General features: G+C 60.9%; 110 protein-coding genes and 1 pseudogene (1 of these 111 cut by a window edge). 68 read left to right on the forward strand and 43 right to left on the reverse strand.

Translation table 11 applies throughout. The features are described 5' to 3' along the window. Positions 1-8 precede the first annotated feature (8 nt). The 6 genes from ftsY to U5L73_RS16195 all read left to right on the forward strand — a co-directional run bounded on the left by ftsY (position 9) and on the right by U5L73_RS16195 (position 6,752). Complete coding sequence (gene ftsY / locus U5L73_RS16170; RefSeq protein ID WP_322563290.1) at positions 9-1,286, forward strand: signal recognition particle-docking protein FtsY; 1,278 nt, start codon at positions 9-11, stop codon at positions 1,284-1,286. Between the two features lie 69 nt (positions 1,287-1,355). Next, positions 1,356-2,555 (forward strand): ABC transporter substrate-binding protein, encoded by a 1,200-nt coding sequence (locus U5L73_RS16175; protein WP_322563291.1) that lies wholly within the window; start codon positions 1,356-1,358, stop codon positions 2,553-2,555. 122 nt (positions 2,556-2,677) lie between these two features. Next, on the forward strand, positions 2,678-3,298 hold the full coding sequence (locus U5L73_RS16180) for an OmpA family protein (protein ID WP_322563292.1): 621 nt from the start codon (positions 2,678-2,680) through the stop codon (positions 3,296-3,298). A gap of 14 nt (positions 3,299-3,312) precedes the next feature. Continuing rightward, positions 3,313-4,197, forward strand: coding sequence for a patatin-like phospholipase family protein (locus U5L73_RS16185; protein WP_322563293.1), 885 nt, complete (start codon positions 3,313-3,315; stop codon positions 4,195-4,197). Between the two features lie 126 nt (positions 4,198-4,323). Continuing rightward, positions 4,324-5,613, forward strand: a complete 1,290-nt coding sequence (locus U5L73_RS16190) for a hypothetical protein (RefSeq protein WP_322563294.1) — start codon at positions 4,324-4,326, stop codon at positions 5,611-5,613. A 41-nt stretch (positions 5,614-5,654) separates the two neighbouring features. Continuing rightward, positions 5,655-6,752: an SMP-30/gluconolactonase/LRE family protein gene (locus U5L73_RS16195; protein WP_322563295.1), complete on the forward strand. Its 1,098-nt coding sequence runs from the start codon at positions 5,655-5,657 to the stop codon at positions 6,750-6,752. Positions 6,753-6,759: 7 nt separating this feature from the next. On the opposite strand, the gene U5L73_RS16200 is transcribed toward U5L73_RS16195, so the two are convergent. Next, complete coding sequence (locus U5L73_RS16200) at positions 6,760-7,644, reverse strand: DMT family transporter (RefSeq protein WP_322563296.1); 885 nt, start codon at positions 7,642-7,644, stop codon at positions 6,760-6,762. 68 nt (positions 7,645-7,712) lie between these two features. Here U5L73_RS16200 and U5L73_RS16205 point away from each other — a divergent pair, with 68 nt between their 5' ends. Further along, positions 7,713-8,384, forward strand: a complete 672-nt coding sequence (locus tag U5L73_RS16205) for an alpha/beta hydrolase (RefSeq protein ID WP_322563297.1) — start codon at positions 7,713-7,715, stop codon at positions 8,382-8,384. Further along, positions 8,381-9,646 (forward strand): Hsp70 family protein, encoded by a 1,266-nt coding sequence (locus tag U5L73_RS16210; RefSeq protein WP_322563298.1) that lies wholly within the window; start codon positions 8,381-8,383, stop codon positions 9,644-9,646. The genes U5L73_RS16205 and U5L73_RS16210 overlap by 4 nt, the downstream gene beginning before the upstream one ends. Before the next feature lie 76 nt (positions 9,647-9,722). Here the strand turns inward: U5L73_RS16210 and U5L73_RS16215 are convergent, their stop codons facing one another. Both U5L73_RS16215 and U5L73_RS16220 read right to left on the reverse strand, forming a co-directional pair. Beyond that, positions 9,723-10,322 carry an NUDIX hydrolase gene (locus tag U5L73_RS16215; protein ID WP_322563299.1) on the reverse strand — a complete coding sequence of 200 codons (600 nt, stop codon included), beginning with the start codon at positions 10,320-10,322 and terminating at the stop codon, positions 9,723-9,725. Then, positions 10,312-11,265: a LysR family transcriptional regulator gene (locus U5L73_RS16220; RefSeq protein WP_322563300.1), complete on the reverse strand. Its 954-nt coding sequence runs from the start codon at positions 11,263-11,265 to the stop codon at positions 10,312-10,314. The genes U5L73_RS16215 and U5L73_RS16220 overlap by 11 nt, the downstream gene beginning before the upstream one ends. Positions 11,266-11,344: 79 nt before the next feature. On the opposite strand from U5L73_RS16220, the gene U5L73_RS16225 reads away from it, so the two are divergent. Genes U5L73_RS16225 through U5L73_RS16235 form a run of 3 tightly spaced genes read left to right on the forward strand, consistent with a single transcriptional unit; the run spans position 11,345 to position 13,785 of the window. Beyond that, positions 11,345-11,767: a DoxX family protein gene (locus U5L73_RS16225; protein WP_322563301.1), complete on the forward strand. Its 423-nt coding sequence runs from the start codon at positions 11,345-11,347 to the stop codon at positions 11,765-11,767. Between the two features lie 9 nt (positions 11,768-11,776). Next, positions 11,777-12,640 (forward strand): pirin family protein, encoded by an 864-nt coding sequence (locus tag U5L73_RS16230; protein WP_322563302.1) that lies wholly within the window; start codon positions 11,777-11,779, stop codon positions 12,638-12,640. A 26-nt stretch (positions 12,641-12,666) separates the two neighbouring features. Further along, complete coding sequence (locus U5L73_RS16235; protein ID WP_322563303.1) at positions 12,667-13,785, forward strand: patatin-like phospholipase family protein; 1,119 nt, start codon at positions 12,667-12,669, stop codon at positions 13,783-13,785. 92 nt (positions 13,786-13,877) lie between these two features. Here U5L73_RS16235 and katG read toward each other — a convergent pair whose 3' ends face one another. Then, positions 13,878-16,088 (reverse strand): catalase/peroxidase HPI, encoded by a 2,211-nt coding sequence (gene katG / locus U5L73_RS16240; RefSeq protein WP_322563304.1) that lies wholly within the window; start codon positions 16,086-16,088, stop codon positions 13,878-13,880. A gap of 155 nt (positions 16,089-16,243) precedes the next feature. Between katG and U5L73_RS16245 the strand changes: the two genes are divergently transcribed. Beyond that, on the forward strand, positions 16,244-17,176 hold the full coding sequence (locus U5L73_RS16245) for a class I SAM-dependent methyltransferase (RefSeq protein WP_322563305.1): 933 nt from the start codon (positions 16,244-16,246) through the stop codon (positions 17,174-17,176). A 22-nt stretch (positions 17,177-17,198) separates the two neighbouring features. Here U5L73_RS16245 and U5L73_RS16250 read toward each other — a convergent pair whose 3' ends face one another. Together U5L73_RS16250 and U5L73_RS16255 are read right to left on the reverse strand one after the other, a co-directional pair. Next, positions 17,199-17,477 carry a zf-TFIIB domain-containing protein gene (locus U5L73_RS16250; protein WP_322563306.1) on the reverse strand — a complete coding sequence of 93 codons (279 nt, stop codon included), beginning with the start codon at positions 17,475-17,477 and terminating at the stop codon, positions 17,199-17,201. A gap of 86 nt (positions 17,478-17,563) precedes the next feature. Further along, complete coding sequence (locus tag U5L73_RS16255) at positions 17,564-17,908, reverse strand: HPF/RaiA family ribosome-associated protein (protein ID WP_322563307.1); 345 nt, start codon at positions 17,906-17,908, stop codon at positions 17,564-17,566. A 97-nt stretch (positions 17,909-18,005) separates the two neighbouring features. Here U5L73_RS16255 and U5L73_RS16260 point away from each other — a divergent pair, with 97 nt between their 5' ends. The 13 genes from U5L73_RS16260 (at position 18,006) to U5L73_RS16320 (ending at position 33,924) form a co-directional block, all read left to right on the forward strand. After that, positions 18,006-18,890 carry a LysR family transcriptional regulator gene (locus U5L73_RS16260; RefSeq protein WP_322563308.1) on the forward strand — a complete coding sequence of 295 codons (885 nt, stop codon included), beginning with the start codon at positions 18,006-18,008 and terminating at the stop codon, positions 18,888-18,890. Between the two features lie 102 nt (positions 18,891-18,992). Beyond that, entirely contained in the window at positions 18,993-19,925 is a 933-nt protein-coding gene (locus U5L73_RS16265) for a Tim44 domain-containing protein (RefSeq protein WP_322563309.1), read from the forward strand. After that, the gene (locus tag U5L73_RS16270) at positions 19,922-20,284 is read left to right on the forward strand and encodes an NADH-quinone oxidoreductase subunit A (protein ID WP_322563310.1); all 363 of its coding nucleotides are present in this window, start codon (positions 19,922-19,924) and stop codon (positions 20,282-20,284) included. Before U5L73_RS16265 ends, U5L73_RS16270 begins: the two co-directional genes overlap by 4 nt. 141 nt (positions 20,285-20,425) lie before the next feature. Next, positions 20,426-21,988 carry an ABC transporter permease gene (locus tag U5L73_RS16275; RefSeq protein ID WP_322563311.1) on the forward strand — a complete coding sequence of 521 codons (1,563 nt, stop codon included), beginning with the start codon at positions 20,426-20,428 and terminating at the stop codon, positions 21,986-21,988. A gap of 3 nt (positions 21,989-21,991) precedes the next feature. Beyond that, positions 21,992-22,630, forward strand: a complete 639-nt coding sequence (locus U5L73_RS16280; protein WP_322563312.1) for an ATP-binding cassette domain-containing protein — start codon at positions 21,992-21,994, stop codon at positions 22,628-22,630. A 133-nt stretch (positions 22,631-22,763) separates the two neighbouring features. Then, positions 22,764-23,249 carry a TlpA disulfide reductase family protein gene (locus U5L73_RS16285; RefSeq protein ID WP_322563313.1) on the forward strand — a complete coding sequence of 162 codons (486 nt, stop codon included), beginning with the start codon at positions 22,764-22,766 and terminating at the stop codon, positions 23,247-23,249. Positions 23,250-23,253: 4 nt separating this feature from the next. Next, on the forward strand, positions 23,254-23,859 hold the full coding sequence (locus U5L73_RS16290; RefSeq protein WP_322563314.1) for a CDP-alcohol phosphatidyltransferase family protein: 606 nt from the start codon (positions 23,254-23,256) through the stop codon (positions 23,857-23,859). Positions 23,860-23,869: 10 nt separating this feature from the next. Continuing rightward, positions 23,870-26,053, forward strand: coding sequence for an FAD-dependent oxidoreductase (locus U5L73_RS16295; RefSeq protein ID WP_322563315.1), 2,184 nt, complete (start codon positions 23,870-23,872; stop codon positions 26,051-26,053). Positions 26,054-26,063: 10 nt separating this feature from the next. Next, positions 26,064-28,364, forward strand: coding sequence for a selenide, water dikinase SelD (gene selD, locus U5L73_RS16300; RefSeq protein ID WP_322563316.1), 2,301 nt, complete (start codon positions 26,064-26,066; stop codon positions 28,362-28,364). Between the two features lie 93 nt (positions 28,365-28,457). Further along, on the forward strand, positions 28,458-29,165 hold the full coding sequence (locus U5L73_RS16305) for a DUF3047 domain-containing protein (protein WP_322563317.1): 708 nt from the start codon (positions 28,458-28,460) through the stop codon (positions 29,163-29,165). Between the two features lie 4 nt (positions 29,166-29,169). Continuing rightward, on the forward strand, positions 29,170-30,291 hold the full coding sequence (locus U5L73_RS16310) for an NAD(P)/FAD-dependent oxidoreductase (protein ID WP_322563318.1): 1,122 nt from the start codon (positions 29,170-29,172) through the stop codon (positions 30,289-30,291). 70 nt (positions 30,292-30,361) lie between these two features. After that, a complete protein-coding gene (locus U5L73_RS16315) occupies positions 30,362-31,987 on the forward strand; it encodes a mechanosensitive ion channel family protein (RefSeq protein ID WP_322563319.1) in 1,626 nt (541 codons plus the stop codon). A 2-nt stretch (positions 31,988-31,989) separates the two neighbouring features. Continuing rightward, positions 31,990-33,924 carry a YhgE/Pip domain-containing protein gene (locus U5L73_RS16320; protein ID WP_322563320.1) on the forward strand — a complete coding sequence of 645 codons (1,935 nt, stop codon included), beginning with the start codon at positions 31,990-31,992 and terminating at the stop codon, positions 33,922-33,924. A gap of 55 nt (positions 33,925-33,979) precedes the next feature. On the opposite strand, the gene U5L73_RS16325 is transcribed toward U5L73_RS16320, so the two are convergent. Beyond that, positions 33,980-34,636: a ProQ/FINO family protein gene (locus U5L73_RS16325; protein WP_322563321.1), complete on the reverse strand. Its 657-nt coding sequence runs from the start codon at positions 34,634-34,636 to the stop codon at positions 33,980-33,982. A 136-nt stretch (positions 34,637-34,772) separates the two neighbouring features. Between U5L73_RS16325 and U5L73_RS16330 the strand changes: the two genes are divergently transcribed. Both U5L73_RS16330 and U5L73_RS16335 read left to right on the forward strand, forming a co-directional pair. After that, positions 34,773-35,186 carry a hypothetical protein gene (locus tag U5L73_RS16330; protein ID WP_322563322.1) on the forward strand — a complete coding sequence of 138 codons (414 nt, stop codon included), beginning with the start codon at positions 34,773-34,775 and terminating at the stop codon, positions 35,184-35,186. Between the two features lie 20 nt (positions 35,187-35,206). Continuing rightward, complete coding sequence (locus tag U5L73_RS16335) at positions 35,207-36,130, forward strand: alpha/beta hydrolase (RefSeq protein ID WP_322563323.1); 924 nt, start codon at positions 35,207-35,209, stop codon at positions 36,128-36,130. On the opposite strand, the gene U5L73_RS16340 is transcribed toward U5L73_RS16335, so the two are convergent. Then, positions 36,127-37,584, reverse strand: a complete 1,458-nt coding sequence (locus U5L73_RS16340; RefSeq protein WP_322563324.1) for an NAD(P)/FAD-dependent oxidoreductase — start codon at positions 37,582-37,584, stop codon at positions 36,127-36,129. The two genes, U5L73_RS16335 and U5L73_RS16340, sit on opposite strands and share 4 nt — an antisense overlap. A gap of 291 nt (positions 37,585-37,875) precedes the next feature. On the opposite strand from U5L73_RS16340, the gene groES reads away from it, so the two are divergent. After that, positions 37,876-38,166 (forward strand): co-chaperone GroES, encoded by a 291-nt coding sequence (gene groES / locus U5L73_RS16345; RefSeq protein ID WP_296509483.1) that lies wholly within the window; start codon positions 37,876-37,878, stop codon positions 38,164-38,166. An 84-nt stretch (positions 38,167-38,250) separates the two neighbouring features. Then, positions 38,251-39,897, forward strand: a complete 1,647-nt coding sequence (gene groL / locus U5L73_RS16350; RefSeq protein WP_322563325.1) for a chaperonin GroEL — start codon at positions 38,251-38,253, stop codon at positions 39,895-39,897. Between the two features lie 226 nt (positions 39,898-40,123). On the opposite strand, the gene U5L73_RS16355 is transcribed toward groL, so the two are convergent. From U5L73_RS16355 to tal, 4 genes are all read right to left on the reverse strand, one after another. After that, positions 40,124-40,774, reverse strand: a complete 651-nt coding sequence (locus U5L73_RS16355) for an HAD family phosphatase (RefSeq protein ID WP_322563326.1) — start codon at positions 40,772-40,774, stop codon at positions 40,124-40,126. Positions 40,775-40,878: 104 nt separating this feature from the next. Continuing rightward, entirely contained in the window at positions 40,879-41,850 is a 972-nt protein-coding gene (locus U5L73_RS16360; RefSeq protein ID WP_322563327.1) for an MBL fold metallo-hydrolase, read from the reverse strand. Positions 41,851-42,035: 185 nt separating this feature from the next. Further along, positions 42,036-43,604, reverse strand: coding sequence for a glucose-6-phosphate isomerase (pgi, locus tag U5L73_RS16365; RefSeq protein ID WP_322563328.1), 1,569 nt, complete (start codon positions 43,602-43,604; stop codon positions 42,036-42,038). A gap of 21 nt (positions 43,605-43,625) precedes the next feature. Then, positions 43,626-44,573: a transaldolase gene (gene tal / locus U5L73_RS16370; RefSeq protein WP_322563329.1), complete on the reverse strand. Its 948-nt coding sequence runs from the start codon at positions 44,571-44,573 to the stop codon at positions 43,626-43,628. 143 nt (positions 44,574-44,716) lie between these two features. Between tal and zwf the strand changes: the two genes are divergently transcribed. Beyond that, the gene (zwf, locus tag U5L73_RS16375) at positions 44,717-46,183 is read left to right on the forward strand and encodes a glucose-6-phosphate dehydrogenase (protein WP_322563330.1); all 1,467 of its coding nucleotides are present in this window, start codon (positions 44,717-44,719) and stop codon (positions 46,181-46,183) included. A gap of 6 nt (positions 46,184-46,189) precedes the next feature. Further along, a complete protein-coding gene (locus tag U5L73_RS16380; RefSeq protein WP_313879706.1) occupies positions 46,190-47,038 on the forward strand; it encodes a MurR/RpiR family transcriptional regulator in 849 nt (282 codons plus the stop codon). Between the two features lie 82 nt (positions 47,039-47,120). Here the strand turns inward: U5L73_RS16380 and U5L73_RS16385 are convergent, their stop codons facing one another. After that, complete coding sequence (locus tag U5L73_RS16385; protein ID WP_322563331.1) at positions 47,121-48,035, reverse strand: carbohydrate porin; 915 nt, start codon at positions 48,033-48,035, stop codon at positions 47,121-47,123. A 314-nt stretch (positions 48,036-48,349) separates the two neighbouring features. Further along, positions 48,350-49,264 (reverse strand): porin, encoded by a 915-nt coding sequence (locus U5L73_RS16390; RefSeq protein ID WP_322563332.1) that lies wholly within the window; start codon positions 49,262-49,264, stop codon positions 48,350-48,352. A gap of 190 nt (positions 49,265-49,454) precedes the next feature. On the opposite strand from U5L73_RS16390, the gene coq7 reads away from it, so the two are divergent. Further along, on the forward strand, positions 49,455-50,072 hold the full coding sequence (gene coq7, locus U5L73_RS16395; RefSeq protein ID WP_322563333.1) for a 2-polyprenyl-3-methyl-6-methoxy-1,4-benzoquinone monooxygenase: 618 nt from the start codon (positions 49,455-49,457) through the stop codon (positions 50,070-50,072). A gap of 28 nt (positions 50,073-50,100) precedes the next feature. Here coq7 and U5L73_RS16400 read toward each other — a convergent pair whose 3' ends face one another. After that, the gene (locus tag U5L73_RS16400; protein WP_322563334.1) at positions 50,101-50,550 is read right to left on the reverse strand and encodes an OsmC family protein; all 450 of its coding nucleotides are present in this window, start codon (positions 50,548-50,550) and stop codon (positions 50,101-50,103) included. Between the two features lie 115 nt (positions 50,551-50,665). Here U5L73_RS16400 and ilvA point away from each other — a divergent pair, with 115 nt between their 5' ends. Next, positions 50,666-52,300 (forward strand): threonine ammonia-lyase, biosynthetic, encoded by a 1,635-nt coding sequence (gene ilvA, locus U5L73_RS16405; protein WP_322563335.1) that lies wholly within the window; start codon positions 50,666-50,668, stop codon positions 52,298-52,300. A gap of 27 nt (positions 52,301-52,327) precedes the next feature. On the opposite strand, the gene U5L73_RS16410 is transcribed toward ilvA, so the two are convergent. Continuing rightward, a complete protein-coding gene (locus tag U5L73_RS16410) occupies positions 52,328-52,795 on the reverse strand; it encodes a type II secretion system protein N (RefSeq protein WP_322563336.1) in 468 nt (155 codons plus the stop codon). Positions 52,796-52,860: 65 nt separating this feature from the next. On the opposite strand from U5L73_RS16410, the gene gspG reads away from it, so the two are divergent. The 11 genes and pseudogenes from gspG to U5L73_RS16460 all read left to right on the forward strand — a co-directional run bounded on the left by gspG (position 52,861) and on the right by U5L73_RS16460 (position 61,830). Beyond that, entirely contained in the window at positions 52,861-53,292 is a 432-nt protein-coding gene (gene gspG / locus U5L73_RS16415; RefSeq protein ID WP_322563337.1) for a type II secretion system major pseudopilin GspG, read from the forward strand. After that, positions 53,273-53,764: a prepilin-type N-terminal cleavage/methylation domain-containing protein gene (locus tag U5L73_RS16420; protein ID WP_322563338.1), complete on the forward strand. Its 492-nt coding sequence runs from the start codon at positions 53,273-53,275 to the stop codon at positions 53,762-53,764. Before gspG ends, U5L73_RS16420 begins: the two co-directional genes overlap by 20 nt. Further along, positions 53,761-54,135, forward strand: a complete 375-nt coding sequence (gene gspI, locus U5L73_RS16425) for a type II secretion system minor pseudopilin GspI (RefSeq protein ID WP_322563339.1) — start codon at positions 53,761-53,763, stop codon at positions 54,133-54,135. The genes U5L73_RS16420 and gspI overlap by 4 nt, the downstream gene beginning before the upstream one ends. Next, positions 54,135-54,827 (forward strand): prepilin-type N-terminal cleavage/methylation domain-containing protein, encoded by a 693-nt coding sequence (locus tag U5L73_RS16430; protein ID WP_322563340.1) that lies wholly within the window; start codon positions 54,135-54,137, stop codon positions 54,825-54,827. The genes gspI and U5L73_RS16430 overlap by 1 nt, the downstream gene beginning before the upstream one ends. Next, entirely contained in the window at positions 54,824-55,792 is a 969-nt protein-coding gene (gene gspK, locus U5L73_RS16435) for a type II secretion system minor pseudopilin GspK (protein WP_322563341.1), read from the forward strand. Before U5L73_RS16430 ends, gspK begins: the two co-directional genes overlap by 4 nt. A 46-nt stretch (positions 55,793-55,838) precedes the next feature. Next, positions 55,839-56,567: pseudogene (gene gspL, locus U5L73_RS17320) on the forward strand (type II secretion system protein GspL); the annotation flags it as partial. 34 nt (positions 56,568-56,601) lie between these two features. Then, on the forward strand, positions 56,602-57,003 hold the full coding sequence (locus U5L73_RS16440) for a GspL/Epsl periplasmic domain-containing protein (protein ID WP_322563342.1): 402 nt from the start codon (positions 56,602-56,604) through the stop codon (positions 57,001-57,003). Next, on the forward strand, positions 57,000-57,473 hold the full coding sequence (gene gspM, locus U5L73_RS16445; protein ID WP_322563343.1) for a type II secretion system protein GspM: 474 nt from the start codon (positions 57,000-57,002) through the stop codon (positions 57,471-57,473). Before U5L73_RS16440 ends, gspM begins: the two co-directional genes overlap by 4 nt. 4 nt (positions 57,474-57,477) lie before the next feature. Continuing rightward, positions 57,478-58,317, forward strand: coding sequence for a type II secretion system protein N (gspN, locus tag U5L73_RS16450; RefSeq protein WP_322563344.1), 840 nt, complete (start codon positions 57,478-57,480; stop codon positions 58,315-58,317). Between the two features lie 78 nt (positions 58,318-58,395). Continuing rightward, positions 58,396-60,432 (forward strand): type II secretion system secretin GspD, encoded by a 2,037-nt coding sequence (gene gspD, locus U5L73_RS16455; RefSeq protein WP_322563345.1) that lies wholly within the window; start codon positions 58,396-58,398, stop codon positions 60,430-60,432. Between the two features lie 9 nt (positions 60,433-60,441). Next, positions 60,442-61,830 (forward strand): GspE/PulE family protein, encoded by a 1,389-nt coding sequence (locus U5L73_RS16460; RefSeq protein ID WP_322563346.1) that lies wholly within the window; start codon positions 60,442-60,444, stop codon positions 61,828-61,830. A gap of 12 nt (positions 61,831-61,842) precedes the next feature. On the opposite strand, the gene U5L73_RS16465 is transcribed toward U5L73_RS16460, so the two are convergent. Together U5L73_RS16465 and U5L73_RS16470 are read right to left on the reverse strand one after the other, a co-directional pair. Further along, the gene (locus U5L73_RS16465; RefSeq protein ID WP_322563347.1) at positions 61,843-62,832 is read right to left on the reverse strand and encodes a lipase secretion chaperone; all 990 of its coding nucleotides are present in this window, start codon (positions 62,830-62,832) and stop codon (positions 61,843-61,845) included. Then, positions 62,832-63,764: a triacylglycerol lipase gene (locus U5L73_RS16470; RefSeq protein ID WP_322563541.1), complete on the reverse strand. Its 933-nt coding sequence runs from the start codon at positions 63,762-63,764 to the stop codon at positions 62,832-62,834. The genes U5L73_RS16465 and U5L73_RS16470 overlap by 1 nt, the downstream gene beginning before the upstream one ends. A 243-nt stretch (positions 63,765-64,007) precedes the next feature. Between U5L73_RS16470 and gspF the strand changes: the two genes are divergently transcribed. The 5 genes from gspF to U5L73_RS16495 all read left to right on the forward strand — a co-directional run bounded on the left by gspF (position 64,008) and on the right by U5L73_RS16495 (position 69,224). Next, on the forward strand, positions 64,008-65,228 hold the full coding sequence (gene gspF, locus U5L73_RS16475; protein WP_322563348.1) for a type II secretion system inner membrane protein GspF: 1,221 nt from the start codon (positions 64,008-64,010) through the stop codon (positions 65,226-65,228). A 30-nt stretch (positions 65,229-65,258) separates the two neighbouring features. Continuing rightward, positions 65,259-66,065: an SPFH domain-containing protein gene (locus tag U5L73_RS16480; RefSeq protein WP_322563349.1), complete on the forward strand. Its 807-nt coding sequence runs from the start codon at positions 65,259-65,261 to the stop codon at positions 66,063-66,065. A 9-nt stretch (positions 66,066-66,074) separates the two neighbouring features. After that, the gene (locus U5L73_RS16485; protein WP_322563350.1) at positions 66,075-66,968 is read left to right on the forward strand and encodes a 5'-nucleotidase; all 894 of its coding nucleotides are present in this window, start codon (positions 66,075-66,077) and stop codon (positions 66,966-66,968) included. Between the two features lie 92 nt (positions 66,969-67,060). Further along, the gene (locus U5L73_RS16490) at positions 67,061-67,309 is read left to right on the forward strand and encodes a hypothetical protein (protein WP_322563351.1); all 249 of its coding nucleotides are present in this window, start codon (positions 67,061-67,063) and stop codon (positions 67,307-67,309) included. A 97-nt stretch (positions 67,310-67,406) separates the two neighbouring features. Then, positions 67,407-69,224, forward strand: a complete 1,818-nt coding sequence (locus U5L73_RS16495) for an ABC transporter ATP-binding protein/permease (RefSeq protein ID WP_322563352.1) — start codon at positions 67,407-67,409, stop codon at positions 69,222-69,224. Here the strand turns inward: U5L73_RS16495 and queC are convergent. The 4 genes from queC to U5L73_RS16515 form a co-directional block, all read right to left on the reverse strand. Next, positions 69,182-69,919 (reverse strand): 7-cyano-7-deazaguanine synthase QueC, encoded by a 738-nt coding sequence (gene queC / locus U5L73_RS16500; RefSeq protein ID WP_322563353.1) that lies wholly within the window; start codon positions 69,917-69,919, stop codon positions 69,182-69,184. The two genes, U5L73_RS16495 and queC, sit on opposite strands and share 43 nt — an antisense overlap. 59 nt (positions 69,920-69,978) lie before the next feature. Next, on the reverse strand, positions 69,979-70,476 hold the full coding sequence (locus U5L73_RS16505) for a hypothetical protein (RefSeq protein ID WP_322563354.1): 498 nt from the start codon (positions 70,474-70,476) through the stop codon (positions 69,979-69,981). Positions 70,477-70,667: 191 nt separating this feature from the next. Then, positions 70,668-72,245 carry a methyl-accepting chemotaxis protein gene (locus U5L73_RS16510; protein WP_322563355.1) on the reverse strand — a complete coding sequence of 526 codons (1,578 nt, stop codon included), beginning with the start codon at positions 72,243-72,245 and terminating at the stop codon, positions 70,668-70,670. A gap of 54 nt (positions 72,246-72,299) precedes the next feature. Beyond that, positions 72,300-73,745, reverse strand: coding sequence for a DUF4139 domain-containing protein (locus tag U5L73_RS16515; protein ID WP_322563356.1), 1,446 nt, complete (start codon positions 73,743-73,745; stop codon positions 72,300-72,302). A gap of 119 nt (positions 73,746-73,864) precedes the next feature. On the opposite strand from U5L73_RS16515, the gene U5L73_RS16520 reads away from it, so the two are divergent. Together U5L73_RS16520 and U5L73_RS16525 are read left to right on the forward strand one after the other, a co-directional pair. Beyond that, positions 73,865-75,562: a SulP family inorganic anion transporter gene (locus tag U5L73_RS16520; protein ID WP_322563357.1), complete on the forward strand. Its 1,698-nt coding sequence runs from the start codon at positions 73,865-73,867 to the stop codon at positions 75,560-75,562. A gap of 149 nt (positions 75,563-75,711) precedes the next feature. Then, the gene (locus U5L73_RS16525; RefSeq protein WP_322563358.1) at positions 75,712-76,206 is read left to right on the forward strand and encodes a Dps family protein; all 495 of its coding nucleotides are present in this window, start codon (positions 75,712-75,714) and stop codon (positions 76,204-76,206) included. A gap of 54 nt (positions 76,207-76,260) precedes the next feature. On the opposite strand, the gene mobB is transcribed toward U5L73_RS16525, so the two are convergent. Both mobB and glmS read right to left on the reverse strand, forming a co-directional pair. After that, on the reverse strand, positions 76,261-76,761 hold the full coding sequence (mobB, locus tag U5L73_RS16530; protein WP_322563359.1) for a molybdopterin-guanine dinucleotide biosynthesis protein B: 501 nt from the start codon (positions 76,759-76,761) through the stop codon (positions 76,261-76,263). Positions 76,762-76,767: 6 nt separating this feature from the next. After that, entirely contained in the window at positions 76,768-78,663 is a 1,896-nt protein-coding gene (gene glmS / locus U5L73_RS16535) for a glutamine--fructose-6-phosphate transaminase (isomerizing) (RefSeq protein ID WP_322563360.1), read from the reverse strand. Between the two features lie 135 nt (positions 78,664-78,798). Between glmS and U5L73_RS16540 the strand changes: the two genes are divergently transcribed. Next, positions 78,799-79,290, forward strand: a complete 492-nt coding sequence (locus U5L73_RS16540) for an Lrp/AsnC family transcriptional regulator (RefSeq protein ID WP_322563361.1) — start codon at positions 78,799-78,801, stop codon at positions 79,288-79,290. 14 nt (positions 79,291-79,304) lie between these two features. Here U5L73_RS16540 and U5L73_RS16545 read toward each other — a convergent pair whose 3' ends face one another. The 3 genes from U5L73_RS16545 to glmU all read right to left on the reverse strand — a co-directional run bounded on the left by U5L73_RS16545 (position 79,305) and on the right by glmU (position 82,685). Continuing rightward, entirely contained in the window at positions 79,305-80,243 is a 939-nt protein-coding gene (locus tag U5L73_RS16545; RefSeq protein WP_322563362.1) for a LysR family transcriptional regulator, read from the reverse strand. 210 nt (positions 80,244-80,453) lie between these two features. Then, complete coding sequence (locus tag U5L73_RS16550) at positions 80,454-81,230, reverse strand: sensor histidine kinase (RefSeq protein ID WP_322563363.1); 777 nt, start codon at positions 81,228-81,230, stop codon at positions 80,454-80,456. 3 nt (positions 81,231-81,233) lie between these two features. After that, positions 81,234-82,685 carry a bifunctional UDP-N-acetylglucosamine diphosphorylase/glucosamine-1-phosphate N-acetyltransferase GlmU gene (glmU, locus tag U5L73_RS16555; protein ID WP_322563364.1) on the reverse strand — a complete coding sequence of 484 codons (1,452 nt, stop codon included), beginning with the start codon at positions 82,683-82,685 and terminating at the stop codon, positions 81,234-81,236. On the opposite strand from glmU, the gene U5L73_RS16560 reads away from it, so the two are divergent. Further along, a complete protein-coding gene (locus tag U5L73_RS16560) occupies positions 82,684-83,589 on the forward strand; it encodes a DUF6279 family lipoprotein (protein WP_322563365.1) in 906 nt (301 codons plus the stop codon). The genes glmU and U5L73_RS16560 overlap by 2 nt on opposite strands. Before the next feature lie 30 nt (positions 83,590-83,619). Here the strand turns inward: U5L73_RS16560 and U5L73_RS16565 are convergent, their stop codons facing one another. Next, entirely contained in the window at positions 83,620-84,222 is a 603-nt protein-coding gene (locus tag U5L73_RS16565) for a 5-formyltetrahydrofolate cyclo-ligase (RefSeq protein ID WP_322563366.1), read from the reverse strand. A gap of 9 nt (positions 84,223-84,231) precedes the next feature. Between U5L73_RS16565 and U5L73_RS16570 the strand changes: the two genes are divergently transcribed. Next, the gene (locus U5L73_RS16570) at positions 84,232-86,232 is read left to right on the forward strand and encodes a lytic transglycosylase domain-containing protein (RefSeq protein ID WP_322563367.1); all 2,001 of its coding nucleotides are present in this window, start codon (positions 84,232-84,234) and stop codon (positions 86,230-86,232) included. Here U5L73_RS16570 and U5L73_RS16575 read toward each other — a convergent pair. Genes U5L73_RS16575 through U5L73_RS16585 form a run of 3 tightly spaced genes read right to left on the reverse strand, consistent with a single transcriptional unit; the run spans position 86,229 to position 88,933 of the window. Then, entirely contained in the window at positions 86,229-87,647 is a 1,419-nt protein-coding gene (locus U5L73_RS16575; RefSeq protein WP_322563368.1) for a diguanylate cyclase domain-containing protein, read from the reverse strand. The genes U5L73_RS16570 and U5L73_RS16575 overlap by 4 nt on opposite strands. Positions 87,648-87,707: 60 nt before the next feature. Further along, positions 87,708-87,977: a hypothetical protein gene (locus U5L73_RS16580; protein ID WP_322563369.1), complete on the reverse strand. Its 270-nt coding sequence runs from the start codon at positions 87,975-87,977 to the stop codon at positions 87,708-87,710. A 53-nt stretch (positions 87,978-88,030) separates the two neighbouring features. Beyond that, positions 88,031-88,933, reverse strand: a complete 903-nt coding sequence (locus U5L73_RS16585) for a transporter substrate-binding domain-containing protein (protein WP_322563370.1) — start codon at positions 88,931-88,933, stop codon at positions 88,031-88,033. A 126-nt stretch (positions 88,934-89,059) separates the two neighbouring features. Between U5L73_RS16585 and U5L73_RS16590 the strand changes: the two genes are divergently transcribed. The 6 genes from U5L73_RS16590 (at position 89,060) to U5L73_RS16615 (ending at position 94,770) form a co-directional block, all read left to right on the forward strand. Beyond that, positions 89,060-89,743, forward strand: coding sequence for a glutathione S-transferase family protein (locus U5L73_RS16590; protein WP_322563371.1), 684 nt, complete (start codon positions 89,060-89,062; stop codon positions 89,741-89,743). Between the two features lie 10 nt (positions 89,744-89,753). Continuing rightward, positions 89,754-91,055: a multifunctional CCA addition/repair protein gene (locus U5L73_RS16595; protein ID WP_322563372.1), complete on the forward strand. Its 1,302-nt coding sequence runs from the start codon at positions 89,754-89,756 to the stop codon at positions 91,053-91,055. Between the two features lie 48 nt (positions 91,056-91,103). Further along, the gene (locus tag U5L73_RS16600; protein WP_322563373.1) at positions 91,104-91,805 is read left to right on the forward strand and encodes a response regulator transcription factor; all 702 of its coding nucleotides are present in this window, start codon (positions 91,104-91,106) and stop codon (positions 91,803-91,805) included. Then, entirely contained in the window at positions 91,802-93,178 is a 1,377-nt protein-coding gene (locus tag U5L73_RS16605) for a sensor histidine kinase (protein ID WP_322563374.1), read from the forward strand. The genes U5L73_RS16600 and U5L73_RS16605 overlap by 4 nt, the downstream gene beginning before the upstream one ends. A gap of 294 nt (positions 93,179-93,472) precedes the next feature. Beyond that, positions 93,473-94,042, forward strand: coding sequence for a YniB family protein (locus tag U5L73_RS16610; RefSeq protein WP_322563542.1), 570 nt, complete (start codon positions 93,473-93,475; stop codon positions 94,040-94,042). 287 nt (positions 94,043-94,329) lie between these two features. Then, positions 94,330-94,770 (forward strand): hypothetical protein, encoded by a 441-nt coding sequence (locus U5L73_RS16615; protein ID WP_322563375.1) that lies wholly within the window; start codon positions 94,330-94,332, stop codon positions 94,768-94,770. Positions 94,771-94,846: 76 nt separating this feature from the next. Here U5L73_RS16615 and U5L73_RS16620 read toward each other — a convergent pair whose 3' ends face one another. From U5L73_RS16620 to U5L73_RS16670, 11 genes are all read right to left on the reverse strand, one after another. Then, positions 94,847-95,923, reverse strand: coding sequence for an ABC transporter ATP-binding protein (locus U5L73_RS16620; RefSeq protein WP_322563376.1), 1,077 nt, complete (start codon positions 95,921-95,923; stop codon positions 94,847-94,849). 3 nt (positions 95,924-95,926) lie between these two features. Beyond that, positions 95,927-96,781 (reverse strand): carbohydrate ABC transporter permease, encoded by an 855-nt coding sequence (locus tag U5L73_RS16625; RefSeq protein WP_322563377.1) that lies wholly within the window; start codon positions 96,779-96,781, stop codon positions 95,927-95,929. A gap of 42 nt (positions 96,782-96,823) precedes the next feature. After that, complete coding sequence (locus tag U5L73_RS16630) at positions 96,824-97,702, reverse strand: carbohydrate ABC transporter permease (protein WP_322563378.1); 879 nt, start codon at positions 97,700-97,702, stop codon at positions 96,824-96,826. Between the two features lie 5 nt (positions 97,703-97,707). Continuing rightward, complete coding sequence (locus tag U5L73_RS16635; RefSeq protein ID WP_322563379.1) at positions 97,708-98,970, reverse strand: ABC transporter substrate-binding protein; 1,263 nt, start codon at positions 98,968-98,970, stop codon at positions 97,708-97,710. Positions 98,971-99,071: 101 nt separating this feature from the next. Next, positions 99,072-100,322, reverse strand: a complete 1,251-nt coding sequence (locus U5L73_RS16640; RefSeq protein ID WP_322563380.1) for an ABC transporter substrate-binding protein — start codon at positions 100,320-100,322, stop codon at positions 99,072-99,074. A 174-nt stretch (positions 100,323-100,496) separates the two neighbouring features. Next, positions 100,497-101,477 carry an ROK family protein gene (locus U5L73_RS16645; protein ID WP_322563381.1) on the reverse strand — a complete coding sequence of 327 codons (981 nt, stop codon included), beginning with the start codon at positions 101,475-101,477 and terminating at the stop codon, positions 100,497-100,499. Positions 101,478-101,524: 47 nt separating this feature from the next. After that, a complete protein-coding gene (locus U5L73_RS16650) occupies positions 101,525-101,893 on the reverse strand; it encodes a phosphomannose isomerase type II C-terminal cupin domain (protein ID WP_313874052.1) in 369 nt (122 codons plus the stop codon). Between the two features lie 80 nt (positions 101,894-101,973). Beyond that, positions 101,974-103,041: an ABC transporter ATP-binding protein gene (locus U5L73_RS16655; RefSeq protein ID WP_322563382.1), complete on the reverse strand. Its 1,068-nt coding sequence runs from the start codon at positions 103,039-103,041 to the stop codon at positions 101,974-101,976. Then, positions 103,038-104,606, reverse strand: coding sequence for an iron ABC transporter permease (locus tag U5L73_RS16660; RefSeq protein WP_322563383.1), 1,569 nt, complete (start codon positions 104,604-104,606; stop codon positions 103,038-103,040). The genes U5L73_RS16655 and U5L73_RS16660 overlap by 4 nt, the downstream gene beginning before the upstream one ends. 8 nt (positions 104,607-104,614) lie before the next feature. Next, positions 104,615-105,643: an iron ABC transporter substrate-binding protein gene (locus tag U5L73_RS16665; RefSeq protein WP_322563384.1), complete on the reverse strand. Its 1,029-nt coding sequence runs from the start codon at positions 105,641-105,643 to the stop codon at positions 104,615-104,617. A 110-nt stretch (positions 105,644-105,753) separates the two neighbouring features. Further along, a complete protein-coding gene (locus U5L73_RS16670) occupies positions 105,754-106,875 on the reverse strand; it encodes a class I SAM-dependent methyltransferase (RefSeq protein WP_322563385.1) in 1,122 nt (373 codons plus the stop codon). A 75-nt stretch (positions 106,876-106,950) separates the two neighbouring features. Between U5L73_RS16670 and U5L73_RS16675 the strand changes: the two genes are divergently transcribed. The 8 genes from U5L73_RS16675 (at position 106,951) to U5L73_RS16710 (ending at position 113,112) form a co-directional block, all read left to right on the forward strand. After that, a complete protein-coding gene (locus tag U5L73_RS16675; RefSeq protein WP_322563386.1) occupies positions 106,951-107,739 on the forward strand; it encodes an SDR family oxidoreductase in 789 nt (262 codons plus the stop codon). After that, a complete protein-coding gene (locus U5L73_RS16680) occupies positions 107,736-108,137 on the forward strand; it encodes a dihydroneopterin aldolase (protein WP_313874058.1) in 402 nt (133 codons plus the stop codon). Before U5L73_RS16675 ends, U5L73_RS16680 begins: the two co-directional genes overlap by 4 nt. Before the next feature lie 7 nt (positions 108,138-108,144). Continuing rightward, the gene (locus tag U5L73_RS16685; RefSeq protein WP_313876187.1) at positions 108,145-108,516 is read left to right on the forward strand and encodes a dihydroneopterin aldolase; all 372 of its coding nucleotides are present in this window, start codon (positions 108,145-108,147) and stop codon (positions 108,514-108,516) included. A 43-nt stretch (positions 108,517-108,559) separates the two neighbouring features. Next, positions 108,560-109,525: a tRNA 2-thiocytidine(32) synthetase TtcA gene (ttcA, locus tag U5L73_RS16690; RefSeq protein ID WP_322563387.1), complete on the forward strand. Its 966-nt coding sequence runs from the start codon at positions 108,560-108,562 to the stop codon at positions 109,523-109,525. 33 nt (positions 109,526-109,558) lie between these two features. Continuing rightward, positions 109,559-110,158, forward strand: a complete 600-nt coding sequence (locus U5L73_RS16695; protein WP_322563388.1) for a hypothetical protein — start codon at positions 109,559-109,561, stop codon at positions 110,156-110,158. Continuing rightward, on the forward strand, positions 110,158-110,808 hold the full coding sequence (locus U5L73_RS16700; RefSeq protein ID WP_322563389.1) for a histidine phosphatase family protein: 651 nt from the start codon (positions 110,158-110,160) through the stop codon (positions 110,806-110,808). The genes U5L73_RS16695 and U5L73_RS16700 overlap by 1 nt, the downstream gene beginning before the upstream one ends. 18 nt (positions 110,809-110,826) lie before the next feature. Beyond that, positions 110,827-111,288: a hypothetical protein gene (locus U5L73_RS16705; protein ID WP_322563390.1), complete on the forward strand. Its 462-nt coding sequence runs from the start codon at positions 110,827-110,829 to the stop codon at positions 111,286-111,288. Between the two features lie 69 nt (positions 111,289-111,357). Further along, positions 111,358-113,112, forward strand: coding sequence for a lysoplasmalogenase family protein (locus U5L73_RS16710; RefSeq protein WP_322563391.1), 1,755 nt, complete (start codon positions 111,358-111,360; stop codon positions 113,110-113,112). Here the strand turns inward: U5L73_RS16710 and ruvB are convergent. Next, positions 113,109-113,801 carry the 3' portion of a Holliday junction branch migration DNA helicase RuvB gene (ruvB, locus tag U5L73_RS16715; RefSeq protein WP_313867611.1) on the reverse strand. The gene runs 375 nt beyond the window's last position, so 693 of the gene's 1,068 nt are visible here — the last part of the coding sequence; its start codon lies beyond the right edge, outside the window; it ends in the stop codon at positions 113,109-113,111. The two genes, U5L73_RS16710 and ruvB, sit on opposite strands and share 4 nt — an antisense overlap.

Genomic DNA, 113,801 nt, shown 5'->3' on the forward strand with positions numbered 1-113,801 from the left:
ACGCACTCATGTTCAGTTTTTTCAAAAAGAAATTCTTTTCCTCGACGACTCCGGCCCCTGAAGTGGTAGCGCCCGACGCGCCTCTGGCCGCCGATCTCCAATCACCCGCCGCCCCGGCACTGCCCACAGCCCCTGCCCCAGCCACACCAGCTGCATCGCCCGCCGCGCTGCCTGACGCGGCCCCAGCAGCCCCGGCAGCGCCTATACCCGCAGCGGAAGACAATGCAGCAGCCAGCCCCGCGGCGCCCGCCGTTGTTGCAGCAGTGCCCGCGCAGGCCCTGCAAACAGCGCCTGCTTCGCAGCCACCTGCCTGGGGCACTGGCTCCTTGATTGGCAGCGCCTTGGTGGCGCCGATTGAGATCCCCGAGCCACCGGCTACACCGCCCGAGCGCCAGAAGTGGCTCGACAAGCTCAAGGCCGGTCTGGGCAAGACCGCAAGCAGTATCTCCGGTGTTTTCGTCGGAACCCAGATTGATGAGGCGCTGTACGAAGACCTCGAGGGCGCCCTGCTAATGGCCGATGCGGGCGTATCCGCCACCGAGCACCTGACGGCGGCCCTGCGCCGCAAAGTCAAAGCGACTGGCGTGACCCACCCGACGGCGTTGAAAAATATTTTGATCGCAGAGCTCACCGAACTGCTGCAACCCCTGCAAAAGTCCCTGGTGATTGGCGAGCACACGCCCACCGTGGTGATGGTGGCAGGCGTCAACGGTGCGGGCAAAACCACCAGCATCGGCAAGCTGACCAAGCATTTGGCCGACAGCAACGCCAGCGTCTTGCTGGCGGCTGCAGACACCTTCCGCGCGGCAGCGCGAGAGCAGCTCACCGTCTGGGCCGACCGCAACACGGTCGAGATCGTCAGCCAAGAAGGTGGCGACCCCGCTGCCGTGAGCTACGACGCGGTCACCGCCGGCAAAGCGCGCGGCAAAGACGTGGTACTGGTCGACACCGCGGGCCGATTGCCCACCCAGCTGCACCTGATGGAAGAGCTGAAGAAGATCAAACGCGTGATCGCCAAAGCCGACGGCACAGCCCCGCACGAAGTGCTGCTGGTAATCGATGGCAACACCGGCCAGAACGCGGTGCAGCAGGTCAAAGCGTTCGACGACGCGCTCGGCCTCACCGGCCTGATCGTCACCAAGCTGGACGGCACTGCTAAGGGCGGCGTGCTGGCGGCCATCGCCCGCGAGCGGCCGATTCCGGTGTACTTCATCGGGGTGGGTGAGAAGCTTGATGAGCTGGAAACCTTCAACGCTCGAGAATTTGCGCAGGCCTTGCTGGCTTAACCCCTGACACCCGCAGTGTAAGAAAACGGGGTTAGTTTCCGACACATTTTTTTTAGGACGCTCCGCACCATGACTCTTCGCATCGCACGTCGCCAACTGATCGCCGGCACTGCCGCCGCACTCGCAGCCCCCGCTTTCGCCCAATCCACCCCGGCATGGTCTGCCATTGAGGCCAAAGCTAAAGGGCAATCGGTGTACTTCAATGCCTGGGGGGGCTCGGAGACCATCAACGCTTACATCCAGTGGGCAGCGAGTGAGGCGCAAAAGCGCTTTGGCGTGACCGTGCAACACGTCAAAATTGCCGACGCGCCCGACATGATCAAGCGGGTGCGCAACGAAAAAGCCGCCGGCAAAACCAACGGCAGCGTGGATATGGTGTGGATCAACGGTGAAAACTTTTTGACCATGAAGCGCGAGGGCCTGCTCTTCGGACCCTTTGCAGAAAGCCTGCCCTCGTATGCCAAGGTAGACGTGCAAGGCAAGCCCACCACACGCCTCGACTTTGCCGAGCCTACCGATGGCCTGGAGGCTCCCTGGGGCATGGCACAGCTGACCTTCATGGTGGACAGCAAGCGCACGCCCAAGCCGCCGCAAAACCTGGCCGAGCTGCAAGCCTTTGCCAAGGCCAACCCCGGCCGCGTGACCTACCCGCGCCCGCCCAATTTCCACGGCACCACCTTCCTGAAGCAAGTGCTAATGGACGTGAACGCCAACCGCGACGCGCTCTACAAACCCGTCACTCCTGACGCGTTTTCCAGAGCCACCGCCCCCCTGTGGGCAGCGCTGGACCAGATGCACCCGCACCTGTGGCGCGGCGGCAAGCAGTTCCCCAACAACGCCGAGGCGATCCGCCAGATGCTGGCCGATGGCGAAGTAGCGATTGCACTCACCTTCAACCCCAACGACGCCGCAAACGAAATCGCCGCCAAGCGTCTTCCCGCGAGCATCACCAGCTATCAATTCAGTAGCGGCACGATCGGCAATACGCACTTCGTTGCGATTCCCGTGAATGCGACCGCCAAAGAAGGCGCGCAGGTATTTGCCAACTTCTTGCTCAGCGCAGAGGCGCAAGCACGCAAGGCTGATATCGCTGTCTGGGGCGACCCGACGGTGCTCGCGCTCGACAAACTCAGCGCCAGCGAGCGCGCTGCATTCGCGGCCAAACCTTTGCCCGGCCAGGTAGAAAAACCGGCACCTGCTATTCCAGAGCCCCACGGCAGCTGGGTCGATGCGCTGGAAAAGGAATGGACCAAGCGCTACGGAGCATGAGAAATAGTTCGCAAATCGGCGAACTATTTCCAGTGTTGGTAAGCAATTGCTAGACAGACCCACGGCTGAGGCGTTTCAATGCGTCTGGGCCAGTTGGCGGCCTTTTATTTGGATCTGTCTGTATGTCTTACCTCACCCGTTCTACCCACGCCGCGCGTCTGTGCACCACAGTTGCCGCCCTCGCCCTCACCGGCGCATTGCTGAGCGCTTGCCAGCAGGCGCCAGTGGTGCCCGCCACCCCGGTGTACACCGGGCCGACCTTGCCGATTGCCCAGTCGGAGCGTGGTGTTCAGATTTTTCTGCCGAGCTCGGCCTTGTTTGAGTCGGGCAAGTCCAGCCTGAACGTCACAGAGTCCGCTGCCTACTTGCAGCGTGTTGCGGTGTTGATCAACACCAAGACCGACAAAAATGTGATCCTCGAAGGCCACACCGACAACCTCGGCAACGAAACCCTGAACCAGCAGCTCTCGGAAGCCCGCGCCCGTAGCGTGCGCGAAGCCTTGATCGCCCAGGGCATTGATGCCAAGCGCCTGAGCACCGCGGGCTACTCGTTCAACCGCCCGGTGGCTTCTAACGCCAATGACGAAGGCCGCAAACTCAACCGCCGTGTCGAGGTGGTGATCTTGGAAGAAAAAGTGGAAAACATCACCCGTGGAGAAGCGCCCAACGCCTTCGAAAACGCCTGGGACCGCCTCAAAGCCATGATGGACAAGGGCCTAATTCAACCCGTGATGGGTAAGTGATGGGAGCGCCCAGCATGCTGCGTCGCACTTTCGCCCGTCAACTGGCCAGCGGTGTGGCGGCGGCCTCCGCCCTCGCCTTCTCAGGCACAGCCGCCGCGCAGGCTACACCCCGGCGTACCGGCAAGCTCGGGCTTGTTCTGGGTGGCGGGTCCGCGCGCGGGTTCGCGCACATCGGTGTGCTTAAGGCGCTGGAAGAGAGCGGCTACAAACCCGATGTGGTGGTCGGCACCAGCGCAGGCTCTCTGGTGGGCGCTTTCTATGCGGCGGGTTTCAGCCCCTGGCAAATGGAAGAAGTCGCTCTCAAGGTGCGCGATATCGATGTGGCCGACTTCAACTCGGCCAACAAACGCGGCATGTTCGCAGGTGAGGCGTTGCAAAAGCTGATCAACGAATACGTGCGCAGCCAACCGATCGAAAAGCTCAAACTCACGTTTGGCGCTGTGGCCACCAACCTGAACAACGGAGACGCGGTGCTATTGCGCTCCGGCGACACCGGCCAGGCAGTGCGGGCGTCGAGTGCGATTCCGGGTGTTTTTGTGCCGGCCGTTGTGGGCGGTGTGGAGCTGGTCGATGGTGGCTTGGTAAGCCCCTTGCCGGTGCGGTTTGCCCGCACTTTGGGCGCCAGCCGGGTCATTGCCGTGGACGTGGGCACCAAACCCCAAAACAACGTGGGCCATGGCCTCTACGAAGTGATCTTGCAATCGTTTGAAATCATGGGCCGCGCACTGACCAATCTGGAGGCCAAAGAAGCCGACGTATTGATCCGGCCGGACACCGCCCGCTTCAGCAGCACCGACTTCGGTGCACGCAAAGACCTGATCCAGGCAGGCTATGTGGCCGGGCGTGCTGCCGTAACCGAGATGAAAAGCAAGATTCCCCCCAACGCCCGGGGCAACTGAACCGGCTGGCATGCCACCGCGGCCGCTTGGCTCAGCGGTGGTACCCGACCCGAGCCACGGGGCCACAATAGCGCTATGCCGCCTACTGCCCCACCTTCCTCTGCGCCAGTCGTCAGCGCATCGCACATGCTCCGCACACACCACATCAGTCTTGCACTGGTGATAGGGGGTGTGACCCTGGCATTGCTGCTCGGGAGTTGGGCGGAATACAACCGCCAGAAGCGGGCCCTGGGCTGGGCACTCAGCGCCCAAGGGGAGCAGCTGCAAGCCGCACTCAACGGGCCGCTGGATGCGGCTCGTCAACATGTGGCCGGCATGCGCCAGAGCGCCGAGCGCAACCTGCGCCAAACCGTTTTTTTCGATGCCAGCCTGGCCGAGCGCCTGGAGCGCCGCAACCTCGCACCACTGCGGGATGCGCCCTGGGACCGGATGCCGCAAGACCTGGTCAAAGACATGGGTTCGGTCCATGTGAACCCCAGCGCAGGCGGAGATTACCGGCGCGAGCTCAATGCCCCTTTGGGGGCGCTCGGGCAGGTCGTTGCCGCCCACAACACCCAGTCCCGCTTGGTGTGGAGCTATTTTTACGACGCGCCGCAGCGCTGGCGCTGGGTCTACCCCGCGCAATCGCGCGATGAGGTGTTTGCCGCCACCGGAAAATCCGATATGGGTACCGCGCTCGCCGTGTTCTGGGAGGCACAAGGCACCCGCCCTGTAGAGGCAGCCGGCCCTACCCGCAACCCGCAAAAAGAACCAGTCTGGACCCTGCCACACACGGACACGCTCAAGGGCATTCCCGTAGTGTCTGTATTGGCGCCGGTCTATGCCGGCAACGCCTACGTGGGCGTCATGGGAACCGACATGGCAGTTGACGCGCTCAACGCCGTCATGCAACAACACCCGCTGACGCTGGGCCAAGCTTGGGTGATCGACACCGAAGGCCGCACCCTGGCCGCCAGCGATAGCAAAGCGGCGCTGCCTGCGGGCCCCTACACCACCGAGGCCGGCTGGCTCCGGTTCGCCTTGCGGGGCTCGCCCTTCAGCCTGGTGATTTACCAGCCGGCGGAGGCCATGGCGGCGCATGCCCTCAGTAAAACTTGGTCCATAATGTTGACTGGCCTCCTCGGGCTGCTTGCCACTGCAGGCACTGCGCTGTGGCTGAGCCGGCGCTTTACGCAGCCGGCCTTGCAGTTGGCCGACTATGTCCAGAACGCCGAGGGGCCCAATATCAAACGCCCACCCAAAGTACCGGCCCTGTGGAAGCCCTGGTTTGTGCGGGCAGGACGCGCCGCCATCGACCGGCGGGACCAGCTGATGCACCACCACCAACGCAGCAGCCAGCTGGAAAAGCGCGTGGCACAGGTAGAGGCTCAGGCCCGCACTAGCGACCGCACCAAGAACGACAACAGCAAAATCTGAATGCATTAGCCCGAATGCTCGGACTCTCAGGGAAATACGCTTTGAAAAAAATTTTGTACTTCGTTGTGGGGGTCGTGGGCTGCGCCACGCTGTATCTGCTCTTGTGGCCAGTCCCGGTGAGCCCCGTGGCATGGGATGCGCCCACCGCGCCCGGCTACCAGGGCCCCCACGTGGTCAACAAGCGGCTGAGCGGTTTGAACATGATCAACCTGCAAGGCGAGGTGGGGCCGGAGCACATCCAGTTCGGCCGCGACGGTAAGCTCTACACCACGGTTGCCAGCGGCAACATTTTGCGCATGGAGGCCGACGGCAGCGCCCAAGAGGTGTTTGCAAACACCGGGGGGCGGGTGCTGGGGTTCGACTTTGATGCCCAAGGCAACCTGATTGCAGCAGATGCGATCAAGGGCTTACTGTCTATCGCCCCGGATGCCAAGGTCACCGTGCTCACCGATATGGTGAACGGAGACCCGATCCGCTATGCGGATGCAGTGGTTGTTGCCAAAACCGGCAAGATGTATTTCAGCGACGCATCCACCCGCTTTGCGCCCAAAGACTGGGGCGGAACCTTCGAGGCCAGCGTGCTCGACATCCTGGAGCAAGCCAGCACCGGCCGCATTCTGGAATACGACCCTGCCAACAAAGCCACCCGCCTGGTCGCGACCGGCTTGAGTTTTGCCAATGGTGTGGCACTGAGCGAAGACGAGCAGTCCTTGTTTGTGAACGAAACCGGCAAATACCGGGTCTGGAAAATTGCGGTAAACGCCAATGAACTCGATGTGCGCGCCCCGGGCACCCAAGCTCAAGTGTTGCTGGACAACCTGCCCGGCTACCCTGACAACCTGATGCGGGGTCTGGACGGAAAAATCTGGCTAGGCTTTGCCAAGCCCCGCAACCCGACCGTCGACGATATGGCCGGCAAACCCTGGCTGCGCAGCCTCACCTTGCGCTTGCCACGCGTGCTGTGGCCCATCCCCAAGGCTTATGGCCATGTGATCGCCTTCACCGAAGACGGCAAAGTCGTGGCCGACCTGCAAGACCCGAGCGGGAGCTACCCCGAAACCACCGCGATTACTGAAACCAAAGACCGCCTGTATGTGCAGAGCCTGCACGCCCACGGGCTGGGCTGGCTGCCCAAGTAAGGCAGATTCACTGCACCAGCCCGGCCGCGACCGCCGGAGGCTCACGTTTGGCGGTGACCGCGCTGCCGGCCGCCGCACCCATGATGAACACAATCGCCCACCACTGTGGGGCGCTGAGTTGCTCATGGAGCAACATCAGGCCTAACAAGGCCGCCACCGCCGGCTCCATGCTGGTCATGATGCCGAAAGCCTCTTGCGGCAGGCGCTTGAGGGCCACCATCTCCAGCGAGATGGGTATGGCACTGGAAATCGCCGCCACCACCAGCCCGATCCATAAAACGTGTGGATCCAGCAGGGCCGCACCCGCGTGCCAGATGCCGAAGGGCACCACGGTAATGGCGGCCACCGTGAGCCCCAGCGCCACCGAGTGGCCGGCATGCAAATGGCCCACCCGTTTGCCAAACACGATGTAAGCACCCCAAAACGCGGCGGCCGCCAAGGCATAGAGCACGCCGGTCACGTCCAGCGCCTGCACGTTGCCGCCGAACGGCAGCAACAGCCCCAGCCCCGCAATCGCTAGGGCCAGCCACACAAAGTCCACCGGCTTGCGCGACGAATAGAGGGCCACCGCCAAAGGCCCCGAAAACTCAATCGCCACCGCAATGCCAAACGGAATGGTGCGCAGCGACATGTAAAACAGCAAGTTCATCAGCCCCAGCGCCACACCATAGCGCAGAAGGGATAGGCGGTCGGCCGGTGCCAAAGCCCAACGCCAGGGCCGCCAGATCAGCAAGAGCAACAGGGCCGAAAAGCCCACGCGCAAGGCGGTGGTGCCCAAGGATCCGACCACGGGAAACAGCTGTTTGGCGATCGACGTGCCCAGCCCCAAGGCGGTGACAGAACCCAAAACCGCCAGCAAAGGCAGCACATGATGAAAGCGGTGTGAAGACATGCCTTGACGATAACCGCTGCAACTCGGGTATAAACCCGTCTCCCAAATTCAATACCAAGGCCCGTGCCATGACTGCCCTGCTCGACTGCATCGAACTCGAATCCGCCCCCAACCCCACCGCTGCTGTCATCTGGATGCACGGGCTGGGCGCCACCAGCGATGACTTTGCAGGCCTGGTGCCCGAGCTGGACCTCGAGGGCTGCCAGCCCATCCGCTTTGTGTTTCCGCAGGCGCCCAGCATCCCGATCACCATCAACGGTGGCTACGTGATGCCCGGCTGGTACGACCTGTATGGCATGGACCTGGTGAGCAAGCAGGATGCGGCCGGCATCCAGCGGTCTGAGGCGGCGATTGCGGCGCTGGTGGAGCGCGAGGTTGCTCGTGGCATTCCACATGAACGCATCATGCTGGCGGGTTTTAGCCAAGGCTGCGCCATGGCGCTGCACACCGCACTGCGCTTGCCCCACCAAATTGCAGGCGTCATGGCTCTGTCCGGCTACCTGCCGCTGGCAGACCGCTTTGCCTCCGAGCGCAACGCCGCCAATGCAAACACCCCCATCTTCATGGCCCACGGCACCCAAGACCCGGTGGTGATCCTGAAGCGCGGTGAAGACTCGCGCGATGCACTGGCGTCGCTGGGCCACAAGGTCCAATGGCACACCTACCCCATGCCGCACAGCGTGCATCCGCGCGAGATTGCCGACATTGCCGCCTTCTTGAAGCAGGTGCTGCCCGCGTGATAGAGACTGTTCGCCCCCTCGTGCTGGGCATTGACTTCGGCACCTCGAATTCCGCCTGCGCTCTGATTGACGCGCAAGGCGCCTTGCAGGTCATTCCGCTGGATGGTGCCAAGGCCGAAATGCCGACCGCGCTGTTCTTTGCCAGCGAGACCCATACCGTGCTCTATGGCGCGGAGGCCATGCAGGCCTACTTGAATGGCACCGAGGGGCGCCTGCTGCGCTCGCTCAAAAGCCTGATGGGCAGCCGCCTGATGGACGAGTACACCGCCGTAGGCGACAAAAGCATCCGCTTTTTTGACATCGTGGTGCTGTTTTTCAAAGAGCTCAAGCGCCGCTGCGAGGCCCATGTGGGCCAACCCCTGACCCACGCAATGCTGGGCCGCCCGGTGCACTTTGTGGACGACAACGCCGAGCGCGACCTGCTGGCCCAAGAAACCCTGGGCCGCGCCGCGACAGAGGCCGGCTTCACCCACATTGCCTACCAGCTCGAACCGATTGCTGCCGCGCTGGACTACGAGCAGCGCGTACCCAAAGAGACCACCGCACTGGTGGTGGACATTGGCGGCGGCACCTCCGACTTCACGGTCATTCGCCTCAACCCTGAGCGCAGCACCCGGGGCGACCGCACCGCAGACATTTTGGCGACCACCGGCGTGCACATCGGCGGCACCGACTTTGACCGCTTGCTAGACCTCACCACCGTGATGCCCCACTTGGGCTACAAGCACGTGGGCACTGGCGGGCGCATTGTGCCTAGCAGCGTGTTTTTTGACCTGAGCACTTGGCACCTGATCCACCAGGCCTACACCCGCAAGTCCATGCACTTTGCCAAAGAGCTGTGGACCGACTACACCGACCAGGCCCTGCACCGCCGCCTGATGGACGCGCTGGAAGAGCAACACGGCCACCGCATGCTGGCCAGCGTGGAAGCCGCCAAGATTGCCTGCTCGATCAGCGGCAATGGCGCCGTGGTCAACCTCGACTTTCTGGACCGCAGTTTGGCTCCGACCGTGGACGCCATGAACATGGAGGCCGCCCTGCATGCATCGCTCGCGCAGGTGGTGCAATGCGCCCAGGACTGCGTGGCCGCCGCGGGCTTAAGCGCTGTAGACGCGGTGTACCTGACCGGTGGTTCGTCTGCCCTGCGCACCCTCATCGAAGCGCTGCGCCAGGCCATGCCCGAGGCCACACTGGTAGAAGGCAACCGCTTTGGCGGTGTAGCCGCCGGACTGGCGTGGGCGGGTGCGGTGCACCCGTATTAAATTGCTATTTATTTAGGAGCTGCTAGCGCATATTTCATGAGCGCTAGCGGCAATTTTTGCGCATAAATGCGGGCAGTTAAAGCGTAAGTCGCAACCTGCCCGCCAGCCTCTCAAAGCGCGCACCGGGCAGCTCCAATAGCGCCTCCCGCTCCACCCAGCGCACCCCGCGCACTTCCTCCCACTGCGGGCTCAAAGGCGCAGTGGCATCGCCCTTAAACAGGTACAAAAAGTCGTGGTGCACATGCGCACCCTCGCCTTTGGCGGGGTTGGCCGGTATGGGATGGCTGTCGATGTCGATCAGCGGCGCATCCAAGTTTTGGGTAGCAGACTGAGCCAAGCGCACGTTCACGCCCGTCTCTTCCTCCACCTCCCGCGCCGCAGAAACGTCCAAGCGGTCCAGCCCTTCGTGGTGGCCGCCGGGCTGTAGCCAGCGGTTTAGGGTGCGGTGGTGGATGAGCAGCACCTTGTCGGCCGCCCTGTCATAAACCAAGCCGCTAGTGGTGATGTGACCTTGCATGTTGGCGCGTGAAAACGGGTCTGCTGAGGTGTCGCCCAGCTGACGGGCGATGGCTTGCAAGCCTGCGGTCTCCGCGGGAAAGCCCACCATGTACTTGTGCAGTTCAACTTGCGCATGGGCTCGGAGTTCAGCCGGGGTGGCCAAGGTTTCAGGCAGCATGGGGGTCTCCCAAGGCCACATGCAGCATCTCGATAAACACCCGCGTCTTGGGCGGCATGAGTTTGCGGCCAGGGAAGACGGCCGAGATAGGCATCTGCGGAAAACACCACGCAGGCAACACCCGTACAAGGGCGTGGCGGCGCACGTCGGCTTGGGCAAACACATCGGGCACTGCGCCTATGCCGGTGCCCGCCAACACCATGCGCAACAGCAGGTCCGGCGCGTTGGCCGCAAAGCGGCCGGGCGGCAGAGCCGTCCACTCCTGCTCGCCATTCACCAGGCGCCAAGGCATGGGCTCTCCGTTGCCACCCAGCAAGCGAACCGCTTGGTGTTGCAGCAGGTCTTGCGGCACTAGGGGCGTGCCATGTTCGGCCAGGTAGTGGGGCGAGGCGTACAACCCAGTCGACATGAGGCTCAAGCGCCGCGCAGCGAGTAGGTTGTCGTCCGGCAAGGGTCCGATGCGCACCGCCACGTCAAAGCCTTCGCCCAGCAAGTCCACCCGCCGGGCAGATAAATCCAGCTCCAGCGAGATGCCGGGGTACATGGCTACAAACGCACCCAGCATGTCGGCCAGAAGCAAGTGGGCAATGTCTGCCGGCATGGACACCCGCAGCCGCCCGGTGGGCGTGGCCTGACGGCGCTCGCTCAAGGCGGCTACAGCCTCCACTTCCAGCACTACTTGTTTGGCGTGCTCGAGCAGTTGCTGGCCGAACTCAGTGAGCGTCTGGCGTCGGGTGGTGCGCAGCAGCAAGCGCTCGCCCAAGCGTTGCTCGAGGGCCGCGAGCCGGCGCGACACACTGGACTTGGGCAGCCCCACCTTGTCGGCCGCGCGACTGAAGCTGCCCAGCTCCGCCACGCGGGCAAAGATGAGCAGGTCGTTAGGGTCGATAGCGGTAGTCTGCAGTGCGCTTGATTGTTCCATGGCGACAACAATCATATCCATTTCAGAGGATTTTCAGGTTTATTGATGAGTAATACAGTTCACCCATCGCAAACAACTTCCCTTTTGAAAGGAAATCATCATGTCCTCCAGCAACACTTCTACTACCGCCCAAAACGCACTCGACCTCGCAGGTCGCGTGCTCTTGGCTGCCCTGTTTTTGCCTGCCGGCATCAGCAAGCTGACCGGCTTTGAAGGCACCGTGGGTTACATCGCTTCAGTCGGTTTGCCGCTGCCCGCGGTCGGCGCTGTGCTCGCTCTGCTGGTGGAAATTGTGGGCAGTGTGGCGCTGATCGCCGGCTTCGGCACCCGCATCGCAGCGCTGGTGCTGGCAGCGTTCACGCTATTTGCGAGCTTCTTCTTCCACGCCTTCTGGGCTGTGCCTGCGGACCAGGCCTTCATGGTGCAACTGCTGTTCTTCAAGAACGTGGCCGTGGTCGGTGGCTTGTTGGCTTTGGCTGCCAACGGCGCCGGCGGTTGGAGCCTGGACGCACGCCGCGCTTAAGGAGCTCCCATGACCGTTCAAAACCCCCGTGTCATCGAGCGCCTGGTGGCAGGACAAGCCACCTCGGATGGCGCAGGCGTCAAGCTCACCCGCGTGCTGACCCAGAACCTGCAGCACCGCCTGGACCCGTATCTGATGCTGGACGCCTTCGGCAGTGACAACCCGGACGACTACATTGCCGGTTTCCCCGAGCATCCGCACCGCGGGTTTGAGACCGTGTCGTACATGCTCAGCGGCCGCATGCGCCACCGCGACAGCGCAGGCCACGAAGGCCTGGTCACAGACGGTGGTGTGCAGTGGATGACCGCAGCGCTCGGGGTGATCCACTCCGAAATCCCGCAGCAGACCGAAGGCCGCATGGAGGGCTTTCAGCTGTGGTTGAACCTGCACAGCAGCGAAAAGATGGGCACCCCGTGGTACCGCGACATCCAGGCGACCGACCTGCCCAAAGTCACGACCGAGCAAGGCGTGCAGCTGACCGTGATTGCCGGTCAAAGCCATGGCACTGCAGGCGCTGTGCAGCGCGAAAAAACCCAGCCGCTGTACCTGGATGTGCACATGCCTGCCGGCAGCACCTTCAGCCAACCACTGCAGGCCACGCACAACGCATTCATTTATGTGTACCGCGGTGAGGTGCAGGTGGGCGACAAGGCGGTGCCCGCCCAGCGCATGGCCATTTTCCGTAACGATGCGGCTAGCGATGGGGTAACCATCACTGCCAGTGCGGACGCCAAGTTTCTGCTGATTGCCGGCAAGCCCCTCAAAGAGCCCATCGTGCAATACGGTCCGTTTGTGATGAACTCGCAGCAAGAAATTTACCAAGCGCTGAGCGACTTCAGGGACGGAGTTTTGGGCGAGCCGTCAGCCGCCTGAATGGCGCCTTGCCCTAAGCTAGGGGCATGACCGCCCCCAAAACCCCCACCGCCACGCGCCCCATGGTCAACCTCGCCCTGCAGGGCGGGGGCTCGCACGGGGCGTTCACCTGGGGGGTATTGGACACTTTGCTCGAAGACGGCCGGCTGGACTTTGAGGGCATCAGCGGCACCAGCGCCGGCGCCATGAATGCGGTGGCGCTGGCCCACGGCTTTGCACAAGCCGAGGGCAAATCGCGCAAAGCGGCCAGAGACAGCGCCCGCCAGTCGCTGGCGGACTTTTGGGAAGGCGTGGTCAACATGGGCGCGCTCAGCAGCACATTGGCCGGCGCCCACAAGGTGCCCTTCGACTTGCTGTTCGGAGGGCTGTCTGCCCTCACCGGAGCGGCTTCCCCCAGCCAGATACTTTCCGACGCGGTGACCAGCTTTTGGACGCAGGCCGTGTCGCCGTACCAAAGCAACCCGCTGGATATCAACCCCCTGCGTACCTTTCTGCAAAAGCAGGTGGACTTTGACCGTCTGGCTGCCTACGAGCCACTGAAGGTGTTTGTGGTGGCCACCAAAGTGCGCACTGGCAAGGCCGAAATTTTTTCGGGTAAACGGCTCACCGCCGATGCGGTGATGGCATCCGCCTGCCTGCCCACGGTGTTCCGGGCAGTGGAGATTGAGGGCGAACACTTCTGGGATGGCGGCTATGCCGGCAACCCCGCCATTCACCCGCTAATTTACGAGTGCAAAAGCCCGGACGTGATGTTGGTACAAATCAACCCGATCGAGCGCCACAAGCTGCCCACTACGGCCGCCGGTATTCTGGACCGGCTCAACGAAATCACGTTCAACTCAGCGCTGATTGCCGAGATGCGCGCCATCGACTTTGTGAAGCGCTTATTGGTCGAGGGCAAGCTGGACCCCGCACGCTACAAAAATGTGCTGATGCACCGGATTGATGGCGGCAGCATTCTGGAAGGCTACCCGGCCTCCACCAAGTCCGACACCGACGCCAAGCTCATCTATGCCCTAAGGGACCTGGGCCGCGCCTGTGCCAAACAGTGGCTGATAAAACACGTGGGATCCATCGGGGTGGAGTGCAGCATCAATATCGCCGCTGACTACCTGGACGACCTGCGGGTGCCCACCCCGGACTGATACAAAAAACCCCGCTGCATCACCGGCACACCGGCAGCATAGCGGGGTGGAAGGCCGCCACCCGAAGGCGGCGGCAGTCACCATCACTTAGCTCAGACGAGGTCGAAACGGTCCAGGTTCATCACCTTGGTCCATGCGGCAACGAAGTCACGCACAAACTTGGCTTGCGCGTCATGGGTGGCATACACCTCGGCCAAGGCACGCAACTGCGAGTTGGAACCGAAGACCAGATCCACCACGGTGCCGGTCCACTTCAGGGCACCAGTGCTGCGGTCACGACCTTCGAGCACGCCAGCATCTGTCGCTTTGCTCCATTTGGTGCCCATATCGAGCAGGTTGACGAAGAAGTCGTTACTCAAGGTTTCAGGACGGGTGGTGAACACACCGTGCTGCGCTTGGCCCAGGTTGGCATTCAGAGCACGCAGGCCACCCACCAGCACCGTCATCTCGGGTGCGCTCAGGGTGAGCAACTGGGCCTTGTCTAGCAGCAACTCGGCGGCAACACCTTCCAGCCCTTGATGGGTGTAGTTACGGAAGCCATCCGCCACCGGCTCCAGCACCTGGAAGGCGTCCACATCGGTTTGCTCTTGCGTGGCATCCATGCGTCCGGGGGCAAAGGGCACAGTGACCGGCTGGCCTGCTTTGGCAGCTGCAGCTTCCACCGCCGCGCTGCCTGCCAACACGATCAAATCCGCCAGCGAGATCTTCTTGCCGCCAGCCTGGGCCGCGTTGAAGCCTTGCTGAATCGCTTCAAGCTTGCTCAGCACTTTGGCTAGCTGCGCAGGCTGGTTGGCGGCCCAGTCTTTGGCGGGGGCCAGGCGGATGCGGGCACCATTGGCACCGCCGCGCTTGTCGCTGCCTCGGAAAGTAGACGCTGAGGCCCACGCAGTGCCCACCAACTCCGAGATGCTCAGGCCTGAAGCCAGCACCTGGACTTTGAGGGCGGCCACATCAGCCGTATCGACCAGCGCATGGTCCACTGCTGGAATCGGGTCCTGCCAGCTCAACACCTCGGCGGGCACCAGCTTGCCCAAGTAGCGGGCACGGGGGCCCATGTCGCGGTGGGTGAGCTTGAACCAGGCGCGGGCAAACGCGTCGGCAAATTCAGCCGGGTTCTGGTGGAAGCGGCGGGAGATTTTTTCGTACGCCGGGTCCATGCGCAACGACATATCGGCCGTGGTCATCATGGGCGGATGCTTCTTGGATGCGTCATGCGCATCTGGAATCATGTGCTCGGGTTTCACGTTCTGAGCGACCCACTGGTGCGCGCCGGACGGGCTCTTGGTCAGTGCCCACTCGTAACCGAACAACATGTCGAAATAGCCGTTGTCCCAGGTGGTGGGGTTGGGTTTCCAGGCACCTTCGATGCCGCTGGTAGTAGTGTGCACACCTTTGCCGCTGCCCAACTTGTTGATCCAGCCAAAGCCTTGCTCTTCAAGGCCTGCCGCTTCAGGCTCGGGGCCCACCAAGGTGGGGTCGCCGGCGCCGTGGGCCTTGCCAAAGGTGTGGCCGCCGGCCACCAGAGCTACGGTTTCTTCGTCGTTCATGGCCATGCGGGCAAAGGTTTCACGCACATCGCGGCCGCTAGCCACGGGGTCGGGCTTGCCGTCCGGACCTTCGGGGTTCACGTAAATCAGGCCCATTTGCACGGCAGCCAGGGGGCTCTCGAGCTTGCGGTCGCCGCTGTAGCGGCTGTTTTCCTTGTCGCTGGTGGCAAGCCACGCTTTTTCAGCGCCCCAGTAAATGTCTTGCTCGGGCTCCCAGATGTCTTCGCGGCCACCGGCAAAGCCGAAGGTCTTGAAGCCCATGGATTCGAGTGCCACGTTGCCCGCCAAAATAAACAAGTCCGCCCAGGACAGCTTGCGACCGTATTTTTGCTTGATGGGCCAAAGTAGGCGGCGAGCTTTGTCGAGGTTGCCGTTGTCCGGCCAGCTGTTCAACGGTGCAAAGCGCTGGTTGCCGGTTCCGGCACCACCTCGGCCATCCCCCGTGCGGTAGGTGCCTGCCGCGTGCCAGGCCATGCGCACCATCAGGCCGCCGTAGTGACCCCAGTCAGCAGGCCACCAGTCTTGCGAGTCGGTCATCAGTGCGGTCAGGTCCTGCACCACGGCGTCGAGATCGAGCGTCTTGAATTCTTCGGCGTAGTTAAAGTCTTCGCCCATGGGGTTGGAGGCGGGTGCATGCTGGTGCAGGATGCTTAAGCGGAGCTGGTTGGGCCACCAATCAGCATTGGACGGCGCGGCCGCGCGGGCATTGGTGCTGCGCGCTGCGTGGGGGAAAGGGCATTTGGCTTCTGTAGTCATGCAAGTCTCCTGTGAAGGTGGTGAAATCGATCTGGTTTGCAGTTTAGTTTTTACCTATCAACCTTGCCAATTGGATTGCCCAATAGCACCGATAGTGATTTTTATAAGCCACACACTGCATACACTCCCCGCATCCTCCACTGAATAAACGCCCCTTGCAAGCTCTGCTCTCCAACATCGCCACAATGGAACTCCCCTCCGATGCCTGCCGCCTGTTTCACGGCCGTGGCGGCTTGTTCCCCGGCAGCGAATCCTGGTCGCTGGACTGGTACCCACCGGTGCTCGTCGCCACCAGCTTTACGGCGGCCAGTGAGGCGGAGCTCGCGGCGCTGGGCAACGCATTGGCAGCGCGCTGGGCCCAGATCGGCGACGGGCAGCCTCTAAATTGGGTCTTTCAGTGCCGTGCTGACGGCCATGCCGACACCCGTTTGATGGCCGGTGTAGTGCCTGAGCCCCATGTGGTCGCCGAAGCGGGCAGCCGCTACAAAGTGCAGTTGTTAAAGGGCCAGAACCACGGCCTGTTTCTGGACATGGCCGAAGGTCGGCGCTGGGTGAGCGACTATGTGGCCAGCCATCCGAAAACTTTTGCCTTCCGGGTCCTCAACCTGTTTGCTTACACCTGCTCGTTCTCGGTCGTGGCCTTGCAGGCGGGCGCACGGCATGTGGTGAATGTGGACATGAGCCAAGGCGCGCTGGCCACGGGCCAGCAAAATCACCGGCTCAACGGGATTGAAAGCGGTGTGAGCTTTTTGGGGCACGATATTTTCAAGACCTGGGGCAAGATCACACGCAGCGGCCCTTATGACTTGGTGGTGCTCGACCCACCGAGCTACCAGCGGGGCAGCTTTGTGGCTACCAAAGACTACGCCCGCCTGGTACGCCGCCTGCCCGAGTTGCTGGCGCCGGGCGGCCACGCGCTGGTGTGCCTGAATGCCCCCGAGCTGGACACCGCCTTCCTGCAGGGGCATATGCAAGAGCAAGCGCCCAGCCTGGAGCTGGTGCAGCGCTTGCCCAACCCGGCAGCATTTGCCGATATTGCGCCGGAGCGGGCCCTCAAGGTATTGGTCTACCGCCTGCCGGAGGGCTGATGCCGCTTAGAGTGCCAAGGCGCTAGTCAAAGATCTCGTGCAACCACGATTTCTTGCGGCTCTGCGGGTAGCGCTTGTGCTCGTTAAAGTCGGAGTCCTCAAAATCGCGATGCCGCGGCGCAGACGCGGGGCGTGCCGCCGGCATGGCCTGCACTGAGGCGGAGCCGGAGGCTTTGTCCAGCAGCTTGTCGAGCTCGCCGCGGTCCAGCCAGATGCCACGACAGGTCGGGCAATAGTCAATCTCGACGCCCTGACGCTCGGTCATCACCAAGGTGCTGCTGGGGCAATGGGGGCATTTCATAGGGAACTCCTTATTTCAAAAATTCGATGGTTCGGGCAGTGACAGCGCCAAGCTGATCCACTCCAGCGTCGAGAAACCATCACCCGTCAATTCACTTCAAGGGTTAGTACGGTCAGTCGCGTGCGGACAGGTTTTTTTTGGCGGTCCATGGTTCGGGTCAAGGCGCGCACCAGGCGCTCCAAACCGTCATCCAGTGCGGTGCGCCAATCACTCGCCAGCGAAGAAATCACCAGCACCCCCGACTTCTCGGTTTTCACTTCCAACAAGCAATGTTTGTCGACGCCGCCCTTAGGGCCATTGATGTCGGTGAACATGACTTTGGTTCGCGGCACGGTGGCACCCAGCCTGCGCAAAACAAACCGCACGCGCTCCAGAGCCTCTTGGCGCAGGGTGCTGCCAGTTGCATGTCGCGATTCAAAAATGACTTGCATAAAAAACTCCTTGCTGTGAATGGGCCTCTACCTTAAGCACGGGAACATTCCGCAAAAAGCAGATAATTTCTGACTTAAATTCCCGCAAATACAGAACATGAGCACCAGCTTCAACTACAAGCACCTGTACTATTTTTGGGTAGTGGCCAAGGAGGGCGGCATGTCACGGGCGGCCGACAAGCTCGACATGGCAGTACAAACCGTGAGCGCGCAGGTCCGCGAGCTGGAGCGCTCGCTGGGCTACGCTTTGCTGAAACCCGCTGGCCGCGGCTTGGTGCTCACGGATGCGGGCCAGACCGCTTTGCAACTAGCCGACCAGATATTCCAGATCGGCGAGAACCTGCCCGAGCGGGTGCGCGAATCAGCCAGCGCGCCATCGATGCGGCTCGCTGTGGGCATCTCAGATGGCTTGCCCAAGCTGGTGGCGCGCCGGCTGTTGCAACCGGTCATCAGTGAGCCCACGCTGCGCTTGATTTGCCACGAAGGCGAGCTTGACGAGTTGTTGGGGGACTTGGCCTTGCACCGGCTGGATGTGGTGTTCTCTGACCGCCCTGCTCCGGCCAACCCCAACATCAAGCTCTACAGCCACGCTATGGGGCAGTCGCCCATGGCGTGGTACGGCACCCCCGCATTGGTGAGCGGTGCAGCGAGCCACTTCCCCCAGTGCCTTGCCAGCACCCCGGTGCTGCTGCCCACAGCCCACACCGCCGTGCGGGCCCGCCTGGACCACTGGTTTGAGCAACAGGGCGTTCGCCCGCGCATCGTGGGCGAGTTTGAGGACAGTGCGCTGCTCAACACCTTCGGGGCCAGCGGCATGGGCATTTTTCCGGCAGCCGAATGGGCTGAGCAAGACTTGCTTGCCAACTATGGCGTCGAACGATTGGCTCCCTGCGAAGGCGTGACCGAACATTTCTTCGCGGTGGGCACTGAAAAGAAAGTCCATCACCCCCTGGTGCAGCGGGTGCTGGCCGGAATCGCCTGAACTCTCAGCTTTTTACAGAACGTTCTTCTCAAATACACTCGTTTTTAATTGGCCTTTTCGCACGTAATCTCCGCTTGTCATTTATTTTTTCAGGAGATCGACATGAAAAGACTTCTTTCCGTTCTCGCGGTAGTGTTCACGATGGGCATTGCCAGCGTTTCCATGGACGCCGAAGCGGCCAAGCGATTGGGCGGTGGCAAGTCCATGGGCACCCAGCGTCAGGCCACTCAAGACAAAGCGCCATCAGCCCCCACCGCCCAAAACGCGGCACCGGCCGCCGGCGCAGGTGCTGCCGCAGCTTCCAAGCCCTCTTGGATGGGGCCCGTCGCAGGTATCGCAGCTGGCTTGGGTATCGCCGCATTGGCATCGCACTTCGGTTTCGGTGATGAACTCGCCTCCATGATGACCATGGCCTTGGTGGCGTTCGCCATCATGGCAGTGGTGGGCTTCTTCCTGCGCAAGCGGGCCATGGCTCGCCAAGGTGGCGCGGCAGGTGCAGGCGGCTTGATGCCGGCTGGCGCCTCTGCAGGCCAAGGCGGTGCAGGAATGCCCCAACAGGCCTACAAGATGGCGACACCCGCAGCCTCCGGCATGGGCGGTTCGTCCTCCGGCTCGCTGATCGGTGCTGACATTGGCGGCCAGCCCGCTGCAACGTCTGCGATCCCCGCTGACTTTGACCGTGCCAGCTTTGAGCGCAACGCAAAAGTGAACTTCATCCGTTTGCAAGCTGCCTATGACGCAGGCAACCTCGACGATATCCGTGAGTTCACCTCGCCAGAGATGTTTGCAGAAATCAAGCTCGACTTTGCCGAGCGCGAAATATCTGCCCAGCCCGGTGAAGTGGTTCGCATCGATACCACCGTGCTCGAAGTGGCAGAAGAAGCGCAGCGCTATGTGGTGAGCGTCAAGTTCACTGGCTTCATCCGCTTCGGCGCAGGTTCCGACGACGAAACATTCGACGAAATCTGGCACCTCACCAAGTCCCGCCAGGGCAATGGCGGATGGGTATTGGCAGGTATTCAGCAATCTGAATGAACCTCGGAGAATACCTCCCGGTCCTGCTATTCATCCTAGTAGGTCTGTTGGTTGGGGTGGTTCCTCAAGTGGCTGGGTACCTTCTGGGCCCCAGCCGCCCCGACCCAGCGAAGGGCTCGGCCTATGAATGTGGGTTCGAGCCCTTTGGCGACGCGCGCATGCAGTTCAATGTGCGCTTCTATCTCGTCGCCATTCTGTTCATTATTTTTGACTTGGAAATCGCGTTCCTGTTTCCGTGGGCCTTGGCTCTGAAGGAGATAGGGTTGACTGGCTTTTTGGCAGGCATGGTGTTTCTCGCGATTCTGGTGGTCGGCTTTGCATATGAATGGGGCAAAGGCGCCATGGACTGGGAAGACTGAGGTCGGGGTGTAGGTGATTAACATCCCTCTATGGACGCTGCCCACCCACCCCGACACTTCTACCTAGGCCTTGGACTCGCGGGGATAGCGGCTATCCCCCTAGTGGGAGCCGTGGGTAGTGCGATTGCAAGCGGGATGTACATGCCCGCTTGGGCCGCCCTTTGGCATCACCCCCAAACCTGGCCCGCCTTGGGCATGACCCTGTGGACGGGGCTGTGCGCCACCCTGCTCTCCACGGTAATCACAGCGAGCATCCTCTCTCGCTGGCTGGCTGCTGACAACACGGCGCACCGCGTAGACCGCTGGGCCCGCTGGATGTCTCCTTTACTGTCGGTGCCCCATGCGGCCTTCGCCATCGGCATGGTGGCGCTGATTGCACCCGGTGGGTGGCTGCTGCGCGCGGCATCCCCTTGGTTGACGGGCCTGGAAAACCCACCCGCTTGGGCTACGACCCAAGACCCCTGGGGCTTGGGCCTGATCGCGGTGCTGGTGCTGAAAGAAGTTCCCTTCCTATTGTGGGCTGCGTTAGCCCACTTACAACAGCCCGGCGTGCAAGCGCAGTTGCGCCGGTCTTTGCAACTCGCCGCCACTTGGGGCTACACCGAACCACAGGCGTGGTGGCGCGTTGGCTGGCCGCCGTTGGCGCAAGCCCTCACCGCACCGCTGCTGGCTGTCTTGGCGTACAGCCTGACGGTGGTCGACATGGCGCTGGTTATCGGCCCCACCACACCGCCCACCCTTTCCATGCTGGCGTGGCAATGGCTGCAAGACGCAGACGCCGCGACCAATGCCCAAGGCGCGAGCGCCGCTTGGCTCCTACTGGCCGCCTTGCTGGCGTGCACTGGCATGGCGGCGCTGTGGCGGGCATGGCCCTTGTGGCGTGCGCGTCGATGGCGGGGCGTGAGCCGCTGCGCACGCGACCGCCGCCCTCTGCGCAACCCCATCTCAAACATGGCGGTGCCTGTATTGCTAGGCACCTATGGTGCGGTGCTGGCAGCGCTGGCCGTGGGCAGTGTGTCAGGGCCGTGGCCCTTCCCGCAGTGGTTGCCCGAGGTCTGGACCTTGCGCGCCTGGGACGGCGTGGTGCAAAGCAGCAGCACCGTGTGGCTGAGCATGGCATTGGGCGCAGCCAGCGCGGGCACTGCGTTGGTTTGGGTCGTCGCATGGTTGGAGTGGGCTCCGCCGGTATGGCAACAGCGCCTGCGCCCCTTGTGGTTATTGCCCCTGGTGCTACCGGCCGTGTTGTGGGTCGTAGGGCTGCACCGCGTGAGTTTGGCGTGGGGCATTGATGGATCGGTCACCGGGCTATGGCTGGCCCATACGCTGAGCGCGCTGCCCTATGTCTTGATCGCTCTGCAAGGGCCCTATGGGGGGTTTGACCCACGCTTGGCGCACCTGACTGCAGCGCTGGGCCGCAGCCCTGTTGCATTTTTGTGGCAGGTCAAGTGGCCGTTGCTGCGCAGCGCTCTCGCAGCCGCCTTTGCGGTGGGCTTCGCGGTCAGTGTGGCGCAGTACCTGCCCACCCTGTACGTGGGTGCGGGCCGGTTTCAAACCGTGACGACCGAGGCTGTCACCCTGGCCTCGGGCGGGCAGCGCGCATTGACGGCCGCCTACGCGTGGCTGCAGTGGCTATTGCCGATGGGGATGTTCGGGCTCGCAGCTTGGTCGGGGCGGGCTCGTCGCTGGCCTGCGGCGGCACAATAGGCCATGTCACTGCAAATCGGTCTCCGCCACCTCAACAGCCCCGCCAGCACCTTGCTGCGGGACTTGGACCTCCAGATTCCTGCCGGCACGGTACACACCCTCATGGGGCCTAGCGGCTGCGGTAAAAGTAGCGTGCTGAGTTTGGTGTGCGGCACCCTCGACCCCAGCATGCAGTGGGAGGGCTCGGTCACGCTGGATGGGCGGCGCATCGATTCCCTGCCAGTACAGGCACGCCGTGTGGGCCTGTTATTCCAGGACGATCTCTTGTTTGCGCACATGACGGTGCGCGAGAACCTATTGTTTGCCGTGCCCGCAGGGGCTCAGCCCGCGCGCGAGCAAGCGGTGAAAGCCGCCTTGGCGGATGTCGAAATGCAAGACCACCTGCATGCCAACCCGGCCCGCCTTTCCGGCGGGCAACGGGCGCGCGTGGCCTTGGCTCGCGCGCTGTTGGCACAACCGCGGGCCCTGCTGCTGGATGAGCCCTTCTCCAAGCTCGACGCTGCACTACGGGCGCGGATGCGGACACTGGTATTCAGCCTGGTCGCGGAGCGCAACATCCCGGCACTGTTGGTTACCCACGACGCAGCCGACGTGGCCGACCCGGCCCACCTCAGCCGCCTCGGCGATACCCACTCGGTGTAAGAAACCCGACATGCCAGCGACTGATCTTTTGGCCGCTTGACCGTAGACTCCCCCCATGTACCCATCTCACACTGCTCGCTGCAAACACTTCCTCCTGAACGGGCTTTTGGCATGGGCTTGCATTTGGGCCCTGATGGCGACAAGCGCTAGCGCGCAAACGGCGCCTGCGTCGCCCGTCGTGCCGGCAGAGGCCGCTGCACTTAGCAAAGGGAGTGCCCTGCAGATTCCCGCCAGCTTCGCGGATGGCAAGCGTTTCAGTGCGTCGGCCCTGCAGGGAACCGTCACGGTGGCGTTTTTTTGGAATACCGATTGCGCAGTCTGCCGGGACAGCCTGCCCGAGTTACGCGCCAACCTGAATGGCTGGAGAAACAAGCCCTTTAGCTTGCTGCTAGTTAACCTCGACCGCAAAGCCAACGACTGGCAAACCTACGAGAAGCTGGTCAGTCAAACCCAGATGACGGCAAAGGGCCTGATATCGGTCCGGATGGAAGGCGAACTGCCCACCGGCACCCGCTTGCCACTGACGCTGCTGATCGACAACAAGGGCCAGATCCTGCAACGCTTTGAAGGCCGGTTAGCCCCCGAAGTCTGGGACAGCGTCGCCGAACTGCTGCCTTAAGCCCATGCTGGACCGCTTCGCTACCCCTTTTTTGCGCCCGCCCCTGCGCGCTGTCGCGCGGCTGCTGGTGCGCGTCGGCATAGGCGCCAACACCGTGACTCTGAGTGGCTTTGCCGTTGGTATGTTTGCTGCGATTTTGATAGCTAACAGCGCATACTTTATGGGCGCCATCGCTCTTTTAACCTCCAGAATATTGGACGGACTTGACGGCGCAGTAGCCCGCGAAACCCAGCCCACCGACGCCGGTGGCTTTCTCGATATTTCGCTGGATTTTGTGTTTTACGCCAGCATTCCGCTGGCTTTTGCAGTGGCCAACCCGGCCGAACACGCATTGCCTGCGGCCGCCCTGCTCGCAGCCTTTATTGGCACCGGTAGCAGCTTTCTCGCCTTTGCCGCCTTGGCTGCCAAGCGCGGCATGGACAACTTGGCCTACCCCGACAAGTCGTTTTACTTTTTGGGCGGGCTCACCGAAGCCACTGAGACCCTCGCTTTTTTTGTCGCCATGTGCTTGTGGCCCGCGCACTTTGCGGCACTGGCATACACCTTTGCCGCCCTATGCGCAGTGACCACCACCACCCGCATCTGGTGGGGTTGGCGCGCTTTTTCTTGAAAGTGACTCCATGAAAGCTTCGAAATGGGGGGTCGTGCTCCTGGTGGCTCTGGCCATCGCCACCTTCATTGCACTAGACCTCGGGCGCTACTTGAGCCTTGACGCCTTGCGGCAGAGCCAGGCCACGCTGGCCAACAGCTATGCAGAAAACCCCTGGGCATTGCGGGCTGCTTTTTTTGTGATTTATGTGGCCGTGGCGTCCCTGTCATTGCCCGGGGCGGCCATCCTCACACTCGCGGGCGGCGGTGTGTTCGGGCTCGGGTGGGGGCTGCTGCTGGTGTCGTTTGCCTCCAGCATAGGCGCTACGGTGTCGTTTTTAGCGGCACGCTTTGTGTTGCGGGATGTGGTGCAGGCGCGGTTCGGAGCCCGACTTGCCGATATCAACCAGGGTGTGGCCCGCGATGGCGCCCTCTACCTGTTCAGCTTGCGACTGATTCCGGTGGTGCCCTTCTTTGTGATCAACCTCGCCATGGGTCTCACCACCATGCGCGCCCGGACCTTTTATTGGGTGAGCCAACTCGGCATGTTGGCCGGGACTGCGGTGTATGTGAACGCCGGCACCCGACTGGCCGAACTCCGCTCCCTGCAAGACGTGGCCAGCCCCCAACTATTGGGGGCATTTGTGTTACTCGGTGTGTTTCCATTGATTGCGAAGGCGCTTATGAACTTCATCCAACAACGCAAGGTCTACGCCCGCTGGAATGCGGTACGCCCCCAAACGTTTGACCGCAATCTGGTGGTCATCGGCGGGGGCGCGGGCGGGCTGGTGTCGGCCTACATCGCCGCCGCAGTCAAAGCCAAGGTCACGCTGGTAGAGGCCCACAAGATGGGGGGCGACTGCCTGAACTACGGCTGTGTACCGAGCAAGGCTTTGATCAAAAGCGCCAAGTTGGCGCACCAAATGCGGCACGCCGATCGCTATGGTTTACATAGCACCTCACGCACATCCGACCAAGGCGAAACGCTCTTTTCATTCAAAAAAGTGATGCAACGCATCCACGACGTGATTGCCGCCATCGAGCCACACGACAGCGTGGAGCGCTACACCGGCCTGGGTGTAGAGGTGCTGCAGGGCTACGCCAAGATCATCAACCCGTGGACAGTGGAGATTGCACTCAACGGCGGTGGTATACAAACCCTGACCACCCGCAGCATCGTCATCGCCGCAGGTGCTCGCCCCTTCGTCCCGCCCCTGCCCGGACTGGACGCAGTGGGCTATGTGACCAGCGATACGCTATGGGATGAATTCGCCAAGCTGGACGAGGTACCCAAGCGCCTGGTGGTGCTGGGCGGCGGGCCGATTGGTTGCGAGCTGGCGCAGAGCTTTGCGCGGCTGGGCTCTGCCGTGACCCAAGTGGAAATGGCTCCGCGCATCATGGCGCGGGAAGATGTAGAGGTGTCAGAGCTGGCCGCCAACTCTCTGCGCGCCGATGGCGTGGACCTGCTGACCAGCCACAAGGCTCTGCGCTGCGAGATGGTGGATGGCGAAAAGGTGTTGGTGGTGGAGCACGCGGGCGTGGAAAAGCGGATTGCGTTTGACCAACTACTGTGCGCCGTAGGCCGCACAGCGCGCCTCAGCGGTTACGGCCTGGAAGAGCTGGGGATCCCGACCCACAAGACGGTGCAGACCAACGAGTACCTGCAAACCATCTACCCCAACATTTTTGCGGCGGGCGATGTGGCCGGGCCGTACCAGTTCACCCACGTAGCCGCGCACCAAGCCTGGTATGCGGCGGTGAATGCGCTGTTCGGTGACTTTAAGAAATTCAAAGCCGACTACTCGGTCATCCCCTGGGCCACCTTCATCGACCCCGAAGTCGCGCGCGTGGGCTTGAACGAGCAGGACGCCAAGGAACAAGGCATTGCCTATGAAGTGACCAAATACGGCATCGACGACCTCGACCGCGCCATTGCCGATAGCGAGGCCCATGGCTTTGTGAAAGTGCTGACCGTGCCGGGCAAAGACAAGATTCTGGGCGTGACCATCGTCGGCACCCACGCCGGCGACCTGCTGGCCGAATATGTGCTGGCCATGAAACACGGGCTGAGCCTGAACAAGATTCTGGGCACCATCCACACCTACCCTACGCTGGCCGAGGCCAACAAATATGCCGCCGGCGAGTGGAAGCGCGCGCACCAGCCCCACAAGCTGCTGGAATGGGTGCGCAAGTTCCACGATTGGAAGCGCGGCTGAATTGAGGTCTATGCAAGTACCTGCCACGCCCATCGTTAGAGACATCGTGTTGGTGGGTGGTGGCCACAGCCATGTGGTGGTGCTGCGCTACTTTGCCATGCACCCGCTGCCCGGCGTGCGTATCACCCTGATTTGCACCGATGCGCACACGCCCTACTCCGGCATGCTGCCCGGCTATGTGGCGGGGCACTACAGCTATGACGATGTGCATATCGACCTGTGCCGCCTGTGCGCGGCCACCGGGGCACGCTTCATCCAGGCCGAAGTAATTGGGCTGGACCACGACAACCGCACGGTGCAGCTGCGCGGCCGGCCCGATATTAACTACGACGTGGTCTCCATCAACACCGGCTCCACGCCGCAAATGCGCGCCCAAGGCGCCGCCGAGCAAGCAGTGCCGGTCAAGCCCATCACCGGCTTCAACCAGCGCTGGTTGCAGTTGCTCGACAAAGTGGCGCAGGCCACACGGCCGCTGTCGATTGCCATCGTGGGCGGCGGAGCAGGCGGTGTGGAGCTGTGCCTAGCCATGCAACATAGGCTGCGGGTAGAGACGCAAGCAGCCGGGCGCGCGGCGATAGCGCCGCAGTTTAGCCTGTTCACGTCTGGCGGCCTGCTGCCCACGCACAACCCCGGCGTGCAAGCGCGCTTTACCAAAGTACTCGCCGAGCGCGGCGTGCAGGTGCACTTGCAAACACCCGTGGCGGAAGTACAAGCGGGCCGTTTGTGCAGCGCACAAGGCGAGTGGTTTGGGGCCGATGAGGTGCTTTGGGTCACCCAAGCCGGTGGCGGCGCTTGGCTGCAAAGCACGGGCTTGGCCCTGACCGATAACCGCTGCATACGCTTGCACGACACTCTGCAAAGCATCACCGACCCGCGCGTATTTGCCGCGGGCGACGTGGCTGCAATGGAAAACTTTTCGCTGGAAAAAGCCGGCGTGTTCGCGGTGCGCATGGGCATGCCGCTGGCCATCAACCTGCAGCGCGCAGTGCAAGGCCTGCCCCTGCAGCCCTACCGGCCGCAGCGCCACTGGCTGGCCCTGATCAGCACGGGTGACAAGTTCGCCGTGGCCTCACGCGGCGCGCTCGGCTTTGCGGGTACGTGGGTTTGGCGCTGGAAAGACTGGATAGACCGTCGCTTTATGCAGCGCTTCAGCGTGCAGGGCGTAGACGGACTCGCAGGCATGACTTCGACCGCGACATCCGCCAACACCTCAATTCAACTCAACCCGGATGAAGCCCAACAGGCACAGGCCGCCGTCGCCATGCGCTGCGGCGGTTGCGGCGCGAAGGTAGGTGCCAGCGTACTGTCCCGCGCGCTGCAAAACCTGTGGGTGTTGCCCAACCCGGATGTGCTGCTGGGCCTGGACAGCCCGGACGACGCAGCCGTGGTGCGCGTGCCGCCCGGCAAAGCGCTGGTGCACAGCGTTGATTTCTTCCGTGCCTTTATTGACGACCCCTATGTGTTCGGCCGCATTGCCGCAAACCACGCGCTGGGCGACCTGTTTGCCATGGGTGCCCAGCCCCACACAGCCACCGCCATTGCCACCTTACCACCGGGCGTAGACCGGCAAGTGGAAGCCACTTTGCGTCAAATGATGCAGGGCGCCACCGAGGTGCTGAACGCCGCCGGCTGCACCCTGATAGGCGGCCATAGCGGCGAGGGTTCGGAGCTGGCACTCGGCTTTGCGGTGAATGGGCTGGTCAGCCTCGATAGCAATGGCCGAATGACCGGCGTGCTGCGCAAAGGCGGCATGCAACCGGGCGATGTGTTGGTGCTGACCAAACCGCTAGGCACTGGTGCCTTGTTTGCTGCGCACGGCCGCGCTGCGGCGCGCGGTCGCTGGATTCAGGCTGCGCTGCACAGCATGCAGCACAGCAACCAAGCCGCCGCACAGGTACTGCAACAATTCGGCGCCACGGCGTGCACCGACCTCACCGGCTTTGGCGTCATCGGTCACACGGTAGAAATGGCCCGCCCCAGCGGAGTGCAAGTGGTGCTCAAGATGGACGCCCTCCCCTTGCTCGATGGCGCGCAAGCGTGCGTGGAGCAAGGCTTGCTGAGCTCACTGCACAGCGCCAACGCGCGCCAACAGCAGGTGGTGCACAACGCCGAGCAGGCAATGGCACACCCGCTGTGGCCCTTGCTGGTAGACCCCCAAACCGCCGGCGGGCTGCTCGCCAGCGTGCCCGCACCACAGGCCCACGCCTGCCTTGCTGCACTCCACGCGAAGGGCTATTCCGCTGCATGCGCCATCGGCGAAGTACGCAGCTCCCCAGCGGGTGCAGCGCCGGTTCATATCCAAACCCAGTGAGAGAAAGCCATGCCAAACGCTCCTAAAAGAATAGCTACTCGCGCTTTGCAAACGGGGGCTAGCGTCCTATTTTCCTTATGGGTAGCGCACAGCATGTTGCCGATGGCCCTGGCGCAAACCCAGCCCACTGAGACCGGTGGTTTGTTGCAAAGCTGGGCAGATGCTGCACCCGGCACACCACCCGCGCCCTGGCGGGTAGTCGGGGTGCCGGGCGGCAAAGTGCCCTTGCTGGCGCCCGACATTGCCCCCTTGGAGGGGCAGCCCGTGCTACGGCTGCGCAGCGATAAAAGCTACGGAGCGCTCAGCCATGCGATTCCCGCAGGTAGCGAAGGCCGCTATCTGCAATGGCAATGGCGGCTGGAGCAGCCCTTGGCAAACGCTGACTTACGCAACAAAACCGGCGACGATGCGGCACTGAAAGTGTGTGCACTGTTTGACTTGCCACTCGAGAAAATTCCCTTTGTAGAGCGCAACTTGTTGCGCGTGGCGCGTCGGGTCAGCGGCGAAGCGCTACCCGGCGCTACCCTGTGCTACCTGTGGGACACTGCCCTGCCCGCGGGCACCACGCTAAACAATGCCTACACCGCACGGGTGCGCTTGAGGGTGCTGAATGGCAATGGGGACGCGCTTGGGCGCTGGGTATTCCACAAACGGGATTTGCACGCGGACTTTTTGGCTGCCTTCGGTGGTGAGACGGACACCGTCCCCCCACTGCTCGCCATCGTGACCGGCGCAGATGCCGACAACACCGGTGGCACCAGCCTTGGTTTCGTGAGCCGCTTGCAGCTCATGAAACAATAAAGGCATGAACGCAGCCGCACTGCAAACCCCAGCCCCCGCGACTCCCCCACCATCGCCCCACCCGGCTGGAGAGCGTCCACGACAGCTTGTGCTGTTGGGCGGTGGAATGGCTCACCTGCAACTCTTGCGCACGTTGGCTCGAAAACCTATGCCAGAGGTACAGATCACCCTGGTAGCAGCAGAGCGCCATGTGGTCTACCCCGCCATGGGGCCGGGCCTGATCGCTGGCGACTACCAGCACGACGACTGCACGATCCCGTTAGAGCCATTGGTGAAGCGTGCGGGCATCCGCTGGCTGCAACAGCAGCCCGGGTCGCTGGATGCGGGGCAGCAAACACTGGCACTCGGCGACGGCAGCACACAACACTACGAGTGGCTTTCGATCAACACCGCCCCCGCGCACCACAGCGAGCAGTTAGAACAAACCATACCCGGGGCGGGAAAATTCGGGCTCTGCGTCTACCCGCTGGAAACTTGGGCCCAACGTTGGCAAGGTGTGTCCGAATTGGCTGCCAAAAAGGCCTTGCGCCTAGCAGTCATCGGCGACCAAGCGGCTGCGCTGGAATGGGCGTTGGCAGTGCAACAACGCCTCCCATCCTGCGTCGTCACGGTATTGATGCTGCCGGCAACAGCCGGCACCCCGCCCGCCACCGCGGGCACCACCCGATTGCTGCAACGACTCAAGGCACAGCGCATCACGGTATTGCACGATACGGCGCTCCAGATCGACGCTAGCGCGGTGCATCTGGGGTGCGGCGCGCAGCTCGCGTGCGATGTACCGCTGCTGGCCTTGCAGCACCTGCCACCCGCTTGGCTGACCAGCAGTGGACTCGCGTTGAATGCTGACGGCCAATCGGCCACCGATGGCTACTCGCGCAGCAGCAGCCATCCGCAGGTGTGGGTCGCCAATGGCGATTCGGAGTCCCTGCTGCGCCATCTGCCAGCTGTAGCGCGCGGCGCGCGCTTACCCGCCACCACCAGCCGGTCTGGGGCAGGCTTTCAATTGCTGTTTGGGGGTTCACAACAGGCGGTTGTGGCCTGGGGACGGTACAGCGCGACAGGGCGTGCCTGGCACTGGCTCAAGGATTGGTGGGACCGGCGGCAATTGCTCCGCTACACCATGTAAAGGAAAGCCGGGCCCACCAAAGGAAGGGCTGGTGTGGGTATAGTGGATCTGACTTAGATTGCTGCTACCCATGAAAATTCTGTTGTTACTGTGGCTCGCTCTCTCCTTGCTTGGGGGCCAGGTGATCGCACAACCTGCCGGACCCGCAGGGCCGGCGGCACTGCAACCCATCGCCGGGGAAGCCGATTTGACTTTTTACAACCGTAACCTGATCACTTTTCGCGGGGATATGGCGGGTATCTCGGCGCAAGACCGTGCGCAGCGCGCTTACACCCGATTGCAAACCCAGCTGGCACAAGCAGGCCCCCACGTGGTGAGCCAAAAGCCCGACCCTCTGGGAATCCTGATTCAAATTGACGGCTCCACCACCTTTGTGGTGACGCAGGCTGAAGTTGACATCACTGCGCGTGACACCCTGGAGGCCACCGCGTTCCGGGCGCAACGCGCCCTAGAGGCCGCGATTGCCCAGAGCCGCGAAAGCCGGGACCTTGACGCTTTGGTGCGCGCTTTAGGTTGGGTCGCTGGCGCTACCGCCGTAGCCCTTGCGCTGTGGGCAGCGATCAAGCGACTGCACGTGGCCGCGGGAAAGCGGCTGCTTCAGCTCTCGGCAGAGCACGCCACACGCTTGCAGCTGGGCGGCATCAGTTTGGTCAACCGGCATCGCGCCGTCGGAACCGTCCGCTCCGGGATGGTGCTTCTGCTGCGCTTGCTGCAAGCCTTGATTGCCTATGAATGGCTGAGCTTTGTGTTGCAACGCTTTCCATTCACCCGCGCGTGGGGTGAGGCCCTGAACGGCTACTTGTGGGGGTTCGCGGGCAAAGTGGGGCAAGCGGTTATTCAGGCAGTACCCGGCTTGTTTACAGCCGTGGTTATTTTTTACTTGGCGCGCCTGATCACCCGTGGGTTGGACCGTTTTTTTGACCGAGTCCTTGAAGACGAGCACACCTTGCCGTGGCTGGACGCCGACGTGGCGGTACCAACACGCCGTATCAGCAAGGTGCTGGTCTGGCTGTTTGCCTTGGCAATGGCCTACCCCTATTTGCCGGGCGCGGGTACCGAAGCCTTCAAAGGCCTCTCGGTGCTGGTCGGGCTGATGATTTCACTGGGCGCGTCCAACCTGGTCGGGCAAGCGGCCAGTGGCTTGATATTGACCTATGGCCGCGTCTACCGCAAAGGCGAGTACGTGCGGATCGCGGACCAGGAAGGCACAGTGACCGATATCGGCATGTTTGCAACCCGTATCCGGACTGGGCTGGGTGAAGAGCTCACGATTTCCAACAGCAGCGTGCTCGCCAGCACCACCAAAAACTACTCGCGAACCGTGAATGGCCCGGGCTACGTGGTGGACACCACCGTCACCATCGGTTACGACACACCGTGGCGCCAAGTGCACGCCATGCTGATTGACGCGGCGTTGCGCACAGAGGGCATTCAGGCGCACCCGGCGCCCCAGGTGTTCCAGACCGAGCTGTCCGATTGGTACCCGGTCTACCGCTTGGTATGCCAGGCCATCCCCGAGGAGCCCCGGCCGCGGGCGGAGGTGTTGAGTGCGTTGCACGCGAACATCCAGGATGTATTCAATACTTTCGGGGTACAGATCATGTCGCCTCAGTACATTGCCGACCCTGCGGTGGCCAAAACTGTACCACCGGCCCAATGGGCGCCTGCTCCGGCCCGCCCTGACACACCCGAGTAGCCATGAGAAATTTTGCAAGCCAAGTGCGCTACGTGGCGCGGCACGAAATGATGTTGCTGCTGCGCTACCCCAAAATGCTGCTCGCCGTGGTGGTGGTGGCAGTGCTGCCATCGGTGTATGCCGCGATCTACCTCACCAGTGTGTGGGACCCCGGTTCCCACAGCCAAGCGCTGAAGGTCGCCGTAGTCAACCTCGACGAGGGAGTGCATTACCGGGACCATGTGTTCAACGTCGGAGCGCAAGTGGTCTACAAGCTCGGGCGGAGTGCGCGCTTCGGCTATGTGAATTACGACGACTCCGAACAAGCGAGGCAGGATGTCCGCATGGGCCGGGCGGCATTCGCGCTCATCATCCCGAAAGATTTCAGCTCCAATGCAGTACCCGGCGCACAACCGGGTGGCGGCAAGCTGGTGGTGTATGCCTCCGAGGGCAATAACTTTCAGACTGCCGCCATCGCGAAACAGTTCGCCAACGAACTGGGCCACGAGGTCAACGAAAGCCTGAACGAGCGCCGGTGGTCCATGGTGCTGACCAACGCTGCAGGCTCACAGCGCAGTGTGGACGAGTTGCGCGCGGGGGTAAATGCGCTGCGCACCGGTGCGGCAGATCTCCAGGCCGGAGCTAACCAAGCGGCCACCGCCGGGCGTGCACTGTCCAACGGCTCGGTCAAGCTCAATGCAGGCGTCAATCAGGCCACCGATGGATTCAAGCAACTCGGCAACGGACTGCGAACCCTGGACTCCAAACGCCCCCCCAATTCTGAGCTAAACCGGCTTAAAGTCGGGGCCGACGCACTGGCCAGTGGACACACCGACCTAAGCAAGGGCATGGACGAATTGCAGGGTGGTAGCCACAAGCTGCTGGAAGGTGCTACTGCCTTCAAGACAGAAGCCGACGACAGCCTGTTGCTACCGACGCGTGTCAAGGACGGCGTGGGCCAACTGGCAGGCGGGCTCAATCAATTGGACGATGGCATTCGCACAGCCGCTGATGCGCAGAAAAAACTGGCAGATGGCGCCACACGTTTGAGTGCCGGTGTGGGTACGCTGACAACCGGCATGCGCACCATGACGGGTGCCATCCGCCAAGCGGTGACCAAGCTCCCCGAGGACAGCCAGCTCGACGAGCTAGCCAGCGGCAGCGCTCAACTAAGCCACGGAGCGGGAGAGTTGTCAGAGGGACTGCAAAAACTCAAGGGCGGAAGCCAAGCGCTGTCCTCAGGCTTGATGCTATTGGCAGACTCATTGCCGGCCTCGATCGATACCCCCGAGGGTAGCCCTGAAGGGCTGGCCAACTCGGTCAAACCCATCATTGAGATCGATGCGGTGGTGGGCAACAGCGGTAGCGGCTTCGCACCCAACGTCATTCCTGCCGCCCTGTGGTTGGGTGCTGGTGTGGCCGCGTTTTTGATTCACATCCGGGTGTTGCCTCGGCATGCGAAAAAATTCTCGCCGCCAGCAAAATTCATAGGCAAGGTCAGCGTGCCCATCCTCGTGGTGGCACTGCAGGCGGCGCTGTTGGGTACAACCGTGACATGGGGGCTGCATGTACCAGTGCACAACATCGCGGCTTTTGCAACCTGCCTCGGAGTGGCGGGCATGTCGTTTTTGATGATCGTACTGTTTTTGTCGCGCACCATGGGTGACGCCGGCAAGGTGTTTGCCATGGTGTTTCTGGCCGTGCAGCTGTCCGCCTCTGGCGGCGTGTTGCCGGTGGAGCTGAGTGGCGGCCTGTATGAGGTCATCAGCCCGTGGATGCCGATGACATGGACGATTCAGGCGATTAAGGCCGCCATGTTCGGAGCCTATGGTGGCGCTTGGTCAACCCCGATGGCGTGGGTCAGCCTGGCCGGCTTGGCCACCCTGCTGCTTGCTTGCTGGATCGGGCGCTGGCGCTACCTGCACCCGGCACAAATGCGGCCCACGGTAGGCCTCTGATAGAGAGGCACTCTCGCCCCCCCTCTGTGCAAGATGCAGCGACTCAGGCCGGTGCCTAGGCAGCCGGACGACGCAACAAGCGGGCCACTGCGCGCGGGTCCAGGCCGTACATATCGGCAAAAGCATCCACACTGGCGCCGCTGGCGTTGAATGCAGCGCGCAAAGCCTCGGCTTTGGCAGCACGCGCTTCGGCCTCTACCAGTGCCTCGTCGAGCACTGCGTTGGCCGCTTCGTCGCGCCCGCTCAGCAGCTCGCGGTAGGCCTGGGGCGTGAGGCCAGAGGCCTCCCACGCAGCTACCACCCGCTGCACCAGCTTAGGGCGCAAGTCTTCCTGGGTGCGGGACTGGCGACGGCGAAACACTTCCAGCAACGCTTGGTACACATGCTCAGGCGCCATCGGCTCAACCGGCTGGCCTTGCAAGTCGTGACGCTGCTCGCCGGATGCGACTGCAGTCAAGTAGCGCAGCGACCGCGCATGCATAGACAGCGCCGCCTTCAGGCTGACCGGTTCAAACTCGGCGGGGTGCTTGTCGAGTAACTCCTGAAAAATACCTCGCTTCATGGGCCTGAAGACGGCACCGAACAAGTGGGGATACAGGGCAGCCATTTTGTCGAGCACCGGCAACACATCAGATTTGGCGGGGCGCACCTTGGAGGCTGCTGGTGATTCGGCAGCAGGCGCTTCCGTTGGCTGGGGCAAGGATTCGGTCATGGAAATAGTCGGAAAGTCGTGCAAAAAAGCCCTCGATCATGCCGCATTGGGGGCGACTTGGAGAAATTGCCACCAAATACAGGGTCGCTGCGCGCTTCATCGGTTCAGTTAAAGTCCGTGCCCACAAGGAAAGAACATGCTGCTCACAGATATCAGCGCCGAACACATTCTCACGGCCGCCAAGGGTGGCCCACGTGTGACGATTTTGGTGCATCCCTTTACGAACACGCAACGAGACTCACTCGGCAAGTTTGAGATCGTTCGCAATATCCGCGAGCCCGGGGCCAAAGAAGTGAAACGCTCCACCTTCGTGTCGTTTCAGCAGTTAGCGGAGCTGTACGCAAAGGGAGTGCTCGACGAATTTGGCTTTTCCGTGCGCATGTGTGCCGCAGGTGGCAAACACCCCAATACGACCCCGACCAAAAAGTTGCTCCCGAGCTGCATCCAACCGGGCTCACCGTTTGACTTGGCGGTACAAGGCGTGGATGTCTCCCTGCCCGCGAACCGCGAATTGAGAACGGCCTTGCTGCGGACCAGCGTCAAGGTTTGATGCTGCTCGAGGGTCTGCACATGACGCTTCTTTACACACTGGTACTGATCGTCCTATGCGTGTGGGTGTTTATCCAATGGAAGCCCGATAGCGCATCTCGTTGGGGACTGGGGTTGGAGCGCAAGCGCAGTGGTCTGGTCCGGAAGTCGCAGGCCATACCGGGCTTTGACATGCCTTACCTGGAAGGCGGGCACGGCGAGGTGCTGGTGCTCGTGCACGGTTTCGGGGGCGACAAAGACAATTTCACGCTCATGGCGCGGTTTTTAACACCGCACTTTCGGGTGATACAGCCTGACCTGCCGGGCTTTGGCGATGCAACCCGCGACCCTGCTGCGCGGTACCGCATGGCCGACCAGGTGGAGCGCTTGCATGCGTTCCTCAAAGCCTTGGGTGTGCAAAAAATGGTGCTCGGTGGAAACTCGATGGGCGGTTTCATTGCCTGCGAATATGCTGCGCGCTACCCCGAACAGGTCAAAGCGCTCTGGCTACTGGATGCCGCCGGTACCGCAGCCGCGCACGACTCCCCCATGCTGCATCACTACCGCGCCACCGGCGAATCTCCCTTGCTGCTCCGGAGCCAAGCCGATGTGACCAGGTTGATCCGCGCCACCATGGCGCGTCCGCCCTACTTTCCTGGCTTTTTGAAGCGCACCCTGGGCGCTCGCGCCGTTACAGACTACCCGCTGCATAGCGAGATTTTCAAAGACCTCAGCCACCACTCGCCGATGCTCGAAACCCAGTATTCGGCCCTGCCCACACCTGCACTCATTGTGTGGGGCGCGGAGGATTCCATCTTGAACCCGGCAGCTGCCCAGACCCAGGAGCGGCTGTTTACGCGCCACCAAACCATCGTGATGCAGGGCATCGGGCACCTGCCGATGCTGGAAGCACCCGCCCAAACCGCCCACGATTTCCTGAAGTTTGCACGCGCGCTATCGGCCTAACCCCGTGGCACGAACTCCAACGCACCGTCGTCAATTGGCTCGTTGAGTAGCAAGGTTTTGTCCACTTCGTAAGCGTGGGTGACCCGCCACGGGCCGCTACGGCCCTGGCGCGGCAGTTCGTTCATATCCCGCAAGACATAGCCCGACGTGAGTGAACTCATCACATTGCCCTCGCCCAGTTGTCCGGCGGGAGCCCGGGGCGTTGCACGTGCAATGCCCTTGCTATCCATGTAATTGAGCAGCCGGCACACATAGCGCGAAGCGATGTCCGCCTTGAGCGTCCACGAGGCATTGGTGTAGCCAAAAATGAAGGCCATGTTGGGCAGGTCTTGCATCAACACCGCGCGGTAACTCAGCAGCTGGTGGGTCGCCACTGGTGCGCCGTCCAGGGTGATGTCCATGCCGCCGAAGGTCTTGAGGCGTATGCCGGTGGCAGTCACCACGATGTCCGCATCCAGTGTTTCGCCGGACTTGAGCAGAATGCCACGCTCGGTAAACGTGGCTATTTCGTCGGTGACGATAGTCGCCTTGCCCGACTTGATGGCCTTGAACAAGTCGCCATCGGGCACCACACACATGCGCTGGTCCCACGGGTTGTAGCTGGGTGTGAAGTGGCGCATGTCCACGGAGTCCCCCAGCATTTTCTGGATGGGGCGCAACATGAACTTTCGCATGGCATCGGGCCAGCGCTTGGCGCCCTTGTAGAGCGCACGCTGCAAAGCGATATAGGCACTACGCAAGGCCCCATAAATCCAGCGCGCAGGCAGGAAACGCCCCAGCATTGCAATCGCCGTTTCAAGTGTGGGTGCGATGAAGTAATAGGTCGGTGTGCGCTGCAACATAGTGACGTGCGCAGCTTGGGCCACCATGGCTGGAACAATCGTGACCGCCGTAGCGCCGCTGCCAATCACCACCACCCGCTTACCCCGGTAGTCCAGGTTTTCGGGCCAAAACTGCGGGTGGATGACTTGCCCCCTGAAACGATCAATACCAGCAAACCCCGGCATGTGCCCTTGGTCGTAGTCATAGTAGCCGGTGCAACTCACAAAAAAGTGACAGGTGTAGCAGCTGGTTTCACCTGTGGGTTCTTGCAGGGCCGTGATCGTCCAGAGGTTGTGCTCGCTGGACCAATCGGCCTTGACGATCTTCAGCCCAAAGCGGATATGGCGGTCCACGCCATATTCCTCAGCAGTCTCCTTGACGTACTCGCGCACCAGTCGGCCTTCAGACAGCACCTTAGGCGACATCCACGGCCGAAACGCGTAAGCAAAAGAAAACATATCGGAGTCGGAGCGCACACCGGGGTAGCGAAACAAATCCCAGGTGCCCCCGATAGCGCTGCGCCGCTCCAGGATGGCGTAGCGCTTGCCCGGCGAGTCCTTTTGCAAATGGCACGCCATACCGATACCGGAAATACCGGCGCCAACGATCAGCACATCGAAATGTTCGCTCATACCCGTCCTTGCTGAAAACCAGACTCTAGGTGGCCCCTGATGGGCAGTCCAAGCCACAAACAAGTGTAAGCCGCAGCCCTGCACGCGAGCGCTGTTGGCACGGGAATGCAAACGTGCGGTTCTTCCGTAACGCCCTCGCAAGTGGCGGGACTCTTGAAATCAAGTCAAAAGGCTTTATCATTAGCACTCGTCGGTCTTGAGTGCTAACAGCATCAGCCGCGTGAGTTCTCAGGAGCTGGCCCAAGTGGGTGGCCCCTGGTGTTTCTTGTTTCCCTTTTTAGGAGATTTCTTATGAACCTGCGTCCTTTGGCAGATCGCGTGATTGTTAAGCGCGTCGAAACCGAAACTAAGACTGCTTCCGGCATCTACATCCCTGACAACGCAGCTGAGAAGCCCGACCAAGGTGAAGTGTTGGCTGTCGGCCCCGGCAAGACCAACGACAAGGGCGAAACCAAGGCCCTGACCGTGAAAGTTGGCGACCGCGTGTTGTTCGGCAAGTACTCCGGCCAGACCGTCAAGGTCAACGGCGACGAGCTGCTGGTCATGAAAGAAGACGACCTGTTCGCAGTGGTCGAGAAGTAATTCACGACGCTATCAATTTAATAGCTAGTAGCGCATGCTTCATGCGGGCTAGCGGCATATTTCACTTAAATTTGGAGTCATAACATGGCAGCAAAAGACGTAATTTTCGGCGGCGAAGCCCGCGCACGCATGGTTGAAGGCGTGAACATTTTGGCCAACGCGGTCAAAGTGACACTGGGCCCTAAGGGTCGTAACGTGGTGTTGGAGCGCTCTTTCGGCGCCCCTACCGTGACCAAGGACGGTGTGTCCGTGGCCAAGGAAATCGAACTCAAAGACAAGCTGCAAAACATGGGCGCGCAGATGGTCAAGGAAGTCGCTTCCAAGACTTCTGACAACGCAGGTGACGGTACTACTACCGCTACCGTGTTGGCTCAAGCCATCGTTCGCGAAGGCATGAAGTACGTGGCCGCCGGCATGAACCCGATGGACCTGAAGCGCGGTATCGACAAGGCAGTGACTGCTCTGATCGAAGAGCTGAAGAAGGCTTCCAAGCCCACCACCACTTCCAAGGAAATCGCCCAAGTCGGCTCCATTTCCGCCAACTCTGACGCATCCATTGGCGACATCATCGCCAACGCGATGGACAAAGTGGGCAAAGAAGGCGTGATCACTGTGGAAGACGGCAAGTCCCTGCAAAACGAACTCGACGTCGTCGAAGGCATGCAGTTCGACCGCGGCTACCTGTCCCCTTACTTCATCAACAACCCCGAAAAGCAAGCTGCTTTGCTGGACAACCCGTTTGTTCTGTTGTTCGACAAGAAGATCAGCAACATCCGTGACCTGCTGCCTACCCTGGAACAAGTCGCCAAGGCTGGCCGTCCTTTGTTGATCATTGCTGAAGATGTCGATGGCGAAGCCCTGGCAACTTTGGTGGTGAACACCATCCGCGGCATCCTGAAGGTGGTGGCTGTGAAGGCTCCTGGCTTCGGTGACCGTCGCAAGGCCATGTTGGAAGACATCGCCATCCTGACCGGCGGCAAGGTGATCGCTGAAGAAGTGGGCCTGACCCTGGAAAAAGTGACCTTGGCCGACCTGGGCTCTGCCAAGCGCGTCGAAGTGGGCAAGGAAAACACCATCATCATCGACGGTGCTGGCGCTGCTGCTGACATCGAAGCCCGCGTGAAGCAAGTTCGCGTGCAAATCGAAGAAGCCACCTCCGACTACGACCGTGAAAAGCTGCAAGAGCGCGTGGCCAAGTTGGCTGGCGGTGTTGCCGTGATCAAGGTGGGCGCTGCTACCGAAGTCGAAATGAAGGAAAAGAAAGCCCGCGTTGAAGACGCCCTGCACGCTACCCGCGCTGCGGTGGAAGAAGGCATTGTGGCTGGCGGCGGCGTGGCTCTGCTGCGCGCCAAGCAGTCTGCTGGCACCATCAAGGGTGACAACGCTGACCAAGACGCCGGTATCAAGCTGGTGTTGAAGGCCATTGAAGCGCCTCTGCGCGAGATCGTTTACAACGCAGGCGGCGAAGCCTCTGTCGTGGTGAACGCGGTGTTGGCCGGCAAGGGCAACTACGGCTTCAACGCAGCCAACGACACCTACGGCGACATGATCGAAATGGGTATTCTGGACCCCACCAAGGTGACACGTACTGCTCTGCAGAACGCAGCATCTGTGGCTAGCTTGATGCTGACGACCGAGTGCATGGTGTCTGAAGCTCCTAAGGAAGAAGCTGCTGGTGGCGGTATGCCTGATATGGGTGGCATGGGCGGCATGGGCGGCATGGGCATGTAATTGCTCCTTGCCTGAGGCGCCATGCCGGCGTTGCAAGGGCTTGCCGTACCGTAGGTACTGTCTGCGCCCTTGCGCCTTGGCCTAGCACCTCATGCTGCGTCGATGTGGCGTTATTGCTCTCGACTGCAAACCTAATAAAAAGCCCCGCTCGGTTCTGCCTTGCTGGGCTTTTTTAACGTCTTGTTTACTATGCTTTTGATAGCTACTCGCGCTTACTCCATAAGCGCTAGAGGCTGATTTCGCTTAAACCAAGGGCTTGCAGCGCTTGGGTGGCTTGTTGCGCGCTGTGGAAGTGGATGCCGTGCCAGCCTTCGGCCTGCGCGGCCTGGATGTTGGGGAGCAGGTCGTCCAGAAAGACCGTCTTGGCGGGCTCTAGGGCGTAGCGCTTTTGCAGGCATTGGTAGATGGCGGGCTCGGGTTTGATGAGCAGTTCGTCACCCGAGAAGATGCCACCGTCAAAGTCTTGCAGAAATGCGTTCATGTGCTCCAGCGTGCGGGCATACGGCACTGGCATGTTGGAGAGGTAGTAGAGCCGCACAGGCTCGCCCCCACGGGCGGCGCGTTGCGCGCGCAAGGCCACCAAACGCTCGAACAGCGTTACCGACTCCGGCATGGGCATCAGCCGCTCGCCGATGCTCTCGACCAGCGTGCCCAGCACCGTCGCATCCAAACCCACGCGCTGTGCCACTTGGGCCACCACATCTCCCATGGCGATCGTGCCCCGGTCAAAGGCTTGCCACTCTTGATGGCCGAATACCTCGTGCGCCAGGTGCCCTGCCTCGGCACGGGTCGCGGCTCGCTGGGGAAAGCACTCCATCATCAAATCTACCGGGCGCCAGGTAAACAGCACAGCGCCAAAGTCAAACACCACATTCATAGCTTGAAGGTTCCAAATAAAGAAGCCCCGCCAGCATAGCGCTGGCGGGGCCGGGTACGGCTCAAAAAATCCGCTACTGCAGCAATCTACGGTCGATCAGACTATCAAGCTACCGGCTTGAATTCGAAACCATTGCCCAGCTTCTCGACGCGGCCAAACGCCGGGAACGGGAAGTGGAAGCCGCCTGCCATGACCTTGTCGTTCACGATCATGTCAAACACCTTGCGGCGTGCCACGCGGGCTTCTTCAGCGTTCATGTCGAACTGCACCGCCCAATCAGGGTTGCGGGCAAACAGCTGCGGCACGTTGGTGATGTCGGCCACATAAGCGAACTTTTCACCCTTGCTTTCCACCATGAACAGCGTGTGGCCGGGGGTGTGGCCGTAAGCCGCCACGCTCTTGATGCCGGGCACAATTTCGGTGCCGGCATCAAACTTCACCATCTGGCTCTCGTTCAGGCCGCCCAACATGCGGCGCACGGTCTGGAATGCGCCTTTCATGGCGTCGGGTGCGGCGGCCATGCGGGCGTCATCCATCCAGAACGCGTGCTCCACCGCAGGCACCATGATCTTGGCATTGGGGTACACCAACTGGCCCGCCTTGTTGCGCACGCCCAAAATGTGATCGCCATGAAAGTGGCTCAGGATCACGGTGTCAATGTCTTCCACCTTGTAGCCCGCGGCATTCAGATTGGCGACCAGCCGGCCTGTAGTGGGTCCGCCGTTGTCGGAGAAACCGGTATCGAGCAGCACTTTGCGGTTACCCGCGATCACCAAGAAGGCGGTGTAGGGCACGTCCAGATATTCAGTGGGCAGATTCTGCGACTTCAGTAGCTCTTGCACTTCAGCCAATGGGGCGTTGCGCACAAATTCCGCTGCCAGAGGGCGGCGGGTAACCCCATCGTTCAGGGCGATGACTTCAAAGTCGCCAATCTTTTGCTTACGGAAACCCACCTGCACCACACTGGGTGCGCCGAAGTTGGGGGCCGATTGGGCGCCCAAGGGCAAAAAAGAACCTGCCGCATAGGCCGCTACCGCCGCACCGCCACCGACAAAGAAATCGCGCCGAGTCACCATAAAAGCCTCCAGAGTATGAATAAGGACCAGATAGTCTCAAACGCAACTCGAAAGTGCACTCCAGGTGCCTCAAGTCCGCTATGGAAATAGGATTATCCATAGCGTGATGCCGTCGCCCGAGGTGTGCCCGGGCGTGTGCTGCATACAGTGCCCAAAGCCTGCGACAGGCTCACGGCCGGCGAAACTCAGGCTCGCAGGCGCGCCAGAAGACCGGCGGTCGAAGCATTCAAACCTGTGGCATCGCCGCTCTGTAAGCGGGGTTCGATGTCTTTGGCCAACACTTTGCCCAGCTCCACGCCCCACTGGTCGAAGCTGTTGATGCCCCACAAGCTACCGCTCACAAACACACGGTGTTCCTGCAGGGCAATCAGCGCGCCCAATGCCGCGGGCGTTAGCTCTTCCAGTAGCAAAAACGTGCTGGGACGATTGCCCGTGAAGTGCTTGTGGCCACCCGCATCGGTCTTGCCTTGCATCAGCGCCTGCGCCTGCGCCAGCACGTTGGCAAGCAGCATGGGGTGGTGGCCCTTGAGTTCATGGCGTGGCTTTTTGACCGCGATGAACTCCACCGGCACCACATCGGTCCCCTGGTGCAGCATCTGGAAGTAAGCGTGTTGGCCGTTGGTGCCGGGCTCACCCCACAGCACCGGGCAGGTTCCAAACGGCAAGGCCTCGCCGGATGCATCCACCCGCTTGCCATTGCTCTCCATCTCAAGTTGCTGCAAGTAGGCCGGCAAACGGCGCAGATCGCTGTGGTACGGCGCAATGCTGCGGCTTGTGAAGCCGTGGAAGTTGCGGTACCACACGTCCAGCAGTCCCAGGCGCACCGGCAGGTTGCTCTCCAGCGGCGCAGTACGGAAATGTTCGTCCATGGCGTGGGCACCCGCGAGAAAATCGCGAAAGCCTTGGGCGCCGATGGCAATCGCTATTGGCAAGCCAATGGCCGACCACATGGAGTAGCGCCCACCCACCCAATCCCAAAAACCGAAGGTGGTGGTGATGCCAAACGCATTGGCGGCGGCCACATTGGTCGTCAGCGCCGCGAAGTGGCGTGCAACATCAATACCGCCCTGCGCCAAAAACCAGGCCTTGGCCGAGGCGGCATTGGTCATGGTCTCGATGGTGGTGAAGGTCTTGCTGGCGATCAGGAAGACGGTGTTTTCGGGCTTCAAGTGGGGCAGCTTGGCAGCCAACTCGTGGCCATCCACATTGCTCACAAAATGCAGGTGTTTGCCGCTGGTGGCAAAAGCATCCAGCGCCAACACCGCCATTTGCGGGCCGAGGTCAGAGCCGCCAATGCCGATGTTCACCACATCGGTAATGGCCGCATCGGCGCGCACCTGCTCCGCATAGGCCAGCATGGCTGCCAAAGTGGTGTGCACCTTGGCCTGCTCCTGCGCTACAAAATCAGTAGCTACTCCCGCATACTGCACGTGGGCCGAGGGCGGATTTCGCAACAAAACGTGCCACACCTCGCGCTGCTCGGTGTGGTTGATTTTTTGGCCGGCGAACATGGCATCGCGGTGCTCGGGCAGGCCGCTTTGGCGGGCCAGATCCATCAGCAGTGCTTCGGTGCTGACGTCGATACGGTTTTTGGACAAGTCCGCAAACACATAAGGCGCCTCTTGGCTCAAACGGCTAAAGCGCTGGGCGTCGGCCTCAAAGGCTTGGCGCACATCCAGCGCTTGGCCGGTCGCTGCATACGCAGCCTGCAATTGGGCCCAAGCGGGCGTGCGGTCACAACGGGTACGTGCCATGTTCGCGAGTCCTCGGTGCGCTTAAGCGGCCAGCAAGAGCTGCTCGAGTTTGACCGCGTCCACGCAGAACGCACGGATGCCCTCTGCCAACTTTTCAGTGGCCATGGCGTCGTTGTTCAGCGCCAAGCGGAAACTAGCTTCGTCATAGCTGACGTGTTCGATGTCGGCCGTCTTGGCGGCATCGGCATTCAGGTGACGGGCTACAGGCACTTCAGACGCTGCCATCTGGGCCAGCAAATCGGGGCTGATGGTGAGCAAATCGCAACCGGCCAGTGCAGTAATCTGACCCACGTTGCGGAAGCTGGCGCCCATGACTTCGGTGGCGATACCGAACTTTTTGTAATAGGCGTAAATTTGAGCCACGGACTTGACGCCGGGGTCATTCAGCTCCGCGTTGTCAGCCTCAACCCAAGCCGCGCCGGCGTTCTTTTTGTACCAGTCGTAAATACGGCCGACAAACGGTGAAATGAGTTGCACCTTGGCTTCGCCACACGCCACAGCTTGGCAGAACGCGAACAACAGGGTCAAGTTGGTGCGGATACCTTTACGCTCCAACTGCTCCGCCGCCTTGATGCCTTCCCACGTGGAGGCCACTTTAATCAGAATGCGGTCTGCGTGAATGCCCTGCGCTTGGTACAGCTCGATCAGACGCTCGCCACGGGCCACGGTTGCCGCAGTGTCAAAGCTCAGGCGCGCGTCCACCTCGGTCGATACACGGCCAGGAATGATGGACAAAATTTCGCAACCAAAACGCACCAACAGGCGGTCCACGATCTCGTCCATGGCACGGCCACGGAACTGGTTGACCGTGTCTTTCACCAGCGGCGCATAGTCCGCCTTTTGCACGGCCTTGAGGATCAGCGACGGGTTGGTGGTCGCGTCCTGGGGCTTGAACTCGTCTAGTTGTTTGAAATCGCCAGTGTCGGCTACGACGGTGGTGAATTGTTTGAGGGCGTCGAGTTGGTTCATGGGATGCAGACGGCAGAGCCGCAGGTTAAAAAACTTAGGGTAAACGCGCAGAAAGTTGCAGTTTCTCGCCTTGAATTATCAATGAAACAAAGTTACATTACAACGTCAGCTTTTATGTAACTACTAAACGTACCACTTGTCTTATGAGCTTTGATTTAGTCATGTTCGGCGGCACCGGCGATTTGGCCTGGCGCAAACTCATGCCCGCATTGTTTCAGGCGTTCCGCCACGGCACCTTGCCGGAGGGTGGACGCATTATCGGGGTTGGCCGCGATGACTTGAGCCATGACCAATACCGTGCGCTCATTCAATCCCGCTTCGAAAAGGTGGAGCTGGCCAAACGCCCAAGTGCCGAGGAGTTTGCGCGGTTCGCTGCGATCCTCGAGTTTGTGCGTATGGACTTGTCCAAGGCGGAGGACTATGCCCGCTTGGCTGAGACCCTGAACGCCCGCAACGCTGACAGCGTAGTGATGTATGTCGCCACCGCCCCCAGCTTGTTCACCAATGTGTGCGAGCAATTAGCCGCTAGCGGGCTCAACACGCCCAAAACGCGCGTGGTGCTGGAGAAGCCGCTGGGGCATGACTTGGCATCCAACCGTGCCATCAACGCCACTGTGCGGCGCTTCTTTGCCGAAGAACAGGTCTACCGCATCGACCACTATCTGGGCAAGCCTTCGGTACAAAACCTGTTTGCGATGCGCTTTGGCAATGCACTGTTCGAGCCTTTGTGGCGCCGCGAGCATATTGCCAACATCCAGATCACCATCGCCGAAGATTTGGGCGTGGAGAGCCGTGGCGCGTTTTACGAGACCACAGGTGCCCTGCGCGACATGGTGCAAAACCATGCGCTGCAACTGCTGTGCGCCATCGCCATGGAGCCGCCCATCAACGCGGGCGCCGACGCCATTCGCGATGAGAAGCTCAAGGTCCTGCGCTCTCTCAAACCCTGGACTGCTGAAACCCTCAAGCAAGACGTGGTGCGCGGACAGTACTCCGCAGGCACCAGCGGTGGTGTGAAGGTACCCGGCTACCGCGAAGAGACCGGCGTGAGCCCACAAAGTAACACCGAGACCTTTGTGGCACTGCGCACCGAGATAGCCAATTGGCGCTGGGCCGGTGTGCCTTTCTATATTCGCACCGGCAAACGCTTGTCCGGCCGTGATGCCCGCATTGTGATCAACTTCCGTCCCACTCCGCACGCCATCTTCAACTCCAACGAGGGCGTGGGCAACCGCTTGGTGATCAACCTGCAACCCAAGGACGGTTTGGAGTTGCACTTGCTGGCCCAGGGCCAGGAAAATCGGCAATCCCGCAGCAGTGCTTCGCAAACGCTGGCACCGGTGCAACTGGACCTCGATTTTGACAAGCGCTTCGGCTCCGAGCGGGTGGGAGCTTACGAGCGCCTGCTCTTGGACGTGATCGACGGGCGTTTGAACCTGTTTGTGCGCAGCGATGAGCAAGAGGAGGCCTGGCGTTGGGTAGAACCCATGCTTGAGCATTGGACCGCAGACACCACAGGCCCACGCTTGTATGCGGCCGGCACTTGGGGCCCTAGCGCATCCAGCGCCATGATTGCCCGCGACGGCTTCTGCTGGAGCGAAGAAAGCTAAAACACTATGTTGGACCGCATCAAAGCCTCTCTGCCCTCATTAGCGCCTGCCGAACAGCGGGTGGGCAAGCTCTGCCTCGCTGACCCCCGCGCTTTTGCCAAGCTGCCTGTTAGCGAATTGGCCGATCGCGCTCATGTCAGCAAACCTACGGTGGTGCGCTTTTGCCGCAGTGTGGGCTACGACGGGCTGTCCGACTTCAAGCTCAAGCTTGCAGGCACGGTGAACGAAGGCGTCCCCTTCATTCACCGCAGCGTGGATGCCGACGACAAGACCGGCGACGTCATGGTGAAGGTCATTGACAACACCGTGGCCGCCTTCTTGCGCTACCGCAACGACGCCTCCACGATGGCGATCGAAAAGGCCGTGGTAGCGCTGGTCGACGCCTACAACGCGGGCCGGCAGATACAGTTCTTTGGCGTGGGTAACTCGGGCATCGTGGCCCAGGATGCCCAACACAAGTTCTTTCGCTTGGGCATCAATACCACTGCCTACAGCGATGGACACATGCAAGTCATGAGCGCGTCCATCTTGGGCGCCGGCGATTGCGTGGTGGTCATCAGCAACTCGGGCCGCACCCGTGACCTAATGGATGCCTGCGACATTGCCCGCAAGAACGGCGCCACTACGATCGTCATCACCGCCAGCGGATCGCCGCTGGCTAGTGCCGGCCACATCCACCTAAGTGCAGACCACCCCGAAGGTTTCGACCGCTACAGCCCGATGGTTTCGCGTCTCTTACACCTGATGATCATTGATATTCTGGCCACTTGCGTAGCACTGCGCATAGGCGGTGGGAAATTGCAGCCTTTGCTTAGCGAGATGAAGCACAACTTGAGGAATAAGCGATACGCCTAAGCACCCTGAGAAAGCCCATTAGCCCAGACGAAAAAAAACCCGCCGAAGCGGGCTTTTTGCTGACTAAACTGTTGGAAACAGATTAGAAAGCGTAGTTGATGCGAGCGCGCAGAGCGGTCACAGAAGACACGCCAGCTTGGTCGGTAGAGGAGTTGCTCAGAGCGGGAGTCAATGTTGCACCCTTCACGCCCAACAAAGGCATAGCGTAGGAAGCGTAGAAGGTAGTCACAGAGTTTGTGTTGTTCTTGTCTTGGATCAGACCCAAGCCCAAGCCACCGAACTGGCCGTTCACGCCGAAGGAAGAGTTCTTGGAGTCGCTGTTGTTAGCGTAGTTAGCGTTCAGGCTGCTGCTGGAAGACAGAGCGTAACCCAAAGACAAACCGTAACCGTTTTGGTCAGCAGCGGTAGTGCTCTTGATGTTTTCAAAGCCAGCGCGCAGTGTCAAAGCACCAGCGGAGTACACCAGTGTAGGACGGATGCCGTAGACTTCGGACGCACCAGCAGTACCAGTTGCAGCAAACAGGCCCAACTCAGCGCGAACGGCGCCGGCGTTCAAGCCAATCGCAGCATGCAAGGGGTTAGTCTTGACGCCGGTGGATGTTTCACGACCGCGCAATGCGTTGGCTGTGTAGCCGCTCACGCCGCCCACTTTTTCAACCAATGTGTCTTGACCCAGGGGGAACAAGTCAACAGCTTCGAAACGACCGATTTTGACGTCAGCAGCAGCGGAACCAGCTTGGATCCAAGCATCATCGATGCCGGTGGTGCCGTCTTGCTTCAACAAAGCAGTGCCCTTAGCAGTCACGAAGTTGCTGCCGTTTTTAGCAGTAGCGCCAGCGTTCAATTCCAGACGGCCGCCGTTAGTGGTGGTAGCTGGCTTTTTATCGATGTATGTGGTGTCGTTTTCGTAGTTTGCATTGAATGTCACTTGTGCAGAAGCAGCAGTAGCCACCAAGCAGGCACCAGCAATCAGGGCCAATTTGAATTGTGAACGCATAAATTACTCCAGAAGAAATAAAAAAATTCCGACCTAACAGGACAAACGTCACATGTTCACTCGGAACCTGAATAGCCAACAAGGCAAATTTGATTGTAGGGAATGCCTACGGAAAGTTAGGCATCTCTCACAGTTACATGCCAATTACATGACAACTTGCGGCCTATAAACAACACTTCTGGTGTCAGCATATCGAGCCTCCTGAACCAGCCCGATTTACAGCAACTCACCCGCAGAGACACCGCATAAAAAAACCCGCCACAGAGGGCGGGTTTTGGTCTTCACAGACAAGAGCGCACAAGGCGCTCGTCCGATCAGAAGTTGTGAGCCAAAGAAATGCGGAACTGGTCTGCAGTAGTAGTGGCGTTTTCTTTGGCGGTTTGACGGCCATAGCTAGCGTTGAACACGGTACGCTTGCTCAGTGCGTAGTTTGCAGCGAACTCGGAAGTGTTATTCACGTCGCGGCTAGCGTAGTTAGCACCCAAAGTCAGCGCAGAAGTCACGGGCACGGACACGCCGAATGCCACGGCAGATGCGTCGTTCACAGCGCTAGAAGCGGCTGCAGCTGCACCATCCCAGCCCAAACCAACTTTGGCAACGCCGAAGTCATAGGTCACGAAAGCTTCGTTGTTGACAGTGCGAGCGAAGGTGGCAGTGGCGGCACCGCTGCCGTTCTTGATTGCGAAGCCAGCAGCCAAGGGGCCGTTTGCATAGCCCACGTTCAACACGGTTGTTGTCAGAGTGGGTGTTGCCGTGCCGGCGGTGCCTGCTTCTGCGTACTGAATGCTGGCGGTTACAGGACCAAAGGCCATGCCGTATGTCAACACATCAACTGCCCCGCGGTTAACAATGCCCGATCCGTCGTAGATACCTTGGTCAAGGTTGGAAGGAGCAACCCAAGCACGTGTGATCAGGTCTGTAGAACGGGTCTGGTCAAAACGAACCAAACCGAAACCGCCTTGCAACTGCACGTTGGTGTTACGGCGATTGAGGGCGTTTCCGAAAGAACCGCTGCTTTGGTCGAATGTCACGCCAGTGCTGGCTTTCATGCCACCGCCCAGATCTTCAGCTGCTGCGAGGTTGACGGTAACGTCGGTCAAAGCCAAGCCAGTAGGGTTAGCAGTTGCGTTGGATTTCTGGAAACCGGCGCGAACCACACCAGTCATGGTGACTTGCGCGAATGCGCTGGTGGCGGACAAGACTGCCAATGCAATGAGAGTTTTTTTCATAAGGGAAGGCTCCAAAGTTAAACAAGAATCACGCACCACTCGGTGGCCAGATTGTTGACCTCCTCGATGAAGGAGATGCTTAGATTACATCAGAGGTACCGCCCAATGTCGTGACAACGGGTTATTCCGGGCTTGATTTAGTATCTGTCGTTGTCTCGATACAACATTTACCAGAAAGCACTGCCTGCCCATGGACGCCCTTATTCACGCCGCCGACACCGCCTTGCGCACTCTGTTTGCCGCGCCGCACGCATCGCAGCCGTGCCCTGTTGCGCTCGCTGCCCCCACGCACCTCAATGACGCCGAAAGGCGCATGTCAGCTGGGCTGATGCGGGTCAACCACGTAGGTGAGATCTGCGCACAAGCCCTCTACACGGCTCAAGCGTTGGCCACACCCAACCCACAACTTCGGGCACATTTCACCGAAGCTTGCAAAGAAGAGACTGACCATCTGGCGTGGACCGCAGAGCGCTTGAATGATCTGGGTGCACGCCCGTCCCTACTTAACCCCTTGTGGTACGCAGGGGCATTCGGTCTTGGTTTGCTTGCCGGTCGGATGGGTGACGCGCTGAGTCTGGGTTTTGTGGTGGAAACCGAACGACAGGTGGGAGCCCATCTAAAGGGCCACTTGGACCGGCTCCCTGCGGGGGATCAGGCGTCACGGGCCATCGTTTCGCAGATGCAAGCCGATGAGCTCCGCCATGCTGACGAAGCACAAGCCGCAGGAGCTGCTGACTTACCCGCTCCGGTCAAGTCGCTCATGCACGCTGCGGCCAAAGTGATGACGACTGTCGCCGCGCGGATTTAGACGCGCCCCCCCACAGCGACACCCCACATCACACCTCGATCAGGTCAAAGCCCGTAGTGATCTCAGCTGTTTTGGCCAGCATGATGCTGGCCGAGCAGTACTTGTCGTGGCTCATGGCAATGGCGCGCTCCACCGCGCTGGCAGGGATTCCTTTGCCTGTCACGGTGAATTGCATGTGGATCTTGGTAAACACCTTGGGATCCACTTCGGCGCGCTCGGCGGTCAGCTTCACGGTGCAGCCCTGCACATCATGGCGGCCGCGCTTGAGGATGAGTACCACGTCATAGGCAGTGCATCCACCGGTGCCTGCCAGCACGGTCTCCAAGGGACGGGGTGCCAGATTCTGGCCGCCGTTTTCGGGTTTGGCCGCATCGGGGGCGCCATCCATCATCAATGTGTGACCGCTGCCGGTCTCAGCCACAAAGCCCATGCCTGAGCGGGTATTGAGGCCGCCGGCCCAACTTACGGTGCATTCCATGGTGTATTTCCTGTCTAAGCCCCGCGCGGGGCTGATCTCTACATCGCTACAATGCCACGAATCGCTCCGCGCGGAGCGCCATGACTGCCTATCTCACCCACCGGAGTGTAGCCCTGTGAGCACCAAGAACCCAGCCCCTGCCCAGAAAGCCCCTGCCCCGCTCACCCCGGCCGACTACCTGAAGAAAATCCTCGCCGCCCGTGTGTACGACGTAGCGGTCGAGACGGCGCTAGAGCCCGCCCGCGCGCTCAGCCGACGCCTGCATAACACGGTGTTGTTCAAGCGCGAAGACCAGCAGCCCGTGCGCAGCTTCAAGCTGCGTGGCGCCTACAACAAGATGGCCCAAATGCCTGCCGAGCAGATTGCCAAAGGCGTCATTTGCGCCTCTGCCGGCAACCACGCCCAAGGTGTGGCCCTGTCCGCCAGTCGCATGGGCGTTCGCGCCATCATCGTGATGCCGACCACCACACCCCAGCTCAAGGTCGACGCGGTGCGCGGCTTCGGCGGGGAAGTGGTGCTTTTTGGCGAAAGCTATTCCGACGCCTACGACCATGCACTGGCCCTGCAAAAGAAAGAGGGGCTGACCTTTGTGCACCCCTTTGACGACCCGGATGTGATTGCCGGCCAGGGCACGGTGGCCATGGAGATCATGCGCCAAGTCCAGACCTTGGGTGCCGACAAAGCTGCCAAGTCCGGCCACAAAACCGGCAGTAAAACCGGCCCCGGTATTGATGCGGTGTTTGTGGCTATTGGCGGCGGCGGCCTGATCTCGGGTGTGGCGAACTACATCAAGGCGGTGGCGCCCGGCGTCAAGGTCATCGGAGTGCAGATGAACGACTCCAACGCCATGATCCAGTCGGTGGGCGCGCACGAGCGCGTGACGCTGCCTGATGTGGGCCTGTTCTCGGACGGCACTGCCGTGAAGCTGGTCGGCGAAGAAACCTTCCGCATCGCCCATGACTTGGTCGACGGCTATGTGACCGTGGACACCGACGCCGTGTGCGCCGCCATCAAGGACATCTTTGTAGACACCCGCAGCATCGTGGAGCCCGCTGGTGCTTTAGCGGTAGCTGCGATCAAACAATATGTCGCCACCCACAAAACCAAGGGCGAAACCTATGCCGCCATCTTGTGCGGCGCCAACATGAATTTTGACCGCCTGCGCTTTGTGGCCGAGCGGGCTGAGGTGGGTGAAGAGCGGGAGGCATTGTTCGCCGTCACCATTCCTGAAGAGCGCGGCAGCTTCAAGCGCTTTTGCGAGCTGATTGGCGAGCTACCCGGCGGCACACGCAATGTGACCGAGTTCAATTACCGCATCAGCGACGCGGCCAAGGCCCATGTGTTCGTGGGCCTCACTACCCAGAGCAAGGGCGAATCCACCAAGGTGGCCAAGAACTTTGAGAAAAACGGCTTCAAGACCTTGGACTTGACGCACGACGAGCTGGCCAAAGAGCACATCCGCCACATGGTGGGCGGCATATCCAGTTTGGCGCAAGACGAGCGGCTGCTGCGGTTTGTCTTCCCCGAGCGGCCGGGTGCGCTGATGAAGTTCCTGAGCCTGATGCGCCCGGGCTGGAACATCAGCCTCTTCCACTACCGCAACCAAGGCGCCGACTACGGCCGCATCCTTGTCGGGCTGCAAGTGCCGGAGGCCGACGACAAGGCGTTTGAAAAATTCCTACAAACCCTGAACTACCCGTATGTAGAAGAAACCCACAACCCGGTGTACCGGATGTTTCTACAAAAATGATAGCTGCCCGCGCATACGGGATGCTGGCTAGGGCACTTTTTTAGCACTAGCGGGCAGCGCCAGCGGGGGCAAACTCAATTCCAGCTCAGCCCCTTGGCGCCCGATCGTCACCGTGCGCCCGGCCACGCGGGTGAGTTGCCAGCCGCTGGCCAATTCAACCCCTAGTGCAAACGGCTTGGCAGGTTTGTTGTCAATCGCGATCAAGGCAGCGCCTGCACGATCGCCGCCCAGCACCCCTTGCAGCACAAACCGCGAGGCCTCTGCCGCAGGGGCTGCCACCACTGCGGGCTGGGCTACTCCTTCGGGAGCAGCGCCCAAGCCACGGGCCACAGCACCCACGTCCAACGCCTGCTCTGCGGGCTCCGCCACCCCAGCCATTGCCTGTTGCGCGGGCAAGCGCCAATGCAGGCCCCAATAGACAGCACTCAATGCTGCCAAAGTGGACAACAACAAAGCCGCCATTCGAGGAGGCCACACAGAAGCGGGATAGGGCATGGCCGCATTATGATTGACCAAGACGCCGACCGGCCCCTTTCCACTTTGCTGACCAGAAGTCCCCCATGAGCCCACACATCCGTTTGTACCGCGCAGCACAACGCGGCTTTACCCTGATTGAGTTGATGGTCGTGCTGGTCATCATTGGCGTATTGGCGGCCTTGATTGTTCCGAACGTGCTGGACCGCGCCGATGACGCCCGGGTCACAGCCGCCAAAACCGACATTGCCAACCTCACCCAGGCGCTCAAGCTCTACAAGCTCGACAACCAGCGATTTCCCTCAGCCGAGCAGGGCCTGCAGGCACTGGTTGCCAAACCTACAGTCGGCGTCATACCGCCCAACTGGCGCCCGTACATTGACAAACTGCCCATGGACCCTTGGAACCGGGCTTACCTCTATATCAGCCCCGGTCTGAAGAGCGAGGTCGATGTGATGTCCTTCGGCGCGGATGGCCAAGCCGGCGGCGATGGAAAAGATGCCGACATCAACAACTAGCCTCGCATCCAGTCCTGCAGGCCCACGCACCCGGTCGCGTGGCTTTACGTTGTTGGAGTTGATGATTGTGGTGGCCATCACCGGAATGGCCTCTGCCGCGGTTGCATTCGCCTTGCGGGACAGCACCCAGACCCAACTCGACCGTGAGGCGCAGCGCCTGGTCGCACTTCTCGAAGCGGCACGGGCAGAATCCCGCGCCACCGAAGTCAGCTTGCAGTGGAGGGCCACGCCCGGCGGATTTGAGTTCACCGATGGCATCAAAACCCGGCCCCAGCGCTGGGACTCCACCACCCTGCAGGCCCGCAGCGACACACCGGTTGTCTTGGGCCCGGAGCCTGTCATAGGCCCGCAAACCATTCGCCTCAGCAACGGCGACGCTGCGGGCTCCAGCCGGTGGGTAACCACCGATGGGCTTCGGGTATTTGAAGTGCGCAACGCAGCACCCATTGAGCCCACAGGAGCTGCGCCGTGAGGGCCCGTCGCCAGTGGCAAAGCACACAGGGCTTTACCCTGATCGAGGTGTTGGTTGCACTGGCTATTGTGGCTGTCACGCTCATCGCCGGGCTGCGCGCCAGCGCCACCATGACCCGCAGTACCGAGCGCCAGAGCAGTCGGGTGCTGGCCCAGCTCTGTGCTGAAAATGCCCTGGTGCAATACCGCCTGAGCGGTCAGCTCCCGGATGTGAGCGACAGCACCCAAGAGTGCGCGCAGGCGGGCCAATCCTTCGAATTGCGGCTCCTGGTGCAGTCCACACCCAACCCGAACTTTCGACGGGTCGAAGCCCGGGTAGCCAAAGACGGTGCCCCCCTGCTCCAACTCAGCACCGTTTTGGGGCGCTACTGATGCAACGCCTGTCCCACGGCACCAGAAGCGCTGGTTTCACCCTGATAGAACTTTTGGTGGCGCTCGCCGTCATGGCGCTCATGACCACCATGGGGTGGCAAGCCCTCGCGGGCATGCAAAGTGCCATGGAGGGCAATCGCAGCCACAACGATGCGGTGCTCACCACCGAGGCGGGCCTGAACCAATGGACTGCCGATCTCAACGCCTTGCAAGAGATCCCTCAAACCCGCAGCCTTGACTGGGACGGCCGGGCCCTGCGCCTGACGCGCCGCAGCGCCCAACAAGGCGATGGCGCTTATGTGGTGGCCTGGACGCGGGCAGAACGCGCGGGCCGGGCCGTCTGGCTGCGTTGGCAGTCAGGCCCTGTCAGCACCCGCGAAAGCTGGCAGGCTGCCTGGGGCGCAGCGGCTGCGTGGGCGCAAGGCGCACAGGCGAGCACCGTCAATGCACTTGCGGGCAACGCCAGCAGCATCCGTCCGGCAGAGGTCAGCATCACCGCACTGTCTGCATGGCAATTGTTTTACTACCGCGGAGGCGCCTGGAGCAACCCCCTCTCCAGCGCCGGTGCACAAGACGCTGCAGCCCTGCCCGACGGGATACGCCTCGTCTTGACACTGGACGCCCCCCATCCGCTGGCCGGCACCCTCGTACGGGATTGGGCCCGCCCAACCCTTTCTGGAGCCACCCCGTGAAAGTCCAGCGCGGCGCGGCCATCCTGACGGCCTTGTTACTCATGGCGCTGGTCGCCACGCTTAGCACCGCGGCCCTCTGGCAACAAGCGCGCGCCTATGACCTCGAAGCGGCAGAGCGGGCACGTGTGCAAGCGAACTGGGTGCTGCAGGGCACCACCGACTGGGCGCGCCTGATTCTGCGGGAAGACGCCCGCTCCGGCACGGTTGACCATCTGGGCGAACCCTGGGCCATCACCCTGCAAGAGGCCCGACTCAATACGTTTCTGGCCAACGGTTCCGCCAGCGCAGAAGACTTACCCACTGACGTCCTGCAAAACGCCTACCTCTCCGGCAACATCAACGACTTGCAGGCCCGCCTGAACGTCACCAACCTGGTGCTGGACCAGCAGGTCCACGAGCCGACACGCAACGCGTTTATCCGGCTGTTTGACCTGCTCAAGCTCCCGCCGGCCGAATTGCAGCTGTTGATCAACAATTTGCAAGCCGGCCTGGAGGCCCCCAAAGCAGGCCAAGAAAGGGCCCAGAACCCCAGCAACACCCCTTTGCTGCCGCGCAACCTCGACCAACTGGCGTGGCTGGGCGTCTCGCAGCGCAGTCTGGCCCGATTGCGGCCATATGTCGTGGTCCTCCCAGACCGCAGCACGATCAACATCAATACTGCGACGGCGCTGGTGCTCCAAGCCATCATCCCCGGAATGGACGGGGCCAGTGCCCAGCGCTTCATCGACAGCCGAGCGAAAAGCCCGCTGCGGAGCATGGGCGACGCGCCTGCCGCATCGGGTTTGCCGCAATCGGCATTTCAAGACAACTTGGTCAGTGTGAACTCGCGGTTCTTTGAGGTCCGCACCCGCCTGCGGATCGGCACGCTCACGACCCAGGAGCGCACTGCCGTACTGCGCGAAGGTTTACAGGTCAAATCTCTCTGGAAAGAACGTGAGGCACCGCAAGATGCCTCCGTACAATGAGGCCGATATGCGTCAGCACCTCGTCATGCCTCCACCACCCCATGCAATGCAGGCTGCATGGGACTGGGTCCGCAGCGACAGCCCGCACAGCAACCAGCGCTTGCCCACCGTGCCCGCTGTTGGTTCCGGTGCTGACACTACAGTTTTGATCGTGCCCGCAGCGGCCCTGTCTTGGCACCGGATCACGCTGCCGCCGGGGCTGTTAGGCCGCGAGGGTCAGGCCCGCCAACCCGCCAAACTCAAATCGGTACTTGAAGGCCTACTGGAAGACCAGCTCTTGGATGATCCGGCTCAGCTGCATTTTGCGCTGCAAGCCACCAGCGCCGAGACCGGCCCCTGGTGGGTGGCGGTATGCCAGCGTCAATGGCTCAGCGAACAAATTCAACAGCTGCGCCAAGCCGGGCACACTTTGCACAGCATCGTGCCCGAGTGGGGGCCCGGCTCCTCCGATCCCCCGCCGGCACTCTGGCTCACCGGAGAAGTCGAGACGGCAGAGTGGACCTGGGCCGATAGTGCAGGCGTGCATCGCAGCAGCGCAGCACAGGCCCCGGCCGCGTTTCTAGCCCCTGCCCAGCAAGCCAGCGCTGCCCTGTTTGCCGAGCCTGCGTGTGCTGAGCTCGCCGAATCACAAACCCACCAGGAGGTCACGGTGCAGCACCGTGCGGACCGCTTGCGCGCCGCGGCCAACGGCCCCTGGAGCCTTGCGCAAGGCGAATTTGCCAACCGCCATGCCTTGTTACAGCAAGTGACTGAAACGGCGGCAGCGCTGTGGCAAGCACCGGCCTGGCGGCCGGCCCGTTGGGCGCTGGGTGTACTCGCTGTTGTGCAGCTTGCTAGGCCTGAACCTGCAGGCGTGGCAAGCCCGCCAAGCGCTGACCGAGCAGCGCAGTGCAATCCAGCGTGTGCTGTTCAGCACCTTTCCGGCCACCACGGTGGTGGTCGATGCACCTTTGCAAATGCAGCGCGCGGTCGAAGCCCTAGGCCAGGCCGGCGGGCAGACACGGGAGCGCGACATGGAGCGACTTTTAGAGGCTTTTGGCACGTTAGCCCAAGCGGATACTGCACCATCCGCTATCGAATACGTAGCAGGGGAGTTGCGGATAACGCCTCCTGGCGGAAATGCCGAGCCCCCGGCTTCGTTGCGCGACGGCCTGCAAAACAAAGGCTTGCGCCTTCGGACCGAGGGCACCACCTGGGTGCTGAGCCCATGAACTACCAAACCCTGCGCACCTGGTGGAACCAGCGCCCCCCCCGCGAGCAAACCCTGCTCTCGGCCGCCGTGGTTTTGGTACTGGCCGCCCTGATGTGGACCATCGCAATTGCCCCGGCGTGGCGCAGTGTCAAAGCCTACCCGGCACAACGGGCTGCGCTGGATGCCCAAGTCCAACAAATGCAAACGCTGCAGGCACAAGCCACCGCGCTGCAAAGTCGCCCGGCCCTGGCACCGCAAGCGGCTCAAGCCGGGCTGCAAGCCGCAGTGGCCAGTCTAGGTCCCCGCGCCAGCCTGCTGATACTCAACCAACAAGCCACCGTCACCCTCAAAGGAGTGGATGCAGATACCTTGGCCCGCTGGCTGGCACTGGTGCGGGTGGAGGCCCGCATGCTGCCGACTCAGGCGCAATGGCGTCGTGACGGCCGCCTCTGGAGTGGCACGGTGACCTTCACCCTGCCGGGTGGCTGATGTGATGGCTACCCGGCCCGACATTCTGCGACGCGCTCAAAGGCAGCTGGCCACAGGCGCCACGCGTGGCCCGTGGAGCTGGGCCGTGATGGGGGTTTTGCTGGGTGTGCTGGCAGGCGCTTTGGCATTTGCGCCGGCGCGCTGGCTGGCTGCTGGATTGGTCTGGGCAGACGCACCCCTGCGCTTGCACAACCCGACCGGCACCGTATGGAATGGCAGTGCCCAAGTGCTCCTGCGCAGTGGTGCCGAGGGCAGCAAGGCTCTGCCCGGTGACCTGCGTTGGACCCTGCGCCCTGCCTGGTACGACAGCGGCCCCAGTGTGCGCGCCGAGTGGCGGGCGGATTGTTGCCTCAGCGCGCCCTGGATTTGGCATGTGAACGGCAGCCTGCAGTCCGTGCAGCTGCGAGCGGATGATTTGCTACCGGCACAAGGCTTGCGCATTCCGGCAGGTCTGCTGACCGGCCTCGGCACCCCATGGAACACGCTGCAACCCCAAGGCCAATTGACGTTGGCCACCCGGGGCCTGACGGTACTTTCTAGCCCCTCCGGCACCCAACTCGGCGGGGAGCTCGCGCTGGACGCCCTGAATATGAGCACCAGTCTGTCGACCTTGCGCCCGGTGGGAAGTTACCGGGTAACCTTACGTGGCGGAGAGCAAACTGCGATGACGCTCTCGACCCTTGAGGGAGCACTGCAGCTCAGCGGCACTGGGAAAATCGGGCCCCGAGGGCTGGTCTTTACCGGAGAAGCCCGCGCCGCGGAGGGCCGTGAGGACACGCTCTCCAATTTGCTGAATATCATTGGACAGCGCCAGGGCGCGCGGTCTCTGATTCAACTGGGTTAAGGAATGTCCACTCCTCTTTATCGACGCTTGTGCAGCACACACATTGCTATTCAATTAATAGCAACTAGCGCAATCGGCATGGGCGCTACTGCCCCATTTGGCTCTCAGGCATGGGCGCAGACCAGCAATGCTGCACCCACCATCAAGCGGGGCGAGCCGATCACGTTGAACTTCAGCAACGCGGAAATTGAAGCGGTCGCCCGCACCATGGCCATCATGACCGGGCGCAATGTGGTGGTGGACCCACGGGTCAAAGGCACGATGACCCTGGTTTCTGACAGCCCGATGTCGCCCGCCCGCGCCTACAACCACTTTCTGGCGGTGCTCCGCAGCATGGGCTACGCGGTAGTGCAGTCGGATGGCTTGGACAAAGTGGTCCCCGAAGCCGATGCCAAGCTGATTGGCGGGGGCGTTTCCGCCACCGAGAACGGTGCCCCCAACACGCCGGGCAACCAGCTGGTGACCCAGATCATCAAGCTTCAGTTTGAAAACGCCAACAACCTGGTGGCAGTGCTGCGCCCGCTGATCAATCCCAACAACCCGATCAACGTGAACCCGGCGACGAATTCGCTGGTCATTACCGACTACGCGGACAACCTCCGCCGCCTGGCGCGGATTGTGGCGGCACTGGATGTGCCGAACGCCACCGACGTAGAAATCATCCCGCTGAAGAATGCCAGCGCAACCGACCTCGCGCCGCTGGTGCTGCGGCTGTTGGAGAGCACCGCCGCCAGCCCCGCAGGGGGACCTGAGACGGGCTTCAAAACTACGGTAGTGGCAGAGGCACGCAGCAACTCACTGATTGTGCGGGCCGCCAACCAGGCGCGCCTGGCACTGGCAATCAACCTGATTGACAAGCTCGACCAACCGGTGGCGAGCGTCAATGGTGCTGCGGGCAACATCTACGTGGTGTACCTGAAGAATGCCAATGCCACCCAATTGGCCACCACCTTGCGTGCTGCGATGAGCGCGAACGGAAGCTCGGGCGGGGGCTCTGCGGTTGCCGCCAGCCCGGCGCCCGCATCGGGGGCGGGCTCTTCTACTTTGGGCGCTGCTCAGGCTCCCAGCACGGGTGGACAGATCCAAGCGGATCCGACAACCAACTCCCTCATCATCACCGCCAGCGAGCCGCAGTACCGGCAGTTACGCGCGGTGATCGACAAGCTCGATGCGCGCCGTGCCCAGGTGTTCGTGGAGAGCCTGATTGCTGAGGTAAGCGCCGACAAGGCTGCAGAGTTCGGCATCCAATGGCAAGGCGCGCTGGGTAATGCCGGCGATAGCTCGATCGGTGTCCTGGGTACCAATTTCGGCGCTGCGGGCAACAACATCATCAGTCTGGCGACACAAGGGGCGTCGGGGACCGTCGCCCCCGGCAAAGGCTTGAATGTGGGTGTTGCCAACAAAACCAACGGCATTTATGTGTTGGGTTTTCTGGCCCGATTCCTGGAGGCAACCGGCAGTGGCAATGTGCTGTCCACGCCCAACCTGCTTACCCTCGACAATGAAGAAGCCAAGATCGTGATTGGCCAAAACGTGCCGTTTGTGACCGGGCAGTTCACCAACACCGGTGCGAACTCAGGCAGCGTCAATCCGTTTCAAACCATTGAGCGCAAGGATGTAGGTCTGACCCTGAAGGTGAAGCCACAAATCAGTGAAAACGGCACCGTCAAGCTGACCATCTTTCAGGAGGTGTCCAGCGTGTTGGCCTCCACCGTCAACGCGGCCAATGGCCCGACCACCAACAAGCGGACGATTGAATCCAATGTCTTGGTCGAGGACGGTGCGGTCGTGGTGCTGGGCGGCTTGCTGCAGGACGAATACGCCGGCAGCCAGGAGCGAGTGCCTGGCTTGGCCGATGTGCCCTTTTTTGGCAACCTGTTCAAAAGCGAGGCACGCAGCCGCAAGAAAACCAACCTGATGGTATTTTTGCGACCGGTGGTGGTGCGCGACGCCACCGCAACACAAGCATTGTCTAACGAGCGCTACGAGCAAATGCGCGGAACGCAGCAATCCGGCCAGCCGGAGCCGAGTTCTACCCTGCCGATCAATGAAGCGCCGGTGCTGCCGAATCTGCAGCTCAAGCCCGGCAACCTTCTATTGGCTCCAGCGCAATAGGGCTTGCAAATGCGCTACCCGCTTCCCTACGCGTTCGCGCGCAGCCAACAGGTGCTGCTGGAGGACGACAACGGCCGCCTGTACCTCTGGGTGCACCCGGAAACAGCTGCCTCGGCCATTTCTGAGGTGATGCGCAAGCACCGCATCGACCACCTGCAAACCCAGGATGCAGCGGAATTGGCCCAGCGCATCAGCATGGCCTACGCCCAAGGCGAGTCCAGCGCCGCCACGGTGATGAACGAGGTGCAGGGCGAAGCCGATTTGACGCGAATGATGCAAGAGCTACCCGCGGTTGAAGATTTGCTGGAAACGGCAGATGACGCCCCGATCATCCGCATGCTCAATGCCTTGCTCACCCAAGCCGCACGCGATGGAGCCAGTGACATCCACATTGAGCCGTTTGAACGCAATTCATCTGTCCGCTTCCGGGTCGATGGGTCCCTGCGCGAGGTGGTGCAAGCCCACCGGGCCTTGCATGCGGCCTTGATCTCACGGCTCAAGATCATGGCGGATCTGGATATTTCAGAGAAGCGTTTGCCGCAAGACGGGCGCATTTCGCTGCGCATCGGCACTCGTGCCGTTGATGTGCGGGTCAGTACCTTGCCCAGCGCCCACGGAGAACGGGCGGTACTGCGGTTGCTCGACAGGAGCCAGGACCAGCGCAGCCTGGAGGCAGTGGGCATGCAGGGCGATGTATTGCGCCGCTTTGAAGGCCTGATTGCCCAGCCCCACGGCATCATTCTGGTGACAGGCCCCACCGGCTCGGGTAAATCGACCACCCTGTATGCCTCGCTCGGACGGCTGGATGCTGCGCGCCAAAACATCATGACGGTCGAAGACCCGATCGAATACGAGCTACCCGGCGTCGGCCAGACGCAGGTCAACCCCAAGATCGACCTCACGTTTGCCAAAGCGCTGCGGGCGATATTGCGCCAAGACCCGGATGTGATCATGATCGGCGAAATACGGGATTTCGAGACCGCTCAAATCGCTATCCAGGCCTCACTGACCGGTCACTTGGTGCTGGCTACCCTGCACACCAACGATTCGGCCAGTGCGGTGACCCGCTTGATCGACATGGGGGTGGAGCCCTTTTTGCTCAGCTCCTCGCTGCGCGGCGTGCTGGCGCAGCGCTTGGTACGAAAAACTTGCAAGACCTGCGCGGGCAAAGGCTGCGAGACCTGCGGCCATACCGGCTACCTCGGGCGCACCGGTGTTTTCGAATTACTGGTAGCCGATGACACGATTGCCGAGCTGATCCACCACAACGCGTCAGAAGCCGACATCCGCACCTCCGCCACCCGGAAAGGCATGGTGCCGCTGCGCGAAGACGGTGAGCGACTGGTCAGCAGCGGCCTGACCAGCCGGGAAGAACTGTTGCGCGTGGTGCGGGACTGATAGAAACCACGCTCAAGGCTCGTAGGCTGCCAGCCGTTTGCGCTCAGCCTCGTCGAATCGAGCCTGTTGCAGCGCCGTCACGGCTGCCGCTTGCTCCGTTTGGTTGAGCGCGCTGGCCCCTTGAAGAATACGGTTTCGCTCCGCTAAATAGCCGGCAATCCGCTCCTGCCAGGCCCGCTCCTCTTGGTCCAATTCGGCAAAGCGGCTCGCTGCCGCACTGTCAAATGCTTTGGCCCGTGCGCGGTACACCTCGTCCTCCCCAGCGCCGGCTGCGCGCAAAGCGGCCACCTGCGCTTCGAGCTTGATGACGGCACGGGGCGCCTCCCGGTCTTCGCGCAGGCTTGTGGGAAGCTGCTTGTCCAGCGCGGCCAAGCGAGCTTGCTTGTCTTGCGGGGAAAGCTGTGCATCGTTCACGATATCAAGCCGGGCGAGTGCATCGAGGTCATGAAGATCCTCGGCGCCGAACATCGCTTGGGCCTCCTCCGCGCTGAAAAAACGGGCGCGCACCATGCGCATGGCGTCAAAACGCTCGCGGAGCACCGCGCTCCCTGTGGGTTTTTTGGCGAATTGCTGCTCCACTGTCACCAGTGCTTTTTTGAACGAGAGGTACCTCTCCAACAAGCGTTCGGCTTGGGGCAGTTGCACGGGCTTCAGGTTTTGCGCCAGCACGGTGCGGATTTGCGCTCCGATAGCCTCGACACTGAGTTCGCCCACGGTACTTAGGTAGTAATCAAACAGGCGCTTGAGTTCTGCGTAAGGCAACACGGTGCAGCCAGCCTCGCGGCACTGCGTGGGCAAAGCGTGGAGCCCCATGGTTTGCACCGCGTGTAAGCCATCGGGTGCGGTGCCCTGCAGCGAGTGGGCGGGGCCTGAGGCTATCGCGCCGGTACCCGCGTTTCGGGCGCCGGTTGGCGAGTCGCCGCCTAGCCACATATCGGCACCCCACCAACCCAGCAGGGCCAAGCCTGCCAAGCCAGCGAGTGCCTTGCTGCGCAGTCGCATTACAAACCGGCGTTACGCAGGCGGTTGGCCTGTTGCCGGAACAGGGTGACCGGGTTGGTTTCAAAAATATTGGTCAAGCCTACGGTCTGGTTCACCTCATCCAAGTGGTTGAAGGCGTAATCATCACGAATGACACGGCCCAAGCGCGACGAGCAGCTGCTGACCAAGCCATCGTTTTTCGCGCCTGCAAACGCCAGCGAGGTCAATGCCAAAGCGGGGTCCACGACATCGAGCACGTTGCTATACGGTTTGGCACCACTCCAGGAGTAATAGGCAACCCCGTTGACGCTGTAAGCGCCCTGGCCACAAGCGGTGGTCGGCACACCCTGGGGGTGCTTGGCATTGAACTTCAGGGTGCCGGCGGTACTGAGGGACTGCGCTGCTGCTAGCGAGTTTTGGGTGTTACCACTGCCTCCGGACAAGAAGTTGATGATGCTGGCCAGTCCATTCGTGACCGACACCAACGCAGTATTCTGAAGACTGCCGGCAGGCGCCACGCCCAACAATACATCTGCCACAGCAGAGCCTTTATTGACGCCACCGATGCTCGTGACAGATGCCACCAGATCCGGCCGCACTGAGGCTACGTAACGGGCGGTCGGACCGCCATGACTGTGGCCCATCAGATTGACCTTGCCTGCGCCGGTAGCGGCCAGAATCTGCCGCACTTGCGTGAGCAATTGCTCGCCCCGCACTTCGGTGCTGTTGGCCGCAGAGACCTGCACCACAAACACCCGGGCACCGTCTGCGCGCAAGGCGGATGGAATGCCGTAAAAGTACTCCACGGGGCCAATGTTGTCGAAACCGAACAGGCCGTGAATCAACACGATGGGGTACTTGGTTTGGGTGTAACCGGCCGCTTGCGCAGACGCGGGCAGCAGGCCGATAGCCAGCGTGCACGCGGCCAGCCAGCCCATTACGATTCGCTTCATCTTCATAGTTGTCTCCTCGGGACCTCTGAGGGTCGGTGGTGTTGAAGGGATGTCACTTGAATACGTAAACCGTTGCGACCTCTCGGGTGGGGGCGCTGTCGCGGGTGATGGCCGGCCTGCTGTTTGTGTCCTCAGGCAATCATCAAAATAGCACGGTCGTGCTTTTATTGGAGTATGCGTTGGACGGGTGTTTTTGTCATGCTGGAAAACCCGCGCCACCCGCTACCCCGCTACTATTGCGCCATGCCTGCCTACTCCTACCAAGCCCTTGATGCCGACGGAAAATCCCGTTCGGGCGTGTTAGAGGCCGACACGGCCAAATCTGCACGCAGCCTACTGCGCTCGCAACAATTGGTACCCCTTCAGGTTCAGGCGCTTCATGTGGACAGCAGCGCCCCGGGCACCCCGCGGCGCGCATGGGGATCGCGTGCGTTCAATAACGCGCAGCGCACCGTCTGGACACGGCAACTGGCAGGCCTCGTAGCCGCAGGCCTGCCGCTGGAGCGAGCCCTGAGCTCGCTGGCCGAAGAAGCCGAAACGCCAGCCCAGCGCGATGTGGTGGCCACCATCCGCTCGGAGGTCAACGGTGGCAAACCGCTGGGCACTGCCCTCGCGCAACATCCGCGGGAGTTTTCAGACATCTATGTGGCGGTGGTGAGCGCCGGCGAACAAAGCGGCCAACTCGGGCTGGTACTGGAGCGGCTGGCGGATGACCTGGAAGAGCAGCAAAACCTGTCGTCCAAATTATTGGGGGCAGCGCTGTACCCTGCCATCGTGAGCCTGGTGGCTTTGGCCATCGTGCTGTTTCTGTTGGCCTATGTGGTCCCACAGATCGCCAACGTGTTTGCAGGCTCCAAGCAGGCACTCCCCTTGCTCACCCGCATCATGCTGGCGATCAGCGATGCCGTGCGGTCGTATGGCCTGCTCGTGTTGATTGCTATTATTTTAGGAGCTATTGGCGCAAGAATTGCCTGGGCTGGTGCCGCTTTTCGCTCTAAAGCGGATGCTGCCTGGCTGCGCTTGCCAGTGCTAGGCCGTATGTCCCGCAGCTATAACGCCGCGCGCTTTGCCAGCACCCTGGCCATGCTGGCCGCCGCGGGCGTACCCATTCTCAAGGCCTTGCAAGCAGCCGCCGAGACGCTGAGCAACCACGCCATGCGGGACGACGCGCTGGAGGCCCTAACCCTGGTGCGCGAGGGCGCCCCGTTAGCCAGCGCCTTGGCGCGCAACCAGCGCTTTCCGGCGCTGCTCAGCATGTTCGCCCGGCTCGGGGAACAAACCGGCCGCCTGCCCCATATGCTGGACCGCGCAGCCCTGCAGCTGCGCACCGAGGTGCAACGCCGCGCCCTGCAACTCGCCACCCTGCTGGAGCCCTTGCTGATTGTGGCTATGGGCCTCGTGGTGATGCTGATCGTGCTGGCGGTGCTCATGCCTATCATCCAGCTCAACCAACTCGTCAAATAAAACACAGAAAACCTAGGAGGATTTGTTCTCATGCGATCCCTTTTCCTGCCACTGCTGCTCGTTGTCAGCACACTCACCTTGAGCCTCAGCGCCTGCACCCGGATCGAAACCGGCGAAGTGGGCCTGCGCGTTAATTTCGATAAAACCGTAGACCCGACCGAACGCCTGCCCGGCTCATTCAACCAGACTGTGGTGGGCGAAATACTCACCTTCAAAATCCAGGATGTGGCAGTGGGCGTCGACAACATGACGCCGCTGGCCTCTGACAACTCCACCGTCAAAGACTTCGACATGACGGTGGTGTACAACGTCAACCCCTCGGCGGTGTCCGAGCTCTGGACCACCAAGAACCGCACCTTCCACGGCATCTCGGAAAAAGGCGGCGACATCTTGCTGATGCAAAACTACGTCGCCCTGAGTGCCCGCAATGCGGCCTACAAGGTTGCGCGCGGCTACGAGTCGCTCAAGATGGCGGACAACCGGCCCCTGATGGAGCAGCAGATCCGCGAAAGCATCATCAAAACCCTGACCGAAGAAAAGCTGGGCGACAAGATTGCCGTTTCCCAAGTGCAGGTGCGCGCCATCACCCCGGCTGACGTTATTGTGCAAAGCGCCAACGAACTGGTACGCGCCCAAAACGAGCTCAAGACCAAAGAGGTGGAAGTGCAAACCGCGAAGAAAGAAGCGGAGCGCATTGCGGCCCTGAATGCGAACGCCGGCGCCATCGGCTACATGAATGCCATGGCCAACCTCAAAATCGCCGAGGGCGTGGCGAACGGCAAAGTACAAACCATTGTGGTGCCCTACGACTTCAAGGGCATCGTGAATGCAAAATAAGGACTGCTCATGGGATTAACCCTCGACGGCAAGCTGGTGGTGGCCATTTCCAGCCGGGCTCTCTTTGACTTTGAAGAAGAAAACCAGGTTTTCGAACAAAACGACGACCACGCCTACATGCAGCTGCAGCGCCAGCGGCTGGACGTGCCGGCCAAGCCCGGTGTCGCGTTCTCACTGGTCAAAAAACTACTGGCCTTCAACGAACCGGACTCGCAGCGGGTGGAGGTGGTCATCCTGTCACGCAATGACCCGGTCTCGGGTATGCGGGTGTTTCGCTCCGCGCAGCACTACGGGCTTGCGATCCAGCGTGGCAATTTCACACGCGGCGAAGCGCCTTGGCGCTACCTCAAGCCCCTGCATGCCAACCTGTTTTTGAGCACCCACTTGAGCGATGTGCGCGCAGCCCTTGCAGCGGGCGTACCGGCCGCGCAGGTATACCCGCACAGCGCACACGCCAGCGCCGACCACCCCAATGAAGTGCGGATTGCCTTCGACGGCGACGCGGTACTTTTCAGTGACGAGGCCGAACAGGTCTACCAGAGCGGCGGCCTGACCGCCTTTCAACAACACGAGATGGACAAGGTCGCCCAGCCGCTGCCGGACGGCCCCTTCAAGCCGCTGCTAGTCGCCTTGCACCGCCTGCAGCAAGCGCGTATTCCACACATCCGTATCCGTACGGCACTGGTCACGGCCCGCAGCGCGCCGGCCCATGAGCGCGCGATTCTGACCCTGATGAACTGGAACATCGATGTCGACCAGGCCATGTTCCTCGGCGGACTGGATAAAGGCGAGTTCCTGCGAGAGTTTGAGCCGGACTTTTTCTTTGACGACCAGACCGGTCACATCGAGTCCGCCGCCCGCCATGTTCCTAGCGGACATGTCGCTAGTGGTGTGCGCAACTAGCCGCATTCGCCAGATGTAAACGCAAGAACCGGTTTGGTAAAGCAATGTAAAACCGGCTGACAGCCACAACAGGCCGCTCTATCCTGAGGGCCATGTCGTACTCATCCACTAGCCTGACCTCGTGCATGCGCAAGCCGCTTGCCGGGGAAGCGTCGGACAAACCGGGCGAAGCCCATCTGTCTGCCAATGCGCAAGCGTGGCGCAGGTGGGCACTTGTGGGCTACCGGCGAAATCGGGAGTCAATGCACACAGGCCGCGCTGAGGCGGCGGACACCGAGCGCCAGGACGACGAGTCAGGCCGTTCTGGCGACGGCCACCACAGCGGCTTTCAAGGGCTTTAGCCGCGGCACACGGGACTTCGCGGCTAATATGGCCCGTGGTCTCATGGCAACGCCCCCGCGCGGTGCCGGCCTTGTTCCCTCAACCGAGATTTTTTGCATGGCACTTGTGGCATCTGTGTCCGCCAAATGGGCGGCGTTCCGGGCATTTATCCAGCGCGCCGTGGCGCTGTCCACACCCTACTTTTCTTCTGAGGACAAATGGAAGGCCCGCGGCATGTTGGCAGCCATCGTGGCCCTCAACCTGGCCTTGGTCTACATGGCGGTGGTGTTTAACGACTGGAACCGCTTGTTTTACGACTCGCTCCAGGAGAAGAATGCAGCCGTGTTCTGGGAGCAACTCGGCCGGTTCTGTTACCTCGCTTTTGGCTTTATCGTCATCGCGGTCTACAAGTTCTACCTGACCCAGTTGCTGGAGATGCGCTGGCGCGCCTGGATGACCGACCATTACCTGCACAAATGGATGTCGCACCAAGCTTTTTACCAAATGGAACTGGCGCGCTTTGCACCCGCAGCCCACGGCGCCCATACCGACAATCCAGACCAGCGAATTCAGGAAGACATCAACCAATTCACCAGCTACACCATCTCGCTCAGCATGGGGCTGTTGAATTCTGTTGTCACGCTGGCCAGCTTTGTGGGCATTTTGTGGTCGCTTTCCGGTGCGTTTGCTTTCACGCTCGGAGGGCAGGACTATTCGATTCCCGGCTTCATGGTGTGGATGGCGGTGCTGTACTGCGCGGTGGGCAGCGTGATTACCCACTACATCGGGCGCAAGCAAATCCCGCTCAATTTTGAGCAACAACGGGTCGAAGCCGATTTCCGCCACCACATGGTGCGGGCGCGCGAGTACAGCGAATCGATTGCGCTGGATCGGGGGGAGCGCGTCGTGAGGGAGCAAATGGCAGAGCGGTTCAGCCGGGTGCTCAGCAACAACCTAGCGCTGATCAAGGCCCAGAAAGGGCTGATTTGGTTCACCAGCTTCTTCGGCCAGGCCGCGGTGGTGTTCCCGTTTGTGGTGGCTGCACCGCGCTTTTTCAGTGGCGCCATTCAGCTGGGCCAGCTGACGCAGATTTCAGGTGCCTTCGGTCAGGTGCAGGGCGCCTTGAGCTGGTTTGTTGACACCTACAGCAGCCTTGCCAGTTGGCGCGCCACCACCGATCGCCTCACGAGTTTTGAAGAGTCTTTTAAGGTAATAGCCCGCACAGAGCGTGCGCAAGCTGCTACAAATACAGTAGCAAACGCACCTCAGCTGGACACTAGCCCCTTGCGCATTACTCTGCCGGGCAGCACCACGCTGCTGGAGCACACGCGCCTGCACGCGCAGTCGGGCGACCGCATTCTGCTGCAAGGCCCGTCGGGCAGCGGCAAGTCCACCCTATTCCGCACCCTGGCAGGCATCTGGCCATACTCGGAAGGGGCGGTGGCACTGCCGGCGGACAGCATGTTTCTGCCGCAACGCGCCTATTTCCCCAATGGCACGCTGCGCGACGCCCTCGCCTACCCCGCCTTGGCGCCGCAATACCCGGACGCCGCACTGCAACAGGCACTGCGCGATGCCTTGCTACCCCATCTGGCGGATTCCTTGGATGTCGTAGACGCATGGAGCCAGAAGCTATCCGGCGGCGAGCAACAGCGCTTGGCCATCGCCCGCGTTTTACTCAAAAAACCCCAATGGCTATTTGCAGACGAAGCCACCAGCTCCCTCGACGAAGCAGCCGAGGCGGTCCTCTACCAACGCATGTGCGATCTGGTGGCCGAGAAAGGCGGCGCTCTGGTATCCATTGCCCACCGCCCGGGTGTTGCCGCCTTCCATAACCAACGCTGGATTTTGGAGCCCAACCCGCAAGCCGCAGAAGCGGCCCGCCCCGGCGCTCAGGCTGCTGCCCGCTTCACTTTGTCTGTAAAACCGGCATAGCCTTTGGCGCGCAGCTCACACGCCGGGCAGGTACCGCAGCCATAGCCCCACGCTTGGCGGTGGGTACGATCACCCAGATAGCAGGTGTGGGTGTGCTCGACCACCAAGTCCACCAAGGCGTTGCCGCCTCCGGGCTCGCCAGAACGCTCGCCCAGCGCATGGGCCAGCTCCCAGGTTTGGGCCTTGTCGATCCACATCAGCGGGGTCTCAATCAGGAAGCGCTGGTCCATGCCCAGCGACAAGGCCAGCTGGAGGGCCTTCATGGTGTCGTCCCGGCAGTCGGGGTAGCCCGAAAAATCAGTCTCGCAAACGCCGGTCACGATCACTTGCAGTCCACGGCGGTAGGCCAGTGCGGCAGCAAGGGTCATGAAAAGCAGGTTGCGCCCGGGCACGAAAGTGTTGGGCAGCCCGTTGGCCTCCATTTTGAATGCGGTGTCGCGGGTCAGCGAGGTCTCGCTCACCTCACCCAGCACCGCCAGATCGAGCAGATGGTCTTCGCCAAGTTTGGTCGCCCATTGTGGAAAGCGCGCTTTCATCTCCCGCAACACATTCAGGCGCGCGGTCAATTCCACGTTGTGGCGTTGGCGGTAGTCGAAGGCGATGGTTTCAACGCGCTCGTAGCGCTCGAGGGCATAAGCCAGGCAGGTGGTGGAGTCCTGACCGCCGGAAAAAAGAACAAGTGCGGATGTATACATGTCCGAGATGTTAGACCACCCCAGGGTGGCAGGGCGAACTCCACCGGAGTGGAGTCAGCTCACATGCTTTCTGTTTTCTTGATTTTGCTGGGGCTGTAGACCAGCGCCTGTTTGGCCAGCTGTCCAGGCGCGTCGGCCGGCGACACCGGCTGTGGCGTGGTGAGCTGATTCTTGACCTGCTCGATCTGCACGGCGCTTGCGCTTGCAGTCCACATAGTTTTGAGATGGTCCATCAACACCTGTGAAATCGGCTTGGGAGGAGGATCCTCTACCTTTTCTTTGGCCGGCCGATGAATAGTCCAGTCTTTCTCCGCCACCGCGTCACTGCCCCTCTTCAAGGGGTCGACCACACTCTCAAAGGGCGCGTCCCCGGTGTTTTGGGGCTTAAGTGCAGGGTTCACCTTGTCGATCACATCCGGACTGGACTCTATCGACTTGGTAACACCGGCAGGCGGGTTGACCGGAGCAACTGGGAGAACCCTATTTGCCCCAGACGACACCGAATCTACGCCGGCGGGGCGCATATTCGGGTTTCGTTCAATGGTTGGCAGTTGCATTTTGGGTAGACCTTGCGGCCCCTCCGGTGGCTTTTAGGAGTTGACGTACTATTCTTAACGGCAGATTTAGGGGGTTATTTAGGCCTTTTTCTAAAATTTTTAGAAAAACTTCTGGCCTGGCATGTTTACACTCCATTTGCACCACATTGGTGCAAAGACATCCAGCATTGCGCCGGACGGAAAGCAAGCAATCAGGAAGCGGCGTGAGGCAAAAGCGCCGGAACGCTTGCGTTGGGCAGAGTAAACCGCCCGACTAACTTGTCCAACAGCGCGGCCTGCTCCCGCAGTGACGCAGCCGCCGCTGCACTTTGCTCCACCAGCGCCGCATTCTGCTGGGTCATTTGCTCCAGCTCGCTTACTGCCTCGTTCACTTCATGCATGTCTTGGCTTTGTTCGGCGCTCGATGCCGTGATGTCAGCAATGATTCCACTAACCCGCTGCACCGCACTCACTACCTCTTGCATGGTCTGCCCGGCGCCATCCACCAAGCGGGAGCCGTGCTCCACATTGGCCACCGAGCTGCCGATCAAGGATTTGATCTCTTTAGCCGCCTCGGCGCTGCGCCCAGCCAGCGCCCGCACTTCGCTGGCCACCACGGCAAAGCCGCGCCCTTGCTCGCCCGCCCGTGCAGCCTCAACAGCGGCGTTCAAGGCCAGAATATTGGTTTGAAACGCGATACCGTCTATCACCCCGATGATGTCCACAATCTGGCGGGACGACCCGTGGATCTCATGCATGGTGCTCACCACTTGCGCCACTGAAGTGCCGCCACTCTCCGCCACCGAATAAGCTGAGCCGGCCATGGCATTAGCCTGCCTGGCAGCTTCTGCAGATTGCTGCACTGAGCCATTGAGTCGCGCCATGGAAGACGCTGCGCGCTGCAAGTTGTAGGCAGTAGTCTCCGTGCGGTTGGACAGGTCCTGGTTGCCATGCGCAATCTCGGAGCTCGCCACCGTGATACTGCCGGTCGATTTATGCACTTGGCCCACCAGGTCCGCCAAAGAGCGAGTCATGTGCGCGAGCGCGCGCAACACATCGCCCATTTCGTCTTGGCGCTCGGTGTGGATACGGACATTCAGATTACCGTTGCCGATAGCGGTCGCCACCCGTACTACTTCGTCCAAGGGGTCGCAGACGTTGCGCTGCAGCAATCGTGTGCCCAACGAGATCAACACCACGATCAAAGCCATGATTCCGGCAACGGACCAAACAGTGCGCATCCGCTCTGCGCCTGCTTTTTCGCGCAAAGCGGTGGCCCCCTCCTCCGTCAACTTGACCATGGCCTGTTGAGCTGAGAGAAAGGCCGTGAGCTCGGACTGGGTCACGTTTTGGATGTGCGTGAGCGCTGCCGACATGTCACCTGTGGCTTTCAGGGCTTCAGCACGGGTAATCGCCGCTTTTAAGGTGCTCGCCCTGCGTTGTACCTCTTGCAAGGCGGCCCGCTCGGCGGCGCTTTGCATCAGGCGGCCGAGCTCAGACTCCAAGCGGGCCTCTTCCTGCGCACCGGCCTCTTTCCCTGCGAGCAAAAACTGGGCTCCTGCGGGCTCGCTCGCCAATACAGCGCCTATCCCGCGCAAGGCTTGGGCTTGCGCGACGCCATACCAGCGGGCACTCATCTCCAGCTTGCTTTGTTGCTCAGATTGCTCCGCGACTGTCACGGCTTGCGAGCGGATGGTCCTCAGTGCGGAGCCACTCGCCATGGCGACCAGCGCGATGCTGACGGAGATGGCGGGCAGCCACAACTTGAGAGCAATGCTGAGTGACTTCATGGGCTTTGTCGGAAGAGATCAAAGGGACAGTATCCCGACAAAGCCCAGCTACGGTCAATACCGGACCAAGGTGCGATAGGTCAAAACTGTTTTGCCTTCCGCTGGAACTGTCACCTTCCAGACAGCCATATTCGCCAAAACCTTGGTGTGAGGCTGGCTGGCCGCCAGCATTTGCCAATCCCCGGGGATCGGCTCTTGCACCGTCACAGTTACCGGTTCTTTTTTTGCGTTCCGCAGAACGATTTCATAGGCACTCTCGGCAACGAATCCAAATTTGGAGGTGTTGGAAAGGCGCTTGAAATCTGTTTGCTTCTTGTCCGCCGACACGTCGAAAGCGTTGCCAAGCTTTAGCCGGACCTTCTCATTTTTCGCGGTGTGATCCAGCCGATCTTCGCCAATGAATTGGGCGTTACCGCTCTTGTCTTTTTTATAGACCCGCGCCACGCCTTTGGGCAGAGGCACACCCAAGCGGGAAGCTTCCTTGTTGTCGAACTCCAAAAACGCCGTCACTTTCAGCTTGGTGCCCAGGTCCCCCGAGAGCCCTTGGTAGTAATAGTCCGCCCCCTGCAGCACCAGCTCGCGGCGTGCCGGAACGCCGGCTGCAGACAACAAGGCAACTTGCTTGGTTTGATTCTCTGCAATCGTGGTGGGGCGCTCGAGGGTGTAGAGGTGGTATTCGAAAAGCGACTCTTCAACCACATCGCTTTCGACTTTTTCCATCGCGGTAGCCGCCATCAACTGCGGGCGTCCGCGTGTAGCCATTTCAGGACCCACTTGGTTTACGTCGCCCGCGACCAATTGCAAGCGAGCGTTGCGATAGGTCGCCCCACTGGTATTCGTCAGGGTGACCCAGCCGGACACATCCAGCGCATCGTCAGCCGCATTGAGCTCGACTACGTAATCTGCTCTCCACGACAGGCCGCCTGTGAGATAGCTCAACTCCACATCTTGCTGGGCCGGTCCGGTGTTCTGTAGGTTCATGACCAGCGTGGGGCGGTCCCGCAAATTAGGCGGCACATCGTCAAACACCAAGCGACCCGGAACGCCAGTCTCGATGCGTTGTCCAATTTGCAGCACGACACCGTTGTTGGCCGACAAAACGGTCGCGGTCTCTACCGTTTCAGCACCCGTGGTCGGATGGGTGCGCACCACTTTGACCTGCTTGCCCACATACTTTTCGAGCATTTTTTGGGGCGTGAGGAGATCGAAGTCAAAGTTTTGCTCCTGAACGCGCAGGGCACCCGGAGAAGACAAGCTGCGCATCAGCGCAGTCTCAGCACGCATTCGGGCACTGACATCGCGGAACGCCAACGCCGATGCGCCCGCCTTGAGCGGCACCTTGCGCACATCTTTGACCAAGGCCAAGTTGTCGTTGTAAATCGTTACCGCCACTTCTTGCTGGTCGGCGAGAGTGCTTCGTTGCTCCTGGGCTTGAGCAGGCCCAGCAGAAAGAGTGACCACGAGCAAGGCGGCAGCCGCCAAGGGAAAAGGAGCACGCATAAAAACCCTCAAATAAATGTAAAGCACTCAGCGCACAACGCCACACATCCGGTGCAGGCTGACGCATTTGCATTGTGTTACCAAAAGAGACAGCACCGCCCCACCGGTTAGCATCTGGCATGCCTTTGACACCCCACTGGATTCGCCACTACCCGAGGCAGCACCTGCGAGACGACTTGATAGCGGGTGTGTTGCTCACCGTTCTGGTCATTCCCCAGAGCTTGGCCTATGCCATGCTGGCTGGCCTACAGCCACAGGCCGGGCTGTATGCGAGCATATTGCCGGCCATCGCTTACGCTTGGTTCGGCAGTAGCATGGTGCAGGCGGTAGGGCCGGTAGCCATTACTGCCATCATGACGGCCAGTGTGCTGGGCCCCTTAGCACCCGTTGGAAGCGCGCTCTACCTTCAGCTGGCCGTGTGGCTAAGCCTGGGCTCTGGCGTGCTGATTACGTTGTGCGGGCTGGCTCGCTTGGGTTTTTTATCCCAACTGCTGAGCAAGCCTGTGGTCAGTGGGTTTATCACGGGCTCTGCACTGCTCATCATCTTGAGCCAGCTGCGATTCATCGGCGGCATAGATGCCCGCGGAAGTACAAGCTGGCAACTCCTGCACAGCCTTTGGGCTTGGCTGCCCGACATCCATGCTCCAACCCTCCTGCTGGGAGTAGGCGCCGTTGTCGCCTTAGCCTTGGCGCGCACAGGTCTGAAGCGCTGGCCAATGTGGCAACGTTTGTTTCCATTGTTGTTGATACTGGTCTGCCCTTGGGTAGTGCAAGGGCTGGCCCTGGACCCGGACCAGCGTATTGCGGTGGTGGGCCCTGTGTCGCTGGAGTGGGCATCTTTCGACTTTTCGATGCCCCACCCGTCCGTCTTCAGTGCATTGGTTGGTCCGACGTTTCTGATCGCCTTTATCGGCATGGTGCAAGGTATCACCATGGCACAAGCATTGGCCACCCAACGGCGGGAGCGTATCGATGCCAACCGGGAACTGCTCGGGCTGGGGGCTGCGAATATCGCGGCCACCTTCAGTGGCGGTATGCCGGTCGGGGGCGGCCTGAGCCGCTCGGCGATCAATGTGGCATCGGGTGCACAGACGCCCTTGGCGGGCATTGTCTCTGGCGTCAGCATGTTGGCAGTTTTGCTGCTCGGCACAGATTGGCTGAATCACGTTCCATTAGCGATTCTTGCGGCCAACATCATCATTGCGGCCTGGGGAATGATCGACCTCACCGCTTTGCGACAGGCATGGACTTATGACCGAGCGGATGCAATCGCTTGGCTGGGCGCCGCATCGGGGGTGCTGGCTCTAGGGATTGAAACCGGGATTGCCGTGGGTATCGGCTTGTCACTGGCGACCCTTTTGTGGCGCACTAGCTCACCCCATATCGCTGTCATCGGCCGCTTGCCGGGCACACAATCGTTCCGGAACGTGAACCGGTACGCCACTGAAACACTGCCCCGGACACTGATGTTGCGGATCGACGAGAGTCTGTTTTTCGGCAATTTGCAAGCGGTGGAAGAACGCCTCGGACTGGAACTCGCCCGGGCGCCAGACACCCAAGATGTGGTGTGGGTCATGACCGCGGTGAACCGGGTAGACACCTCTGCCATGGCGGCACTGCTCAACTTGAACCGGGACCTCAAGGATCGCGGCATCCGCATGCATTTTGCGGAGGTGAAAGGCCCGGTACAAGACCGTTTGGTGCACACGCCCCTGTGGACTGAGCTCTCCGGTGAGTTCTTTCACTCGGTGCCCGATGCGTTCGCTGCCCTCCAAGCTTCGCGGCAGGAGCCACACGACGCCGCTTTGTCGATCTAAGCGCAGCCTTTGAGTGGCACCACAGGTTTTGGTGCAGTCTTGCACTGTCTTGCTTTGAGCGCGCTAGACTGAGACACTGCCCCCGGGGCGGATCACCCTTGTTCACCGCGCACTGTCGTGCGAGGACCTGTTTTTTAGGAGCGCTAGTTATGGCTAAAAATGTGGCACCCAAGATGCCGATCGACATCGGTATCAGCGAACGCGAGCGAAAGAAAATTGCCGAAGGCTTGTCAGGTCTTTTGGCAGACAGCTACACCCTGTACCTGATGACGCACAACTTTCACTGGAACGTGACAGGCCCCCAGTTCAATAGCTTGCACACCATGTTCATGGCGCAGTACACCGAGCAGTGGACCGCTCTGGATCTGATTGCCGAGCGCATCCGCGCACTGGGTTTTCCAGCGCCGGGCACCTACAAAGAGTTCACCAAGCTTGCCAGTATCAAAGAGGTCGAGGGCGTGCCCAAAGCCAACGAGATGATTCACCACCTGCTGGCTGCACAAGAAGCTACTGCGCGCACTGCCCGCAAGCTGTTCCCCGTGGTGGATGCCGCGAATGACCAGCCCACCGCAGATGTCTTGACCCAGCGTATTGACGTCCACGAAAAAACGGCCTGGATGCTGCGCAGCCTCATCACCGAGTAAGCCCCCTCACGCCCGCCTAGCACCACGAGCACCCTGCTGCGGCGATGGGTGCTGTCAGCGTAATGCTATCGCTTGATTCAACACAAAATCGGCGATGGCGCTTGCCTTTTTCAGGTCAAGCACGGGCACTGTGCATTCGGGGACCAGGCTGTCGCTCGCAATGCCCACAATGCCCGGCCAGCGTGGCCACAAGGTGCTTTTCCCCTCACTGGCACGCCAGACTTCCAGCTTGGGGAAGTCTCCTTCCTTGAAGCCCTCCACCAGCACCAGGTCACAGTCTTGCAATCGCGTCAGCAAATAGTCCAGTGATGGCTCCGGCTCACCACGCAGTTCATGCATCAGCGCCCAGCGGGTGCGGCCGAGCAGCAGCACTTCAGTGCAACCCGCCTCCCGCAGACGAAAGGAATCCTTGCCTGGCCGGTCGATCTCGATATCTTTGTGGCTGTGCTTGATCAGGGACACCCGCAAACCACGCTGCTTGAGCTCTGGAATCAGGTGTTCCAGCAGCGTGGTCTTGCCCATGCCGGAGTAACCGGCAATTCCGAAAATGCGCATCGAGGCTTACTCGACGGTCACGCTCTTGGCGAGGTTGCGCGGCTTGTCGACGTCCGTACCCTTAGCCAAAGCCGTGTGGTACGACAGCAGTTGCAAGGGCACCACGTGCAATAAGGGAGAAAGCTCGCCGTAATGCTCGGGCATACGAATGACATGCAATCCTTCGCCACTCTCAATTTTGGTATCAGCGTCCGCCAACACATAGAGCACACCACCTCGCGCGCGCACCTCATGCATATTGCTCTTGAGTTTTTCAAGCAGCGTGTCATTCGGCGCCACCGTCACCACCGGCATGTCACTCGTCACGAGTGCCAATGGCCCGTGCTTGAGTTCTCCTGCCGCATAAGCCTCGGCGTGGATGTAAGTGATTTCTTTGAGCTTGAGTGCACCTTCGAGGGCAATCGGGTAATGCAGACCACGGCCCAAAAAGAGAGCGTTTTCTTTTTTGGCGAAGTCATCGGCCCACGCAATGATCTGGGGCTCCAGAGCCAACACCGCCTGGAGCGCCGCCGGCAGATGGCGCATGGCTTTCAAATGGCGGGCCTCATCCGCATCACTCAAACGGCCCTTGGCCTGGGCCAGGCACAAGGTCAGCAAAAACAGGCCTGCCAACTGGGTGGTAAAGGCCTTGGTGGATGCCACGCCGATTTCCACACCCGCCCGCGTTACATACGCCAGGCTGCATTCGCGTACCATGGCGCTGGTAGCCACATTGCAAATGGTGAGCGTGTGCTGCATGCCCAGGCTTTGTGCATGGCGCAAGGCCGCCAGCGTGTCTGCGGTCTCGCCACTCTGGGTGATGGTGACTACCAGGGTCTTGGGGTTGGGAACCGAGTCCCGGTACCGGTACTCACTGGCAACTTCCACATTGCACGGAATTTTGGCAATGCTCTCGATCCAGTATTTGGCGGCGCAGCCGCTGTAATAGCTGGTGCCGCACGCCAATATCAACACATTGTCGATCTGCTGGAACACACGGGCCGCATTGGCACCGGGCTGGTGGTTACCTTGTTGGTCAAACAATTCCGGCACGATGCCTTCCACGCCTTCCAGCGTATCGGCAATGGCGCGGGGCTGCTCGAAAATCTCTTTTTGCATGTAATGGCGGTACGGGCCCAGTTCGGCCGCGCCGCTGTGGGCCACCACGGTTTTGACCGGGCGCTGTGCAGGCGCCACCGCCTTGTGCGCTTTGTCGAACAACCAGTACTTACCAAGCTGCAAGTCGACCACATCACCCTCTTCCAGGTACACGATCTGATCAGTCACACCGGCCAAGGCCATTGCGTCACTCGCCAGAAAGTGCTCTTGTCCGTCTTTTCCAACGCCCAAAATCAGGGGCGAGCCCGCCCGGGCACCAATCAAACGCTGCGGCTCATCTTTGCAAAACACGGCAATCGCATACGCACCGTGCAACTGCAAAACAGCGGCCTTGACGGACTCGAACAAATCACCGTCATAGAGGCTATCGACCAGGTGGGCAATCACCTCGGTGTCGGTCTGGCTATGAAACACATAACCTTTAGCCTTGAGCGCTGCACGGAGTTCATCGTGGTTTTCAATGATGCCGTTGTGCACCAGCGCGATGCGGCCGGGCTTACTCTCGGCATCTGCACCGGTTCCATGGCTGAAGTGAGGGTGGGCGTTGTGCACCACAGGGGCGCCGTGGGTGGCCCAGCGGGTATGTGCAATGCCCAAATGTCCCTGCACATCACCTGCAGCCACCTGCTCCATCAGCTCAGACACCCGTGCCGTGCTGCGCGCGCGGCGCAGGCCGCTCTGTGCCCCCAGCCCGTACACCGCAACACCGCAGGAGTCGTAACCCCGGTACTCTAGGCGCTCCAAGCCCTGAACCAAAACGGGAACAATATTCCGGGTAGAAACCGCGCCGACGATGCCGCACATAGAAAACCTCCAAAACAAACAATGGAGCGAATGGTAGAGTTTTGATAAGAAATTACCGATTGAAATTCAAAGTTTTTTGACTTTAAATTTCACCATTACGAGACAATATATTTTTATTTCAAAAAATGTCATTCAATGAAAGAAATAGAGCTTGATGCCATTGATCTGCAGTTGCTGGATCAACTGCAAAAAGACGCATCCCTGAGCAATCAGGTCTTGGCTGACCGGGTTCACACCTCGGCGCCGACCTGCTTGCGCCGTGTAAAACGCCTGCGTGAAAGCGGCTTGATTGAAAAGCAAGTGGCCGTGCTGAACCCACAAACCCTGGCGGCCCACACGGGCCACGGGCTCACGGCGATCGTGGAAGTCTCTTTGGACCGGCAAGATACCGGCGCAATGGAAGCATTTGAGAAGAGAGTGGCGCTAGAGGCCGCAGTGCAACAGTGCTACCGGGTGTCCCCGGGCCCTGACTTTTGCCTCGTGGTCCACACTTGGGACATGCCGGCTTACCGGGCCCTCACCCAGCGCTTGTTCACCACCGATGCCAATGTGCGCAACGTGAAAGCCTTCTTCAGCGTACATCGCAGCAAATTTGGCGCGGAGCTGCCGATGCATGTACCCCGCTAAGCCGTGAGTTCAGTTCACTGGCATTGGCCGCCGCAGGCCTCGTGAGCGCCTGCCAACAACAATGCGGTTTGCTCCGACAAATAGTCCAAAAATACCCTGGTACGCCTTGGCAAATACTGCCGGCTGGGCAAGGCTGCATAGAGGTGCAGCTGACCTGCAACCCACGGCGACAGCACCCGCACCAAGTCACCGCTGGCTAAAAATGGGGCAACCAACTCCACCGTGCAAGGGGTGATGCCCGCACCATCCAGCGTAGCGGAAATCAAGGTTTCAATATGGTTGGAGCTGAGAACCGGGGTGAGATTCAGGTCTATGGATTCGTTCAAGTCCAGCTCATTGCGCAAATGCCAACGCCGGTGGCGCGCAATACCGCCTTTGAGTTCGAGGCAATGGTGATTCGCCAAATCCTGCGGGTTAACAGGAATCCCCATGCGGCGCAAATAGTCAGGGGTGGCGACCAGAATGCCACGGGTTGACGCAATTTTTCGGGCCACGATCGTTCCATCAAAAGCCTCGTCCGCAGTGAACAGCGTCACATCGTGTGCCTCCACTGGCGGCTCTTCGAAGGACTCCACTTGCACATGGAGGGTGATTTTGGGGTACTGCGCCCGGAAGCCCGCAAGCAACGGCGCCAACACATAGGTCGCCAGCACAGGGGTCGACAGCACATTGAGCTCGCCTGACAACTCCTGCGTATGAAGGTGGGCGATGGCATCTGCCTCGTCGATGTCTTGCAGAATCGCACGCACCCGCGCGAGATACGCATCACCGGGCTCGCTCAATGAAATCCGCCGGGTCGACCGATGCAGCAGGCGGGTACCAAGGTGCTCTTCCAAATCGGCGACTAATCGGGTCACCACGGCCGGCGACATATCCAAGGCACGCGCGGCTGCAGCAAAGCCCCCTTCGTCGATGACTTTTTGAAACACACGCATTGAGAGCAAACGATCCATGAAGGCACTTTAGCGATTTATAGACCGTCCATTATTTCTCTTTCAGCAACATAGCGATGCCATTTTGATTTTTTCCCGGGATTTCATCGCCCATAGCACGTACAAAACCCGCCACCCACACATTGATCACCGCACCTTTCGTACATCAACGGGGTGAGCATCATTTTGAAGGCTGCTCCTTTCATGAGAACCAGTCTCCGGCTGAAAAAATCACACTCGCTCAGTCGGGCTTTCTTTTGTGCCTTGAAACCTGATCTCAGCGACCGCTCCGCACGGTGCTGTTGCGGTCAAACTCACCCTTGCACCCACGTTGTGCAACAGCCTTTGTGCAGTCAGCAGCCCTACTCCCAAACCGGGAAACTGCTTGGCGGTGTGTAGGCGCCCGAATACCTTGAAAAGCTTGTCTTGCATGGCAGGGTTGAAACCCGCACCGTTATCCACGACCCGGCACACCAGGTCGCCGCCCGGCTCCAGATCCACCGTGACCTGAACCTGCGGTTGTGGCGTACGCGCTGTAAATTTAAAAGCATTGCCAAGCACCTGCAACACGGCTTGGCGCAACAGCTGGGGATCCGTAGACAGCACCGCACCGGCCGGAATGCTCCATTCCACCGGCACATCTCGCGCCGGGTCCGTCGCCTGCACCTGGGCCCACGCATCTTTCAACAGCGGCTCCAACGCGATATCCGACCATTGCACCGGTAACCCATCGATACGTGACAAACCTGTCAGCGCATCCAAGAGCTCGCCCATGTGCCGGGCCGATGCAGAAATAGTGCGCAAAAAATCGGCGCTCTCGCCTTGCAGTTGCGAACCGGCCTCTTCTTCCAGCAACTGCGCAAACGACACTAAATGCCGCAGAGGCGCCCGCAAATCGTGGGATACCGCGTAGGTAAATTCTTGCAAGCTCGCACGGGTGGCGGCCAGCTCCGCTTCGAGTGCGTCAACCCGCCGCTGCAGATCTTGGTGAGAAAGCCGCTCCGCCATGCATCAAGCTTTCGGCTTTTTGACCGGGCGACTCCAGTTGGGAATGCTCACCTGCTTGCCACGGGCCACGCTCAATGCGCCAGCCTCGGTGCTCTTGGTGATGGTGGAGCCACCACCCACAGTTCCCCCAGCCCCGATGGTGACAGGGGCCACCAACACACAGTTGCTGCCGATGTGCACATCAGCCTCAATCACTGTGCGGTGTTTGTTCGCACCGTCGTAGTTGGCGGTGATGCTGCCGGCACCGTAGTTGACCCGCTCACCCACCGTGGCATCGCCCAAATAGGCGAGATGATTGGCTTTGGCACCGGCGGCCATGGTGGAGTTTTTCACTTCCACAAAGTTGCCAATGTGCACCTCGGGCCCCAGCCGCGCGCCGGGGCGCAAGCGGGCAAACGGCCCGATGAGCGCGCCAGCCCCCACGCTCACGCCCTGCTTCTCGCCATCGATATGGGTGAAAGGATGAATCACGACACCCGCCTCGATCACGGCATTCGCGATCACGCAATTCGCGCCGACCGAAACCCCTTCCCCCAAACTCACCTGCCCCGCAAACACGCAGTTCACATCGATGCTGACATCGTGGGCGCAGAGTAAATCGCCCCGCACATCAATGCGGGCAGGGTCTGCCAGGCGCACGCCTTCTTCCATCAACCGGTGCGCTTGCTGCAGTTGGTAGGCCCGCTCCAGCTCTGCCAGTTGTACCGGGCTGTTCACACCGGCGACCTGCACCGCGTCGGTGATCTTGTGCCCGACCACTTCGACACCATCCGCCACCGCGAACTTCACGACATCGGTCAGGTAATACTCTTGCTGGGCATTGCGGTTGTCCAGGCGAGCTAGCCAGGCCTTCAGCCGCGCAGCAGGCACCGCCATGATTCCGCTGTAAATCTCGGTGATGGCGCGCTGCGCTTCGCTGGCGTCTTTGTGCTCCACGATGGCCTGCACCGCGCCACTGGCGTCGCGCACGATACGCCCATAACCGGCCGGGTTGCTTTGCTCCAGCGTCAGCAGGGCCAGCTTGTCACCGCCACTGGCCTGGATCAAGTGAAACAGCGTGTCAGATTGGGTCAAGGGCACATCACCGGACAAGACCACCACCACACCGTCATCCGGCAGTGCCGGCACAGCCTGCTGCACCGCGTGCCCAGTGCCGAGCTGAGGCTCCTGCCGCACGAAATTCAAAGAAAAACCGGCGCTAGCCCCCGAAAAACCTGCGCAGACTGCTTCAACTTCGATAGCACCATGCCCGGTGATCACCACCACATGGCGGGCCTGCAAATCGGCAGCCGTATCGACCACATGTTGTAACAGCGGCCGGCCGGCCAAGCGCTGCAAGACCTTGGGAATTTTGCTACACATGCGCGTGCCTTTGCCCGCCGCCATAATGACCACATCCACCGGTGCAGTAGACGATTCGACGTTTGCAAGAGGGGAACTAGAAGTCAAAGCCATGCCTTTATTGAAACTTGGAAAGTTAGCGCGCCTCTGGCGCAATGCCTGGCGCTGGTTCGCCATTATCGGGCTGCTGAGCGTTGCGGCGACTTTGACTGGCTGTGGAGCAGTCCGTTTGGCCTACAACAACGCACCCGACTTATCCTACTGGTGGCTGGACGGCTACCTCGACCTGGACAACCCCCAAAGCCTCAAGCTGCGTAGCGATCTGCAAGCGCTACAAACCTGGCACCGAAAAGAAGAGCTTCCGCAGATCGCGGACATGCTCAAGAACTTGCAAACGGCAGCCCCCAACAATGTGACGAGTGAGCAGGTGTGCCAACTCTCCAGGTACCTGGAAACACGATTTCAAACCGTGTTGGACCGCACCACGCCCACCGCGCTGGCAATTGCACCGACCTTGACCCTTGCGCAACTCGACCACCTTGCCCGTGCCTGGGACAAACGCAACCAAGAATGGCGGGAAGAGTGGATGGACGGTACCCCGCAAGACCGCCTGAACCGCCGGATGAAATCTGCACTCGATCGCACCGAGAGTTTTTACGGCCGCCTGAGCGACGCCCAGAAACAAGCGCTGCGCGCCCAACTGGAAGCGTCCGCGTTTGACGCTGCCTCGCAATACAAAGAAACCATGCGCCGCCAAAAGGACATTCTGCAAACCTTGCGTGCACTGAAGGCCACACCCTCAACTGAACTGCAGCAGCAAGCAGAGGTGCGGGCGCTGCTGCTGCGCAGCACCCAATCACCCGATCCGGCGTTTCAGCAATACACCGAGCGGGTCCGGAGCAACTTTTGTGAATCTGCCGCCGAGCTCCACAACGGCACCAGCCCGGCACAACGCCTAAAACTCCAGCAAACGCTGCAAGCCTACGAGGCGGATGTGCGCGTGCTCATGCAACGCTGATCCGCACGCCGCCGGGCCTGATGGCCCGTGTCATCGAACTGGCCAGACGACTCCGTGGTCGTTCAAGATGGCATCCAGAGGCATGTCATGGGGCTCTGGCTCGAAGTCGTCGACAAACCCTGTGCCAAACCCCAGGCCCACGGTAAAGGGGCGCGGACTCAAGCTCGCCAGCATGCGGTCATAAAAGCCACCGCCATAACCCAGGCGGTAGCCACCGGGGCCGTAGCCAACACAGGGCACAAACAGCAGTGTGGGCACGATCAGCTCGGTGTCCTTGGGCTTGGGGATACCGTACGCGTCCTCTTCCATCGGGCAGCCGGGGTACCACGCATGAAAGGTCATGGTTTTGTGCTCCCGGTTCACCACCGGCAAGCCGATGCGGCGCGGCTGGGGTTGGTCAATCAGCTCGCCGTCTTCTTTCCAGCGGTGCAAAGCGGGCAAGGGGTCGAACTCGCCTTTGATGGGCCAGTAGGCGCCAATGACCGCATCCGGCCGGCCCACCAGCCAAATGCGCATCACACGCTGCAATAAATCGGCGCGCTGTAGGCGATCCGGCATGGCCAGACGTTGATCCAGTAGCGCCTTGCGAAGGGCTTTCTTTTGTGCAGCTTTGCTGTCGTCCGAGTTATCCATAATCCCCACATGCAGTTTTCAGCCATTCTGACATCACTCGCCCTTTGCGGCGCCCTGATGTCCACCACTACCCCCTCAGCATACGCCCAAGGGCGTGACCTTAGCCGCCTGGACGAGACTGTTCTGGACCTGTCACAGGCCTATAAAACCCGCGACCGCAAACGCCTTGCCGCTGCACTCCCGGGAGTACGCGGCCACATCCTCGAGCCTTGGGCAGCCTACTGGGACATGTCCGCCCGGCTGGACGATGCCAGCAAGTCAGAAATCCAGGATTTCCTGAACCGCTACAACGGCACCTACCAGGAAGACCGCTTGCGCGCGGAATGGCTGCTGCGGCTAGGCCGTTCCCGCGATTGGGACACCTTCAGCCGCGAATACCCGCTCTACCGCATGAACGACGACCGATCGGTACGCTGCTATGCGCTCTGGGCAGACTACAACACCCGTGGTACAGATGTGACAGAAGCCTTGGAGTCCGTGTGGTGGGGCCTGAAGGAGGCCGACGACGCCTGCGGTAGCTTGGCGACCCAGCTGGTCAAAGACAAAAAAATAAGCTCTCACAGCGTCTGGGTCTGGGCGCGCCTCGGCATGGAAAACGACCGCCTGCGCGTCGCAACCCAAGCCGCCGGTGCGTTGGATACAGACTACGTCAAAACCATCAACACCATCTACAACACGCCAGCCAAATACCTGAACGACAAGGTTACAGCGCTGCGGCCACAAACGCGGGAGTTTGTGTCACTGGCCATCATCCGCTTGGCGGATCAAGACCTGGAGGAAGCCGCGGAAGAGGTCGACAAACTCCGCTGGAAAGCACAGCTCACCCAAGAAGAGCGCAGCTGGATCTGGGGCGTCATTGGCAAACGGGCGGCACAAAAACTTTCCGATAACGCCACTGGCTACTTTGCCAAAGGTCAACTCAACCAAATGCATGAGGACCACCTCGCTTGGGCCGCACGGGCGGCCCTGCGTGCCGGGCGTTGGAACCAGGTCACTGATGCGATCAACGCCATGCCTGAATCCATGCGCAACGACCCTACCTGGGTCTATTGGCGTGCCCGTGCGTTGGCCCGCCGCAGCAATGTGGAGTCGGCAAAAATGGAAAGCCAAGCCCTGCTGGAGTCGATTGCGGGGACCAAAGGCTTTTACGAAATGCTGGCCCTTGAAGAACTGGGCCAGAAAATCGTGACGCCGCCCAAACCAGCCCCACTCACCGCAGACGAAAAAGACCAGGCCAAAAAGAACCCCGGTTTAGCGCGTGCGCTCTATGCCATACAGATCGGCCTGCGCAGCGATGGAGTGCGGGAGTGGAACTACACCACCAACCTGCATAACCGTGGCGGACTGGATGACCGCTCCTTACTGGCCGCCGCCGATCTGGCGTGCAAGGCCGAAGTGTGGGACCGCTGCATCAACACCAGCGAGCGCACCAAAGGCATGGTCGATGTGGACCAGCGCTACCCCATGCCCCACAAATCAGCAGTACTGGCGCGCACCCAGCTGATCGGGCTCGACCCGGCTTACGTCTACGGGCTGATCCGCCAGGAAAGCCGCTTCATTACCGACGCCAAGTCGGTGGTGGGCGCAGCCGGGCTGATGCAAGTCATGCCAGCAACCGCCAAATGGACCGCTAAAAAAATCGGGCTCAACGACTTCCAGGCACATCAAATCACTGAGCGGGATACCAACATCGCCATCGGCACCGGCTACCTCAAGCTGGTGCTGGACAGCTTTAACGGCTCCATGCCGATGGCAGCCGCTGCCTACAACGCAGGCCCCGGACGGCCGCGTATTTGGCGCGGGCAAGCCGGTGGCCCCACCTGGGAAGCGGCTATTTGGGCGGAAAACGTGCCGTTTACCGAGACCCGCGACTACGTGAAAAAAGTCTTGGCCAACACCACGCTGTACTCTGCGCTGATCACTGGGCAACCCCAGTCGCTGAAAGCACGGCTGGGGGTGGTAGGCCCGCGCGATACGAGCACCGCGGAAGGTGGCCTCGACCTGCCTTAAGCCGGCCGGCGGTAAAACGCGCAGCGGTTGCGGCCGCAGCGCTTGGCCTCATACATCGCCTGATCGGCATGCAGCAACAAGGTTTGCGAGTCTGTGCCATCGCCCGGGTAAATGGCCAAGCCGAGACTAGCAGCCACTTGAATCACAGGCCCATCCGGTCCCGGGCCTAGGTGGCAAGGCTCTGCAAACGTCGCCATGATTTTGGCCACCAAGGTCGAGAGCTCACCGCTGTGCGACAGCCCACCCAGCAACATCACAAACTCGTCGCCCCCGAGGCGGGACACGGTATCTTCCGCCCGCAACACCCCCTGTAACCTGCGGGCCACGGCTTGCAACAGGGCGTCGCCGGCGTCATGGCCGTACATGTCGTTGACTTCTTTGAAATGGTCGAGGTCCAAAAAGCCGACCGCAAACAGGCCGTTGTGGCGATCGTGGTGGGCACACAGCATTTTCAAGCGATCATGCAACAGCACACGGTTGGGCAGGCCGGTCAGGGCATCGTGCTCGGCAAAGTGGCTGCGGGCCTGCAAGCGCTTTTTCTCGGTTACATCCTGCAGCACCGCGAGGCTGCGCTGGGGTTTGCCGTCTGCATCAAACTCCCACAGCGCAGAGAGCAATACATCGCGCACTGCACCATCCCGGGTAAGAAACTGGTATTCCACGTTGTCGCAGCGGCCATCGTGCAAAGCCTGCGGAATCACGACATCGCGCGCATAGCGAGCGGACCCGGATGTCATGAAATCCGCAACATGCCGCCCCAACACATCGGCCTCTTGGTAGCCCAGGGTGTCGAGCCACAGCTGATTGACCTGCACGATGCGGCCGCTGCCATCGATCGAGTGCAACATGGCCGGCGTCGCGCGGTACAGGCTCAGTGCCCGGGCCTCGCGGTCCGCCAAGGCCTGGGTCATGCGGCGCTGCCCTTCGGACAAAACGGCCAGAAACAAACCCGGCAACAGGGTAGCCAATACCGAGATGTAGAACACCGCATCGCCCCACCAGATAGACGATGGGGGTGGCAGCAAAACGCCCACGCGTATCAGAGCAGCCATGGCCAGCGCGATCAGGCTGTTGATCACCAAACTGTTGAGCAAGGTGCTGCGCACCGCTACCCACACCATCGGCGCCAACATCACCACAAAGGGTTTGGGCAAACTGGTGGCCGACCACAACACCACTGACAGACTGATCAGCGCCATCCCTACATGAACCGGCCGGAACCAACCTCGGGCCGCACTGCGCACACCCCGGGTCGCCAGCAGTAACACCAGTGGCAGCATGGCAACCGAACCAATGGTGCCGCCCACCAACCAGTTCAAGGCCATAGTCGACCAATCGCCCCGCAAGGCCAATACACCCGCCAGCCCACCTAGCGGCGCAGACACCATGGCGGGCAACAGCGCTCCGCGCAGCAAAACTTGGGCCTGAACCGTAGGGCTCTCGCCGGCCTGCCCCAGCGCAGGCAGCCGCTCCAGCTACAGGGCGGCGAGCACCATGCCCAACAAGTAGCCCGGTACGTCGACAAAAGCCACCCAGGCCGTGTGCAAGCCACCGGCCTGACTGACGGCCACATTTGGCGACACCAGCGCAAAGCCACCATGCGCCGCCCACAGGACCAGCGCCACCAGCACCAGAAAGGCCGGCCACTGCCGTTTGGGCAAGCGCATCAGGGCGACAGCACCAAAAGCATTGGCAAACCACACCATCACCTGTCCCGAGCGCGGATCGGAGATCGTCAGTGACACACATGCCGCCGCGCCCACGAGCAACGCCCACTGCCATAGCCACCCGGAGTGCGTCAGTCTGCACGGGGGTCCCTGTCTTTTAAAAGTGGGGTGCGTGCGCGCCAAACCAGCATGAGCAGCACCCCGATGAACGTCAAGCCCAACGCTGCCCGTCGTAACCAGACGTGGAGCGGGTCTTCGTAGGTGAGAGTGTCCACATCGATCCAGCGGCGTAGCAGCGCCTGGCGGGTGGCAGGCGAAATATCCTGAAGGGCGGCGTTGAGGGCACTGCCCAGAGCTGTCAGCTCTTTGCGGTAGGCGAAGCTCAGCGCGTACTCAAAGGGCAATGTCTCGCCGACTTGCACCCCCCGCACACCGCTGTGGCGCTTGGCATCGCTGATGCTGGCGACATCCGCCACCACACCATCGACCTCGCCACGCATCAAGAGCTGAAAGCCGCTCATGTCATCGCTCACAGCCACCCAGCGGATCTGCGGGTAGTGGGTGCGCACAAAGGTTTCCACCGCATAGCCCTTGCCCACCGCCACTGAACGGCCTGCAAGGTCTGCCAAAACAGGGGCCGCCGGCCCTTGTTTGACCACCAACACAGCAGGCACTTTGACATAGGGCTCGGTGAATGCCAAGAACTCGGCCCGCTCGGGGGTGGGGCGCAATGAGGAGATCAAGTCCACCTCCCCGCGGCGGGCCGCATCGAGAATGTTGGCCAGGTTATCCGGGGGCAACATCTGCAACTCGCCGCCCAAGCGCGGTCGCAAGATCTCGAGCACATCCACTGACAAGCCCTGCACTTGCCCGGTGGGGCTTGCGCTCACGAACGGGGGGTAGTCTTTCTCCGGTGCAAAGCGGATCGTATGGGCAGCCGCAGCACCCGAGACCAAGCCTGCGCACACAGCAACACACCGCCACAGGCCGTAACGCCAATGACGCCGGTCAGGGCGAACTGCTTGGTACGACATGGGGTCTCCTCCCGGTGTTGGCAATACTTGGAAGTCTGCGCTTATGCATTCAGTATAGGGCGGCCTCCTCTGAGTCGCCAACCCCTTTAGGCCCGACTATCATGCGAATTTGACCAAGGATTGCGCATGATCAAGCTCTACATCGGCAACAAGAACTACTCCTCGTGGTCCATGCGCCCCTGGGTACTCTTGAAGCAGGCGGGTATCGACTTTGAAGAGGTCATGGTCCGCTTCGACTCGTTCGAGAGCCAGTCGCAATTCAAAACCACACTCGCCCCGCTCTCCCCTACTGGCAAAGTGCCGCTGCTGATGGATGGCGATTTGGCGGTGTGGGACACGCTTGCGATTGCCGAATATGTAGCCGAGACCTTTCCCAACCTGCAGCTCTGGCCCGCTGACAAAACGGCCCGAGCCCGCGCCCGCAGCGTGTGCGCCGAAATGCACTCCGGCTTCACCGGCCTGCGCAGCAACTGCCCGATGAACATCGAAGCCACCCTGCTCGAAACAGGTGCCCTCATCTGGCGCGACAAACCGGCAGTGCGTGCCGACGTGGTCCGCCTGAGCGCCATGTGGACCGAGCTGCTGGCCCAGTACGGCGGCCCCATGTTGTTTGGCCAGTTCTCGGTGGCGGATGCGTATTTCGCCCCGGTATGTGCCCGCCTCAAAACCTACGGCCTGCCGGTCAGCCCGGTGGTGGGCGCCTATGTGTCCCGCGTGCTGGCACTGCCCGGTGTGCAAGACTGGATCACCGGCGCCCTGGCCGAAAAAGACTTTCTGGACTTTGAAGAACCCTACCGCCTGCAACGCTGAACCGCCTTTTATGCCTTCCCACCCCACCGGCACCCACCTCAACACCGGCACCTTTTTGGTGGGCGGCGCGGTGCGCGACGCCCTTTTGGGCTTGGAAGTCAAAGACCGCGATTGGGTGGTCGTGGGTAGCAGCCCCCAGCAGATGCTGGATGCGGGCTTTATGGCTGTGGGCAAAGACTTCCCGGTGTTTTTGCACCCCCGCACCCAAGAGGAATACGCGCTGGCCCGCACCGAGCGCAAGACCGCGCCCGGCTACCGCGGCTTTGCGGTACACGCTGCGCCGGACGTGACGCTGGAAGAAGACCTTGCCCGGCGCGACCTTACTATCAATTCCATAGCTGCTCGCGCAGAAAGCACCTGGGCCAATGGTACTTTTGATGCTAAAAACTTGATAGACCCCTTCGGCGGCCAGGCCGACCTGCAGAGGCGCGTGCTGCGCCATGTGACCCCCGCCTTCCGCGAGGACCCGGTGCGCATCCTGCGCGTAGCCCGCTTTGCCGCGCGGTTGACCGAGTTCGCCGTGGCTCCCGAAACCACGGCGCTCATGCAGGCCATGGTGGAAGACGGCGAGGTGGACCACCTGGTGCCCGAGCGCGTGCGGCAAGAGCTGTCCAAAGGGCTGATGGAAGCCCGCCCCTCCCGCATGTTCGAGGTGCTGCGCAGCTGCGGAGCCCTGAAGCGCCTTCTGCCTGAACTGGACCGCCTGTGGGGCGTGCCCCAGAGCCCCGAGCACCACCCCGAGGTCGACACCGGTGTGCACGTCATGCTGGTGCTGGACCGCGCCGCCCAACTGGGTGCGCCACTGGCGGTGCGCTTTGCCTGCCTGGGCCACGACCTCGGCAAAGGCACCACGCCCACCGACGTGCTGCCCCGCCACATCGGGCATGAGGAACGCAGTGCCCGCCTGCTCAAAGCGGTGTGCCAGCGCCTGCGGGTGCCCAACGACAGCGCCGAGCTGGCCGACGTGGTGGCCCGCGAGCACGGCAACATCCACCGCAGCGGCTCGCTCAATGCTGCTGCCCTGCTGCGCCTCCTAGAGCGCTGCGACGCCATCCGCAAACCCGAGCGCTTTCGCGCGGCATTGCTTGCCTGCCAGTGCGATGCCCAAGGCCGCCTTGGCCTGACCGACACGCCTTACCCCCAAGCCCAACGGCTGGGGCAGGCCCTCGACTTGGCGCTGGCCGTCGCTACAGATTCCATAGCTGCTCGCGCAATAGCGGCGGGCGCTACTGGCCCAAAGATTGGTCAATTCATCCAAACCGCACGCGCTGACGCTATTGCGGCTGGGCTGGCACCGGCGCCGCTTGCCTGAGGGTAGATCCGCGCAGGGCAGAGCGCTCTGCCTTGGTATGCTCGCGCCATGGCCCATTTACTGATTGTTGAAGACGACGAATTGCTGCGCGACGGCCTGTGCGCGCAGCTGGTGCACGCCGGCCACAGCGTGAGCAGCGCCAGCGACGGCGCACAAGCCCAAAACCTGCTGGAGTCCACCCGTTTTGACGGCGTGGTGCTCGACCTGGGCTTGCCTGTGGTGGACGGCATTACCGTGCTGATCTGGATACGCCAGCGCCTGGCTGCGCTGCCGGTACTCATCCTCACCGCGCGCGATGGCGTGGAAGACCGGGTGCAAGGCTTGAACGCTGGCGCTGACGACTACCTCACCAAACCCTTTGAGATGGCCGAGCTGCTTGCCCGCTTGGAGGCCATGCTGCGCCGCTCGCGGCTGCCCGCCTTTGGCGGTTCGCTCGAAGTGCAGAGCAGCACCAGCAAAAACCTGCGCCTCGACCCGGTACTGCCCTTGGGCTGGCTGGGCGAAGAAGCGATGGAGCTCACCCACCGCGAGTGGTCCTTGCTCTCGCTGATGGTCAACAACATGGGGCAAGTCGTGAGCCGCGAAGACGTGCTGGCCGTTTGGCAAACCGCGCCGCAAGAAGGTGGTGCCGCCGGCTCCAATGCGCTGGAGGTGTACGTGCACCGCCTGCGCCGCAAACTCAACGACAGTGGCCTCAACATCCGCAACGTACGCGGCTTGGGCTACATGCTCGAATCGGACACCCCGTGAGCCGCCCTGCGCGCTTTTCGCTCAAGCGACAGCTCTTGATATGGCTGTTGCTGCCACAGTTGGTGCTGTGGCTGATGGGGGGCGTGCTGGCATTCCGGGTCGCGCTGGCCTATGCCGAAAAGACCATTGACCAATCGCTCACGCAATCGGTGCGCTCGCTGTCGCGGCAGGTCAAGCCCATGGGCTCGGGCCTGTTGATCGACTTTCCCCGCGCAGCACGCGACATCATTGAGCAAGACCCGGACGACCGCGTGGCCTACATGGTGTCATCGCCGCCAGGCAGCTTTTTGCTCGGCAACACCAAAATTCCCGGGCGCACGCCCGACCTTTACTCCGCCGACAACGAACCCGTGCTGTACGAGGTGGTCATGGACGGCAAGCCCATGCGGGTCGCATCCATCGACTTGAGTTTTGGCGATGGCTTTACCGACCAGCGCATGCGGGTGCAGGTGGCCAAAAGCCTGGTCGCGCAGCAGCGTATAGCCCGCGAGCTGGTGCGCGATGTGCTCTTCCCGCTTCTGCTGCTGGGCGCCGTGTTGAGCGTGCTGGTGTACGAGGGCGTGCGCCGCGGGCTGGCGCCGCTGGAGCGGCTGGAAGCGCAGCTGGCCAACCGCAATATGGCGTCGCTCTCGCCCATCGAGATGACGCAAGCGCCCGAAGAAGTGCACTCGTTGGCTAACACCCTGAACCAACTGCTCACCACCCTGCGCCGCAGCCTGAGCCAGGAAAAGCGCTTTTTGAACGATGCCGCCCACCAACTGCGCACGCCGCTGGCCGGCCTCATCAGCCAGACCGAGCTGGCCATGCAAGAGACAGACCCCGACGCCCTGCAACAGCGCCTGACCAAAGTGCACACCGGCGCCCAGCGCAGCGCCCACCTGGTGCACCAGCTGCTGTCATTGGCCCGCACCGAGGCGGAGGTGAGCCTGGTGCCGGTGGATGCCGCGTCACTCGCGCGCGAAGTGGCCCGCGAATGGACCCGCCGCGCGTTAGCAGCTGGCGTGGACCTGGGCTACGAAGGCGAAGACAGCGTGATGGTGCCCGCCGACAAACTACTGCTGCGCGAAGTGCTGAGCAACCTCATCGACAACGCCCTGCGCTACGCCGGCAAAGGCGCCGTAGTCACGCTGCGCACCACGGTGCGCGACGGCGTATGCTGGCTGGATGTGGAAGACACCGGCCCCGGCCTCTCGACCGAGCATCTGGAGCGCGTGTTTGAACGCTTCTGGCGCGCCAGCGAACTGCCCGGCGGCTGCGGCCTGGGCTTGTCTATCGTGGCGGAAATTGCGCGGCGGCATAACGGAACGGCAACTGCGCAGACGACATTGCCGCATGGGTTGACGATTCGGTTGGAGTTGCCGTTGCAGGGGTGATGGTTAGTGTGGTGCATCGACCGGCTCAACCCGCCTGCGGATACCAGCGAATTCACCCGAACAGGGGATATTCAGAAGGCAACATTCCCGTGAAAATCTAGCAATTTGCAACCCATTTCATTTCTTGCAAGCTGCTGGGTTTGTCGGAGTTTTTAGACCTGTACAAACGGATACGAAAATTTCTGAGATCGAGTCTGCGAGAGGCTTTTCAGCGCGATCTACGCTCAGCTTATCCCGTAGTCGCCAGAGTATCCCGCAGGTTGTGCCTGCACACATTACATCGGACATCTATTCATAAATGAAAATCTACGAAGCCAAAAATCGCATCACAAGGCAGCGAACTATCGCAGCGGTCCTTATGCTTGTCTCAATACTTTTTTTGCATTTGCCGCGCTAAAGAGCATCTATTTTTCTATGGCTGGTGACACAACTGCCCTCTCTTCTCTGAGTCGCGGAGTTCAACGACTGGTCTACTTCATCTACGAGAGAACACAGTTTTTCTCATATTTCTGGGAGTGGGCACCAGTTATCAATCCTAAGGAGCCCAACACTTCGGGAAACCTTGGGTTTCTTTTCGTAGTTGTATGCGGAGCAATTGGACGCACCATGTGGGATAGCGCATTAAGTCTGTCGTGGCGAATCAAGAAGACCATACAAAAAGTCGAGGAACTTGGGTGGGAGCAGGAACTCATGGCGCAGCGAGGGCAAATCCCGGGGGCAAAACCCGACGTACTTCAAATCAACATTGAGCTTGAACAGAAGGAGCAGTGGTACAAGCGGCCGATAGGTCTTCTATTAGTTTGTGTAGCCATTGCCATACTCGGACAGTGGATGAATCTGCAATTCGGACTCGTCAAGCTGTGATGCCCAACCTGTCAATACAACGGACCGCCTCCGGCGGCCGCTGAATTCAAACGTTTATTGCCAAATTCATCATGTCGCATGAGTCCAACGGGTATGTAAGACTGATGCCGAAACGGGACTGGGCACGTGCACCCGCCCGGCAGCATCAGTTTCGGGTTCTGGAGCCATGGTGGCAACCGTACGAACTGATAGTCACGCGTTCGAGGCAACTCCGTAAGATCGAACCAAGTGCCTACTGCGAACTTCTTTGTGAAGGGGAGCGGAGACATCTCCTTATCCCACTAGCCTTGGAGCCGATCCTGGCTGATGCCGTTATTGGCCTTGGCAAGCTGTTACTTACGGGCGGGCGAGAAGAGCGATTTATGACCTTGTTTAAGGTCTACGAGGCGCTCCAGCCAAATCCCGAGATGAAGTTCGCTGCAGTCCGCCACGCATTGGCGCACGCCACAGTCGTTCTGGATAGGCCAAAGACAGTTTCAGCACTTCTGGATCTCTTTGGCACGACGAGAATTGATCTATCAACCTACACGCATCAACGAATTTTCTGGCAGGTGTTGGGCAGTCTTTTAACCACTGTTGACACCCTCCTTGCCTCAAGAATTGAAATGTCGGCTCTACAGTTCACGATGTCTGATGAGATTGCACAGCCGCTCACCGTCAGTGTTGCCAGCTACTACTTCCGAACGGAGCTCAGTGAGTTGCGGTCTAACCAGCCTAGAGCAATGTGAAAGTCAGCTTACAGCCTTGGATCAACCGGGCTGCCCCATAAGGGCAGCCCGGCTTTTTCATTAAGGTCTTGAAAAATTAAACGTCCAAACGCACACCCGTCGCAGTGCTGAACCAGTTGGTGTTCGCAGGGTTCACGCGCAGGCCGACTTGGTCGCCGGCTTTCCAAGATGCGCTTGGGGCGGTGCGCACGGTCACTTCACCAGAGGCTGTTTTCACGACCACATAGGTGTCAGCGCCAGTGGGTTCCACTACCGCCACTTCGCCGCGCCAAGCAGCGTCACCAGCGATCAACTCGATGTGCTCGGGGCGCACGCCCAGGGTGGCGTCGCCAGCGGCTGGGGTTGCCAGCTCCAGGGTGCTGCCGTTGAAAGTAAAGCGGCCTTGCGCGCCGGGCACTTCCACATGGCCCTTGATCAGGTTCATGGTGGGCGAGCCGATGAAGGTGGCCACATAGGTGTTAGCCGGGCGGTTGTAGATGTCGTCGGGTGTGCCGATTTGTTGCAGGATGCCGTCCTTCATGACAGCGATGCGGCTGCCCAAGGTCATGGCTTCGATCTGGTCGTGTGTCACGTACACGCTGGTGATGCCAGACACTTGATGCAGGCGCTTGATTTCGGCGCGCATTTCCACGCGGAGCTTGGCGTCCAAGTTGGAGAGTGGCTCGTCAAACAAGAACAGCTGAGGGTCGCGTGCCAAGGCACGGCCCATGGCCACACGCTGGCGCTGACCGCCAGACAACTGCGCAGGGCGGCGGTCTAACAAGTGCTCGATCTGCAACATAGCGGCCACTTCGGCAATGCGCTTTTTACGCTCTTCCACGGGCACCTTGCGCATTTCCAAGGCGAAGCCGATGTTGTCGGCCACGCTCATGGTGGGGTACAGGGCGTAGCTCTGGAACACCATGGCAATGTCGCGCTGTGCGGGGGCTACGCCCACCACGTTTTTGCCGGCAATGCGCAGCTCACCTTCGGATGGCTCTTCGAGACCGGCAATGATGTTGAGCAAGGTGGACTTGCCGCAACCCGAGGGGCCAACCAGGATCAAGAATTCGCCGGGGGCGACGTCGATTTCGATCTTTTTCAAGACTTCAACGGCTTTGTCGCCTTTGCCGAAAACTTTGCGAATGCCTGCGATTTGGAGAGAAGCTGCCATTTTTTATCCTTTCACCGCGCCAGCGGTGAGACCTTTCACGAAGTATTGACCTGCCAGTACGTAGACCAACATGGTGGGGAGACCTGCAATCACGGCCGCAGCCATGTCGACGTTGTAGCTTTTAACACTGCTGGAGGTGTTGGCCATGTTGTTCAGGCCGACAGTGATGGGCTTGCTGTCTGCGCCGCTGAAGGCCACGCCGAACAGGAAGTCGTTCCAGATGTTGGTGAATTGCCAGATGAGGGTCACCATCAAAATCGGGGTGGACATGGGCACCACAATGCGGAAGAAAATGCGCCAGAAACCGGCACCGTCAATGCGCGCAGCGTTCACCAACTCTTTGGGGATGGCGGTGTAGTAGTTGCGGAAGAACAGCGTAGTACCGGCCAAACCTGCAATGCAGTGCACCAAAATCAAGCCACCCAGCGAGCTGGACAGGCCCAGAAAACCGAGCACCTGGCTCATGGGCAACAACACGACCTGGAAAGGCATGAACACGCCAAACAGCATGAAGCCAAACAGCACTTCGCTGCCTTTGAACTTCCACATGCTTAGTACGTAGCCGTTGATAGCGCCCCACGCGGTGGAGATCAGCACCGCGGGCACCGCCATGATGATGGAGTTGGTAAAGAAGGGTTGCAAACCGCGGCAGTCCACACCGGTGCAGGCGGTGGACCAGGCGGCAGACCAGGCCTCAAAGTTGAGCGAGGTGGGCAGGCTCAGCAAGTTGCCGGAGCGGATTTGCTCGGCGTCCTTGAACGAGGTGGCCAACATCACGTACAGCGGCGCCAAAAAGAAGAAGGCGGCCAGCAGCAGCGTGGCGTAGATCAGGATGCGGGGTAGGTTTTTGGTCAGCATAAGGTGCGATCGTGGGGGACGGTCGTAAGTAACGGTCGTGGGTTAACGGTCGTGGGGTTTGGTGCGCAATTCGCTGTACAGGTAGGGCACCACCAAGGCGGCCACGAACACCAGCATCATGGTGGCGCTGGCTGCGCCCAGGCCGATCTGGCCGCGGGTGAAGCTCATCACGTACATAAAGGTGGCAGGCACGTCAGACGCGTAGCCGGGGCCGCCCGAGGTGAGCGCCATGACCAAGTCAAAGCTCTTGATCGACAAGTGCGACAACACCAACACGGTGGAGAACACTACTGGGCGCAGGATGGGCAGAATAATGCGCCAGTAAATGCGGGGCAACGAGGCGCCGTCAATCTGGGCCGCTTTGATGATGCTGTCGTCAATGCCGCGCAGGCCAGCCAACGACAAAGCCATGGCAAAACCGGCGGACTGCCAGATACCGGCAATCACCACGCAGTAAATGGCGGTTTCAGACTGAACCAGCCAGTCGAAGCTGAAGCTGGTCCAGCCAAAGTCGTGCATCAATTTTTCGAGGCCAAGACTGGGATTCAAGATCCACTTCCATGCGGTGCCGGTCACGATGAATGACAGAGCCATGGGGTAGAGGTAAATGGTGCGCAGCACGCCTTCGGCGCGAATTTTCTGGTCCAAGAAAATCGCCAAGCCCATGCCGAGAGCCATGGAGCCGCCCACATATAAAACGCTGAAAATGCCAAGGTTTTTCAAGGCGACATACCAGCGGTCCATTTCCCAGAGGCGCACATATTGCTCCAAGCCCACGAACTCGTCGTAGTTGGGCAGCATGCGCGAGCCGGTGACCGACAGGATGCCGTTCCAGATCATGAATCCGTAAATGAAGGCGAAGCCGAGCACAAAGCCCGGGGCGATCACCAGCTTGGGGAGGATGTTTTCGATGGTTTTCATAAGTCTTACTTTTGCTTTGGCGCGCTAACTGCGACCAATTTGGCGACGGCTTCGCTCACGCTCAGCTTGTCGTTGTTCCAGAACTCGCTTACTGCAGCGCGCATTGCAGCTTGCTGCGACGACGGCAATGCCATGCCATGTGCCACCGACGGAACCAGTGAGCCCGCAGCGGAGGTGGCGACAAAGTCTTTGCTGGAGGTTTTGGCGCAGTCGTCAAACTTGTCCATGTTCATACCCAAGCGGACCGGAATGGAGCCCTTGCGCAGATTGAACTTCTCCTGAAACTCTTTGCCCATCAACAAATAGGCCAGATAGCCCTGGGCCTTTTGGGCCTCCCAGCCTTTGAGCTGGAACATGGCAAAAGAGTCAACGTTAAAGGTATAGGCGTTGGCAGTGCCAGGGGCTGCTGAGCAGGTGAACTCTTTGCCCGGCGTTTGGCCTGCAGCCAGGAACTCGCCTTTGGCCCAATCGCCCATGAATTGGAAACCGGCTTTGCCGTTGATCACCAGTTCGGTGGTGATATTCCAGTCGCGGCCGCTGGAGGCGGGGTCGGTATAGCTCTTGAGGCGGCGGAAAGTCTCTAGCGCCTTTTTCATGTCATCGCTGTTGATAGCAGCGCGGTCAAGTTTGACCAGTGCCTTGTCGTAAAGGCTTGCACCGCCCACACCCAGCACCACGGACTCAAACACCGTGAAGTCTTGCCAGTCTTGGCCACCGTGGGCCAGGGGGATCAGGCCGGCGGCCTTGATTTTGTCAGCGGCAGCAAAAAACTCGTCATAGGTTTTGGGCAACGCGGCAACGCCTGCTTTTTTGAGCACGGCGGAGTTGGCCCACAACCAGTTCACCCGGTGCACATTGACAGGGACGGCCACATAGCGGCCTTTGTGTTTCATTTGGTCAGCAACGACCTTGGGGAGCGTTTCGTCCCACTTCTCGAAAGACGCCATTGCGTCGAGGTTGGTCAGTACACCCAACTCAGCCCACTCCTGAATGGCAGGGCCCTTGATATTGGCGGCTGCAGGGGCATTACCAGCCAGCACCCGCTGCTTGAGTACGGCCATGGCGTTCTGGCCACCACCACCGGTCACGGTGAAGTCGCGCCAAGTGTGCCCACGTTTTCCCATCATGTCTTTGAGCTCAACCACCGACTTGGCTTCGCCGCCAGAGGTCCAATAGTGCAGCACCTCGACCTCTCCCGCGAACACGCTTGCGCCTGCGCATAAAGCACATGCAGCGGCAAACCGGCGCGCGAAAGCTGTAAAAGCCATGGGAATAGACCTGAAGAACACGGGATTTAAATAGCCCTACCCCTGAGACAGAGATAGGGCTATCGAACGAGAGAACGGCGCCTGCTGGCGCCGGCCAGGGCTTACTTTGTAGCAGCGGCCTTAGCGATGTTCTTAACGCCGTCAGCAACGGAGATCTTGTCGTCGTTCCAGAACTGGGACACGGCATCCTTGATCGCGCCTTCAGCAGCGGGCTTGATAGCCATGCCGTGGGCCACGGAAGGAACCAGGCCACCGGATTTGGCGGTGTCCACGAAATCCTTGGCGGATGTCTTGGCGCAATCGTCAAACTTGTCCATCTTCATGTTCAAACGAACAGGAATAGAACCCTTGTTCAAGTTGAACACTTCCTGGAACTCGGTGCCCATGATGGAAGCAGCCAGATCAGCCTGTGCCTTTTGAGCGCCAGCGTCCTTGAGCTTGTACATAGCGAACGAGTCCACGTTGAAGGTGTATGCGTTAGCGGTGCCTGGAGCAGCAGCGCAGACGTAGTCCTTGCCGGGAACCTTGCCAGCAGCGGAGAACTCACCCTTGGCCCAGTCACCCATGAACTGGAATGCGGCCTTCTCTTGGATCACCATGGCAGTGGCTAGGTTCCAGTCGCGGCCAGGAGCGGCTGCGTCGGTGTAACCCTTGACCTTGCGGAATGTTTCCAGGACCTTAGTCATGGTGGCGCTGGTCAGAGCCTTTTCGTCGAGCTTGATCAACGCGTCGTTGTAGAACTTGACACCGCCCACGCCCAGAGCCACAGACTCAAAGGTGGTGAAGTCTTGCCAGTTCTGGCCACCGTGTGCAACGGGGATCAGGCCAGCCTTCTTGACTTTTTCAGCAGCAGCAAAGAAGTCGTCCCATGTCTTGGGAGTGGAGGTCACGCCGGCCTTTTTCAGCACAGCAGAGTTAGCCCACATCCAGTTCACGCGGTGCACGTTCACGGGAGCAGCAACGTAGTTGCCCTTGTACTTCATGACGTCTGCAACCACCTTGGGCAGCAGGTCGTCCCACTTTTCGGCCTTGGCAGTTGCGTCGAGGTTAGCCAACACGCCTTCAGATGCCCACTCCTGGATGGCTGGACCCTTGATCTGGGCAGCTGCAGGTGGGTTGCCGCTCACGACACGGCTCTTCAGCACGGTAGCAGCGTTGTCACCGCCGCCGCCAGCCACTGCGAAGTCTTTCCATGTGTGGCCCTTGCCTTGCATGATCTTCTTCAGTTCAGCCACAGACTTGGCTTCGCCGCCGGATGTCCAGTAGTGCAGGACTTCCACTTCACCAGCCACAGCGGCCGAACCAGCAACCACGAGTGCCACTGCGGTGGCGAGTTTAGAAAGCTTCAACATCTTGTCTCCAAATAAAGTTTGTCTGTCCGGCCCCGTGTACCCAGGACCGAAAGCAACGTTGAATTCAATTGGACACCATGTCCACTTGAATTAATTAATTTTTAATTAATTTTTAACGCCAAACTACTAGGAGTTTCCCTAACTCACCCTAGATCACGCAGAGTGATTTAAGAATCAGGCCACTACCAGCGCCAAAGCAGCGTAATCACCAACCTTGTCGCCCAATCCGGCCGGAACTACCTGCACACCGTTGGTCAGTGCGGGGAGCTTGCCCTGCAATGACGCTTGCAGCTTCGGCAACAAGAACTCGCGGTTGTGCCAGAACACGCTACCGCCCACGCTAATGCGCTCCAGATCAAGCGTGACCACCATGTTGTAGAGGGTGCGGCCCATCACATCGCACAGGTCATCCACTATGGCTGTAGCCCCCGGATCACCTGCGCGAGCCGCTACAAAAAGAGTAGCAGCATCCGTAAAACCTTGGGCGGCGAAGCGACGCGGAATCGCATTACCCGCTACCAAACCCTCGACATCGCCCACATTGCCGCAACCGCAGAGCGCATCGGTGTTGGTGCTCACGAACGTGTGGCCGGCATGGCCGGCGTTGCCGTTCTTGCCGCGCAAGATACGACCATCCACGCACAAGCCCATCCCGATACCGGTGCTCCACGTCACGTAGGCACAGTTGGCAACACCTTGCAAAGCGCCCCAGCGGCGCTCGGCCTCCAAGGCGCCCACGCCATCGTTTTCGACACGGACATTGGGGAAAGCGGCTTTGAGCGGCGCCTCCAGCAGCGCGGTAACCCAGTCATTGGGAAGGCCGCGGGCCTTGCCGGCCAAGCCGCCACAGATGTTGGGGCCTGCCAGCTCGACCATGCCGCCATTGATCACAAAAGGCCCGCAAGTGGCCACGCCCACGGCGGCAATGTCTGCCACCGCCACACCCGCCAAGGCGCAACTCTCGCCCACCATGCGGATGATCTGGCGTGCCAGAGCGTCGTTGGAGCCTTCTTTGGCGGTGGGCTCAGAGACTTTGCCACGCACACCTGCGGCGTCGGCAATATTGACTGCCACCTTGGTGCCGCCGATGTCTACGCAGGCAACCGGCTTGCTGCCGGGTGCGATGTTCAGTTCAATGTCGTGGGTCAAAGCCATGCTGCACTCGCTCTCAAATCTTGAAAAAACAGGGGGGGGTCGGAAGTTCAATCGCGGCCGTAGTCATCTTGCAGGCGAACGATATCGTCTTCGCCCAAGTAACTGCCGAACTGTACTTCCACAATCTCTACCGGGCCGTTGGTCAGGTTCGCCAAGCGGTGCACTTGGCCGATCGCGATGTCGCAATACTCCCCCGGCTGCAGGTCAAACTGGCGGTCGTCCAGTGTGACTCGTGCAGTGCCAGTGGTCACTACCCAGTGCTCGGCGCGCTGGTGGTGCTTTTGCAAACTGAGCTGCTGCCCGGGGTGCACCCCGATGCGCTTGATCTTGTTGCCCGGCACCTCCGAGATAGTTTCGTACCAGCCCCAAGGGCGCTCGGTGCGCTCAATCGTCTCAGTTCGCAAGGTAGTCTGCATGATTAAACAATCCTTAAAACGGCGCGCAGATACTACCCCGCATCCCCCCTGTAGGGTTACTGGCTTGTTACTGCGCGTTTTCAGGATGCGGGAAATACATGGGCTGTGCCACGTGCAGATACAGCCACGCGGGCACCGACGAGTGGGGCATCGAGGCCCGCGCTGTGCACATGCACCAGGGTGCCGCCGGCATCTTGGTCCAGCTGCACCGACAACTCACACACCGCGCCACAAAAATCCGACTCGACCACAGTGCCCGCACACACGGTGCCGGATCCGGCAGATGGCGGTGTGCTGGTTAAGGGGGTGACGTTGAGCTGCTCGGGGCGCAACAGTATTTGCCCGTCTCCGTGGCGCAAGGTGTCGCCGGTGGGAAGGCGGCCCAGCGCACACTCTGCCCACCCTTGTGACAAGCGCGCATTCAGCACTACGGCCTCGCCCAAAAAGCTGGCGGTGACTGGGTCTTTCGGCCGGAGATACACCTCCAGCGGAGCGCCCACTTGTGCGAGCTGGCCAGCCCGCATCACGGCCACTTGGTCGGCAAATGACAGCGCCTCGGCCTGGTCGTGGGTCACCAGAATGGTGGTGATGCCTGCCGCTTGCAGCAGCTGCGCCACAGCCTTTCGGGTGGATGCACGCAAGCCGGTGTCCAAGGCTGAAAAGGGCTCGTCCAGCAGCATCAGCTTGGGCCGTTGCGCCAGTGCTCTGGCGAGTGCAACGCGTTGCTGCTGACCACCCGATAGCTCATGTGGGCGGCGCCGCAGCATCGCGCGGTCCAGTGACACCATGTCCATCAACTCGTCAATGCGCGCCTGGCGATCCGGTGCCGATTTATCGAGCCCGAAGCCCACGTTGTCCGCCACGCTCAGGTGAGGAAACAAGGCGCCGTCTTGTGGCACATAGCCAATACCGCGACGGTGCGCAGGCACGATGGCCGGGCCATCGGCCAGCACCTCGCCTTGCAACACGACCCTGCCAGCGTCTGGCGCTTCGAAGCCGGCAATGATGCGCAACAAACTGGTTTTCCCGGAACCGGAGGGCCCCACGATGGCCGTGCGGCTGCCCCGGTGCACGCTCAGTTGTATGCCTTTGAGCGCGGCGACCGCGCCATACAATTTGTGCACGCCGTGCAGTTCAAGAGAAGTCATCGTCCAGCAACACGTCGGGATTGGAGATACAGCAACCAGGTAAGGGGCAGCGACAAGAGCACCATCAGGAGGGCATAAGGTGCCGCGCCCGCGTAGTCGATCTCGGAGCTATGGGCCCAAAAGGCGGTTGCCAATGTTTGTGTGCCGTTGGGCGCGAGCAGCAGTGTCGCGGTCAGCTCGGTAGTGATGGCCAAGAACACCATGGCATAGCCGGAAGCCGCACCCGGAGCCGCTAGTCGCATAGTGATCTGCCACATGGCCTGCAGCGGTGAGCGGCCCAGGCTGCGGGCCGCCTGCTCCAGCTCCTTGGGCGCCTGGGCAATGCCGGCACGCAGGCTGACCAGCGCACGGGGCAGAAACATCAGGGCATAAGCCAGCATGACCGTGAACACCGTTTGGTACAAAGGCCGCGCCACCCGCACCGTGATGGTGACCAGCGCCAAAGCCACCACAATGCCCGGCAGAGCACCGGCCAGGTAATTGGCCCCCTCCACCCAGCGTTGCAATTTGCCGGGCGCACGGATCGACAGCCACGCCATGGGAACCGCAGCCACGGTAGTCAGGGCTGCGCCCAGTCCTGCCAGCAACAAGGTTTGCCACACCGCGGGGAGTAGTTCAGGCAGATTCCACACCGCAGCGCCACCGGCCCACAGCCAACGGCTCAAAGTCACCATGGGCACCCCCAGGGACAGCAGCGCCGTCACCACGGGCAAGAGCAGGCATAGCAACGACCAGCGCCCGAGTGCTTGCACCGGCACCTGCCGGGCGGAGCCGGAGCCGACCCGCGCATAGCGCTCGCGGCCACGGGTGCCGGCCTCCAGGCCCAAAAGCCCGAAACAGCAAATCACCAGCACACCGGCCAGCATGTTGGCGGCGGGGCCGTTGTAGGTGCTTTGAAACTGGTCCACGATAGCCGTGGTGAAAGTGTCAAACCGGATGGTGACAAACAAGCCATATTCGGCCAGCAAGTGCAGACCGACCAGCAAAGCCCCACCCCAGATTGCCAGGCGCATCTGCGGCAGAACCACACGCACAAACACCGCCCACGGGCTCAGGCCCAGGGACGCGGCAGCATCCTCCATGGCCGGGTCCAAGCGGCGCAATGCAGCCGCAATCGGCAAATACACAAACGGAAAATACGCCGCCACTGAAATCAAAACCGCCGCCCACAGGCCATGCATGCCGGGGGCGACGCTGATCCATGCATAGCTGTGCACAAAGGCCGGCACAGCCAGGGGCGCTGCGGCAATCCACGACCACCAGCGTGCGCCGGGCAGGTCGGATCGCTCGGTCAACCACGCCAGGGCCAGCGATAGCACGATGCACACAGGCACCGTCAACACCACCAGCGCTGTGGTGTTGAGCAACAGCTCACTAACACGGGGCCGGAAGACCAGGGCAGCCACTACATCCCAGCCACTTTGAACGCCGACCCAGACGACAAATGCCAAAGGCAGCAACGCCAATGCCGACACCAGCAAAGCCGCGCCCGCTACCCACGAAAAACGCCCCCGGCGCGCCCTGCGAGCCGGGGGCGCATTGACATGCACCGCAAGAGTAGTCACAACAAGGCTTACAGCAAACCGGCTTGTGTCATCAGGTCGGACACTTTCCGACTATTGAGCTTGGCCGGCTCGACTTTGGGGGCCTGCAAGTCAGCCAGCGGCACGAGGCTGCGATGCGAAGCCGCACCTTGGCCCACCGCGTATTCATACGAAGAGCCGGTTCGCAAAATCTCTTGGCCGCCCTTCCCGGTGATCCACTTCACGAAAGCCTGAGCCTCTGCCTTGCGCTTGCTGGAGGCCAGCACGCCACCACCGGAAATGCTGACGAAGGCGCCCGGATCTTCGTTGCGGAAGTAGTGCAGGCCCACTTTTTCGCTGTTCTCGCCGGTCTTGGCCATGTCGCCGTAGTAGTAGTAGTGGTAAATGACCGCGCCATCCACCTGGCCCGCATTCACTGCCTTCATGGCAATGCTGTTGCCCTTGAATGGAACCACGTTCTCTTTCATGCTCTTGAGCCAGGCCAAGGTGGCAGCCTCTCCCTTGAGCTCCAGCATGGCACTCACAATGGCCTGAAAGTCCGCACCAGCCTGAGCGGCAGCCCAGCGGCCTTTCCACTCGGGCTTCGCAAGATCCATGATGGATTTGGGCAACTGGTCTTTGCTGAATTTGGTTTTGCGGTACACAAACACGGTGCTGCGCGCGGCAATACCAACCCAGCGGCCATGGGCTGTGCGGAAGTTGGGTGCCACTTGGCTGATGGAAGCGGGGTCGAGCGGAGCAAACAAGCCTGCGCCATCCACCAGCGCCATCGCAGGGGAGTTTTCCGTCAAAAACACATCGGCAGGGGATGAGCCGCCCTCTTGCACCAACTGGTTGCCCAGCTCGGTGTCACCGCCCTGGCGCAGGGTCACCTTGATACCGGTTTCCTTGGTAAAGCCCTCGACCCATGCCTGTGTCAGGCTGGCATGCTGGGCGTTGTACACCACGATGCCCTCCGCAGAAGGCGTAACCGATTGCGCTTGCACCCATGCAGCGCTGCCTATAGCTGCGCCCAATACGGCGAGCCGGAAAAAGGAAGTCAAAAATGTGCGTTTCATGAAGCGGGCTCTTGAATCTATGGCGACTGCAATATACAGACGCCGTCACGAATAAAAATAATTCGCATTTAGATTGTAGCCTCAACCACTGGGGTTTGTACTGATGCAGATCAAAGCCGGTGGGTCCGGTCGCCACGGGCAAAGCCCAGCAAGGGCGTGTCCACCCCCCGCCCGATGGCAATCACCTTGAAAAGCTCGCCCATTTCGTGCTCCATGAGCAACTTGCTGGCCGCCACACGGGCTGCCAAATCTTGAGACTGCATGGCCTCGACCATGCCGCAGTTGATCAAGAAGTGCGCTTGGTTGGTGTAGCCCAGCACGTCCATGCCTGCGTCTTGCGCGGCTACGGCGGTGCCGGTGAAGTTCACATGCGCGGTAATGTCTTTGAGGCCCACACGGTCCAGCGGATTGGCGTCAGCTTGGTGCGCTTGGTGGCACATCACCGTGCCGCCGGAGCGTTGCACATGGTAGTACTCACTCTCCGGAAAACCGTAATCCAGCAACAAGGCCGCGCCCAGCTGCAAGCGATCTGCCAGGGTGCGCACAAACGCGTCGCCTTGGGCGTGGATCTCGGTCAGGTAGTCGTGCTCGCCATCCACCTCCAGCGGGGGGCGCAGATCGGTCAAGCGGTCTGCCCAGACCAAGCCGTCACCAGAGAGCGCCACACCGCGCTCGTGCCACACGCCGGCCACCCGCGCCAGAAGCTGAACCGGCATCGCATCCAGCACCTCGTTGCCCACCACCACTCCTCGCATGGTGGCCGGCAGTTCGCTCACCCATTGCACCTTGTCGGCGTGTCGGGCCAAGCGCTCACGCTGGCGGGCTTTGAGGGAGTCTGAGAGATCCACAATCGTGTACCGGCGCACTCGGTCGCCCAGTGCATCAAGCAACTGCCCCGCGAGCGCACCGGTGCCGGCGCCGAATTCCCACACCTCGTCTGTCCCGGTGGTCTCCAGTATTTGAGCCACTTGGCGAGCCAGTGCCTGACCGAACAGCGGGCTGATTTCAGGGGCCGTGACAAAGTCACTACCCGCGCCCTGCACGCCCTCTGCGGTGCTCACGCCTTGGGGCATTTGGCCGAACTTGGTCGAGCCATTGGTGTAGTAGCCCAGCCCCGGCGCATACAAAGCCATGGCCATGAATGTGTCAAATCCCAACCATCCACCGGCTTTCTCGATGGCATCCGCGATAATTCGGGTCAGGTTGGCCGGAATGTTTTCCGTCGTGGACATAGATGTTTGTTTTATGTTGCGTAAAGCCAAGGATTATCTTTCCCCCTCGCCCCACTCCCATTTCAGGAATCATTTGTGTTGAAGCGCGTACTTGTTACCGGCGGCGCCCACCGTTTGGGCGCCTTGATTTGCACCCGCTTTGCGGCTGCGGGTTGGGAGGTCTGGTGCCATTACCAACGCAGTGCGGACGCTGCACTCGCGCTCTGCGCACAACTGCGGACCCAAGGGCATGAGGCACATGCGATCTACGCCAACCTGGCCGACGAGACCAGCCGCAGGGATTTGATTGCCGAGATTGCTGTCAAATCAGGTCCCCTACACTGTCTGGTCAACAACGCCAGCAGTTTTGAGCCCGATGCTGGCGACGCGATCGACACCGAGGGCGCACGCCAACAACTCGAAGTGAACCTGATGGCGCCGCTGTCGCTGTCACGCTGGATGGCCAACAGCCTCGACCCTGACGCATTGGCGGGCGGGCACAGTGTGATTCACGTGTTGGACCAAAAAGTGTTCAACCTGAATCCGGATTATTTTTCATACACCGTCAGCAAACTCGCACTCGAGCGGGCGGTCGCCCTGCAGGCACAGGCGCTCGCACCTGCGGTGCGGGTATGCGGTGTGGCCCCGGGTCTGATGTTTCTGAGTGGCCCCCAATCGCAAGAAAACTTCGACAAAGCCGCCCGGGTAAATTTGCTGCGCGAGCCGATTGACCCCGGCCAAGTGGCCGCCACCTGCCTGTTTCTTGCAGAGAACCCTTGCATCACCGGCACCACCTTGTGCGTGGACAACGGCCAACACCTGGTGCCACTGGCCCGCGACGTGATGTTTGCGGTTGACGCCCAACCTGAGACTACACGCCCATGAGCCATGACCCGTTCGTCACCCTGGCGCTGGAATGCCGCCGCCTTTTTTTAAAGGACCATGTGGTGCAGGTGCGCATCGGTGCGCACGACTTTGAAAAAGGGGTCACCCAGCGGCTGATTTTCAATGTGGAGCTGTTCGTGCCTTTTGAGGGCAGCACACCCACCTCCGACAGCCTCTCTGAGGTAGTGGACTACGACTTTGTGCGGCAGCTGATTGCCAGCCGCGTGGCGCGAGGCCATGTCGAACTGCAAGAAACCTTGTGCGATGAGCTCGTACAGCAGATGCTGGCGCACCCGCAAGTGCGCGCCGTGCGCCTGTCCACCCAAAAACCTGACGTGTACCCCGACTGTGCGGGGGTAGGCGTTGAAGTATTCCGAATGAAAGGCGCCAATGCGTGATGAGAGCATGAAGGCCGGCACCGGTCACCAAACTTTGACCCTCACGGGCCTGCGGTTTGACGCCAACTTGGGCATTCTGGAATCAGAAAAGCTCGCGCCACAACCCATTCAAGTGGACGCCGAGCTGAGTCTGGGCACCCAACCCCTGTTACCGCATGACGATGACATCAACCATGTGCTGGACTACCGCAAGGTGCGCCAAATCATCATCACGGAGTGCACAGCAGAGCATGTGAACCTGCTGGAAACGCTGATCGGCAAACTGGCCCACCGATTGATGCAATTGCCCGGCGTGCTGGGCGTGCGGGTCAAGATCGCCAAACTGGAAATTTTTGAAGACTGTGAAGTTGCCATCCGCATGGAAACCGGGCAGTGGTAAGCCACCCCGCCGCGCGAACACTGCAACAAGGAAAGAGAACACTATGAACGCCACATGGGTTGAAGAAGACACCATCGCCGACGCGGAGGCTGCAGAAGCCACCGCCAACCGCAACAAAGAACTCAAGATCGAGCGCGAAACCCACAAGCTCGAGAAGCGCCTGTGCCGCCAAGTCGGCCAAGCCATCATCGACTTCAACATGATCGAAGAAGGCGACCGCGTCATGGTCTGCATGTCGGGCGGCAAAGACAGCTACGGCATGCTCGATATCCTGCTCAAGATGCAGCAGCGCGCACCGATCAACTTCGAGATCGTGGCGGTCAACCTCGACCAGAAGCAACCCGGCTTTCCTGAACACATCCTGCCCGAGTACCTGGCCAAGCTGGGCGTGGAGTTCCACATCGAGACGCAGGACACCTACTCTATCGTCAAGCGCAATATCCCAGAAGGCAAGACCATGTGCAGCCTGTGCAGCCGTCTGCGCCGGGGCATTTTGTACAACGTGGCACGCAAGCTCAAATGCAACAAGCTCGCACTCGGCCACCACCGCGACGACATGTTGCAAACCTTCTTCCTGAACATGTTCTTCGGTGGCAAGCTCAAGGGCATGCCCCCCAAGCTGACCAGCGACAACGGCGAATTCGTAGTGATCCGCCCGCTGGCTTATGTGGCCGAGAAAGACCTGATCCGCTGGGCGGCGCATCGCGAGTTCCCCATCATCCCGTGCTCGCTGTGTGGCAGCCAGACCAACCTGCAACGGGTGCAAATCGGCAACATGCTGCGCGACTGGGAAAAACAATACCCCGGCCGCGCCGAAACCATGTTCACCGCGCTGCAAAACGTGGTTCCATCACACCTGATGGACCACACCAAGCACGACTTCAAGAACATCCGCCCTACCGGCATTGCCGACGAGAATGGTGACAAGGCTTTTGACGCCGAAGACCTACCCGCCCCCACCTTGCCCGGCTTGGCGGGCTTGCCCGGAATGCAAGTGGTCAACCTGTAAGCCACGGCCACAAGCCCCACTGGGAGACTGCTGATGCTTTCGAACCTCCGAACCTGGCGCCTACCGGCCCTTGTGGTGCTGGCAGCTGCGCTCACGGGCTGCTCTTTGCCGCGCATGATCGACAGCGACGTGCAGAGCTTTGCCGGCGCCACCGCACCCGTCAGCCCGGCAGACTTCCGGTTTGAGCGCCTGCCCTCCAAACAAAACAGCAGCGCCCAGGACACGATAGAAAACTTGACCCAGGAAGCCCTGGAGCGCGTGGGCGTGATGCGCAATGACGCATCGGGCCGCTACTTGGTGATGGTCGGGTTGGGGGTGGACAGCATCCGCAACCCGCACTACCGGCCGCCACGTTCGCGGTTCATCCGGGGCGCAGATGGACGGCTCTACGAAGACCGACCCCTGACACCCGACATCGAGGTGCCTTGGTATCGCCATCGGGTGCACTTGACACTGCGTGACAGCACGACCAGCCAGGTGGCCTATGAGACCACCGCCGTTTTTGATGGCCCGTGGCGCGATACCCTGAACCTGCTGCCCCCCATGCTGGAAGCCGCGCTTAAGGACTACCCCATGCCGGTGCAGCGCAAAGTGGTGGTGGAGTTACCGGCCGCGAACAAAGAGAACCCTTAATGCCGGTCACCCGCATCATCGCAGTGCGCCACGGCGAAACCGCCTGGAATGTGGACACCCGCATCCAAGGCCAGCTCGACATAGGCCTAAACGACCGTGGCCTGTGGCAAGCCGAGAGGGTGGGCAAGGCCTTGGCAGAGGAATCCATAGACCGGATCTACAGCAGCGACCTGCAACGCGCCCACACCACGGCCCAAGCCATTGCCCGACACGCAACCAACCCGACAGCGCACGAGGTGCAACTGCACACCGGCTTGCGCGAGCGGAGCTTTGGCACCTTCGAGGGCGAGACTTGGGCGGACATTGCTGAGAAATGGCCCGATGAGTCCCGCCGCTGGAAGCAGCGCGACCCGCACTTCGCGCCACCCGGTGGTGAAACGCCTACCCAGCTGCTGGCCCGCGTGCAGACCACGGTGGATGGCATCGCCGCACGCCATCCGGGTGAACATATCGTGCTGGTCGCCCACGGCGGTGTGATGGACATGCTCTACCGCCTGGCCACCCGACAGGAGCTCCATGCCCCGCGCACTTGGCACTTGGGCAACGCGGCCATCAACCGGTTGCTGTGGACGCCCGACGGACTGAGCCTGGTCGGCTGGGGCGACGCACGCCACTTGGAAGACGACGTGCTCGATGAAACTACCACCTAATACTTAAGTAAAACCGCCATGCTCCACTACGCCTTGCACGCAGGCTCGGTCCCGTGGCAAGACCAGTTGCTTTACGCCGGCATCATCATCGCGGTCATCGCTGCCGTGTTCTTCAGCCTGTGGTGGCGCAAGCGGGCAAGTCGCCCCCGCCAAGGCGACTTTGCGGCGCTGGTCCAGCAAGGCAATGTGGGCCAAGCCATGGCCGCACAAGCCCAAAGCCCCTTGGCTGATGCAGCCGATGCGTGGCAGGAAACCCGGCAGACGATGGACAACGTCAAGTCAGGCGTGGAACACTTTCTTGCGCTGATTTTTGCGCTGCTCTCCGGACTGCTGTGCGTGATCAGCGTGGCAGCGGTGCTGGGCTATGTGTGGGACTTTCCGGCGATGGATTGGGCATTGTTGGCCTTTTATGCGGCGCTAGGCAGCATCACCGGCTGGTTCACCCGGCTGCAGTGGCGCGATTTCCGCGGACAAAAATAGACGTCCACCCCCAGCGCGGCCTAGGGTTCCCCCGATCAGCACCAAGCGCTTGCTCGGAAAAAATGCTGCATGAGCAAAATCATCGTTTTCGCCACCCCGGTTTTCTTCCTCCTCATCGCCCTAGAGTTCGCCTGGAGCCGACGTGCCAACGCCCGCGTGCCGGGCAGCCGGGCCTATCGCCTCAACGACGCGATCAACAGTATCAGCCTCGGCATCCTGAGCCAGGTGGCAGGGGTGCTCAGCAAAGTGCTTGCCGTGGGCATTTATGCTGCAGTGTTCAAAGCCGTGGCCTTGTACCCCGACCTTGCGTTCTGGAGCACCTGGTACGGCGTGGTGCTGGCGCTGGTGTTTTACGATTTTTGCTACTACTGGCTGCACCGCGCCGGCCACGTGGTGGCGCTGTTCTGGGCGGCCCATGTGGTGCACCACCAGAGCCAGCACTACAACCTGTCGACCGCTTTGCGCCAGACCAGCAGCGGGGCATTGTTCGGCTGGGTGTTTTACCTGCCGATGGCTATAGCCGGGGTGCCACCGCTGATTTTCGGCATCGTGGCGCTGATCGACCTGCTTTACCAGTTCTGGGTGCACACCGAGCAGGTGGGCAAGCTAGGCTGGTTTGACCGCGTGTTTTGCTCACCCAGCAACCACCGGGTGCACCACGCAGTGAACGACCCATACATCGACAAAAACTACGGAGGCATCCTGATGCTGTGGGACCGCATGTTTGGCACTTTCCGTGAGGAAGATGAGCCCTGCGTGTACGGCACCCGCGGCGCGCTCAACAGCTGGGACCCGGTCTGGGCCAATGCCGAGGTTTACTGGGGTCTGGCCAAAGACAGCTGGGCCACCCGCCGCTGGGTCGACAAGCTGCGCATCTGGTTCATGCCGCCGGGCTGGCAACCGGCAGACCTGGCCGCGGCCCATCCCAAACCCGCATTCTGCTTGGAGCAAGTGCAGACGTTTAACCCACCCTTAAGCACCCGCCAGCATTGGTTCGCAGGCCTTCAGTTCTTAGCTCTGCTGGGTGCTGTGGCGGCATTTTTGTGGGTGGCGGACAGCCTGAGCTTTACCGATGCTGCGCTCTACGCTTCGGGTCTGTTTGCCTCGGTATGGGCGGTAGGCCGATTCATGCAACATGGCCTGAGCACGCTGGAAGTGTTGGCAGTAGAGACTGCGGCTTGGGCGAGCCTGAGTGCCGTGGACCTGCTGCCTGGCCACTTACTAGCCAAACCGTTGGTGATGACAATCGCTATTATTTTTGTAGCAACTCGCGCTTATTTCATGAGCGCCAGTGAACAAAAACACTTCAAATCGACTAGTCTGCTACTTGCGGCGTTGGCATTTTCGCTGGCCGGTGATGTGTTTCTGATGCAGCCCGGCGACTATTTCATTCCCGGGCTGGCAGCGTTTCTGGTGGCGCACGCCTTCTACATCGCCCTGTTCCGGCAGGATGCGCCGTGGTTTGCTAACCGCAGGGCGTTGCAAAGTGTGCTGGCCGTTGGCGCCGGAGTGTATGCCGTGCTGTGGAGCCACTTGCCCGACATGGGCCTGCAAATCGCTGTGGCGGCCTACATCACGGTGATTTGCCTGATGACCTCACAAGCCTTGGGCAGAGCCAGCACATTGGGTGATGCGGCTGCGGCGCGCGTGGCTTTGGGCGCCTGCATCTTCATGGCGAGTGACGCGCTGATCGCGGTCAACAAGTTCCTGATGCCGGTGCCGCTGGCATCGTTCTGGATTTTGGTGACTTACTTTGCTGCGCAGCTGTTGATCGTGCACTTTGCACGCCCCGCCGGTAAGGCTGCCGCCAACGCGATCGATTAGTCGCCCAGCAAATCCACCGCAGGACCCGCTGGTGCGGTCACCCCCAAGTGGCGGTAGGCCGCCAGCGTGGCAATGCGGCCGCGCGGGGTGCGCTGCAGGTAGCCCTGCTGGATCAGGTAGGGCTCGATCACGTCTTCAATGGTTTCGCGCTCTTCGCCGATGCTGGCGGCTATGTTGTCCAGCCCCACGGGGCCGCCATCGAAGCGGTGAATCACGGCCTCCAACAGCTTACGGTCCATCAGGTCAAAGCCTTGCGGATCCACATCCAGCATGGCCAGTGCGCGGTTGGCAATATCGAGAGTGATCTTGCCGTCGCCCTTGACCTCGGCAAAGTCGCGCACGCGGCGCAGCAGGCGGTTGGCAATCCGCGGTGTGCCGCGCGAACGGCGGGCGATCTCGAAACCACCGTCCTCATCCATGGGCACACCCAGCAAACCGGCACTGCGCTTCACGATGCGGGCCAGTTCCTCATTCGTATAAAACTCCAGCCGCGCTACGATGCCGAAGCGGTCCCGCAGCGGGTTGGTCAGCATGCCGGCGCGGGTGGTGGCGCCCACCAGCGTGAAAGGCTGCAAGTCGAGCTTGATGGAGCGGGCGGCCGGACCCTCGCCGATCATGATGTCGATCTTGTAGTCCTCCAGCGCGGGGTACAAGATCTCTTCCACCACCGCAGAGAGGCGGTGGATTTC

The organism is Rhodoferax sp., from assembly GCF_034520025.1.
Lineage (GTDB): Bacteria > Pseudomonadota > Gammaproteobacteria > Burkholderiales > Burkholderiaceae_C > Allorhodoferax.

Bases quoted from the DNA above. Each gene is read 5' to 3' on its own strand.
- ftsY (WP_322563290.1), top strand. From the start codon at position 9: ATGTTCAGTTTTTTCAAAAAGAAATTCTTTTCCTCGACGACTCCGGCC.
- U5L73_RS16175 (WP_322563291.1), top strand. From the start codon at position 1,356: ATGACTCTTCGCATCGCACGTCGCCAACTGATCGCCGGCACTGCCGCC.
- U5L73_RS16180 (WP_322563292.1), top strand. From the start codon at position 2,678: ATGTCTTACCTCACCCGTTCTACCCACGCCGCGCGTCTGTGCACCACA.
- U5L73_RS16185 (WP_322563293.1), top strand. From the start codon at position 3,313: ATGCTGCGTCGCACTTTCGCCCGTCAACTGGCCAGCGGTGTGGCGGCG.
- U5L73_RS16190 (WP_322563294.1), top strand. From the start codon at position 4,324: ATGCTCCGCACACACCACATCAGTCTTGCACTGGTGATAGGGGGTGTG.
- U5L73_RS16200 (WP_322563296.1), bottom strand. From the start codon at position 7,644: ATGTCTTCACACCGCTTTCATCATGTGCTGCCTTTGCTGGCGGTTTTG.
- U5L73_RS16205 (WP_322563297.1), top strand. From the start codon at position 7,713: ATGACTGCCCTGCTCGACTGCATCGAACTCGAATCCGCCCCCAACCCC.
- U5L73_RS16215 (WP_322563299.1), bottom strand. From the start codon at position 10,322: ATGCTGCCTGAAACCTTGGCCACCCCGGCTGAACTCCGAGCCCATGCG.
- U5L73_RS16220 (WP_322563300.1), bottom strand. From the start codon at position 11,265: ATGGATATGATTGTTGTCGCCATGGAACAATCAAGCGCACTGCAGACT.
- U5L73_RS16225 (WP_322563301.1), top strand. From the start codon at position 11,345: ATGTCCTCCAGCAACACTTCTACTACCGCCCAAAACGCACTCGACCTC.
- U5L73_RS16230 (WP_322563302.1), top strand. From the start codon at position 11,777: ATGACCGTTCAAAACCCCCGTGTCATCGAGCGCCTGGTGGCAGGACAA.
- U5L73_RS16235 (WP_322563303.1), top strand. From the start codon at position 12,667: ATGACCGCCCCCAAAACCCCCACCGCCACGCGCCCCATGGTCAACCTC.
- katG (WP_322563304.1), bottom strand. From the start codon at position 16,088: ATGACTACAGAAGCCAAATGCCCTTTCCCCCACGCAGCGCGCAGCACC.
- U5L73_RS16250 (WP_322563306.1), bottom strand. From the start codon at position 17,477: ATGAAATGCCCCCATTGCCCCAGCAGCACCTTGGTGATGACCGAGCGT.
- U5L73_RS16255 (WP_322563307.1), bottom strand. From the start codon at position 17,908: ATGCAAGTCATTTTTGAATCGCGACATGCAACTGGCAGCACCCTGCGC.
- U5L73_RS16260 (WP_322563308.1), top strand. From the start codon at position 18,006: ATGAGCACCAGCTTCAACTACAAGCACCTGTACTATTTTTGGGTAGTG.
- U5L73_RS16265 (WP_322563309.1), top strand. From the start codon at position 18,993: ATGAAAAGACTTCTTTCCGTTCTCGCGGTAGTGTTCACGATGGGCATT.
- U5L73_RS16270 (WP_322563310.1), top strand. From the start codon at position 19,922: ATGAACCTCGGAGAATACCTCCCGGTCCTGCTATTCATCCTAGTAGGT.
- U5L73_RS16275 (WP_322563311.1), top strand. From the start codon at position 20,426: ATGCCCGCTTGGGCCGCCCTTTGGCATCACCCCCAAACCTGGCCCGCC.
- U5L73_RS16280 (WP_322563312.1), top strand. From the start codon at position 21,992: ATGTCACTGCAAATCGGTCTCCGCCACCTCAACAGCCCCGCCAGCACC.
- U5L73_RS16285 (WP_322563313.1), top strand. From the start codon at position 22,764: ATGGCGACAAGCGCTAGCGCGCAAACGGCGCCTGCGTCGCCCGTCGTG.
- U5L73_RS16290 (WP_322563314.1), top strand. From the start codon at position 23,254: ATGCTGGACCGCTTCGCTACCCCTTTTTTGCGCCCGCCCCTGCGCGCT.
- U5L73_RS16295 (WP_322563315.1), top strand. From the start codon at position 23,870: ATGAAAGCTTCGAAATGGGGGGTCGTGCTCCTGGTGGCTCTGGCCATC.
- selD (WP_322563316.1), top strand. From the start codon at position 26,064: ATGCAAGTACCTGCCACGCCCATCGTTAGAGACATCGTGTTGGTGGGT.
- U5L73_RS16305 (WP_322563317.1), top strand. From the start codon at position 28,458: ATGTTGCCGATGGCCCTGGCGCAAACCCAGCCCACTGAGACCGGTGGT.
- U5L73_RS16310 (WP_322563318.1), top strand. From the start codon at position 29,170: ATGAACGCAGCCGCACTGCAAACCCCAGCCCCCGCGACTCCCCCACCA.
- U5L73_RS16315 (WP_322563319.1), top strand. From the start codon at position 30,362: ATGAAAATTCTGTTGTTACTGTGGCTCGCTCTCTCCTTGCTTGGGGGC.
- U5L73_RS16320 (WP_322563320.1), top strand. From the start codon at position 31,990: ATGAGAAATTTTGCAAGCCAAGTGCGCTACGTGGCGCGGCACGAAATG.
- U5L73_RS16325 (WP_322563321.1), bottom strand. From the start codon at position 34,636: ATGACCGAATCCTTGCCCCAGCCAACGGAAGCGCCTGCTGCCGAATCA.
- U5L73_RS16330 (WP_322563322.1), top strand. From the start codon at position 34,773: ATGCTGCTCACAGATATCAGCGCCGAACACATTCTCACGGCCGCCAAG.
- U5L73_RS16335 (WP_322563323.1), top strand. From the start codon at position 35,207: ATGACGCTTCTTTACACACTGGTACTGATCGTCCTATGCGTGTGGGTG.
- U5L73_RS16340 (WP_322563324.1), bottom strand. From the start codon at position 37,584: ATGAGCGAACATTTCGATGTGCTGATCGTTGGCGCCGGTATTTCCGGT.
- groES (WP_296509483.1), top strand. From the start codon at position 37,876: ATGAACCTGCGTCCTTTGGCAGATCGCGTGATTGTTAAGCGCGTCGAA.
- groL (WP_322563325.1), top strand. From the start codon at position 38,251: ATGGCAGCAAAAGACGTAATTTTCGGCGGCGAAGCCCGCGCACGCATG.
- U5L73_RS16355 (WP_322563326.1), bottom strand. From the start codon at position 40,774: ATGAATGTGGTGTTTGACTTTGGCGCTGTGCTGTTTACCTGGCGCCCG.
- U5L73_RS16360 (WP_322563327.1), bottom strand. From the start codon at position 41,850: ATGGTGACTCGGCGCGATTTCTTTGTCGGTGGCGGTGCGGCGGTAGCG.
- pgi (WP_322563328.1), bottom strand. From the start codon at position 43,604: ATGGCACGTACCCGTTGTGACCGCACGCCCGCTTGGGCCCAATTGCAG.
- tal (WP_322563329.1), bottom strand. From the start codon at position 44,573: ATGAACCAACTCGACGCCCTCAAACAATTCACCACCGTCGTAGCCGAC.
- zwf (WP_322563330.1), top strand. From the start codon at position 44,717: ATGAGCTTTGATTTAGTCATGTTCGGCGGCACCGGCGATTTGGCCTGG.
- U5L73_RS16380 (WP_313879706.1), top strand. From the start codon at position 46,190: ATGTTGGACCGCATCAAAGCCTCTCTGCCCTCATTAGCGCCTGCCGAA.
- U5L73_RS16385 (WP_322563331.1), bottom strand. From the start codon at position 48,035: ATGCGTTCACAATTCAAATTGGCCCTGATTGCTGGTGCCTGCTTGGTG.
- U5L73_RS16390 (WP_322563332.1), bottom strand. From the start codon at position 49,264: ATGAAAAAAACTCTCATTGCATTGGCAGTCTTGTCCGCCACCAGCGCA.
- coq7 (WP_322563333.1), top strand. From the start codon at position 49,455: ATGGACGCCCTTATTCACGCCGCCGACACCGCCTTGCGCACTCTGTTT.
- U5L73_RS16400 (WP_322563334.1), bottom strand. From the start codon at position 50,550: ATGGAATGCACCGTAAGTTGGGCCGGCGGCCTCAATACCCGCTCAGGC.
- U5L73_RS16410 (WP_322563336.1), bottom strand. From the start codon at position 52,795: ATGCCCTATCCCGCTTCTGTGTGGCCTCCTCGAATGGCGGCTTTGTTG.
- gspG (WP_322563337.1), top strand. From the start codon at position 52,861: ATGAGCCCACACATCCGTTTGTACCGCGCAGCACAACGCGGCTTTACC.
- U5L73_RS16420 (WP_322563338.1), top strand. From the start codon at position 53,273: ATGCCGACATCAACAACTAGCCTCGCATCCAGTCCTGCAGGCCCACGC.
- U5L73_RS16430 (WP_322563340.1), top strand. From the start codon at position 54,135: ATGCAACGCCTGTCCCACGGCACCAGAAGCGCTGGTTTCACCCTGATA.
- gspM (WP_322563343.1), top strand. From the start codon at position 57,000: ATGAACTACCAAACCCTGCGCACCTGGTGGAACCAGCGCCCCCCCCGC.
- gspN (WP_322563344.1), top strand. From the start codon at position 57,478: ATGGCTACCCGGCCCGACATTCTGCGACGCGCTCAAAGGCAGCTGGCC.
- gspD (WP_322563345.1), top strand. From the start codon at position 58,396: ATGGGCGCTACTGCCCCATTTGGCTCTCAGGCATGGGCGCAGACCAGC.
- U5L73_RS16460 (WP_322563346.1), top strand. From the start codon at position 60,442: ATGCGCTACCCGCTTCCCTACGCGTTCGCGCGCAGCCAACAGGTGCTG.
- U5L73_RS16465 (WP_322563347.1), bottom strand. From the start codon at position 62,832: ATGCGACTGCGCAGCAAGGCACTCGCTGGCTTGGCAGGCTTGGCCCTG.
- U5L73_RS16470 (WP_322563541.1), bottom strand. From the start codon at position 63,764: ATGAAGCGAATCGTAATGGGCTGGCTGGCCGCGTGCACGCTGGCTATC.
- gspF (WP_322563348.1), top strand. From the start codon at position 64,008: ATGCCTGCCTACTCCTACCAAGCCCTTGATGCCGACGGAAAATCCCGT.
- U5L73_RS16480 (WP_322563349.1), top strand. From the start codon at position 65,259: ATGCGATCCCTTTTCCTGCCACTGCTGCTCGTTGTCAGCACACTCACC.
- U5L73_RS16485 (WP_322563350.1), top strand. From the start codon at position 66,075: ATGGGATTAACCCTCGACGGCAAGCTGGTGGTGGCCATTTCCAGCCGG.
- U5L73_RS16490 (WP_322563351.1), top strand. From the start codon at position 67,061: ATGTCGTACTCATCCACTAGCCTGACCTCGTGCATGCGCAAGCCGCTT.
- U5L73_RS16495 (WP_322563352.1), top strand. From the start codon at position 67,407: ATGGCACTTGTGGCATCTGTGTCCGCCAAATGGGCGGCGTTCCGGGCA.
- queC (WP_322563353.1), bottom strand. From the start codon at position 69,919: ATGTATACATCCGCACTTGTTCTTTTTTCCGGCGGTCAGGACTCCACC.
- U5L73_RS16505 (WP_322563354.1), bottom strand. From the start codon at position 70,476: ATGCAACTGCCAACCATTGAACGAAACCCGAATATGCGCCCCGCCGGC.
- U5L73_RS16510 (WP_322563355.1), bottom strand. From the start codon at position 72,245: ATGAAGTCACTCAGCATTGCTCTCAAGTTGTGGCTGCCCGCCATCTCC.
- U5L73_RS16515 (WP_322563356.1), bottom strand. From the start codon at position 73,745: ATGCGTGCTCCTTTTCCCTTGGCGGCTGCCGCCTTGCTCGTGGTCACT.
- U5L73_RS16520 (WP_322563357.1), top strand. From the start codon at position 73,865: ATGCCTTTGACACCCCACTGGATTCGCCACTACCCGAGGCAGCACCTG.
- U5L73_RS16525 (WP_322563358.1), top strand. From the start codon at position 75,712: ATGGCTAAAAATGTGGCACCCAAGATGCCGATCGACATCGGTATCAGC.
- mobB (WP_322563359.1), bottom strand. From the start codon at position 76,761: ATGCGCATTTTCGGAATTGCCGGTTACTCCGGCATGGGCAAGACCACG.
- glmS (WP_322563360.1), bottom strand. From the start codon at position 78,663: ATGTGCGGCATCGTCGGCGCGGTTTCTACCCGGAATATTGTTCCCGTT.
- U5L73_RS16540 (WP_322563361.1), top strand. From the start codon at position 78,799: ATGAAAGAAATAGAGCTTGATGCCATTGATCTGCAGTTGCTGGATCAA.
- U5L73_RS16545 (WP_322563362.1), bottom strand. From the start codon at position 80,243: ATGGATCGTTTGCTCTCAATGCGTGTGTTTCAAAAAGTCATCGACGAA.
- U5L73_RS16550 (WP_322563363.1), bottom strand. From the start codon at position 81,230: ATGGCGGAGCGGCTTTCTCACCAAGATCTGCAGCGGCGGGTTGACGCA.
- U5L73_RS16560 (WP_322563365.1), top strand. From the start codon at position 82,684: ATGCCTTTATTGAAACTTGGAAAGTTAGCGCGCCTCTGGCGCAATGCC.
- glmU (WP_322563364.1), bottom strand. From the start codon at position 82,685: ATGGCTTTGACTTCTAGTTCCCCTCTTGCAAACGTCGAATCGTCTACT.
- U5L73_RS16565 (WP_322563366.1), bottom strand. From the start codon at position 84,222: ATGGATAACTCGGACGACAGCAAAGCTGCACAAAAGAAAGCCCTTCGC.
- U5L73_RS16570 (WP_322563367.1), top strand. From the start codon at position 84,232: ATGCAGTTTTCAGCCATTCTGACATCACTCGCCCTTTGCGGCGCCCTG.
- U5L73_RS16585 (WP_322563370.1), bottom strand. From the start codon at position 88,933: ATGTCGTACCAAGCAGTTCGCCCTGACCGGCGTCATTGGCGTTACGGC.
- U5L73_RS16590 (WP_322563371.1), top strand. From the start codon at position 89,060: ATGATCAAGCTCTACATCGGCAACAAGAACTACTCCTCGTGGTCCATG.
- U5L73_RS16595 (WP_322563372.1), top strand. From the start codon at position 89,754: ATGCCTTCCCACCCCACCGGCACCCACCTCAACACCGGCACCTTTTTG.
- U5L73_RS16600 (WP_322563373.1), top strand. From the start codon at position 91,104: ATGGCCCATTTACTGATTGTTGAAGACGACGAATTGCTGCGCGACGGC.
- U5L73_RS16620 (WP_322563376.1), bottom strand. From the start codon at position 95,923: ATGGCAGCTTCTCTCCAAATCGCAGGCATTCGCAAAGTTTTCGGCAAA.
- U5L73_RS16625 (WP_322563377.1), bottom strand. From the start codon at position 96,781: ATGCTGACCAAAAACCTACCCCGCATCCTGATCTACGCCACGCTGCTG.
- U5L73_RS16630 (WP_322563378.1), bottom strand. From the start codon at position 97,702: ATGAAAACCATCGAAAACATCCTCCCCAAGCTGGTGATCGCCCCGGGC.
- U5L73_RS16635 (WP_322563379.1), bottom strand. From the start codon at position 98,970: ATGGCTTTTACAGCTTTCGCGCGCCGGTTTGCCGCTGCATGTGCTTTA.
- U5L73_RS16640 (WP_322563380.1), bottom strand. From the start codon at position 100,322: ATGTTGAAGCTTTCTAAACTCGCCACCGCAGTGGCACTCGTGGTTGCT.
- U5L73_RS16645 (WP_322563381.1), bottom strand. From the start codon at position 101,477: ATGGCTTTGACCCACGACATTGAACTGAACATCGCACCCGGCAGCAAG.
- U5L73_RS16650 (WP_313874052.1), bottom strand. From the start codon at position 101,893: ATGCAGACTACCTTGCGAACTGAGACGATTGAGCGCACCGAGCGCCCT.
- U5L73_RS16655 (WP_322563382.1), bottom strand. From the start codon at position 103,041: ATGACTTCTCTTGAACTGCACGGCGTGCACAAATTGTATGGCGCGGTC.
- U5L73_RS16665 (WP_322563384.1), bottom strand. From the start codon at position 105,643: ATGAAACGCACATTTTTGACTTCCTTTTTCCGGCTCGCCGTATTGGGC.
- U5L73_RS16670 (WP_322563385.1), bottom strand. From the start codon at position 106,875: ATGTCCACGACGGAAAACATTCCGGCCAACCTGACCCGAATTATCGCG.
- U5L73_RS16680 (WP_313874058.1), top strand. From the start codon at position 107,736: ATGAGCCATGACCCGTTCGTCACCCTGGCGCTGGAATGCCGCCGCCTT.
- U5L73_RS16685 (WP_313876187.1), top strand. From the start codon at position 108,145: ATGAAGGCCGGCACCGGTCACCAAACTTTGACCCTCACGGGCCTGCGG.
- ttcA (WP_322563387.1), top strand. From the start codon at position 108,560: ATGAACGCCACATGGGTTGAAGAAGACACCATCGCCGACGCGGAGGCT.
- U5L73_RS16695 (WP_322563388.1), top strand. From the start codon at position 109,559: ATGCTTTCGAACCTCCGAACCTGGCGCCTACCGGCCCTTGTGGTGCTG.
- U5L73_RS16700 (WP_322563389.1), top strand. From the start codon at position 110,158: ATGCCGGTCACCCGCATCATCGCAGTGCGCCACGGCGAAACCGCCTGG.
- U5L73_RS16705 (WP_322563390.1), top strand. From the start codon at position 110,827: ATGCTCCACTACGCCTTGCACGCAGGCTCGGTCCCGTGGCAAGACCAG.
- U5L73_RS16710 (WP_322563391.1), top strand. From the start codon at position 111,358: ATGAGCAAAATCATCGTTTTCGCCACCCCGGTTTTCTTCCTCCTCATC.